Origin of the sequence: Streptomyces sp. NBC_01689 (assembly GCF_036250675.1) — a bacterium.
In the GTDB taxonomy this organism is placed as follows: domain Bacteria; phylum Actinomycetota; class Actinomycetes; order Streptomycetales; family Streptomycetaceae; genus Streptomyces.
Genome location: NZ_CP109592.1, coordinates 2,531,867 through 2,647,209, shown reverse-complemented (window position 1 = coordinate 2,647,209; position 115,343 = coordinate 2,531,867). Strand labels below are relative to the sequence as shown.

93 protein-coding genes, 1 tRNA gene, 2 pseudogenes and 1 riboswitch (2 of these 97 running past the window's edge) are annotated in these 115,343 nt (G+C 72.3%); of the genes and pseudogenes, 60 read left to right on the top strand and 36 right to left on the bottom strand.

Annotated features, from left to right (window positions below):
* Positions 1 to 779 carry the 3' portion of a class I SAM-dependent methyltransferase gene (locus tag OG776_RS11240; protein WP_148013289.1) on the top strand. The gene continues 157 nt to the left of window position 1, outside the view, so 779 of the gene's 936 nt are visible here — the last part of the coding sequence; its start codon lies off the left edge, out of view; its stop codon occupies positions 777 to 779.
* 150 nt (positions 780 to 929) lie between these two features.
* On the opposite strand, the gene OG776_RS11235 is transcribed toward OG776_RS11240, so the two are convergent.
* From OG776_RS11235 to OG776_RS11215, 5 genes are all read right to left on the bottom strand, one after another.
* On the bottom strand, positions 930 to 1,631 hold the full coding sequence (locus OG776_RS11235; RefSeq protein WP_148012986.1) for a glycoside hydrolase family 75 protein: 702 nt from the start codon (positions 1,629 to 1,631) through the stop codon (positions 930 to 932).
* Positions 1,632 to 1,843: 212 nt separating this feature from the next.
* A complete protein-coding gene (locus OG776_RS11230) occupies positions 1,844 to 2,635 on the bottom strand; it encodes an aldo/keto reductase (RefSeq protein WP_261994938.1) in 792 nt (263 codons plus the stop codon).
* Positions 2,636 to 2,924: 289 nt separating this feature from the next.
* Positions 2,925 to 4,751, bottom strand: coding sequence for an AMP-dependent synthetase/ligase (locus OG776_RS11225; RefSeq protein WP_148012984.1), 1,827 nt, complete (start codon positions 4,749 to 4,751; stop codon positions 2,925 to 2,927).
* A gap of 419 nt (positions 4,752 to 5,170) precedes the next feature.
* The gene (locus OG776_RS11220) at positions 5,171 to 5,704 is read right to left on the bottom strand and encodes a GNAT family N-acetyltransferase (protein ID WP_329320386.1); all 534 of its coding nucleotides are present in this window, start codon (positions 5,702 to 5,704) and stop codon (positions 5,171 to 5,173) included.
* A gap of 47 nt (positions 5,705 to 5,751) precedes the next feature.
* Positions 5,752 to 6,720, bottom strand: a complete 969-nt coding sequence (locus tag OG776_RS11215; RefSeq protein WP_148012982.1) for a LysR substrate-binding domain-containing protein — start codon at positions 6,718 to 6,720, stop codon at positions 5,752 to 5,754.
* A 135-nt stretch (positions 6,721 to 6,855) separates the two neighbouring features.
* Between OG776_RS11215 and OG776_RS11210 the strand changes: the two genes are divergently transcribed.
* Positions 6,856 to 7,956, top strand: coding sequence for a bile acid:sodium symporter family protein (locus OG776_RS11210; protein ID WP_148012981.1), 1,101 nt, complete (start codon positions 6,856 to 6,858; stop codon positions 7,954 to 7,956).
* A gap of 162 nt (positions 7,957 to 8,118) precedes the next feature.
* Here OG776_RS11210 and OG776_RS11205 read toward each other — a convergent pair whose 3' ends face one another.
* A complete protein-coding gene (locus OG776_RS11205) occupies positions 8,119 to 10,008 on the bottom strand; it encodes an exo-alpha-sialidase (protein ID WP_329320383.1) in 1,890 nt (629 codons plus the stop codon).
* A 271-nt stretch (positions 10,009 to 10,279) separates the two neighbouring features.
* Here OG776_RS11205 and OG776_RS11200 point away from each other — a divergent pair, with 271 nt between their 5' ends.
* Complete coding sequence (locus tag OG776_RS11200) at positions 10,280 to 10,822, top strand: isochorismatase family protein (protein WP_148012979.1); 543 nt, start codon at positions 10,280 to 10,282, stop codon at positions 10,820 to 10,822.
* A gap of 327 nt (positions 10,823 to 11,149) precedes the next feature.
* Here the strand turns inward: OG776_RS11200 and fdhD are convergent, their stop codons facing one another.
* From fdhD to OG776_RS11175, 5 genes are read right to left on the bottom strand one after another with little or no spacing between them, the layout of a single operon-like run.
* On the bottom strand, positions 11,150 to 12,007 hold the full coding sequence (gene fdhD / locus OG776_RS11195; protein WP_148012978.1) for a formate dehydrogenase accessory sulfurtransferase FdhD: 858 nt from the start codon (positions 12,005 to 12,007) through the stop codon (positions 11,150 to 11,152).
* Positions 12,008 to 12,014: 7 nt separating this feature from the next.
* Complete coding sequence (locus OG776_RS11190) at positions 12,015 to 12,875, bottom strand: 2Fe-2S iron-sulfur cluster-binding protein (RefSeq protein WP_148012977.1); 861 nt, start codon at positions 12,873 to 12,875, stop codon at positions 12,015 to 12,017.
* Complete coding sequence (locus OG776_RS11185) at positions 12,872 to 14,695, bottom strand: NAD(P)H-dependent oxidoreductase subunit E (protein WP_148012976.1); 1,824 nt, start codon at positions 14,693 to 14,695, stop codon at positions 12,872 to 12,874. Before OG776_RS11185 ends, OG776_RS11190 begins: the two co-directional genes overlap by 4 nt.
* Before the next feature lie 8 nt (positions 14,696 to 14,703).
* Positions 14,704 to 16,623 carry a molybdopterin oxidoreductase family protein gene (locus OG776_RS11180; RefSeq protein ID WP_148012975.1) on the bottom strand — a complete coding sequence of 640 codons (1,920 nt, stop codon included), beginning with the start codon at positions 16,621 to 16,623 and terminating at the stop codon, positions 14,704 to 14,706.
* Positions 16,620 to 17,591 (bottom strand): 2-dehydropantoate 2-reductase, encoded by a 972-nt coding sequence (locus OG776_RS11175; protein ID WP_148012974.1) that lies wholly within the window; start codon positions 17,589 to 17,591, stop codon positions 16,620 to 16,622. The genes OG776_RS11180 and OG776_RS11175 overlap by 4 nt, the downstream gene beginning before the upstream one ends.
* A gap of 505 nt (positions 17,592 to 18,096) precedes the next feature.
* Between OG776_RS11175 and OG776_RS11170 the strand changes: the two genes are divergently transcribed.
* The 21 genes from OG776_RS11170 (at position 18,097) to OG776_RS11070 (ending at position 43,592) form a co-directional block, all read left to right on the top strand.
* Positions 18,097 to 18,996 carry an aldo/keto reductase gene (locus OG776_RS11170; RefSeq protein WP_148009728.1) on the top strand — a complete coding sequence of 300 codons (900 nt, stop codon included), beginning with the start codon at positions 18,097 to 18,099 and terminating at the stop codon, positions 18,994 to 18,996.
* Positions 18,997 to 19,211: 215 nt separating this feature from the next.
* Positions 19,212 to 20,546, top strand: coding sequence for an OFA family MFS transporter (locus OG776_RS11165; protein WP_148012971.1), 1,335 nt, complete (start codon positions 19,212 to 19,214; stop codon positions 20,544 to 20,546).
* The gene (locus OG776_RS11160) at positions 20,512 to 20,649 is read left to right on the top strand and encodes an MFS transporter small subunit (RefSeq protein ID WP_187285946.1); all 138 of its coding nucleotides are present in this window, start codon (positions 20,512 to 20,514) and stop codon (positions 20,647 to 20,649) included. Before OG776_RS11165 ends, OG776_RS11160 begins: the two co-directional genes overlap by 35 nt.
* A 159-nt stretch (positions 20,650 to 20,808) precedes the next feature.
* A complete protein-coding gene (locus OG776_RS11155) occupies positions 20,809 to 21,756 on the top strand; it encodes a beta-ketoacyl-ACP synthase III (protein ID WP_329320377.1) in 948 nt (315 codons plus the stop codon).
* Positions 21,757 to 22,030: 274 nt separating this feature from the next.
* Complete coding sequence (locus OG776_RS11150) at positions 22,031 to 22,705, top strand: GntR family transcriptional regulator (protein WP_148012969.1); 675 nt, start codon at positions 22,031 to 22,033, stop codon at positions 22,703 to 22,705.
* A 402-nt stretch (positions 22,706 to 23,107) separates the two neighbouring features.
* Positions 23,108 to 24,289, top strand: coding sequence for an ROK family transcriptional regulator (locus OG776_RS11145; protein ID WP_148012968.1), 1,182 nt, complete (start codon positions 23,108 to 23,110; stop codon positions 24,287 to 24,289).
* A gap of 274 nt (positions 24,290 to 24,563) precedes the next feature.
* Positions 24,564 to 26,081, top strand: coding sequence for a sugar ABC transporter ATP-binding protein (locus OG776_RS11140; RefSeq protein ID WP_148012967.1), 1,518 nt, complete (start codon positions 24,564 to 24,566; stop codon positions 26,079 to 26,081).
* Positions 26,078 to 27,097, top strand: coding sequence for an ABC transporter permease (locus OG776_RS11135; protein WP_148012966.1), 1,020 nt, complete (start codon positions 26,078 to 26,080; stop codon positions 27,095 to 27,097). The genes OG776_RS11140 and OG776_RS11135 overlap by 4 nt, the downstream gene beginning before the upstream one ends.
* 20 nt (positions 27,098 to 27,117) lie before the next feature.
* Positions 27,118 to 28,167 carry a substrate-binding domain-containing protein gene (locus OG776_RS11130; protein ID WP_148012965.1) on the top strand — a complete coding sequence of 350 codons (1,050 nt, stop codon included), beginning with the start codon at positions 27,118 to 27,120 and terminating at the stop codon, positions 28,165 to 28,167.
* A gap of 52 nt (positions 28,168 to 28,219) precedes the next feature.
* A complete protein-coding gene (locus OG776_RS11125; RefSeq protein ID WP_148012964.1) occupies positions 28,220 to 29,629 on the top strand; it encodes a Gfo/Idh/MocA family protein in 1,410 nt (469 codons plus the stop codon).
* Positions 29,630 to 29,631: 2 nt separating this feature from the next.
* Positions 29,632 to 30,636, top strand: coding sequence for a sugar phosphate isomerase/epimerase family protein (locus OG776_RS11120; RefSeq protein WP_148012963.1), 1,005 nt, complete (start codon positions 29,632 to 29,634; stop codon positions 30,634 to 30,636).
* Positions 30,637 to 30,794: 158 nt separating this feature from the next.
* Complete coding sequence (locus OG776_RS11115) at positions 30,795 to 33,287, top strand: PQQ-dependent sugar dehydrogenase (RefSeq protein WP_329320371.1); 2,493 nt, start codon at positions 30,795 to 30,797, stop codon at positions 33,285 to 33,287.
* A gap of 17 nt (positions 33,288 to 33,304) precedes the next feature.
* Positions 33,305 to 34,672, top strand: coding sequence for a ThuA domain-containing protein (locus OG776_RS11110; RefSeq protein WP_329320369.1), 1,368 nt, complete (start codon positions 33,305 to 33,307; stop codon positions 34,670 to 34,672).
* Positions 34,673 to 34,929: 257 nt separating this feature from the next.
* The gene (locus OG776_RS11105) at positions 34,930 to 36,153 is read left to right on the top strand and encodes an inositol-3-phosphate synthase (RefSeq protein ID WP_148012960.1); all 1,224 of its coding nucleotides are present in this window, start codon (positions 34,930 to 34,932) and stop codon (positions 36,151 to 36,153) included.
* Positions 36,154 to 36,311: 158 nt separating this feature from the next.
* Entirely contained in the window at positions 36,312 to 37,217 is a 906-nt protein-coding gene (locus tag OG776_RS11100; protein ID WP_261994923.1) for an SCO3242 family prenyltransferase, read from the top strand.
* The gene (locus tag OG776_RS11095) at positions 37,214 to 38,116 is read left to right on the top strand and encodes a sugar phosphate isomerase/epimerase family protein (protein WP_148012959.1); all 903 of its coding nucleotides are present in this window, start codon (positions 37,214 to 37,216) and stop codon (positions 38,114 to 38,116) included. Before OG776_RS11100 ends, OG776_RS11095 begins: the two co-directional genes overlap by 4 nt.
* Positions 38,113 to 38,910, top strand: a complete 798-nt coding sequence (locus tag OG776_RS11090; protein ID WP_443077258.1) for an EboA domain-containing protein — start codon at positions 38,113 to 38,115, stop codon at positions 38,908 to 38,910. Before OG776_RS11095 ends, OG776_RS11090 begins: the two co-directional genes overlap by 4 nt.
* Entirely contained in the window at positions 38,910 to 39,758 is an 849-nt protein-coding gene (locus OG776_RS11085) for a TatD family hydrolase (RefSeq protein WP_148012957.1), read from the top strand. Before OG776_RS11090 ends, OG776_RS11085 begins: the two co-directional genes overlap by 1 nt.
* Before the next feature lie 3 nt (positions 39,759 to 39,761).
* Positions 39,762 to 40,931, top strand: a complete 1,170-nt coding sequence (gene eboE / locus OG776_RS11080) for a metabolite traffic protein EboE (protein WP_329320363.1) — start codon at positions 39,762 to 39,764, stop codon at positions 40,929 to 40,931.
* The gene (locus OG776_RS11075; protein WP_148012955.1) at positions 40,928 to 42,328 is read left to right on the top strand and encodes a nucleotide pyrophosphatase/phosphodiesterase family protein; all 1,401 of its coding nucleotides are present in this window, start codon (positions 40,928 to 40,930) and stop codon (positions 42,326 to 42,328) included. Before eboE ends, OG776_RS11075 begins: the two co-directional genes overlap by 4 nt.
* An 88-nt stretch (positions 42,329 to 42,416) precedes the next feature.
* On the top strand, positions 42,417 to 43,592 hold the full coding sequence (locus tag OG776_RS11070; RefSeq protein WP_329320361.1) for a sugar phosphate isomerase/epimerase family protein: 1,176 nt from the start codon (positions 42,417 to 42,419) through the stop codon (positions 43,590 to 43,592).
* Between the two features lie 100 nt (positions 43,593 to 43,692).
* Here the strand turns inward: OG776_RS11070 and OG776_RS11065 are convergent, their stop codons facing one another.
* The 5 genes from OG776_RS11065 to OG776_RS11045 all read right to left on the bottom strand — a co-directional run bounded on the left by OG776_RS11065 (position 43,693) and on the right by OG776_RS11045 (position 51,740).
* Positions 43,693 to 45,099, bottom strand: coding sequence for an OFA family MFS transporter (locus tag OG776_RS11065; protein WP_329320359.1), 1,407 nt, complete (start codon positions 45,097 to 45,099; stop codon positions 43,693 to 43,695).
* Between the two features lies 1 nt (position 45,100).
* Positions 45,101 to 46,489 (bottom strand): OFA family MFS transporter, encoded by a 1,389-nt coding sequence (locus tag OG776_RS11060; RefSeq protein WP_148012952.1) that lies wholly within the window; start codon positions 46,487 to 46,489, stop codon positions 45,101 to 45,103.
* 123 nt (positions 46,490 to 46,612) lie between these two features.
* Positions 46,613 to 48,757: an acetate--CoA ligase family protein gene (locus tag OG776_RS11055; RefSeq protein ID WP_329320356.1), complete on the bottom strand. Its 2,145-nt coding sequence runs from the start codon at positions 48,755 to 48,757 to the stop codon at positions 46,613 to 46,615.
* Positions 48,758 to 48,760: 3 nt separating this feature from the next.
* Positions 48,761 to 50,035 (bottom strand): formyl-CoA transferase, encoded by a 1,275-nt coding sequence (gene frc / locus OG776_RS11050; protein ID WP_329320354.1) that lies wholly within the window; start codon positions 50,033 to 50,035, stop codon positions 48,761 to 48,763.
* Positions 50,036 to 50,045: 10 nt separating this feature from the next.
* Positions 50,046 to 51,740: a thiamine pyrophosphate-binding protein gene (locus OG776_RS11045; RefSeq protein ID WP_148012950.1), complete on the bottom strand. Its 1,695-nt coding sequence runs from the start codon at positions 51,738 to 51,740 to the stop codon at positions 50,046 to 50,048.
* A gap of 145 nt (positions 51,741 to 51,885) precedes the next feature.
* Between OG776_RS11045 and sucC the strand changes: the two genes are divergently transcribed.
* The 4 genes from sucC (at position 51,886) to OG776_RS11025 (ending at position 56,309) form a co-directional block, all read left to right on the top strand.
* On the top strand, positions 51,886 to 53,016 hold the full coding sequence (gene sucC, locus OG776_RS11040; RefSeq protein ID WP_148012949.1) for an ADP-forming succinate--CoA ligase subunit beta: 1,131 nt from the start codon (positions 51,886 to 51,888) through the stop codon (positions 53,014 to 53,016).
* A gap of 11 nt (positions 53,017 to 53,027) precedes the next feature.
* The gene (gene sucD, locus OG776_RS11035) at positions 53,028 to 53,960 is read left to right on the top strand and encodes a succinate--CoA ligase subunit alpha (protein WP_148012948.1); all 933 of its coding nucleotides are present in this window, start codon (positions 53,028 to 53,030) and stop codon (positions 53,958 to 53,960) included.
* 336 nt (positions 53,961 to 54,296) lie between these two features.
* A complete protein-coding gene (locus OG776_RS11030; protein ID WP_148012947.1) occupies positions 54,297 to 55,850 on the top strand; it encodes an aldehyde dehydrogenase family protein in 1,554 nt (517 codons plus the stop codon).
* Between the two features lie 371 nt (positions 55,851 to 56,221).
* A tRNA-Leu gene (locus OG776_RS11025) sits at positions 56,222 to 56,309 on the top strand.
* Positions 56,310 to 56,467: 158 nt separating this feature from the next.
* Here the strand turns inward: OG776_RS11025 and OG776_RS11020 are convergent.
* The 4 genes from OG776_RS11020 to OG776_RS11005 all read right to left on the bottom strand — a co-directional run bounded on the left by OG776_RS11020 (position 56,468) and on the right by OG776_RS11005 (position 59,665).
* Positions 56,468 to 57,418, bottom strand: coding sequence for a CU044_5270 family protein (locus OG776_RS11020; protein WP_148012946.1), 951 nt, complete (start codon positions 57,416 to 57,418; stop codon positions 56,468 to 56,470).
* The gene (locus OG776_RS11015; protein WP_148012945.1) at positions 57,411 to 58,076 is read right to left on the bottom strand and encodes an RNA polymerase sigma factor; all 666 of its coding nucleotides are present in this window, start codon (positions 58,074 to 58,076) and stop codon (positions 57,411 to 57,413) included. Before OG776_RS11015 ends, OG776_RS11020 begins: the two co-directional genes overlap by 8 nt.
* A gap of 121 nt (positions 58,077 to 58,197) precedes the next feature.
* Complete coding sequence (locus tag OG776_RS11010; protein ID WP_148012944.1) at positions 58,198 to 58,977, bottom strand: single-stranded DNA-binding protein; 780 nt, start codon at positions 58,975 to 58,977, stop codon at positions 58,198 to 58,200.
* Positions 58,978 to 59,227: 250 nt separating this feature from the next.
* Positions 59,228 to 59,665 carry a winged helix-turn-helix transcriptional regulator gene (locus OG776_RS11005; RefSeq protein WP_148012943.1) on the bottom strand — a complete coding sequence of 146 codons (438 nt, stop codon included), beginning with the start codon at positions 59,663 to 59,665 and terminating at the stop codon, positions 59,228 to 59,230.
* 82 nt (positions 59,666 to 59,747) lie between these two features.
* Here OG776_RS11005 and OG776_RS11000 point away from each other — a divergent pair, with 82 nt between their 5' ends.
* On the top strand, positions 59,748 to 60,785 hold the full coding sequence (locus OG776_RS11000; RefSeq protein ID WP_187285945.1) for a GlxA family transcriptional regulator: 1,038 nt from the start codon (positions 59,748 to 59,750) through the stop codon (positions 60,783 to 60,785).
* A gap of 231 nt (positions 60,786 to 61,016) precedes the next feature.
* On the opposite strand, the pseudogene OG776_RS10995 reads toward OG776_RS11000, so the two are convergent.
* Positions 61,017 to 63,764 (bottom strand): annotated as a pseudogene (locus OG776_RS10995) (multifunctional oxoglutarate decarboxylase/oxoglutarate dehydrogenase thiamine pyrophosphate-binding subunit/dihydrolipoyllysine-residue succinyltransferase subunit); the annotation flags it as partial.
* Between the two features lie 526 nt (positions 63,765 to 64,290).
* On the opposite strand from OG776_RS10995, the gene OG776_RS10990 reads away from it, so the two are divergent.
* Positions 64,291 to 65,427 carry a TDT family transporter gene (locus tag OG776_RS10990; protein WP_261994921.1) on the top strand — a complete coding sequence of 379 codons (1,137 nt, stop codon included), beginning with the start codon at positions 64,291 to 64,293 and terminating at the stop codon, positions 65,425 to 65,427.
* Positions 65,428 to 65,523: 96 nt separating this feature from the next.
* On the opposite strand, the gene OG776_RS10985 is transcribed toward OG776_RS10990, so the two are convergent.
* Positions 65,524 to 65,820, bottom strand: a complete 297-nt coding sequence (locus tag OG776_RS10985) for an SHOCT domain-containing protein (protein WP_329320347.1) — start codon at positions 65,818 to 65,820, stop codon at positions 65,524 to 65,526.
* 343 nt (positions 65,821 to 66,163) lie between these two features.
* On the opposite strand from OG776_RS10985, the gene OG776_RS10980 reads away from it, so the two are divergent.
* The 3 genes from OG776_RS10980 (at position 66,164) to OG776_RS10970 (ending at position 68,394) form a co-directional block, all read left to right on the top strand.
* The gene (locus OG776_RS10980; protein WP_410093292.1) at positions 66,164 to 66,640 is read left to right on the top strand and encodes a DUF7144 family membrane protein; all 477 of its coding nucleotides are present in this window, start codon (positions 66,164 to 66,166) and stop codon (positions 66,638 to 66,640) included.
* 309 nt (positions 66,641 to 66,949) lie between these two features.
* Positions 66,950 to 67,768, top strand: a complete 819-nt coding sequence (locus tag OG776_RS10975) for an SDR family oxidoreductase (RefSeq protein ID WP_329323692.1) — start codon at positions 66,950 to 66,952, stop codon at positions 67,766 to 67,768.
* 20 nt (positions 67,769 to 67,788) lie between these two features.
* Positions 67,789 to 68,394, top strand: coding sequence for a gluconokinase (locus OG776_RS10970; RefSeq protein WP_148012940.1), 606 nt, complete (start codon positions 67,789 to 67,791; stop codon positions 68,392 to 68,394).
* Between the two features lie 116 nt (positions 68,395 to 68,510).
* On the opposite strand, the gene OG776_RS10965 is transcribed toward OG776_RS10970, so the two are convergent.
* Positions 68,511 to 68,945: a DUF6325 family protein gene (locus tag OG776_RS10965; protein WP_148013282.1), complete on the bottom strand. Its 435-nt coding sequence runs from the start codon at positions 68,943 to 68,945 to the stop codon at positions 68,511 to 68,513.
* Between the two features lie 200 nt (positions 68,946 to 69,145).
* Here OG776_RS10965 and OG776_RS10960 point away from each other — a divergent pair, with 200 nt between their 5' ends.
* The 10 genes from OG776_RS10960 to OG776_RS10915 all read left to right on the top strand — a co-directional run bounded on the left by OG776_RS10960 (position 69,146) and on the right by OG776_RS10915 (position 84,535).
* Positions 69,146 to 70,522, top strand: coding sequence for a hypothetical protein (locus tag OG776_RS10960; protein ID WP_261994920.1), 1,377 nt, complete (start codon positions 69,146 to 69,148; stop codon positions 70,520 to 70,522).
* 96 nt (positions 70,523 to 70,618) lie between these two features.
* Entirely contained in the window at positions 70,619 to 71,551 is a 933-nt protein-coding gene (locus tag OG776_RS10955; protein WP_148012939.1) for a cyclase family protein, read from the top strand.
* 437 nt (positions 71,552 to 71,988) lie between these two features.
* A complete protein-coding gene (locus OG776_RS10950) occupies positions 71,989 to 73,566 on the top strand; it encodes a GMC family oxidoreductase (protein ID WP_329320341.1) in 1,578 nt (525 codons plus the stop codon).
* The gene (locus OG776_RS10945) at positions 73,563 to 74,981 is read left to right on the top strand and encodes a DUF2252 domain-containing protein (RefSeq protein ID WP_329326402.1); all 1,419 of its coding nucleotides are present in this window, start codon (positions 73,563 to 73,565) and stop codon (positions 74,979 to 74,981) included. The genes OG776_RS10950 and OG776_RS10945 overlap by 4 nt, the downstream gene beginning before the upstream one ends.
* A 13-nt stretch (positions 74,982 to 74,994) precedes the next feature.
* Entirely contained in the window at positions 74,995 to 76,818 is a 1,824-nt protein-coding gene (locus tag OG776_RS10940; RefSeq protein ID WP_329320337.1) for a glycoside hydrolase family 15 protein, read from the top strand.
* A 123-nt stretch (positions 76,819 to 76,941) separates the two neighbouring features.
* The gene (locus OG776_RS10935; protein WP_148011197.1) at positions 76,942 to 77,445 is read left to right on the top strand and encodes a hypothetical protein; all 504 of its coding nucleotides are present in this window, start codon (positions 76,942 to 76,944) and stop codon (positions 77,443 to 77,445) included.
* Entirely contained in the window at positions 77,415 to 78,833 is a 1,419-nt protein-coding gene (locus OG776_RS10930) for a hypothetical protein (protein WP_148011198.1), read from the top strand. The genes OG776_RS10935 and OG776_RS10930 overlap by 31 nt, the downstream gene beginning before the upstream one ends.
* Positions 78,830 to 80,452: a vWA domain-containing protein gene (locus tag OG776_RS10925; protein ID WP_148011199.1), complete on the top strand. Its 1,623-nt coding sequence runs from the start codon at positions 78,830 to 78,832 to the stop codon at positions 80,450 to 80,452. The genes OG776_RS10930 and OG776_RS10925 overlap by 4 nt, the downstream gene beginning before the upstream one ends.
* Positions 80,453 to 80,597: 145 nt before the next feature.
* Positions 80,598 to 81,719, top strand: coding sequence for an ATP-binding protein (locus tag OG776_RS10920; protein WP_329320332.1), 1,122 nt, complete (start codon positions 80,598 to 80,600; stop codon positions 81,717 to 81,719).
* The gene (locus OG776_RS10915) at positions 81,716 to 84,535 is read left to right on the top strand and encodes a hypothetical protein (protein WP_329320330.1); all 2,820 of its coding nucleotides are present in this window, start codon (positions 81,716 to 81,718) and stop codon (positions 84,533 to 84,535) included. Before OG776_RS10920 ends, OG776_RS10915 begins: the two co-directional genes overlap by 4 nt.
* Before the next feature lie 124 nt (positions 84,536 to 84,659).
* Here OG776_RS10915 and OG776_RS10910 read toward each other — a convergent pair whose 3' ends face one another.
* The 4 genes from OG776_RS10910 to OG776_RS10895 all read right to left on the bottom strand — a co-directional run bounded on the left by OG776_RS10910 (position 84,660) and on the right by OG776_RS10895 (position 89,787).
* Positions 84,660 to 85,424: a YqjF family protein gene (locus tag OG776_RS10910; RefSeq protein WP_148014761.1), complete on the bottom strand. Its 765-nt coding sequence runs from the start codon at positions 85,422 to 85,424 to the stop codon at positions 84,660 to 84,662.
* A 113-nt stretch (positions 85,425 to 85,537) separates the two neighbouring features.
* Positions 85,538 to 87,277 carry an LCP family protein gene (locus OG776_RS10905; protein ID WP_329320327.1) on the bottom strand — a complete coding sequence of 580 codons (1,740 nt, stop codon included), beginning with the start codon at positions 87,275 to 87,277 and terminating at the stop codon, positions 85,538 to 85,540.
* Between the two features lie 513 nt (positions 87,278 to 87,790).
* Positions 87,791 to 89,002, bottom strand: coding sequence for a glycosyltransferase (locus OG776_RS10900; RefSeq protein ID WP_329323691.1), 1,212 nt, complete (start codon positions 89,000 to 89,002; stop codon positions 87,791 to 87,793).
* Positions 89,003 to 89,334: 332 nt separating this feature from the next.
* A complete protein-coding gene (locus OG776_RS10895; RefSeq protein WP_187285883.1) occupies positions 89,335 to 89,787 on the bottom strand; it encodes a MarR family winged helix-turn-helix transcriptional regulator in 453 nt (150 codons plus the stop codon).
* A gap of 221 nt (positions 89,788 to 90,008) precedes the next feature.
* Between OG776_RS10895 and OG776_RS10890 the strand changes: the two genes are divergently transcribed.
* The gene (locus OG776_RS10890; protein WP_148012466.1) at positions 90,009 to 90,983 is read left to right on the top strand and encodes an alpha/beta hydrolase; all 975 of its coding nucleotides are present in this window, start codon (positions 90,009 to 90,011) and stop codon (positions 90,981 to 90,983) included.
* Positions 90,984 to 91,054: 71 nt separating this feature from the next.
* On the opposite strand, the gene OG776_RS10885 is transcribed toward OG776_RS10890, so the two are convergent.
* Positions 91,055 to 91,546, bottom strand: coding sequence for a MarR family winged helix-turn-helix transcriptional regulator (locus OG776_RS10885; RefSeq protein WP_329320324.1), 492 nt, complete (start codon positions 91,544 to 91,546; stop codon positions 91,055 to 91,057).
* Positions 91,547 to 91,665: 119 nt separating this feature from the next.
* Between OG776_RS10885 and OG776_RS10880 the strand changes: the two genes are divergently transcribed.
* Both OG776_RS10880 and OG776_RS10875 read left to right on the top strand, forming a co-directional pair.
* Positions 91,666 to 93,297 carry an MFS transporter gene (locus OG776_RS10880; protein WP_329320322.1) on the top strand — a complete coding sequence of 544 codons (1,632 nt, stop codon included), beginning with the start codon at positions 91,666 to 91,668 and terminating at the stop codon, positions 93,295 to 93,297.
* A 210-nt stretch (positions 93,298 to 93,507) separates the two neighbouring features.
* Positions 93,508 to 94,209 carry an SDR family oxidoreductase gene (locus tag OG776_RS10875; RefSeq protein WP_148012464.1) on the top strand — a complete coding sequence of 234 codons (702 nt, stop codon included), beginning with the start codon at positions 93,508 to 93,510 and terminating at the stop codon, positions 94,207 to 94,209.
* 26 nt (positions 94,210 to 94,235) lie between these two features.
* Here the strand turns inward: OG776_RS10875 and OG776_RS10870 are convergent, their stop codons facing one another.
* Complete coding sequence (locus OG776_RS10870; RefSeq protein ID WP_329320318.1) at positions 94,236 to 95,615, bottom strand: VWA domain-containing protein; 1,380 nt, start codon at positions 95,613 to 95,615, stop codon at positions 94,236 to 94,238.
* Positions 95,612 to 96,469 (bottom strand): AAA family ATPase, encoded by an 858-nt coding sequence (locus OG776_RS10865; protein WP_329323690.1) that lies wholly within the window; start codon positions 96,467 to 96,469, stop codon positions 95,612 to 95,614. Before OG776_RS10865 ends, OG776_RS10870 begins: the two co-directional genes overlap by 4 nt.
* Before the next feature lie 166 nt (positions 96,470 to 96,635).
* Here OG776_RS10865 and OG776_RS10860 point away from each other — a divergent pair, with 166 nt between their 5' ends.
* A complete protein-coding gene (locus tag OG776_RS10860) occupies positions 96,636 to 97,208 on the top strand; it encodes a TetR/AcrR family transcriptional regulator (RefSeq protein WP_329320316.1) in 573 nt (190 codons plus the stop codon).
* Between the two features lie 56 nt (positions 97,209 to 97,264).
* Here OG776_RS10860 and OG776_RS10855 read toward each other — a convergent pair whose 3' ends face one another.
* Complete coding sequence (locus tag OG776_RS10855) at positions 97,265 to 98,449, bottom strand: CaiB/BaiF CoA transferase family protein (RefSeq protein WP_148012461.1); 1,185 nt, start codon at positions 98,447 to 98,449, stop codon at positions 97,265 to 97,267.
* Between the two features lie 265 nt (positions 98,450 to 98,714).
* On the opposite strand from OG776_RS10855, the gene OG776_RS10850 reads away from it, so the two are divergent.
* Positions 98,715 to 99,509: a maleylpyruvate isomerase family mycothiol-dependent enzyme gene (locus OG776_RS10850; RefSeq protein WP_148012460.1), complete on the top strand. Its 795-nt coding sequence runs from the start codon at positions 98,715 to 98,717 to the stop codon at positions 99,507 to 99,509.
* Positions 99,510 to 99,670: 161 nt separating this feature from the next.
* Here OG776_RS10850 and OG776_RS10845 read toward each other — a convergent pair whose 3' ends face one another.
* Positions 99,671 to 100,171 carry a MarR family winged helix-turn-helix transcriptional regulator gene (locus tag OG776_RS10845; protein WP_148012459.1) on the bottom strand — a complete coding sequence of 167 codons (501 nt, stop codon included), beginning with the start codon at positions 100,169 to 100,171 and terminating at the stop codon, positions 99,671 to 99,673.
* Between the two features lie 129 nt (positions 100,172 to 100,300).
* Here OG776_RS10845 and OG776_RS10840 point away from each other — a divergent pair, with 129 nt between their 5' ends.
* Complete coding sequence (locus tag OG776_RS10840; protein ID WP_148012458.1) at positions 100,301 to 100,816, top strand: YceI family protein; 516 nt, start codon at positions 100,301 to 100,303, stop codon at positions 100,814 to 100,816.
* A gap of 111 nt (positions 100,817 to 100,927) precedes the next feature.
* Here OG776_RS10840 and OG776_RS10835 read toward each other — a convergent pair whose 3' ends face one another.
* Together OG776_RS10835 and OG776_RS42435 are read right to left on the bottom strand one after the other, a co-directional pair.
* Positions 100,928 to 101,716, bottom strand: coding sequence for a glutathione S-transferase family protein (locus OG776_RS10835; RefSeq protein ID WP_148012457.1), 789 nt, complete (start codon positions 101,714 to 101,716; stop codon positions 100,928 to 100,930).
* A gap of 91 nt (positions 101,717 to 101,807) precedes the next feature.
* Positions 101,808 to 101,882, bottom strand: coding sequence for a putative leader peptide (locus OG776_RS42435; RefSeq protein WP_351626776.1), 75 nt, complete (start codon positions 101,880 to 101,882; stop codon positions 101,808 to 101,810).
* 36 nt (positions 101,883 to 101,918) lie between these two features.
* Positions 101,919 to 102,065, bottom strand: a riboswitch (SAM riboswitch).
* Between the two features lie 643 nt (positions 102,066 to 102,708).
* On the opposite strand from OG776_RS42435, the gene OG776_RS10830 reads away from it, so the two are divergent.
* The 6 genes from OG776_RS10830 (at position 102,709) to OG776_RS10810 (ending at position 108,923) form a co-directional block, all read left to right on the top strand.
* A complete protein-coding gene (locus OG776_RS10830; protein ID WP_329320310.1) occupies positions 102,709 to 103,698 on the top strand; it encodes an amino acid ABC transporter permease in 990 nt (329 codons plus the stop codon).
* A complete protein-coding gene (locus tag OG776_RS10825; RefSeq protein WP_329320308.1) occupies positions 103,695 to 104,489 on the top strand; it encodes an amino acid ABC transporter ATP-binding protein in 795 nt (264 codons plus the stop codon). The genes OG776_RS10830 and OG776_RS10825 overlap by 4 nt, the downstream gene beginning before the upstream one ends.
* A gap of 182 nt (positions 104,490 to 104,671) precedes the next feature.
* Positions 104,672 to 105,745, top strand: a complete 1,074-nt coding sequence (locus OG776_RS10820; RefSeq protein ID WP_329320306.1) for an ABC transporter substrate-binding protein — start codon at positions 104,672 to 104,674, stop codon at positions 105,743 to 105,745.
* A gap of 343 nt (positions 105,746 to 106,088) precedes the next feature.
* Positions 106,089 to 106,178, top strand: coding sequence for a putative leader peptide (locus OG776_RS42430; RefSeq protein ID WP_315986879.1), 90 nt, complete (start codon positions 106,089 to 106,091; stop codon positions 106,176 to 106,178).
* 76 nt (positions 106,179 to 106,254) lie between these two features.
* The gene (locus tag OG776_RS10815) at positions 106,255 to 107,538 is read left to right on the top strand and encodes an LLM class flavin-dependent oxidoreductase (protein ID WP_148007362.1); all 1,284 of its coding nucleotides are present in this window, start codon (positions 106,255 to 106,257) and stop codon (positions 107,536 to 107,538) included.
* Positions 107,535 to 108,923 carry an NtaA/DmoA family FMN-dependent monooxygenase gene (locus tag OG776_RS10810; protein WP_148007363.1) on the top strand — a complete coding sequence of 463 codons (1,389 nt, stop codon included), beginning with the start codon at positions 107,535 to 107,537 and terminating at the stop codon, positions 108,921 to 108,923. The genes OG776_RS10815 and OG776_RS10810 overlap by 4 nt, the downstream gene beginning before the upstream one ends.
* A 506-nt stretch (positions 108,924 to 109,429) precedes the next feature.
* On the opposite strand, the gene OG776_RS10805 is transcribed toward OG776_RS10810, so the two are convergent.
* Positions 109,430 to 110,194: a CDP-alcohol phosphatidyltransferase family protein gene (locus tag OG776_RS10805; RefSeq protein WP_148007364.1), complete on the bottom strand. Its 765-nt coding sequence runs from the start codon at positions 110,192 to 110,194 to the stop codon at positions 109,430 to 109,432.
* Between the two features lie 106 nt (positions 110,195 to 110,300).
* Between OG776_RS10805 and OG776_RS10800 the strand changes: the two genes are divergently transcribed.
* The 5 genes and pseudogenes from OG776_RS10800 to OG776_RS10780 all read left to right on the top strand — a co-directional run.
* Positions 110,301 to 111,281, top strand: a complete 981-nt coding sequence (locus tag OG776_RS10800; protein WP_329320304.1) for a zinc-dependent alcohol dehydrogenase — start codon at positions 110,301 to 110,303, stop codon at positions 111,279 to 111,281.
* A gap of 137 nt (positions 111,282 to 111,418) precedes the next feature.
* Positions 111,419 to 111,817, top strand: a complete 399-nt coding sequence (locus tag OG776_RS10795) for a 6-pyruvoyl trahydropterin synthase family protein (protein WP_148007366.1) — start codon at positions 111,419 to 111,421, stop codon at positions 111,815 to 111,817.
* A complete protein-coding gene (locus OG776_RS10790; protein WP_384963559.1) occupies positions 111,814 to 113,016 on the top strand; it encodes a glycosyltransferase family 4 protein in 1,203 nt (400 codons plus the stop codon). Before OG776_RS10795 ends, OG776_RS10790 begins: the two co-directional genes overlap by 4 nt.
* Positions 113,013 to 114,068 carry a class I SAM-dependent methyltransferase gene (locus tag OG776_RS10785; RefSeq protein ID WP_261994375.1) on the top strand — a complete coding sequence of 352 codons (1,056 nt, stop codon included), beginning with the start codon at positions 113,013 to 113,015 and terminating at the stop codon, positions 114,066 to 114,068. Before OG776_RS10790 ends, OG776_RS10785 begins: the two co-directional genes overlap by 4 nt.
* Positions 114,065 to 115,108: pseudogene (locus OG776_RS10780) on the top strand (lysylphosphatidylglycerol synthase transmembrane domain-containing protein); the annotation flags it as partial. The gene OG776_RS10785 and the pseudogene OG776_RS10780, both read left to right, overlap by 4 nt.
* A 137-nt stretch (positions 115,109 to 115,245) precedes the next feature.
* On the opposite strand, the gene OG776_RS10775 reads toward OG776_RS10780, so the two are convergent.
* Positions 115,246 to 115,343: the 3' end of a creatininase family protein gene (locus OG776_RS10775; RefSeq protein WP_148007368.1), read on the bottom strand. It continues 706 nt past the right edge of the window; the window shows 98 of its 804 coding nt (coding positions 707–804); the start codon falls outside the window, past its right edge; it ends in the stop codon at positions 115,246 to 115,248.

Below are 115,343 nucleotides of genomic sequence, written 5' to 3'. Positions count from 1 at the left end.
TGTACGCCGAGGCGGCGGCCTGGCTGCGGGAGCAGTGCCCCGAGCCGGGGCTGATAGTGGACGCGGGCAGTGGCCCCGGTGTCGTCTCCTGTCTCCTCGCGGACGCTTTCCCCGCGGCGCGCGTCGTCGCCGTGGACTCCGTGGATTCCCTGCTGGAGCGCGCGTACGCCCGCGCGGGCCGGCTCGGTGTGGCCGACCGCTTCGGCACGCTGCGGGCCGACCTCGCCGAAGGGCTGGGCGGCGTGGCGCACCCGGCCGATCTGCTCTGGGCCAGCAGGTCCCTGCACCACGTCGGGGACCAGGGCGCGGCACTCGCCGGGTTCGCCGGCGCCCTCGCGCCGGGCGGCGTCCTCGCCCTCCTGGAGGGCGGTCTGCCGCCGCGCTACCTGCCGCGCGACTTCGGTGTCGGCCGCCCCGGTCTGCAGTCACGGATCGACGTGGTCCACGACGAGAGGTTCGAGGGGATGCGGGCCGGGCTGCCCGGGGCGGTGGCGGAGACCGAGGATTGGCCCGCCCTGATGGCGGCGGCCGGTCTGCGTCACACGGCGAGCCGCACCTTCCTCGTCGATCTTCCCGCTCCGCTGTCGGACGAGGGGCGAGCCTTCGTCGTGACGGCTCTCACCCGCCTGCGCGACACCCTCGCGGACGGGCTCGACCCGGACGACCTCGTCACCCTCGGCCGGCTCCTCGACCCGCGGGACGAGGCGAGCGTGCACCACCGCCCGGACGTGTTCGTGCTGACGGCCCACACGGTGCACGTCGCGGTGAAGCCGGAGTGACACGGACGGGTCGTCACGGGTCACCGGACGGGGCGGTGACCCGTGGGGGAGGCCCGGTCGGGGGCCGGGCCGGTGATCCGTACGTGCTCGACGGGTGGGCGCCGCACCGGCCCACGACACCCGCGCCCACCCGCCGGACCTGAGCAGGCCTCAGTTGTTCTGGAGGAACTGCTTCGCCAGGGAGTCACCGAGCGACACGGCCGCGGTGTGACTCTCGATCGGCGAGACCTGCGAGTTCTTGAACAGGATGTACGTCACGCCGGAGTCCGCGCCGCCGGTCTCCGGGTCGGGGTCGATGCCGAGGGCCTTGGCCGTGGCGTACGAGGCCTCACCGATGATCTGCGTCGGACCGGTGTCGCCCACGACGGCGTACTCGACCTTGTTGTTGTAGACGACCGCGACGACCCCGCCGCCCTTGATCCCGTAACTGGTGTACTTCCAGATGCTGCTGGTGCTGGGCACCACGACGTACGGCAGGGACTCGGCGCGCAGCGGCTTGCCGTCGGACTGGTGGAAGGCGGTGTCGTCCTGGAACCAGGGGTCGGCGTCGCCGTTGCACTGCGCGGTGACCTGGCCGTCGCAGTCGATGTCCATGTCGGCCTTCCAGAACACGGCACCGTTCTTGCCGCACACGGGGACGGTGGCCGAGGTCTCGTCGTCGGTCTTGTACTTCCCGCTCGATATCTGGGAACAGGACGTCACCTTGGCGAGCAGGGCGGACGCGCTGACCGAGCCCTCCTGGGCGGAGGCCGGGGACACGGTGCGGGACGGGGCGGCGGTGGCCGGCAGCGCGGCGGTGGCGAGGAGCGCGGCACCGGCGACGGCCGCGAGAGTCAGTGTGCGAGAACGCATGTGGGGGACCCCTCTGTTAGGAAAGTTTCCTTACCGGGTTGCCGTACAAGGTGGCCCTGTTTGCATGACCTCGTCAAGGCCTTGGGCGCGGTCGGTCCGGTCCGGTGCGCGGATCTCGGCGCGTTCCGGGGGCTGACGCCGGTTCAGGGGGTCGGAACGCCGAAGGCCCGGACACGCGGGGCGTGTCCGGGCCTTCGGCGGATCGGGGCCGGTCAGCCCACGTCGAAGGTGGCCGGGTCGGGACCCAGGCGGCGGTCCTCGTTCAGTGCGCTGATCGCCGCGATGTCCTCGGCGTCCAGGGAGAAACCGAACACGTCGATGTTCTCGGCGATCCGGGCGGGGGTCACGGACTTGGGGATCACGACGTTGCCCAGCTGGATGTGCCAGCGGAGCACGATCTGCGCCGGGGTGCGGCCGTGCTTCTGCGCGATGGCGATGATCGCCGGAACCTCCAGGAGGCCCTTGCCCTGCCCGAGCGGGGACCAGGCCTCGGTGGCGATGCCCTGCTCGGCGTGGAACTCACGGGCCGCGCGCTGCTGGAGGTGCGGGTGCAGCTCGATCTGGTTGACGGCCGGGATGACGGACGTCTCCTCGATCAGCCTCTCCAGGTGTTCCGGAAGGAAGTTGGAGGTGCCGATGGCCTTGGCGCGGCCGTCTGCGTGGATCTTCTCGAAGGCGCGGTACGTGTCGACGTAACGGTCCCGGGAGGGCAGGGGCCAGTGGATCAGGTACAGGTCGACGTACTCCAGGCCGAGCTTCTCCAGGGAGGCGTCGAACGCGCGCAGCGTCGTGTCGTACCCCTGGTCGCCGTTCCAGAGCTTGGTGGTGACGAAGAGGTCTTCGCGGGCGATGCCGGAGGAGGCGATCGCCTTGCCGGTGCCCTCCTCGTTGCCGTAGATCGCCGCCGTGTCGATGCTGCGGTAACCGTTCCGCAGTGCCGTGGCGACCGCTCGCTCCGCCTCGTCGTCCGGGACCTGCCAGACGCCGAAGCCGAGCTGCGGCATCTCGGCACCGTTGTTCAGGATGATCGGGGGGACCTTGCTCACGAGCTCTCGATCCTTCGGTTGTCGGGTGGTACTGCCATGGTCAACGATCATCGGCCCTGATGCATTCCTGACCGGCTGATTCCCGGCGAATCGGCGGCGGTGTCCGGAGATTGGCCGGAAACGAGCGCAGGGTGTGACGGGGCGGACGGACGGACCCGGGTCCCGGTCCGGGGCCCGGGCGCATCCGGTCCGGGGCGGGCATCGGGTCGCACCCTGGTCCTCGGCCGGCATCGGCTCCGAGGAGTCCCTACGCCTGGTACAGCGCGTCCACCTCGGCCGAGTACGCGTTCTCGATCGCCTTCCGCTTCAGCTTCAGCGACGGCGTCAGCAGCCCGTGCTCCTCGCTGAACTGGTGGGCGAGTATCCGGAAGGTGCGGATCGACTCGGCCTGTGAGACGAGGGTGTTCGCCGCGACCACCGCCCGCCGCACCTCGGTCTCCAGGTCCGGGTCGTGGACCAGGTCGGCAGTGGACAGCGACGGCTTGCCCCGCATCTGGAGCCAGTGCTCGACGGCCTCCGCGTCGAGCGTGACGAGCGCCGCGATGTACGGCCGGTCGTTGCCGACGACGATGCACTGCGCGACCAGCGGATGATCGCGCACCCGCTCCTCCAGGACGCCCGGCGAGACGCTCTTGCCGCCGGAGGTCACCAGGATCTCCTTCTTGCGCCCGGTGATGGTGAGGTAGCCGTCGTCGTCGAGGGAGCCCAGGTCACCGGTGGCGAGCCAGCCGTCGTGCAGGGTCGCGTCGGTGGCTTTGGGGTCGTTGAGATACCCCTGGAAGACGTTCCCGCCGTTCAGCCAGACCTCGCCGTCGTCCGCGATGTGCACGGTGGTGCCGGGGATCGCCTGGCCGACGGTGCCGAAACGGGTGCGCTCGGGCGGGTTCGCGGTGGCGGCCGCGGTGGACTCGGTGAGCCCGTACCCCTCGTACACGACGACCCCGGCGCCCGCGAAGAACAGCCCGAGCCGCCGGTCCATGGCCGAGCCGCCGGACATCGCGTGTCTGACCCGGCCGCCCATCGCGGCGCGCACCTTGGAGTAGACGACCTTGTCGAAGAACTGGTGCTGCACCCGCAGGGCCGCCGAGGGGCCGGGTCCGATGCCCCAGGCCTTCTCCTCGATCGCGTCCGCGTAGCGCACGGCGACCTCGACCGCCTTCTCGAAGGGTCCCGACCTGCCCTCCTTCTCGGCCTTGCGGCGGGCGGCGTTGAAGACCTTCTCGAAGATGTACGGCACCGCGAGGAAGAAGGTCGGCCGGAACGCGGCCAGGTCCGGCAGCAGGGCCGACGCGTTGAGCTGCGGCTGGTGGCCGAATTTGACCTTGCCGCGGACCGCCGCGACCTGCACCATCCGCCCGAAGACGTGCGCGAGCGGCAGGAAGAGCAGCGTGGCGGCCTCGTCGCCGCGCCGCGAGTGGAAGACCGGCTCCCAGCGTTCGATGACGGTGTCCGCCTCGAACATGAAATTGGCGTGCGAGAGGACACAGCCCTTGGGGCGTCCGGTGGTGCCCGAGGTGTAGATGATCGTCGCGATGGACTCCGGTGTGACCGCGCGCCGGTGCCGGTGCACGACCTCGTCGTCCAGGTGCGCGCCCGCCTCGTACAGCTCCTGCACCGCGCCCGCGTCGAGCTGCCAGAGCTTGTGCAGCATCGGCAGCCGGTCGACGACGGTGGCGACCGTCATCGCGTGGTCCTCGTGCTCCACCATGATCGCCGAGACCTGCGCGTCGTGCAGCATCCAGAAGACCTGTTCGGCGGAGGAGGTCGGGTAGACGGGCACGACCTGCGCGCCGATCGTCCACAACGCGAAGTCGAAGAGGGTCCACTCGTAGCGCGTGGGGCACATGATCGCGATCCGGTCACCGAACCGGATGCCCTGCGCGAGCAGTCCCTTGGCCAGGGCGAGGACCTCGTCACGGAACTCGGCCGACGTCACGTCGCGCCACCGGCCCTGCTCGTCCTTGCGGCCGAGCGCGATGTGCAGCGGATCCTCCCGGGCATGGTCGAACACGACGTCGGCCAGGCCGCCCACCGGCGGCGCCGACGCCGACGGAGGGTTGGTGAACTCGCGCAATCCCGCTCCTAGTGGCGCTCCGCACAGCGCCGTGAAAGCTACCCCAACGGACCGCGGGGCGGGAGGGGCGTCGGAGCGGGGGCGCACGCGCCGTCCGCACAGGTCAGCCACGGAAATGCCCGCACATGGGGAAGGGACGGACAGAATCCCTTACGGCTCCGTAGGTTTCGATCCCGTAATCTCCACGGAATCTGTACGACCCGGCGGCCGCCCGGCGGCTGGTTCCGAGTGCCGGTTCTGTCGGCTTCGTGCGGGGTGCCGGGCCACGGCCAGCCGTGGGGCGGGCACCCGTGCGATTGGCACCCCGCCGGGCGGTCGACGGGGTGCCGGGACCGGACGACGGCTCCCCGCCGAACGGCCGGCGGGGGTGCTCCACGGGCCGCCCGCGGGGCCGCCCGCGGGCGGCCCCGCGAGGTGGTCTACCCCTGGAACTCCGTCAGGTCGATCCCGAACACCCGCAGGTCGTGCCCGTGGTCCGGGTCCTGCGCGGTGCCCTCCGGACGCATGTCCAGCTTGGCCAGCACGTTCGTGGACGCGGTGTCCCCGGTCCGGCACACGGCGACGATCCGGTCGAGGCCGCGGTCCTGCAGGGCGAACTCCAGCGCGCCGTGGGCCGCCTCCGACGCGTATCCCTGCCCCCAGAACGCCCGTCCGAGGCGCCAGCAGATCGCCACCTCGCCCGCGATCCCGGGCGGGGCGTCGGCCAGGTGGAGTCCGACGGCCCCGGCCAGCTCCCCGGAGCCCAGGAGTTCGACGGCGAAGATCCCGAACCCCTCCTCGTCCCACTCCTCCTCCCAGGCCTCGATGTCCTCGGCGGTCTGCTCCGCGGAACGCGTCGAGCCGTCGCCGATCCACCGCATCACCTCGGGGTCGGAGTGGATCTCGGACAGGGGGACAAGGTCGTCGTCCAGCCAGCGGCGGAGCAGCAGACGGGGGGTGTGGATCTCGGTCATGGCCCCATCCTGCCGACGCGCGGGCCGGAGGGCGAATGACGGCCGTGTCAGCCCGCCGCGGACGACGGGCGGCCCCGGGTCCCCACCCGGTCCCCCCGCGGCCGGTCCCGGGTCCCGGCCCGGTCTCCGTGCGCCCGGTCCCGGCTCCCCGCGTGGCTTCCGTGCAGCCGGTCCCCGCCGCCCAGGATGGCCGCCGCCAGCGCGTCCGCCGCCTCCTGGGCCGCGGCCTGGCGCTCTCCGTGCACCAGGACGAAGTCGACCTCGCCGAGCTCCGGCAGCCCCGCCCGTTCCGGGACCGTGACCAGGCCGGCCGGTACGAGCCCCCGGGAGTGGGCCATCACGCCGAGACCCGCCCGGGCCGCAGCGACCAGGGCGTTCAGGCTGCCGCTCGTGCAGGCGATGCGCCAGGGACGGCCCTGGCGGTCCAGCGCCTCCAGGGCCCGGGCGCGGGTGATGCCCGGGGGCGGGTAGACGATCAGCGGAACCGGGCGGTCGGGGTCGAGCCGCAGGCGTTCCGCGCCGATCCAGACCAGGCGGTCACGCCGGACCAGTTCGCCGCGCGGGTCCTCGGGCCGCCGCTTGGCCAGCACCAGATCCAGCCTGCCCGCGGCGAGCCGCTCGTGCAGGGTGCCGGACAGCTCGACCGTCAGCTCCAGATCCACTTCGGGATGGTCGTACCGGAACCCCTCCAGGACCTCCGGCAGCCGGGTCAGTACGAAGTCCTCGGAGACACCGAAACGCAGGCGGCCGCGCAGCCGGGTGCCCGCGAAGAACGAGGTCGCCTGTTCGTGCACCTCCAGGATGCGGCGCGCGAAGCCCAGCATCGCCTCGCCGTCCACCGTGAGCTCCACCGAGTGCGTGTCGCGCGAGAACAGCTGCCGTCCGGTGGCGTCCTCCAGCCGGCGCACGTGCTGGCTGACCGTCGACTGGCGCAGCCCCAGCCGCCGGGCCGCCTGGGTGAAGCTCAGCGTTTGGGCCACCGCGAGGAAGGTACGCAGCTGGGACGGGTCGTACATCCGTCCAGGCTATCGCGGATCATGATGACAGTCAGAACGGTATGACGGATTCCCGATCACGGAAGCGAGGAGGACGATGGAGAGGGCACGACCCGCCTCGGCGGACGATCAACGACAAGCGAGCAGTGGAGCACCGTGAAACGCCTGCAGTGGCCGAGTTGGATGCCGATCGACCCCTACATCCTGCTGTTGCTCGGGACGGTGGGCCTCGCGGCCCTCCTTCCGGCGCGGGGCGCGGGCGCCGAGGTCGCGTCGGGCGCGTCCACGGCGGCGATCGCCTTCCTCTTCTTCCTGTACGGCGCCCGCCTCTCCACCCGGGAGGCGCTGGACGGACTCAGGCACTGGCGACTCCACATCACCGTGCTGGCCTGCACCTTCGTCGTCTTCCCGCTGCTCGGGCTCGCCGCGCGCGGGCTGGAACCGGTGTTCCTGACCCACGACCTCTACACCGGTCTGCTGTTCCTGACCCTCGTCCCCTCGACGATCCAGTCGTCGATCGCCTTCACCTCCATCGCCCGCGGCAATGTGCCCGCCGCCATCTGCGCCGGATCGTTCTCCTCCCTCGCGGGCATCGTCGTCACCCCGCTGCTCGCGGCGGTCCTGCTCGGCGGCAGCGGCGGCGGGTTCTCCGCGGACTCGCTGGTCAAGATCGTGCTGCAGCTGCTGGTGCCGTTCCTCGCCGGGCAGCTGCTGCGGCGCTGGATCGGCGGGTTCATCGCACGGCACAAGAAGGTGCTCGGCCACGTCGACCGCGGCTCGATCCTGCTGGTCGTCTACACGGCGTTCAGCGAGGGCATGGTGCAGGGCATCTGGCACCAGGTCAGCGTGGTCCGGCTGGCCGGGCTGCTGCTGGTGGAGGCCCTGCTGCTCGCGGTCATGCTGGCGCTGACCTGGTACGGCGGGAAGGCGCTGCGCTTCGGCCGGGGGGACCGGATCGCGATCCAGTTCGCCGGGTCGAAGAAGTCCCTCGCGTCCGGGCTCCCCATGGCCAGTGTGCTGTTCGGCGCGCACGCCTCGCTCGCGGTGCTGCCGCTGATGCTCTTCCACCAGATGCAGCTCATGGTGTGCGCGGTGATCGCCAAACGCCGTGCCCGCGACCCCGAAGCCGTCGAAGCCGCCGAGACGACCGCGGCCGCCGACGGGACCGGGGACGCGCGGACCCGGGGGGCGGACGCCGACCGGGACCGGGGCACGGGCCCGCGCCCCGCGGTCGGTACGGCGCGACGCTCCGGCTGAGGGCGCCCCCGCCACCGCCGTGACCCGTACGCGCCGCCGCCCTCCCCGTCGGGCGCGGGCAGGGCGGCGGACCGCGCCCGGCGGACGGCCGCGGCCGAAGCCGTCGTCCCGCGTGAGCGGTGCCGTGCGGACGCGGCGTCGTGCACGGACGGGCAGGCGTGGTCAGCGGCCGCCGCGCACATCGTCCAGAGGCAGGTACAGGACGGCGTCCCGGCCCGCCTTCCGGTCCGGAGGTGCGGACAGCTCCGCGTCGCTCAACGCCCGGTCGTAGACCTGTACCTCGTCGATCGCCCCGGTGAAGTAGGCCCGGCTGTCCATCCGTTGTCCCACATGCACTCCGAACGGCGAGTTGCGGCTGACCGATCCGGGCACGTCCGCGGCGCTCACCGACGTACCGTCGACGAAGAGCGTGAGCAGCCCGGCGCTCCTGTCGCGGCGCAGCACGAGGTGGTGCCACCGGCCGTCGTCGCGGGCGCCCGGGAGGCGTACCGACGCGGTGGCCGGGGGCGTCGCGCCGTTGCGGGTGGTGATCAGCGCGGTGATCCGGTCGGACGCGGGCTCCGCGCGCATCCACACCTGCGGCTGCGTGGTGCCGATCCCGCCCATCCACAGCAGCGGCTGCTCCCCGGTGGTCGCCGTGTAGCGGAACCACAGGGACGCGGTGAAGTCCTCGGCGCCGAGGGGCAGACGGTCCTGGTACGGCAGCCGTACGGCGTCATCGGCGCCGTCGAACTCCAGGGCGCCGCCCAGGACGCCCGTCGTCGCGCGGGGGCCGCCGAGCACCGCGGCCCGTGCGGTGCGCGGGGCGAGGTCGGCCGTCGTGGGGTCCGGTCCCCGGCGTGGCGTGAGCCGGCTCTCGGTGAAGCGGGCGAAGCGGATCTCGTCGCGCGCGTCGACCGCGCCGCCCTCGTACAGCAGTCCCACGGTGTCGCCGTCGATCCGGGTCAGGTCCGAGTAGCCGGACCAGTCCGTGGTGACGACCGTGCCGCGGTCCACGCTGTCCCAGGTGCGGCCCCCGTCGTAGGAGGAACGGATCATCATGGTCCTGCGGCGGTCGGGATCGCCGGGGCAGGCCAGCAGCATCCGGTCGTCCAGGCGCAGGACGGAACCCTGTACCTGGGGCGCGTAGAGGTCCGGGAGGTCGCGGAAGGGGGCGGTGAAGGTGTCGCCGCCGTCCCGGCTGACGGCCTGGGTGCGGTGGCCGAGATCGGTGCCGTCCTGCTCGCGCCCGCTGACGAGCACGGCGCCGTCGGTCCGCTGGGTGAGCGTCAGTTCGGACGGCTTCTGGCGGAAGGTGCCGTCGTCGGCGATGGGCCACGAGTCGGTGGCGCCGATCCGCCAGTGGCTCCCGCCGTCGTCGCTGGTGATGAGGGCGGCGTTGTTGGCGGTCACCCGGCTGCCGTCCCACGTCTCGGTGTTGACGCCGAAGACCAGGCGTCCGGTGTGCCGGCCGCGGGTCAGCTGGATGCCGTGCACGGGACCGGTGGCGTACCAGGAGTTCCACTCCGGCGGGAGGATCTCGTCGCTCAGGTCCCTCGGCGCCGACCAGCTGAGACCGTCGTCGTCGCTGTACTGCAGATGCGGGGTGCGGTCACAGGGGACGTCACAACTGCGGCCGTCCGTACGGCCCGTGTTGTACGTCTCGGCCAGCACCACACGGCCGGTCCGCGCGTCCACGACGGGCGCGGGGTTGCCGTGCGTGTCACCCGCGCCCTCGTTCACGACCTGGAGCGGGCCCCAGGTCCGGCCGCCGTCCGTCGACCGCTTGACGACGATGTCGATGTCGCCCGCGTCACCGCAGTCGTGGACGCGTCCCTCGGCGAACGCCAGCAGGGTGCCCCGCGGCGTCCGGACGACGGCGGGGATGCGGAAACAGGCGTAGCCCGGGTCCTGGGCCGCCTTGAAGAGCACCTGCTGCTCGAACTCGGCCGGAGCGGTGGCCTGTTGGGCCCCGGCCGGGCCGGGCAGCGCGATCAGCGCGGCCGCGGTGAGGGCGGCCGTGAGGGCGGCTGCCGCGGTGGATCTCAGACGAGCGCGGAGGCTTGACGGCATGGTGCGACCTGCCCTTCCTGCGGCTGGGCGATCAGGGTGATCCGGAGGCTGACATCGGACGTCCGACATCCCACGTCCGATGTGCGGGCCACAGAGGCTACTTGGGCCCCTGAGCACCCCACAAGCCGCAGGCACCGGTCGTGTTCACGCCAGATTTTGGGGGTTCACCGGGCGCGAGGGGCCCTCGGTCCGAGGGCCGAACGGGATCAGTTCACGGGCTGGTTGATCCGGATTTCCGGTACGGACAGCCAGGGGCGGCTAACGTTCCGTCATGACCGCACCCGAAACCGCACCCCGCCTCGCCCTCGATCCCGCGCGCAGCGCCCTGGTGCTCGTGGATCTGATGGACCGTATCGTCGGGCTGCCCGTGGAGCCGCGCGACGGCACCGCAGTCCTCTCCGCCGCCGAGGAGCTGGCGACCGTCTTCCGCAAGGCGGGCGCGCTCGTCGTCCTGGTCCGGGTCGAACGGCCCGGGGTGGCCGAACAGCCGCCGGGCAGCGGTCTGGTCGCCGGCCTCGCCGCGCAGGGGGACCTGGAGATCGTCAAGCGGTCCATCGGCGGATTCCAGGGCACCGGCCTCGACGCGCGGCTGCGGGAACGCGGCGTCTCCACCCTGGTGTTCGGCGGGATCGCCACCAACCTGGGGGTCGAGTCCACCGCCCGCGCCGCCGGAGACCTCGGCTACGACCTGGTCTTCGCCGAGGACGCGATGGCCGCCCTCACCGCCGCCGAGCACGAGGCCTCCGTCCGCCTCGACTTCCCCCGGCTGGGCACGGTCGTCGCCGTCGAGCAGGTGAGCTTCAGCACCGGCTGAGCCCGCCGAGGCCGCCCTCGGACGCCGCGCACGGGCCGGTCGTGCGGAGGGAAGCGCGGCCGTGCGGGGGGAAGCGCCCGGCGACGTCGGGCGCCGCGCACCGGCTCGCCGCACCGAAGGCTCACGCAGCGGCCCGGGGAGTCGTGGCCGCGCGCGGCCGGACCCGCACCGCGCGCGCGGCGGGAAGGGCGGAGCCCGTGCGGCGTCCGGCCGCCCGGCGGGCCCCGCCGCGTCGGCCCGGCTCCGGACAGCTCACAGCGGGACCCCTTCGGCGCAGGGGGCGCTCCCCGCCGGTCGGGGCCCCGCCGCCGTGTCGCGGGGAGCCGGTCAGCCCTGGGCGGCCGCGGCCCGCAGGGCGATGCGGTGCTCGCCCGCGTACACGTTCATGGAGGCGCCGCGCAGGAATCCGACCAGCGTCAGGCCCGACTCGGCGGCGAGGTCCACGGCGAGGGACGAGGGGGCCGAGACCGCCGCCAGGACCGGGATGCCCGCCATGACGGCCTTCTGCGCCAGTTCGAACGAGGCCCGCCCCGACACCAGCAGAACGGTCCGGGAGAGCGGCAGCCTCCCGTCCTGAAGGGCGCGCCCGACCAGCTTGTCGACCGCGTTGTGCCGGCCCACGTCCTCGCGCACGTCGAGCAGCTCGCCGTCCTCCGTGAACAGCGCCGCGGCGTGCAGACCCCCGGTCCGGTCGAAAACCCGCTGCGCCGCACGCAGCCGGTCGGGGAGGACGGCGAGGAGTGCGGGCTCCAGCCGGACCGGGGGAGCGTCGTCACCGTCGTCGATGGTCCAGCGCGCGGTCGTACGGACCGCGTCCAGGCTCGCCTTGCCGCACAGACCGCAGGACGACGTCGTGTAGACGTTGCGTTCGAGGGTGATGTCGGGCATGACGACGCCGGGCGCCGTCCGTACGTCCACGACGTTGTACGTGTTCGAGCCGTCCGCCGTCGCGCCCGCGCAGTAGACGATGCTCTGCAGTTCCTCCGCCCTGCCGAGGACCCCCTCGCTGACCAGGAAGCCCGCCGCGAGCGCGAAGTCGTCGCCCGGGGTGCGCATGGTGATGGCGAGCGCCCTCCCGTTGAGGCGGATCTCCAGGGGTTCCTCGGCGACCAGTGTGTCGGGGCGGGTGCTCTCGGCCCCGTCCCGGATGCGGATCACCTTGCGTCGTTCCGTGACTCGTCCCATGTCCTGATCAGTCCCGGTTCTGTACGTGCTGGTAGCCGAAACGGCCCTTGATGCAGAGATTGCCGTGGGTCACCGGGTTGTCGTGCGGAGAGGTGACCTTGACGATCTCATTGTCCTGCACGTGCAGCGTGAGGTTGCAGCCCACACCGCAGTACGCGCACACCGTGGTCGTGGCCGTCTGCGCGGACTCGTCCCAGGTACCCGCCGCCCGCATGTCGAACTCCGACCTGAAGGAGAGCGCTCCCGTCGGACAGACCTCTATGCAGTTCCCGCAGTACACGCAGGCCGAGTCGGTCAGCGGGGCGTCGTGCTCCACCGCGATCCGGGCGTCGAAACCGCGTCCGGCGACCGCGATCGCGAAGGTGTTCTGCCACTGGTCGCCACAGGCGTCCACGCACTTGTAGCAGAGGATGCACTTGTCGTAGTCGCGCACGTACAGGGTGTTGTCGACCCGGGGCTCCTCGTCGACGCGGGCCGCGTCGGGGCCGAACCGGCCGGGCTCGGCCCCGTACTCCTCGATCCACCCCGCCACCCGGGGCGTGGTCGACAGATCCACCGAGGAGGCGAGCAGTTCGAGGACGATCCGGCGGCTGTGGCGCACGCGCTCCGTGTCCGTCCGTACCCGCATGCCCTGCTCGGCGCCGCGCGAGCAGGCCGGGACCAGGGTGCGGGCGCCCTCGACCTCGACGACACAGATCCGGCAGGCGTTCTTCGGGGTCAGCGTGTCACCTTGGCACAGGGCCGGGACGTCCTTGCCCGCGGACCGGCAGGCGTCGAGAAGCGGCGATCCCTCGGGGGCCCGCACCGGTTCGCCGTCGAGGGTGAACTCGACCAGCCGGCGGGGAGTCCCCAGCGGTGTCACGGTCATGCGTAGACCCCCAGACGGTCGATCGCGGATTCCACGGCGTTCCACGCGGTCTGCCCCAGACCGCAGATCGAGGCGTCCCGCATCGCGCGGCCGACCTCCCTGAGCAGGGCGACGTCGTGCGCCGCGGCCGCGCCGGTGCGCTCGGCGATCCGGTGCAGCGCCTCCTCCTGGCGTACGGTCCCGACCCGGCAGGGCACGCACTGCCCGCACGACTCGTCGCGGAAGAACGCGGCGATCCGCAACAGCAGACGTGGGAGGGGGACGGTGTCGTCGAAGGCCATGACCACACCCGAGCCGAGGGTCGTGCCCGCCTCCCGGGTGCCTTCGAAGGTGAGCGGCACGTCCAGCTCGTCGGGCCGTACGAAACCGCCGGCCGCGCCGCCGAGCAGCACCGCCCGCAGGCCCTCCCGCACGCCCGCCCGCTCCAGCAACTCGCGCAGCGTCGCCCCGAAGGGCAGTTCCCAGACGCCGGGACGCTCCACGCTCCCCGACACGCAGTACAGCTTCGGACCGGTGGAGCCCGCGGTGCCGATCGCCGCGTACGCCTCGGCGCCCATGGTCAGGACCGGCAGGACGTTCACCAGCGTCTCGACGTTGTTCTCGGCGGTGGGCCTGCCGAACAGGCCCTTCTCCACGGGGAAGGGCGGCTTGGTGCGCGGCTCGCCCCGGTGGCCCTCGATCGAGTTGAACAGGGCGGTCTCCTCGCCGCAGACGTACGCGCCCGCGCCGCGCCGGATCTCGATGTCGAAGGCGTACCCCTGGCCGAGCACGTCGTCGCCGAGCAGCCCCCGCGCACGGGCCCGGCCGATGGCGTGCTCCATGCGGCGCAGGGCGCGCGGGTACTCGCCCCGCAGGTACAGATAGCCCTGGTGTGCGCCGGTCGCGTAGCCGGCGACCGTCATCGCCTCGACGAGCGCGTACGGGTCACCCTCCATGAGCACCCGGTCCTTGAAGGTGCCCGGTTCGGACTCGTCGGCGTTGCACACCAGATAGTGCGGGGTCTCCGGCCGGGACGCCGTGGCCTGCCACTTGCGGCCGGTGGGGAAGGCCGCGCCGCCCCGCCCGACCAGGCCCGACTCGGTCACCTCGCGGACGACGCCGGCGGGCCCGAGCGCGAAGGCCCGGCGCAGCGCGGTGTACCCGCCGTGCGCCCGGTAGTCGTCCAGGTCCGCGGGATCGACCACGCCGACGCGGCGCAGCAGGATCAGGGAGGGGTCGCCGGCCTGGGGGAGGGCCCGCTCCGCGGGCGGTTCCCCGGCCGCCGACCCGGGCGCGCTCGCCGCCAGCACGGCCCGCTCGACGGTGGCGGGCGCCGCCACGGCGGTACGCACCGGATCACCCGCCCTGATGGCGAGCGCGGCCGGGGCCCGCTCGCACAGACCGAGGCACGGGCCGCGCTGCACGCTCACCCCGCTGCCGGGGCCGAGCCGGGACTCGACCCCCTCGCACAGCTCCGGTGCCCCCGCCGCCAGGCACGCGAGGTCCGTGCAGACGTGCAGCACGGTCGCCGGGCGCGGCTTCACCGAGAACATCGCGTAGAACGTCGCGACGCCGTACGCCTCCGCCGGGGGGACGGTCAGCCGGCGGCACAGATAGGCGAGCGCGCCCTCGCTGATCCAGCCGACCCGGTCGTTGACGGCGTGCAGCCCCGGCAGCAGCAGGTCCCGGCGCGCGCGTGCCTCGCGGCCACCGCGCGCCCACCTGAGGTCGGCGTCGGACCGGTCGGCGCCCTCCCACGAGGACTCCGGAGGGCCGAGCAGCGCGTCGACGGCGGCCCGTTCCTCGTCCGAGGGCTTGCTGTCACCGAAGTGCAGATCCATGTCCCGCCTCAGCTCCTCACGGCCGTGACCGGCAGCTTGTCGATCCGGATCGCCGACGCCTTGAACTCCGCCGTCCCCGCGATCGGGCAGTTCGCCTCGATCGTCAGCCGGTTGGTGTCCACGTCGTCGGGAAAGTGCATCGTCATGAACGCGAGCCCGGGGCGCAGGGCGGTGTCGATCCACACGGGCGCCCGCACGCTGCCGCGGCGCGAGGAGACCTGGACCTCCTCGCCCACCACGACCCCGTAGCGCTCCGCGTCCTCCGGGCACAGCTCGACGTACTCGCCGCGCCGCAGCGGTGAGGCGAAACCGCCGCTCTGCACACCGGTGTTGTACGAGTCGAGCCGCCGTCCGGTGGTGAGACGGATCGGGTACGTCTCGTCCGTCAGGTCCACCGGCGGGTCGTGCGCGACGAGGCCGAAGGGTGCGCGCCGGCCGCGTTCGGCGGGGTCGTCGGCCCACAACCGGCCGTGCAGGTGCGGTGGTTCGAGGCGGGTCGGGTCCGGGCAGGGCCACTGGATGCCCTGCTCCTCCTCCAGCCGCGCGTACGTCATCCCGTGGTGGTCGGGGGAGAGGGAGCGCAGTTCGTCCCAGACGGCCTCGGAGTCGTCGTACTTCCACTCGTGCCCGAGGCGCGCGGCGAGGTCGCGGAGGATGTCGATGTCCTCACGGGCCTCACCGGGCGGGGTCACCGCCGCGCGCACCCGCTGGACACGCCGCTCGCTGTTGGTGGTGGTGCCCTCCGTCTCGGCCCATCCGGCGGTCGCCGGCAGCACCACGTCGGCGAGTTCGGCCGTCCTGGTGAGGAAGATGTCCTGGACGACGAGGAAGTCGAGGGCGCCGAGCCGCCGGACGGCCTGCTCGCTGTCGGCCTCCGACTGCGCCGGGTTCTCCCCGATGCAGTAGACCGCCTTGAGCGTGCCCTCCTCCATCGCCTCGAACATCTCGGTCAGGTTCAGTCCGTGGTGCGGCTCGATGACGGTGTTCCACGCGGACTCGAACTTCGCGCGCGCGTCCGGGTCGAGGATGTCCTGGAAGCCGGGGAGCCGGTTGGGGATGGCTCCCATGTCGCCGCCGCCCTGCACGTTGTTCTGGCCGCGCAGGGGTTGCAGCCCGGAGCCGGGGCGGCCCACGTGACCCGTCAGCAGGGACAGGTTGATCAGGGCGCGGACGTTGTCGGTGCCGTTGTGGTGCTCGGTGATGCCGAGGGTCCAGCACAGCTGGGCGCGCTCGGCGCGTGCGTAGGCGTGCGCCAACTCCCTTATCGCGGCGGCCGGTACGCCGGTCACCTTCTCCGCGAGGGAGAGCGTCCAGGGTTCCACGAGCCGCGCGTACTCCTCGAAGCCGCTGGTCGCGCGCCGGACGAACGCGTGGTTGACGAGACCCGCGTGGATGATCTCGCGGCCGATCGCGTGCGCCATCGGGATGTCGGTGCCGACGTTCAGACCGAGCCAGCCCTCCGCCCACTCGGCCGTCGAGGTGCGGCGGGGGTCGACCGCGTACATCCGGGCGCCGTTCCTGATCCCCCTCAGCACGTGCTGGAAGAAGATGGGGTGCGCGAAGCGGGCGTTGGAGCCCCACATCACCACGAGGTCGGTCTCCTCCACCTCCGCGTAGGAGGAGGTCCCGCCGCCCGAGCCGAAGGCCGCGGAGAGACCGGCGACGCTCGGGGCGTGACAGGTGCGGTTGCAGGAGTCGACGTTGTTGGTGCCCATGACGACGCGCGCGAACTTCTGGGCCACGAAGTTCATCTCGTTGGTGGCGCGGGCGCAGGAGAACATGCCGAACGCACCGCGCGCGGCGTGCAGTCCGGCGGCCGCGCGGCTCAGGGCCTCGTCCCAGGTGGCCCGCCGGAAGGGCTCGTCCCGGCTGTCCCGCACCAGCGGGTGCGTGAGCCGTGTGTAGATCCTCGGTTCGCGTTTCCTCATGCGGCGGTCCTCGATGCGAGCAGATCCGACAGTGCGTGCACGGTACGGAGGGTGGGGACCGGGACCCCGGTGATCTCCGCCAGTTCCACGACGGCCGCGAGCAGCACGTCGAGTTCGAGCGGCTTGCCGCGTTCCAGGTCCTGCAGGGTGGAGGTGCGGTGGTCGCCGACGCGTTCGGCGCCGGCCAGCCGGCGTTCGATGGAGACGCCGACCTCGCAGCCGAGGGCCCGGGCGACGGCGAGTGTCTCGGCCATCATGATCTCGATGACCTTGCGGGTCCCGCCGTGCAGGCACATCTGCCGCATGGTCGCCCGGGACAGCGCGCTGATGGGGTTGAAGGAGATGTTGCCCAGCAGCTTCAGCCAGATGTCGTTGCGCAGGTCGGACTCGACGGGGCACTTGAGGCCGCCCGCCCGCATGGCCTCGCTGAGGGTCCGGCAGCGGGGGGAGAGCGAGCGGTCGGGTTCGCCGATCGAGAACCGGGTGCCCTCCAGGTGGCGGACGACCCCGGGCCCTTCCAGCTCGGTCGCGGCGTACACCACGCATCCCACGGCCCGTTCGGGCGCGAGTACCGCGCTGACCGCGCCGTCGGGGTCCACGCTCTCCACCCGGTGGCCGTCGTGCGGGCCGCCGTGCCGGTGGAAGTACCACCAGGGGATGCCGTTCTGGGCGGCGACCACCGCCGTGTCCCGGTGCAGCAGCGGCTCGATCAGCGGCCCGCACGCCGCGTACGAGTTGGCCTTCAGACCCAGGAAGACGTAGTCGACGGGCCCGACTTCGGCCGGGTCGTCGGTGGCGTGGGCGCGCGCGGTGAAGTCGCCGCGCGGACTGTGGACCTGGACTCCGTGCCGCCTCATGGCCGCGAGATGCGGTCCACGGGCGATGAGATGCACATCGGCGCCTGCGCGGTGCAGCGCGGCCCCGACATAGGCGCCGATCGCACCGGCGCCGAGAACGGCGACTTTCACTGTGGCTCGCTCCGTTCGGTCGAGGGTACCGAGGAACTGCCGAACTCTGTCGACGAAATATTGTCTACAGTATGGAAGTTGGGGCGGCAAGGCTTCGCGCAGCACCCGGCGCGGACCCCCTCCCACGGGCGGGTGCTCCGGTCGGACACCCCGCTGGTGGAGGCGCCGGGCACTCCGCTAGGATGCTGCTGACCACATAGGCCTTCTCGGTGCGGACCGCTGTCCGCCGGAAGGCTTTTTTCATGCCCGGACCAGGGCCCGCCGGGGCCGAGCGCGACCCGGGCCGTCCCGAGGTGTGTTCCGGTCCCGAGGTGTGCTCCGGTCCTTCCCGTGTCCTGCCCCGCGACGGGTCCCGGCGCCGGGCGGACCCGACTCGGCGGTGCTCACCCCGCCCGCCACCCCGGCCACCCCGGCCGCCCGGGCCCCCTCGGGCGTCCCGGCCGCCCCGAGCCGCCCCTCGGCCCGGGCGTTCCCCACCCCGTACCGGCAAGAGGAGACCCCTGTCATGAGCGCACGTACGACCACCGCGGGAACCGCGGGCACCTGGCGACTCGGCGACCTGACCGTCAACCGCATCGGGTTCGGCGCGATGCGCCTGACCGGCACCGCGCCCTTCGGCGGGGGAGTGCCCCGCGACCGTGAGCGGTCGATCGCCGTGCTCCGGCGGGCGGTCGAGCTGGGCGTGAACCACATCGACACCGCCGCGTTCTACTTCTCGGCCACCCGCTCCGCCAACGAACTGATCAACCGGGCGCTCGCGCCGTACCCGCGGGACCTGGTGATCGCCACCAAGGTCTGGCCGGGACGGGACGCCTCGGGCGCCTGGTGGTGGGCCGACCCGGCGCAGCTGCGCGGCCAGGTCGAGGAGAACCTGCGCCAACTCGGCCGCGATCACCTGGACGTGGTGAACCTGCGGGTGCCGCCGAGCCGGCGCACCGGCTCGATCGCCGAGCACTTCGGCGCGCTGGCCGAGCTGCGCGACGCCGGACTGATCCGCCACCTCGGCGTCTCCCATGTCACCGCCGGGCAACTGGCCGAGGCCCGGGCCATCGCCCCGGTCGTGTGCGTGCAGAACCCGTACGGGATCGGGGCGTCCGCCGAGGACGCGTCCCTGCTGCGGATCTGCGGTGAACTCGGCCTCGCCTTCGTGCCGTTCTTCGCGATCGCCGGCGCCGGACGCGAGGCGGGTCCGGGCGCCCGGGACGGCGAGACGGTGCGCGCCGTCGCCCGCGCCCACCAGGCGTCCGTCGCGCAGGTCCGGCTGGCCTGGACCTTGCGGCAGGGACCGCATGTGCTGGCGATCCCCGGCACCGGCGACCCGGACCACCTCGCGCAGAACATGGCGGCGGCCGCCCTCCGGCTCACGGCGGACGAATCGGCACGACTCGCCGCACCGGAACGGTGAGGTGCCGTGCGGCGGAGGGGGTCGCGACCCGGCGGCGGGGGCGGGAGCCGGGGCGGCCGGTCCGGGACCAAGGGCCGCACGACGGTCCGTTTCCGGCCGCCGCACGCGCCCGGCCGACCGTTCGTCGCACGACGGACACCGTTCACCGCATACGGTCGACGAGTTGATGTCGTACGGGTTCCCAACCGGACAACCGCTTCCTATCGTCCGGGATCATGAGTCCCCCTGTCGCGCCACCCGGCTGGAGCCGCTGGCTCGTCCCGCCCGCCGCCCTGTCGGTCCACCTCTCCATCGGCCAGGCCTACGCCTGGAGCGTCTTCAAGCCACCGCTCGAATCCGCGCTCGGTCTCAGCGGAACCCAGAGCGCGCTGCCCTTCCAGCTCGGCATCGTCATGCTCGGACTGTCCGCCGCGTTCGGCGGGACCCTGGTGGAGCGCAACGGTCCGCGCTGGGCGATGACCGTCGCCCTGGTCTGCTTCTCCAGCGGTTTCCTGATCGCCTCGCTCGGCGCCGCCACCGAGCAGTACTGGCTGATCGTCTTCGGCTACGGCTTCGTCGGCGGTATCGGGCTGGGCATCGGCTACATCTCGCCGGTCTCGACCCTGATCAAGTGGTTCCCGGACCGGCCGGGCATGGCCACCGGCATCGCGATCATGGGATTCGGCGGCGGTGCGCTGATCGCCTCCCCGTGGTCCGCGCAGATGCTGAAGTCCTTCGGTTCCGACTCCTCCGGCATCGCCCTCGCCTTCCTGGTGCACGGGCTGTCGTACGCCGTGTTCATGACGCTCGGCGTGCTGCTGGTACGGGTGCCGCGCTCCGAGAAGCCCGTCGAGGCCCGCCCCGGGCCCCTCGACGGGGTGCAGGTCTCGGCCAGGAACGCGGTGCGCACCCCGCAGTTCTGGTGCCTGTGGCTCGTGCTGTGCATGAACGTGACCGCGGGCATCGGCATCCTGGAGAAGGCCGCGCCGATGATCACGGACTTCTTCGCGGACTCGTCCACCCCGGTGTCGGTCTCGGCGGCCGCGGGCTTCGTGGCGCTGCTCTCGGCGGCGAACATGGCGGGCCGGATCGGCTGGTCCTCGACCTCGGACCTGATCGGGCGCAAGAACATCTACCGGGTCTACCTCGGCGTGGGCGCGCTGATGTACCTGTTGATCTCACAGTTCGGGGACTCCTCCAAGCCCCTTTTCATCATCTGCGCGCTGGTGATCCTCTCCTTCTACGGGGGTGGCTTCGCGACCGTCCCCGCCTACCTCAAGGATCTCTTCGGGACCTACCAGGTCGGCGCGATCCACGGCCGGCTGCTCACCGCCTGGTCCACGGCCGGTGTCCTCGGCCCGCTGATCGTCAACTGGATCGCGGACCGGCAGAAGGACGCGGGCAAGCACGGCGCCGAGCTCTACGACATCTCGTTCCTGATCATGATCGGACTGCTGGCCGTCGGCTTCGTCGCCAACGAGCTGATCCGTCCCGTCCACGCACGCCACCACGTCCCCGCGCCGAGGGAGGCCGCCGATGACGACTCCGTCCAGCCCCAGCAGTCCGCCTGACCGGCGGCCCCTGATCGCCTTCTCGTGGCTCTGGGTGGGGGCACCGCTCTGCTACGGCCTGTACGAGCTCGTGCTCAAGGTCAAGCAGCTGTTCACGGGATGAGGTCCGGGCGTCTGTGCGGACCGCGCTCGGGTGTCCGAGGGTCTGACAGAAGCCGACAACCCTCGCGCCGCTTTCCTGTGGCATCACCTGACGTCGTACCCATGGGTCACTGATCAGACTGGAGGATCTCGCCACCCAAGGCAACGAGGGAGACCCCCCATGAACGGCTCACGCATCGCGGCCGTCGGCCACTACCAGCCCGCCAGGGTCCTCACCAACGAGGACCTGGCGGCCCTGGTCGACACCAGTGACGAGTGGATCACGAGCCGGGTGGGCATCCGCACGCGCCACATCGCCGGACCCGACGAACCCGTCGACGAACTCGCCGGGCACGCCGCCGCCAAGGCGCTCGCGACGGCCGGACTGGCCCCGGACGACATCGACCTCGTACTGGTCGCCACCTCGACGGCCGTCGACCGCTCCCCGAACATGGCCGCCCGGGTCGCGCACCGCCTCGGCATCCCGTCCCCCGCGGCGATGGACGTCAACGTGGTCTGCGCCGGCTTCACCCACGCGCTCGCCACGGCCGACCACGCCGTGCGCGCGGGGGCGGCGACCCGGGTCCTGGTCATCGGCGCGGACAAGATGTCGGACGTGACGGACTGGACCGACCGCACCACCTGCGTGCTGGTCGGGGACGGCGCGGGGGCCGCCGTCGTCGAGGCCGCGGCACCGGGCGAGGCGCCGGGCATCGGACCGGTGCTGTGGGGCTCGGTGCCCGAGATGGGGCACGCCGTACGCATCGAGGGCACCCCCGCCCGGTTCGCGCAGGAGGGCCAGAGCGTCTACCGCTGGGCGACGACCCGGCTCCCGGCGATCGCCCGACAGGCCTGTGAACGCGCCGGGCTCACACCCGAGGAGCTTGCCGGGGTCGTCCTGCACCAGGCGAACCTGCGCATCATCGAGCCGCTCGCGCAGAAGATCGGTGCCGTGAACGCGGTGGTCGCGCGCGACGTCGTGGACTCCGGGAACACCTCCGCCGCCAGCATCCCGCTCGCCCTCTCCAAGCTGGTCGAGCGGGGTGAGATCGGCACGGGCGACCCGGTGCTCCTCTTCGGCTTCGGCGGCAACCTGTCCTACGCGGGCCAGGTCGTCCGCTGCCCCTGAACCCGGTGACCTGCGGCCGAGCACCGATGTGACGTGCCCGACCGTGCCGCCCCCTGGCATATGTGCGCCGTAGACTGTAGACGAAAGACAATTGATACTGGCTTTCCGAGGAAACCGGCGCACCGGTGACCGCTGTGCCCGGCGACGGAGACGATCCGGCGCCGGCGACGCGTCCGTGAGGCGTGTCCATGACGGAACGTGCCGGCGGCGGACGCGGGTCCGTGGCGGGGACGCCCCGGCCGCTGTGCCACCGCCGCCCAGGAGGGGGACCGCGATGTTGTCGACAGGACTGCCGCAGGGGGCGGTGCCCCGGCTCGAGCGGCCCGGTCCGCTGCGCGACCGTGTCTACGAGGCGCTGCTCGAACTCATCACGACCCGCGCCCTCCAGCCGGGCCAGCACCTGGTCGAGAGTGAGCTCGCCGGCCACCTCGGTGTCTCGCGGCAACCCGTGCGCGAGGCCCTGCAGCGGCTGAACACCGAGGGGTGGGTCGATCTGCGGCCCGCCCAGGGCGCGTTCGTGCACGAGCCGACGGAGGAGGAGGCCGACCAGCTCCTCACGGTCCGTACGCTCCTGGAGGCCGAGGCCGCCCGGCTCGCCGCGGCCAACGCGGGCTCCGCCGGCATCTCCGCCCTGGAGGAGCTGTGCGCCGAGGGCGAGGGCGCGGTCGCCGCCGACGACGTGGACGCCGCGGTCGCGATCAACGCCCGCTTCCACGCGAAGGTCATGGAGCTGGCCGGGAACACCGTCCTCGCCGAACTCGCCGCCCAGGTCGACCGTCGGGTGCGCTGGTACTACACCCCGGTCGCCCGGCAGCGCGGCGGGCAGTCCTGGATCGAGCACCGCGACCTCATCGCGGCCATCGCCGACCGCGACGAGGCCCGGGCCACCCAGGTCATGCGCGACCACACCGAGCACACGCGCAAGACGTACCACGAGCGGGAGAAGTAGCCGCCGCCGGCAGTGCCCCGGACGGTGGACCGCGCGGTCGCCGATGGACACCGGCCCGCCGCACGGACACCCCGCCGCACGGAACACCGGCCCGCCGTACGGGCAGCGCGCCACCGGTGCCGGGCCGGCTCCGCGCCACCGGCCCGGCTTCCCGACGCCCCGGCCCGGCCCGTCGCCGCGCGCCCGCGGAACGTGAGGACCGCCGAGCGCCTGCGGAACCCGCCGGGCCCCGCACGCCCCGCGCTTTGTCCTGTGAGTGGAGAAAGTTGACGGCAATCTCTGCGCAACTTCTTCCCACTCCCGGCAGCCGCTGCTACGTTCCCCTCGAAAGCAGGCCACGGCGATGTGGCCACGTCCCGTTGGACACAGGCCGATCGAGGCGGGGAGGGGCTCGTGAGACGTATGACGGCTCGACCCGCGAACGCACACCAGGCGCGTCTGTTGCGCCTGTTGCGCGACGGTGGCCCCAACTCCCGCGCCCAGCTCGGTGATCAGATCGACCTCTCGCGGTCGAAACTGGCCGTCGAGGTGGAACGGCTCCTGGAGACCGGGCTCGTCGTCGCCGACGGACTCGCCGCCTCCCGCGGCGGGCGCCGATCCCACAACATCCGGCTCGCACCGGCGCTGCGCTTCCTCGGCGTCGACATCGGGGCGACCTCGATCGACGTGGCGGTCACCAACGCCGAGCTGGAGGTGCTCGGGCATCTCAACCAGCCCATGGACGTCCGTGAGGGCCCGGTCGCCGTGTTCGAGCAGGTCCTCGCCATGGCCGCCAAGCTCAGGTCCTCCGGGCTCGCGGAGGGATTCGACGGCGCCGGGATCGGAGTCCCGGGGCCGGTCCGCTTCCCCGAGGGCGTCCCGGTCGCACCGCCGATCATGCCGGGCTGGGACGGCTTCCCGGTCCGTGAGGCACTCAGTCAGGACCTCGGGTGTCCCGTCATGGTCGACAACGACGTGAACCTGATGGCGATGGGGGAACAGCACGCGGGCGTCGCGCGCTCCGTGGGCGACTTCCTCTGCGTCAAGATCGGTACCGGTATCGGCTGCGGCATCGTCGTCGGCGGAGAGGTCCACCGCGGGACGACGGGCAGCGCGGGCGACATCGGGCACATCCAGGCGGTGCCCGACGGCCGCCCGTGCGCCTGCGGGAACCGCGGCTGCCTGGAGGCCCACTTCAGCGGAGCCGCACTCGCCCGGGACGCCACGGACGCGGCGCAGCAGGGACTCTCGGTGGAACTCGCCGCGCGGCTGGAGGCGGCGGGCGTGCTGACCGCCGTCGACGTCGCCGCCGCGGCCGCGGCCGGGGACGCCACCTCCCTCGACCTGATCCGCGAGGGCGGCAACCGCACCGGCCAGGTCATCGCCGCTCTCGTCAGCTTCTTCAACCCCGGGCTGGTGGTGATCGGCGGTGGGGTGACGGGTCTCGGCCACACCCTGCTCGCCACGATCCGCACCCAGGTCTACCGTCAGTCGCTTCCGCTCGCGACGGGCAACCTGCCCATCGTCCTGGGGGAGTTGGGGCCCGCCGCCGGCGTCATCGGAGCGGCGCGGCTCATCAGCGACCACCTCTTCTCGCCCGCGTAACCGCACCCGCCGCCGTACCCGCACCCGCCTCCACCCGTACCCGAAGGCGCAGCCGTACCCGCGCCCGCCCGTACCCGAAGGCACAGCCGCACCCGCACCCGCACCACGCGTCCGCCACGGCCGCTTCGTCCGGTCGGGCTCCGAGCGCTCCCCGCTCGGCTCGGCCCCGTCCCGCTCAGCTCCCGGCCCGGCCCCGCTCTCCGCACCACCCCGCACCGCGCCGCCGTCCGCCCCGCCCTGCAACCGGCCCGCACGCCCGCCAAGGGGAACCGTCATGGCACCAGAACCACCGCTGCTCACCATGTCCGGCATCACCAAGTCGTTCCCCGGCGTCCGCGCCCTCGACGGTGTCGACCTGGACGTACAGGCCGGCGAGGTCCACTGTCTGCTCGGCCAGAACGGGGCCGGGAAGTCCACTCTCATCAAGGTCCTGTCCGGCGCCCACCAGCCCGACGAGGGCATGATCGGCTGGCGCGGCGCGCCCGTCACGCTACGCTCCCCGATCGCGGCCATGCGCCTCGGCATCGCCACCATCTACCAGGAACTCGACCTGGTGGAAGGGCTGTCGGTGGCCGAGAACGTCCACCTGGGACACGAACCCACCTCGGCCGGATTCGTCGTACGGGGAAGGGCAGCGCGCGCCTCGACGGCCGCGCTCCTCGCACGGCTCGGCCACCCCGAGATCGATCCGGCCCGGCTCGTCGGTGAACTCTCGTCCGCGCAGCGGCAGATCGTCTCCATGGCGCGGGCACTGTCCCACGAGGTGCGCCTCATCGTGATGGACGAACCGTCGGCCGCCCTCGACCCCGACGAGGTGGACAACCTCTTCCGGATCGTCGCCGGGCTCACCGCGGACGGTGTCGCCGTCGTCTACATCTCGCACCGGCTGGAGGAGATCCGCCGCATCGGCGACCGCGTGACCGTACTCAAGGACGGGCGGGCGGTGGCGGGCGGGCTCCCCGCGAAGTCCACCCCGACCCGCGACATCGTCGCGCTGATGACCGGGCGCACCGTGGAGTACGTCTTCCCGGACCGGCCCGCACGGAAGCCCACGGCCGAACCCGTGCTGCGGGTCAGGGGACTGGCCCGCGCGGGCGAGTTCGACCCGCTCGACCTCGATCTCCGTCCCGGCGAGATCGTCGGGCTGGCCGGGCTCGTCGGCTCCGGGCGCTCCGAGATCCTGGAGACGGTCTACGGCGCGCGCCGGCCGACCGCCGGTCAGGTCCTGGTGGACGGACGGCCGTTGCGTCCCGGCAGTGTCCGCGCCGCGGTCCGCGCCGGGCTCGGACTCGCGCCCGAGGAACGCAAGGCCCAGGCGCTGCTGATGCTGGAGTCCGTCACCCGCAATGTCTCGGTGTCCTCCCTGTCCCGCTTCTCGCGCGGGGGCTGGATCGACCGGAGCGCGGAGCGGGGAGCGGCCCGGGCGGCGACCCGTGAACTGTCGCTGCGCCCGGACAGTCCGGCGGTCCCGGTCCGGACGCTGTCCGGAGGCAATCAGCAGAAAGCGGTCCTGGCGCGCTGGCTGCTGCGCGGCTGCCGGGTCCTGCTGCTCGACGAGCCGACCCGCGGGGTCGACGTCGGCGCCCGCGCCGAGCTGTACGCGGTCGTCCGCCGCCTCGCCGACGAGGGCCTGGCCGTCCTGATGGTGTCGAGCGAGGTGCCCGAGGTGCTGGGGCTCGCCGACCGTGTGCTGGTCCTGCGCGAGGGCCGGGTCGTCCACACCGCCCCCGCCGGGGAGCTCGACGAACACCGTGTCCTCGACCTCGTCATGGAAGGAAGTCCGGCATCATGACGCAGCCCGTGTCCCCGCCCCGGGGCAGCACCGGCAAGGTGCCGCCGATGGGTGAACTCCCCGCCTGGCGCGCCCTCGGAGCCCGTGCCGACGTGCGCACCCTCTCGCTCCTCGGCGTGCTCGTCGCCCTCGTCGTCATCGGCGGCGTCACCAAACCCGACGAGTTCCTCGACACCCGCAACCTCCAACTGGTGCTCACCCAGGCCTCGGTGATCGGCGTGGTCACCGTCGGCATGACCTTCGTGATCACCTCAGGAGGCATCGACCTGTCGGTCGGCGCGATCGTCGCGCTCTCCTCGGTGTGGGCGACCACGGTGGCCACGCAGGAGTACGGCTTCGCGGGCATCCTCTTCACCGCCGTGCTGGTCGGGGTGGGCTGCGGCCTGGTCAACGGCCTGCTCATCGCCTACGGCGGGATGGTGCCGTTCATCGCGACGCTCGCGATGCTCGCCTCGGCCCGCGGTCTCGCGCTGCAGATCACCGACGGCCGGACCCAGATCGTCGGCGTGGACGGCATCCTGAAACTCGGTGAACGCGACTCGTACGTGCTGGGGATCCCCCCACTGGTGCTGGTCTTCGCCGTGGTCACGATCATCGGCTGGCTGATCCTCAACCGGACCACCTTCGGCCGCCGCACGGTCGCCGTCGGCGGCAACGCGGAGGCGGCCCGGCTCGCCGGCATCGACGTACGACGTCAGCGGCTGTACCTCTACCTGCTCTCCGGACTGTGCTGCGGCATCGCCGCCTTCCTGCTGATCATCCTGTCCGGGTCGGGCCAGAACACCAACGGCAACCTCTACGAACTCGACGCCATCGCGGCCGCGATCATCGGCGGCACGCTGCTCAGCGGAGGCCGCGGCACCATCACCGGCTCCGTCCTCGGCGTACTGATCTTCACCACGATCACCAACATCTTCGCGCTGAACAACCTGCAGAGCGACGTCCAGCAGATCGCGAAGGGAGCGATCATCGTCGCCGCGGTCCTGGTCCAGCGGCGCACCGCAAGCACGACCTGACACGGGAAGGGTTCACCGCCATGCCAGCACCCACGCACGTCACCAGCCGCCGAGGACTGCTCCTCGGGACCGCCGCCGTCACGGCCGGCGCCCTCCTGACCGGCTGTACCAGCAACGACACCAAGGACGAGAAGCCGGCCTCGAACGACCGGCCGGCCGCCGACGACAAGCCCGGCAAGCACGTCACCATCGGTTTCGCCGGCCCGCAGGCCGACCACGGCTGGCTCAACGCGATCAACGACAACGCGAAGAGCCGGGCGAAGAAGTACGCGGACGTGACACTGGAGATCACCGAGGGCTCCAACGACACCGCCGCGCAGATCGGCCAGATCGAGACCCTGATCAACAAGAAGGTCGACGTCCTGGTGGTGCTGCCCGCCGACGGCAAGGCGCTCACCCAGGTCGGACTGAAGGCGATGCGCGCCGGAATCCCCGTCGTCAACCTCGACCGGATCTTCAACTCCCCGCAGGCGTACCGCTGCTGGATCGGCGGCGACAACTACGGCATGGGCCTCAGCGCCGGTCACTACATCGGCGAGCAGCTCAAGGACAAACAGGACGCACGGGTCATCGAACTGGCCGGACTCGACAACCTGGAGCTGACCAAGCAGCGCACCCAGGGCTTCGACGCGGCCCTGAAGAACTACCCGAACATCAAGAAGGTGGCCCGCCAGGCGGCCGAGTTCACCGTCGAGTCGGGCCAGGCCAAGATGTCCCAGCTCCTCCAGGCGCAGCCGAAGTTCGACGCCCTGTGGAACCACGACGACGACCAGGGCGTGGGCGCGCTGCGCGCGATCGACCAGGCGGGCCGGGACGACTTCCTGATGGTGGGCGGCGCGGGCGCCCTCTCCGCCTTCCAGGCCATCGAGGCGGGCGACAGCGTCCTGAAGGCCACCGTCCTGTACCCGCCGACCATGGCGGCGTCCGCGATCGACCTGGCCCGCGCCCTCGGACAGGGCAAGGGCATCGGCGGCCTCGCCGAGTTCGAGATCCCGGCCTCGCTCACGCTCTACTCCGCCGTCGTCGACAAGGACAACGTCGGCCAGTACATGGCCACCGGCTTCAAGTGATCCGCCGCGCTCACAGCCCCCACAGCGTCACGACGACCAGGAGGACATCCGTATGGGAGAGCCGCACCAGGGCGCGCAGGCCGGGGCGGAGGCGGCCCGAGTGGACGGGAGCGGGCCGGCGGCACCCGTGGGGGACGCCGCCGTGGGAGGGAGCGCGGCCGTGACGGGGGCCGTGCCGGGGGAGCCCCCGGCGCGGGAGACGTCCGCCGCGAGCACCCCGGTACGGGGGTCCGGGGTGCGCGGCGGGGACGGACAGGTGCTCGGAGTGGGCATGGTCGGGTACGCGTTCATGGGCGCCGCCCACTCCCAGGGGTGGCGCACCGTGGGCCGCGTCTTCGACCTGCCCCGCCGCCCGGTCCTCGCCGCGGTCTGCGGCCGGGACGCGGAGGCCGTCCGCGCCATGGCCGACCGGCACGGCTGGGCGGCGGCCGAGACCGACTGGCGTGCGCTGATCGCCCGGGACGACGTCGACCTCGTCGACATCTGCACGCCCGGCGACAGCCACGCCGAGATCGCGCTCGCCGCCCTCGCCGCCGGCAAGCACGTGCTGTGCGAGAAGCCGCTCGCCAACTCGGTCGAGGAGGCCGAGGCGATGACGGCGGCCGCCGAAGCGGCCGCCGCCCGCGGCCAGGTGGCCATGGTCGGCTTCAACTACCGCCGGCTGCCCGCGACCTCACTGGCCCGGGCCATGGTCGCGGAGGGCAGGCTCGGCACCCTGCGGCACGTCCGGGTGACGTACCTCCAGGACTGGCTCGTGGATCCGGAGTTCCCGCTCACCTGGCGGCTGCGCAGGGAACGCGCGGGCTCGGGCGCGCTCGGCGACCTCGGGGCGCACATCATCGACCTCGCCCAGTACCTCGCGGGCGAGCCGGTCGTCGGGGTCTCCGCGCTGACCGAGACCTTCGTCCGGCGGCGGCCGCTGCCCGCCGCGTCGAGCGGTCTGTCCGCGGTGTCGGACCGGGCCGGCCTCGGTGCCGTGACCGTCGACGACGCCGCGCTCTTCACCGGCCGCCTCGCCTCCGGCGCGCTCGCCTCCTTCGAGGCGTCCCGGTTCGCCACCGGACGCAAGAACGCCCTGCGCATCGAACTCAACGGTGAGCGCGGCTCGTTGGCCTTCGACCTGGAGCGGCTCAACGAACTCTCGTACCACGACCACACCGAGCCCGGCACCCACGCGGGCTTCCGCCGCATCCTCGTCACCGAACCCGACCACCCCTACCTGGACGCCTGGTGGCCGCCGGGCCACGGCCTCGGCTACGAGCACAGCTTCACCCACCAGGCCCACGATCTGGTGCAGGCGGTGGCCGCGGGCCGGCCGCCCGTGCCGTCCTTCGCCGACGGCCTGCAGGTACAGCGCGTGCTCGCGGCGGTCGAGGAGAGCGCCGAGAAGAACTCCGTCTACACGCCCGTGGCCGCCACACCCGTGACAGCCACCTCCCCAGCGGTTCGAGGAGACCTCTAGCCATGCCGCGCACCTTCACCCTCTTCACCGGACAGTGGGCCGACCTGCCGCTCGAGGAGGTCTGCGGGCTCGCCCGCGACTTCGGCTACGACGGCCTCGAACTCGCCTGCTGGGGCGATCACTTCGAGGTCGACAAGGCACTCGCCGACCCCGGCTACATCGCCTCCCGGCACGCGCTCCTCGACAAGTACGGACTCAAGTGCTGGGCGATCTCCAACCACCTGGTCGGGCAGGCCGTCTGCGACGCCATCATCGACGAACGTCACCGGGCCATCCTGCCCGCCCGCATCTGGGGCGACGGCGAACCCGAGGGCGTGCGGCAGCGGGCCGCCGCCGAGATGGCCGACACCGCCCGCGCGGCCGCGGCCCTCGGCGTCGACACCGTCATCGGCTTCACCGGCTCGGCCATCTGGCACCTGGTGGCCATGTTCCCGCCCGCCCCCGAGTCGATGATCGCCCGCGGGTACGAGGACTTCGCGACGCGCTGGAACCCAATCCTGGACGTCTTCGACGCGCAGGGCGTGCGGTTCGCGCACGAGGTCCACCCCAGCGAGATCGCCTACGACTACTGGACCACCCACGAAGCCCTGAAGGCGGTCGACCACCGGCCCGCGTTCGGACTGAACTTCGACCCCTCGCACTTCGTCTGGCAGGACCTCGACCCGGTCGGCTTCCTCTACGACTTCCGCGACCGCATCTACCACGTCGACTGCAAGGAGGCCCGCAGGCGCCTCGACGGACGCAACGGGCGCCTGGGATCGCACCTGCCCTGGGGCGACCCACGGCGCGGCTGGGACTTCGTCTCCGCCGGCCACGGCGACGTGCCCTGGGAGGACGTCTTCCGCATGCTGCGCTCCATCGGCTACACGGGTCCCGTCTCGGTCGAGTGGGAGGACGCCGGCATGGACCGGCTCCAGGGCGCACCCGAGGCCCTGACCCGCCTCAAGGCGTACGACTTCGAGCCGCCGTCGGCCTCCTTCGACGCGGCGTTCGGCGGCAACGACTAGGCCGTGTCCGCGAAGTCCCGTCCGCCCGGCCGGGCGGACGACGCGACTTCGCGGACACGACCTGGGCCGCAGCGCACGGTTCACACGCTTCCGGGGTGACGGCGCACCCCGGCGTACCGCACCCGCCCGTACGACCAGCCCCTTCATGGAGGCATTTCGTGCACCCGAACGTCCGGAACAAAAGCCGTGAAAACCGTCCGAGACACCCAAGGGTCCGTGGGGCACTGGCCCTGCTGAGCGGCGCGTTACTGGCAGCCGCGTCCCTCACCCTCACCGCCCCGGCGGCCGGCGCAGCCGTCGCCGGCCCGGGCAGTGCGGTGGCCGCCGAGGACTTCCAGCAGGTCACCCTCGCCAAGGGCGAACCGGAGGTGGGCGAGCCCATGTCGCTCGCCGTGCTCCCGGACCGCTCCGTCCTGCACACCTCGCGGGACGGCGAACTCCGCCTCACCGACGCCGCGGGCAACACCAGGCTCGCGGGCAAGCTGGACGTCTACACCCACGACGAGGAGGGCCTCCAAGGCGTCGGTGTCGACCCGGGCTTCGCGTCCAACCGGTTCATCTACCTCTACTACGCACCGCCGTTGAACACCCCCGCGGGTGACGCTCCCGAGACCGGGACGGCCGCCGACTTCGCGCCGTTCGACGGGGTCAACCGGCTCTCCCGCTTCGTCCTGAAGGCCGACGGCACCCTCGACAACACCAGCGAGAAGCAGATCCTCGACGTCAAGACCTCCCGTGGCATCTGCTGCCACGTCGGCGGTGACATCGACTTCGACGCGGCCGGGAACCTCTACCTCTCCACCGGCGACGACTCCAATCCCTTCCAGTCGGACGGCTTCACGCCCATCGACGAGCGCACCGACCGCAACCCGGCCTTCGACGCCCAGCGTTCGGCCGGCAACACCGACGACCTGCGCGGCAAGATCCTGCGCATCAAGGTGAACGCCGACGGCTCGTACTCCGTCCCCGAAGGGAACCTGTTCGCGCCCGGTACCGCCAGGACGCGGCCGGAGATCTACGCGATGGGTTTCCGCAACCCGTTCCGCTTCAGCGTCGACAAGAAGACGGGCATCGTCTACGTCGGTGACTACGGGCCGGACGCCGGCGCGGCCGACCCGGCGCGCGGGCCCGGCGGACAGGTCGAGTTCGCCCGCGTCACCGAGGCGGGCAACTTCGGCTGGCCGTACTGCACCGGCAAGAACGACGCCTACGTGGACTACGACTTCGCGACCCGGACCTCCGGCGACGCCTTCGACTGCTCCGCTCCGAAGAACACCTCCCCGCACAACACCGGCCTCACCGACCTGCCCCCGGCCCGGCCCGCCTGGATCCCCTACGACGGCGCCTCCGTACCGGAGTTCGGCGACGGCTCCGAGTCCCCGATGGGCGGCCCGGTCTACCACTACGACGCCACGCTCGACTCTCCCGTGAAGTTCCCCGAGGCCTACGACGGGAACTTCTTCGCCGGGGAGTTCGGCCGCCGCTGGATCAAGCGGATCGCCTCCGACGCCGAGGGCACCGTCCAGTCCATCGACTCTGTCCCGTGGACCGGCACCCAGATCATGGACATGGCCTTCGGCCCGGACGGCGCGCTCTACGTCCTCGACTACGGCACCGCCTGGTTCGGCGGCGACGAGAACTCCGGTCTCTACCGCATCGAGAACGCCACCGACGGCCACTCGCCCGTCGCGCAGGCCACGGCGGACCGCACCTCGGGACAGGCGCCCCTCAAGGTCCGCTTCTCCTCCGCCGGTTCGTCCGACGCGGACGGCGGAGACCTCACCTACAGCTGGGACTTCGGTGACGGCGCCACCTCCACGGCCGCCGACCCGTCGCACACGTACAAGAGGAACGGGACCTACACGGCGACGGTGACCGCCAAGGACAGCACCGGGCGCACCGGTGGCGCGAGCGTGCAGATCGTGGTCGGCAACACCGCGCCCAAGGTGACCGTCGAACTACCCGGAGACGGACAGCTGTTCAGCTTCGGCGACCCCGTGCCGTTCAAGGTGAGGGTCACCGACCCGGAGGACGGCCGCGCGATCGACTGCGCCAAGGTGAAGGTCACCTTCGTCCTCGGGCACGACAGCCACGGCCACCCCCTCACCTCGGCGAACGGCTGCTCCGGCACCCTGCAGACCAGCGCCGACGGCGGCCACGACGAGGACGCCAACATCTTCGGGGTCCTCGACGCCGAGTACACCGACGGCGGAGGCGGCGGCCAGGCCGCACTGACCACCCACGACCGCAACGTGCTCCAGCCCCGGCACCGCCAGGCCGAACACCACGGCGACGCCTCGGGCACCACCCTGCAGTCCAAGGCCACCGCACACGGCGGGAAGACCGTCGGGGACATCCACAACGGCGACTGGATCTCCTTCACGCCCTACGTCCTGGCCGACGCCAAGAAGATCACGGCGCGTGTCTCCTCGGGCGGCGCGGGCGGCACCCTCGAAGTCCGGGCGGGCTCCCCGACCGGTCGGGTGCTGGGCAGGGCGACCGTGCCGGTGACCGGCGGCTGGGACACCTTCCAGGACGTCAGCGCGGACCTCGCACGCACCCCGCGCGGCACCACCACCCTCTACCTCGTCTTCAAGGGCGGTGCCGGCGCGCTGTACGACGTGGACGACTTCACCTTCACCACCGGCTGAGAGGAGGAGCGACGGTCATGCGCACATCGGCACGGACACTGACCACGGGTGCCGCCGCCGCCCTGTTCCTCGGCTGTGTGTCGGGACCCGCCGCGTCGAAGGACGCGGCCGGTCCCGGCGGGGACCGGGTGCTGGTCTTCTCACGGACCGCGGGCTTCCGTCACGACGCGATCCCCGAAGGGATGGCGGCCTTGGGGGAGTTGGGAGCCGAAGGCGGCTTCACGGTGGACGCCACCGAGGACGCGGGCGCCTTCACGGCACGCAACCTCGCACGCTACGACGCCGTGGTGTTCCTCTCGACCACCGGTGACGTCCTCGACGACACGCAACAGGGCGCGTTCGAGCGGTACATCGAGCGGGGCGGCGGCTACGCGGGCGTCCACGCCGCCGCCGACACCGAGTACGACTGGGCCTTCTACGGTGGCCTCGTGGGCGCCTGGTTCCAGTCGCACCCCGCGATCCAGCCCGCGACGGTCGACATCGAGGACGGCGGACACCCGGCGACCTCGGGACTGCCGCGCGTCTGGGAACGCACGGACGAGTGGTACAACTACCGGTCCGACCCTCGGGAACAGGTCCACGTCCTGGCCTCCCTCGACGAGTCCAGCTACTCCGGCGGCACGATGAACGGCGACCATCCGATCGCCTGGTGCCAGGAGTACCGGGGCGGCCGTGCCTTCTACACCGGGGGCGGCCACACCAAGGAGTCGTACGCGGACCCCGCCTTCCGGCGGCATCTGCTGGGCGGCCTCCGCTACGCCACGGGCGCCGTCCGGGCCGACTGCCGGCCGGAGAACGGCTACCGGCCGCTCTTCGACGGCACCGCGGCCTCGCTGACCGAGTGGCGGCAGGCCGGACCGGGCGGGTTCGCACTGTCACCGGACGGCACCCTCACGTCGTCCGGCGGCCTCGGGATGCTCTGGTACGCCGGGTCCGCGTTCGGCTCCTACTCGCTGAAGCTGGACTGGAAGGTCGAGGGGGACGACAACTCGGGTGTGTTCGTGGGCTTCCCGGCCTCCGACGATCCCTGGTCCGCCGTCGACCACGGTCTGGAGGTCCAGATCGACGCGACCGACACCCCCGACCGCACCACGGGGGCCGTCTACGGATTCCGGTCCGCCGACCTCAGGAAGAGGGACCGCGCGCTGAACCCGCCGGGGGAGTGGAACACGTACGAGATCCGGGTGGAGGGCGAACGCCTGCGCGTCCGGCTCAACGGCGTGGCGATCAACGACTACACCAACACCGATCCGGCCCGCAGCCTGCGGGACGGGCACCTCGGCATCCAGAACCACGGGGCCGGCGACCAGGTGTCCTTCCGCAACGTCCGGATCAAGGAACTGCCCGCGAGGCCCGTGGCCCACACGGCGCCTCCGGGCGACTGAGCGGCGGCGGGCGGGGGACGCCGGACCCCCGCCCGCCGTCTCGTCCACACCTCACCGGCCCCGGCCCCCTTCGGCCCCCCTGGCCCAGCCCCCGGCTGCCCCGGCTCCCTCCAACTTCCGCTCCTTCCAGCACTTCTCAACCTTCTGACCCTTGTGACCCTTCTGTCTCCTTCGTTGTCTCTCCCTGCCGTCCCCCCCGACCTCTTCCCGCTCCTCCGTCTCTTCTCTGCGGCGGACGTACGACCAGGAGGCTGCCCATGTCCGCGTCCCCTTCCGAACCACAGATCGGTGTGTGGCTGATCGGAGCGCGCGGCTCCGTCGCCACCACCGTCGTCGCGGGCTGCGCGGCCGTCACCGCGGGCCTGCACCCTCCGACCGGCATGGTCACCGAGACGCCCCTCTTCGCCGGGTGCGGGCTGCCCGCGCTGTCCTCCCTCGTCTTCGGCGGCCACGACACCGTGGACTGCCCGCTGCCCAAACGCGCCGAGGCCCTCGCCTCGGGAGGCGTCCTCCCGCCCGGCCTGCCGGCGGCCGTCGCGGCCGAACTGGAAGCCGCCGACCGGGAGATCCGCCCCGGCGGCCCGGTCCCCGGCGACACCAGGGACACCACCGAGCTGGTGGCCGGCTTCGCCGCCGACCTCAAGGACTTCGTTCGGCGACGGGGCCTGAGCCGGGCGGTCGTGGTGAACGTGGCCTCCACCGAACCCGCCCCCACCGGCGCCACGCTGCCCCCGAGCTCGCTGTACGCGGCGGCAGCGCTCCGGGCCGGCTGTCCGTACGTGAACTTCACCCCGTCGACCGGCCTGCACCACCCCGCGCTGGCCCCGACGGCCCGGGCCGCCGGTCTGCCGTACGCCGGCCGGGACGGCAAGACGGGCCAGACCCTGCTGCGGTCGGTGCTCGGCCCCATGTTCGCGCAGCGCGCGCTGGAGGTCCGCGCCTGGTCGGGCACCAACCTGCTCGGCGGCGGTGACGGGGCCTCCCTCGCCGACCCCGCCGCCGCGGCCGCGAAGAACTCCGGCAAGGAACGGGTGCTCGCGGACACCCTGGGCGGGGCTCCGCAGGGCGAGGTCCACATCGACGACGTCCCCGCGCTCGGCGACTGGAAGACCGCCTGGGACCACATCGCCTTCGACGGCTTCCTCGGCACCCGGATGGTCCTCCAGACCACCTGGCAGGGCTGCGACTCCGCACTGGCGGCGCCTCTCGTCCTCGACCTCGCGCGCCTGGTCTCCCGCGCCCACGAAGCCGGCCTGTCGGGGCCGCTGGACGACCTGGGCTTCTACTTCAAGGACCCGTTGGGCGAAGGCCCCGCGGCGCTCGGCGAACAGTACGCCGCGCTCGGGCGCTTCGCGGTCCTGCTGCGCACACCGCGTCCGGAGGACCGGGAGGCGCACCCCGCACTCCGGACGCGGCAGCCGGACCGCGGCGACCCGGGGCCCGAACGCGGTCCGGCGCACGGGCCCCGGGAGGGACGGTGACGACTCCCGGCCCGGACGCGGGCACGCCCGGCTCCTTACCGCGAGGCTCCGCACCGCACGCCTCGGTACCACGTGCGCCCGCTTCGAGCGTCTCGGCTTCGAATGTCCCGCCTCCGATTGTCCCGGCCTCGGTCGTCCCGGCCTCGAACGTCTCCGCCGTGGGCGTCCCCGTGCCGCGCGGCGCCGGTCCACGGCTGCTGGCCTGGGCCGAACTGCTGCGCCTGCCCGCCCTGTTCACCGTGCCCGGCGACGCCCTCGCGGGAGCCGCGGCCGCCGGTGGCCGCACCGGACCACGCACCCTGCTCGCCGTCGGGTGCTCGCTGTGCCTGTACGAGGCGGGCATGGCCCTGAACGACTGGGCCGACCGGGCCGAGGACGCCGAGGAGCGACCGCACCGCCCACTGCCGTCCGGCCGTGTCCGGCCCACCGCGGCCCTCGTGGCGGCGGGAGCCCTCACCACGGCGGGCCTGGCCCTCGCCGCCCGCGCCGGCCGTCGCGCCCTCACCGTCGCCGTACCCCTCGCGGCCACCGTGTGGGCGTACGACCTCGTGCTCAAGCGGACCCGCGTGGGCCCGGCGGCGATGGCCGCCGCCAGGGGCCTGGACCTGCTGCTCGGCGCGGCGGCATCGGGCGGTCGCCTCCGGTCCGCCCTGCCCTCCGCCGCCGCCCTGGGCGCCCACACCCTCGCGGTGACCGCGGTCTCCCGCGGCGAGACCCGGGGCGGATCACCGGTCGCACCACTGGCCGCGCTCGCCGTGACGGGCTCACTGACCTGGGCGCTGACCCGCGGACCGGCCCCCGCCCCCGGCACGCGCGGCGCCGCGGACGTCGTACGCGGGGCCCTCACGGCCGCCTACGCGGGGACCGCCGCCCGCCCGCTCCTGCACGCCGCGCTCAATCCCTCGCCGCCGCTCACCCAGCGAGCCGTCGTCGGCGGAATCCGCGCCATGATCCCCCTCCAGGCCGCCCTCGCGGCCCGCTCGGGCGCCCTCGCCTCCGCCCTCCTCACCGCCGCGCTGGCCCCGGCGGCCCGCAGATCCGCGAAGAAGGTGAGCGTCACATGACCCCGGTCTCCCGCCTCGGCACTCCGAGCCCCCTGCGCTTCGGGTACGGAACCAACGGGCTGGCCGACCTCCGACTCGACGACGCCCTCGGCCTCCTCGCGGATCTCGGCTACGACGGAGTCGGCCTGACGCTCGACCACATGCACCTCGACCCGATGGCCCGGGGCCTCGCCGCCCGGACCCGGAGGCTGGCCCGCAGACTGGACACCCTCGGTCTCGGCGTCACCGTGGAGACCGGCGCCCGCTACGTCCTCGACCCGCGCCGCAAGCACGGACCCTCGCTCCTCGACCCCGACCCCGCGGACCGGGCGCGCCGCACCGACCTGCTGCACCGCGCCGTGCGGACCGCGGCCGACCTCGGCGCGCACGCCGTGCACTGCTTCAGCGGCGTGCCCCCGGCCGGCACCGACGAGGACACCGCCTGGAAACGGCTCGCCGAGGCACTGACCCCGGTGCTCGACGCGGCCGGCCGCGCCGGCGTCCCGCTCGCCGTCGAACCCGAACCGGGCCATCTGCTCGCCACCCTCGACGACTTCCACCGGCTGCGACGGATCCTCGGCGACCCGCCCGCCCTCGGCCTCACCCTCGACATCGGCCACTGCCAGTGCCTCGAACCCCTGCCGCCCGCCGACTGCGTCCGGGCCGCCGCCCCCTGGCTGCGGCACGTCCAGATCGAGGACATGCGCCGCGGCGTTCACGAGCATCTCCCCTTCGGCGACGGGGAGATCGACTTCCCGCCGGTGCTCGACGCCCTGGCCGCCACCGGATACCAGGCCCTCGTCGTCGTCGAACTGCCCCGTCACTCCCACGCGGGCCCCCACTTCGCCGAGACGTCCCTCCCGTTCCTCCACCGCGCGGCCCGGGCGACCCCCGGGAGCGCCGAAGGGAGCACCCCGTGAACCAGGACCCGCGCGCACACCACGACGGCACCCCACTTCCGGCCACCCCACCTCCCGCCGTACCACCTCCGGCCGCATCACCGACCGCCGCTCCGCCCACCGCCGCACCACCCCCGGTCGTCCCGCCCACCGGGGCCCCGGCGGCCCTCACCCCGCCCGACCTGGCGACCCTGCGGGACCGGCTCGACGCCCGGCTCGACGCGCCCGGCCGGGACTGGCTCGACCGGGCACTCGCCGAGGCCGCCGCCCACCCCGGCGGCCACGGGCCCATCTCCGCCTGGGAACTGAGGATCGCGGAGGCCGGCCGGCGCTGTGGCCAGGAGAACGCCGACGCCGCCCGCGTCCTCCTCCTGCACGCCGCCCGCGCCGACCCCCGGGCGCTCACCCGGGTCTACCGCCAAGGCACCGCCGCCGAACGCCGGGCCGTCCTGCACGCCCTGCCCCACCTGACACCCGGCCCCGAGGCCCTGCCCCTCGTCGAGGACGCGCTGCGCACCAACGACACCCGGCTGGTCGCCGCCGCCCTCGGCCCCTACGCGGCCCGGCACCTGGACGCGCACCACTGGCGGCACGCCGTCCTCAAGTGCCTTTTCACCGGCATCCCCGTCGACGTCGTGTCAGGGCTGGCCGAGCGCGCCCGCGCGGACGCCGAACTCGCCCGGATGCTCGGCGACCACGCCGAGGAACGCACCGCCGCGGGCCGTCCCGTCCCCGAGGACCTCCTGCGCGTCCTGGCCCTGACCGAGCCCGCCACCCCCACCGGCACCCACGGCCGACCCGGCAAGGAGTCCTGATGCGCATCTTCGACCCCCACATCCACATGACGTCACGGACCACCGACGACTACGAGGCCATGCACACAGCGGGCGTCCGCGCCGTCGTGGAGCCCGCCTTCTGGCTCGGCCAGCCGCGCACCTCCGTCGCCTCCTTCCTCGACTACTTCGACTCGCTGCTCGGCTGGGAACCCTTCCGCGCCGCCCAGTACGGCATCACCCACCACTGCACGCTCGCCCTCAACCCCAAGGAGGCCAACGACCCCCGCTGCGTCCCCGTCCTGGACGAACTGCCCCGGTATCTCGTCAAGGACCAGGTGGTGGCCGTGGGCGAGATCGGCTACGACTCCATGACCCCCGCCGAGGACACCGCCCTCACCGCGCAGCTCCAGCTCGCCGCCGACCACGGGCTGCCCGCGCTCGTGCACACCCCCCACCGTGACAAGCTCACCGGGCTGCGCCGCACCCTCGACGCCGTCCGGGAGTCCGCACTGCCCCCGGACCGTGTCCTGATCGACCACCTGAACGAGACGACCGTCAAGGAGGCCAAGGACAGCGGCTGCTGGCTCGGCTTCTCCGTCTATCCCGAGACCAAGATGGACGAGGAGCGCATGGTCGCGATCCTGCGCGCCCACGGCCCGGAGAAGGTGCTCGTCAACTCGGCCGCGGACTGGGGCAGAAGCGACCCCCTCAAGACCCGCCGGGTCGGCGACGCCCTGCTCGCCGCCGGCTTCACCGACGACGACGTCGACCGGATCCTGTGGCGCAACCCCGTCGCCTTCTACGGACTCAGCGGACGTCTGAACCTCGACCCGCCCGGCACCGGGGCGACCCACGAGGGCAACTCCCTGCTGCGCGGCGGGGAGTGAGCGATGCGCTTCCGCCACCCCGACGGCACCACCGTCCACCTCGCCTACTGCACCAACGTCCACCCCGCCGAAACCCTCGACGGCGTCCTCGCCCAGCTCCGCGACCACTGCGAACCCGTGCGCAGGCGCCTCGGCCGCGACCGCCTCGGCATCGGCCTGTGGCTCGCCCGGGACGCCGCCCACACCCTCGCCACCGACCCCTCCGCCCTGCGCGCCCTGCGCACCACGCTCGACGGCCGGGGACTCGAGGTCGTCACCCTCAACGGCTTCCCCTACGAGGGCTTCGGCGCCGAAGAGGTCAAGTACCGCGTCTACCGGCCCGACTGGGCGGACCCCGAACGCCTCGACCACACCACCGCCCTCGCCCGCGTCCTCGCCCAGCTCCTCCCCGACGACGTCACCGAAGGCAGCGTCTCCACCCTCCCGCTGGCCTGGCGCACCGCCCACGACGCGGACCGCGCGGCCACCGCCCGGAGCGCGCTGACCACCCTCGCCGAACGCCTCGACGCCCTCCACGAACTCACCGGCCGCTCGGTGCGCGTCGGCCTGGAACCCGAACCCGGCTGCACCGTCGAGACCACCGCCGACGCGCTCGGCCCGCTCACCGCCCTCGGTCACGACCGGATCGGCGTCTGCGTCGACACATGCCACCTCGCCACCTCCTTCGAAGACCCGCACACCGCCCTGGACGCCCTCGTCGAAGCCCGCGTCCCGATCGTCAAGTCCCAGCTCTCCGCCGCCCTGCACGCCGAACACCCCCACCTCCCCGAAGTCCGCGCGGCCCTCGCCGCCTTCGACGAACCCCGCTTCCTGCACCAGACCCGCACCACCACCGCCGCCGGCCTGCGCGGCACCGACGACCTCGGCGAGGCCCTGACCGGCGTCGCCCTGCCCGACACCGCCCCGTGGCGCGCCCATTTCCACGTCCCGCTGCACGCGGCCCCCGCCGCGCCCCTCACCTCGACCCTCCCCGTCCTCAAGGCCGCGCTGACCCGCCTCGTCGGCGGCCCGCGACCGCTCACCAGGCACCTGGAGGTCGAGACCTACACCTGGCAGGCACTCCCGCCCGCACTGCGCCCCCGCGGCCGCGCCCAGCTCGCCGACGGCATCGCCGCCGAACTGGCCCTCGCCCGCGACCTGCTGACCGACCTGGGTCTCAAGGAGCTGCCATGACCGACTCCGCACGGGAGCACTCCGCGCCCACCCCCCTGCTCGTCCTCGACGTCGTCGGCCTCACCCCCCGGCTGCTCGACCACATGCCCCGCCTCAGGGCACTCGGCCGGTCCGGCTTCAGCGCGCCACTCGGCACCGTCCTGCCCGCCGTCACCTGCGCCGCCCAGTCCACCTTCCTCACCGGCACCCACCCCGGCGAGCACGGCATCGTCGGCAACGGCTGGTACTTCCGCGAGCTCGGCGACGTACTCCTGTGGCGGCAGCACAACGGCCTGGTCGCCGGCGACAAGCTGTGGGACGCCGCGCGCCGCGCGCACCCCGGCTACACCGTCGCCAACATCTGCTGGTGGTACGCCATGGGCGCCGACACCGACATCACCGTCACCCCCCGTCCCGTCTACTACGCCGACGGACGCAAGGAACCCGACTGCTACACCCGGCCCCCGGCCCTGCACGACGAACTGACCGACGCCTTCGGCACCTTTCCCCTCTTCCATTTCTGGGGACCCGGCGCCGACCTGGTCTCCAGCCGCTGGATCATCGACGCCACCCGGCACATCAACCGCACCCGCCGGCCCGACCTGACCCTCTGCTACCTCCCTCACCTCGACTACGACCTGCAGCGCTTCGGTCCGGACGACCCGCGCTCCTACCGGGCCGCCGCCGGCCTCGACGCGGCCATGGCACCCCTTCTCGACGAGGCCGAGGCGGAGGGCCGCACCGTCGTCGCGCTCTCCGAGTACGGCATCACCCGCGTGGACCGTCCCGTCGACATCAACCGCGCCCTGCGCCGCGCCGGACTGCTCGACGTGCACACGCAGGACGGGATGGAGTACCTCGACCCGATGGCCTCCCGCGCCTTCGCGGTCGCCGACCACCAGATCGCCCACGTCTATGTGCGACGCCCCGAGGACCTGGAGGCCACGAAAGCGGCGCTCGCCGGACTGCCCGGCATCGAGCGGCTCCTCGACGACGAGGGGAAGAAGGCCCACCACCTCGACCACCCGCGCTCGGGCGAACTCGTCGCCGTCGCCGAACCGGACGCCTGGTTCACGTACTACTACTGGCTCGACGACGCCCGCGCCCCCGACTTCGCGCGGCTCGTCGAGATCCACCGCAAACCCGGCTACGACCCGGCCGAACTGTTCATGGACCCCCTCGACCCCTACGTCAAGGTGAAGGCCGCAACCGCGCTGGCCCGCAAGAAGCTCGGGATGCGCTACCGCATGACGGTCGTGCCCCTCGACCCCTCGGGTCTTCGCGGCAGCCACGGCCGCCTGCCCGCGAGCGACGACGAAGGTCCGCTCCTCATCTGCTCCACCCCCCGCACCGGCACCGGCCGCATCGCGGCCACCGAAGTGAAATCCCTGCTGCTCGGCCTGGCCGGTCTCCTGTGACCAGCCCGGACGAGCGACTACGGAAAGTGAAACACGCGCCACTGACAACGCCCCGCCACCGCTGGACCCGACCCGAAAGAGAGAGACCGTGACCGCGTTCCACGAAGAACCCTCGACCGGCGAAGCCCTGCGTCGCACCCTCGGAGTCGACCGCCGCCGCTTCCTCAGCACCTGCACCGCCGCCGCGGCCGCGGCGATCGCCGCCCCCGTCCTCGGCGCTTCCCCCGCCCTGGCGCAGGACCGGGGCAGAGGCTACGACCACGGCCACGACGGTGACGTCCTCGTCCCCGCGAACCGGCGGGGCATCATCCTCTACACCGTCCGGGACGCGACGGGCCGCGACCCGCTCTCCTCGGATCTGCCCTCCGGGTTCCGCGAGGTCTTCGAGCAGCTCTCCCGCTTCGGCTACCGGCAGGTCGAGTTCGCCGGGTACGGCCAGCACGCCAACGCCCCCGGCGGGGCGAACCTGGAGTCGGTCGAGGGGGCCAGGCTGCTGCGCTCCTGGCTCGACGACTACGGGCTGCGGGCGCAGGGCAACCACGGCTTCATCCCGTCCTCCTGGCCGCTCACCACACCCGACCTGGACACCTTCAAGAAGCATCTGGAGATCGCCAACATCCTCGGCATGGCGCACGTGGGCACCGGTGGCGACCCCACCGGCAGCGCCTACCGCGCCGACTGGGACGTCGCCGCCGACAAGTGGAACGCGCTCGGCGCGATCGCCCACCGCGCCGGCCTCAAGCTCTACACCCACAATCACGACGCGGCGTACGGCTTCCTGCTGGACGGCGGCCCCCTGGACGACCAGGGCCGGCCGACCCGCAGTTCGGGCATCCGGAAACTGGAGTACTTCCTGAAGGTCACCGACCCCAAGGTGGTCTGGCTGGAGATGGACATCTTCTGGGCGCACGTGGCCCAGTACAAGTTCCCGACGTACACCGCCCACGACGGCTCCACCCGGCGGAAGGTCTTCGACCCCGCGGGGCTCGTCGTCCGCAACAACAAGCGGTATCCGCTCTTCCACGCCAAGGACGGAGTCGTCAACACCACGAACGGCATGGGGTACGACATGGTGCCGTTCGGCACCGGCGTCATCGACTACACGACGTTCTTCTCCCGGGTCGGCGACCGGAATTACCACAACCCGATGGTCGAGCAGGACAACGCGCCGAGCGGCACGGACCCCGGCCAGTCGCTGCAGCACGCGAGGATCGGTCACGACAACCTGGCCGTCCTCCGCGAGAAGTGCCGGCGGCGCCACTAGCTCCGTGTGACCGGCGCCGGAACCGCGGTGACACGTCAGGCGGCCCTCCCCACACAGGTCACGTGGGGAGGGCCGCCTGATGTCGGTACGATCCGCCGCGTCAGCCGGCCGGCTGCGGCCGCGGAGCCGTGCTCACCTCACCGTCGCGTCCCGGCTGTTTCAGCAGCAGCGCGATCGCCGCCGCCGCCATCGAGATGCCGCCGGCCAGCGCGTAGGCGCCGTTGTACCCCCAGGCGGCGACCACCATCGAGCCCAGACCACCGCCGAACAGACCGCTGATCAGCTTGCCGCTGTACACCAGGCCGTAGTTGGTGGCGTTGTAGTTCTCGCCGAAGTAGTCCGGGGTCAGCGCCGCGAACATCGGGTAGAACGCGCCGCCGCCGAACCCGGAGAGGAAGGCGAAGAACAGGAAGAGCCACTCGCTCTTGATGTTCCCGGCCCAGATCACGCCGAACTGCGCGAGTCCCAGGACGACGATGACGAACACCAGGGTCAGCTTGCGTCCCCAGGTGTCGGAGAGCCAGCCCACCACGGCACGGCCGATGCCGTTGATGACGGCCATGATGCCCATCGAGGACGCCGCCACCAGCGGGCCGAACCCGACCTCCTTGGCGAAGTCGACCTGGAAGGAGATCCCGAAGATGGACACGCCCGCCGTCATCACGAGAGTGATCCACATCAGGGGGAGCACCCCCGTCCTGACCGCCTCCTTCGGGGTGTACTGCTTCACCGCGGGCGGGTTCCTGAGCAGACTGGCCGCGGTCTTGGAGTCCCCGCCGTGGGTCAGCGGGTCGATGTCGGCCGGCCACCAGTTCTTCGGCGGGTCCTTGAAGAAGAACGCGCACGACAGCACGACGATCACCACGTAGCAGCCGATGAGGTCCAGGACGCGGTGGTAGTTCCCGGTGTCGAAGGCGTAGTTGAAGATGAAGATGAACGGCAGCGAGCCGTAGGCGAATCCGCCGTTGACGAAGCCGGTCCTGGCGCCGCGCCGTTCGGGGAACCACTTGCCGACCATGTTGATGCAGGTCGCGTACACCAGGCCCGAGCCGACGCCGCCGATGACGCCGAAGCCCAGGATCGCCAGCAGCACGTTGCTCAGATGCGAGAGGGCGAGGAAGCCCAGCACGCACATGAACGCGCCGGTGTACATGGCCTTGCGGGCGGTGAGGATGCCCTTCTCCCGCATCCAGCCGGCCGGGAAGGCGATGCCGGCCTGGAAGAAGACCCAGACGCTCAGGATCCAGAAGGTGTTGCTCTGCGTCCAGCCGTGCGCGTGGGACAGGGTGTCTTCGGCCGAGCCGTACGCGTACTCGAAGACGCTGATGGCCATCATGGCGGCCCACGGCAGGTACACCATGAACGAGCGTGAGTGGCCGAGGATGTCCCGGTCGGTCTCGCCGATCCGGTAGACACGGCCACGGGCGTCGGTGACTTCGCGGTACGAGCGGTTCGGGGCGCCGGTTCCGGCCGACGCGCCCTCGGTGGCGATGGGGTCCGCCGTCATGTCACGCCATCTCCTCGCCGAGCGGTTGCGGGTTGGGGACGATGCTCCGGGCGCCCGGGGTGCCCGGTGATTTCAGGAACAGCGCCAGCACGGCGGAGGCCAGGCCGATGGAGCCCGCGAGCACGAAGGCCCCGTGGTAGTCCCACGCGCCGACGACGACCGCGCCCATGCCCGAGCCCACGAGGCCCGAGATCAGCTTCGAGCTGTAGACCATCCCGTAGTTGGAGGCGTTGTTGTTCTCGCCGAAGTAGTCCGCCGTCATGGCCGCGAAGAGCGGGAAGATCGCGCCGCCGCCGAAGCCGGAGACCATGGAGCAGAACAGGAAGAACGGCATGCTGCCCATCTGGCCCGACACCAGCACGCCGAACTGCGCGGAGCCCAGCACCAGACAGACGATGATCAGGGTGTTGCGGCGTCCGAAACGGTCGGAGATCCAGCCGATCACCCCGCGCCCGGTGCCGTTGACGATCGCCTTCAGGGACATCGCGGTGGCCACGATCCCGCCCGCGAACCCCATGTCCTTGCCGAACGGCACCTGGAAGGCGATGCCGAAGATGTTGATCCCCGCGGTGCAGAGCAGACAGAACCACATCATCCACAGCACGGGTGTGCGGGCGGCCTCCCTCGGGGTGTACTGCTTCACCGCCGGCGGGTTCTTCTCCAGCGCCCGCCGGATCCTGGGGTCGGACGACACCTTCAGAGGGTCGACGTGCGGCGGCCACCAGCCCTTGGGCGGGTCCTTGAAGAACCAGCCCGCGAACGCGACCACCAGACAGCAGACCAGGCCCACCGTCACCAGGACGGTGCGGTAGTTGCCCAGGTCCATGTACGAGGTGAACAGGAAGACGAAGGGCACCGAGCCGTAGGCGAAACCGCCGTTGACCAGCCCGGTCTTGCCGCCCTTGCGCTCCGGGTACCACTTGCCGACCATGTTCACGCAGGTCGCGTAGACGAGGCCGGCGCCGATGCCGCTGAACATCCCGAAGCCGAGGTAGGCGACGCTGACGTGCGGCGCGAACGCCAGCGAGAGATACCCCAGCACCGTGCCGAGCGCGCCGAGCATCATGGCGTACCGCGCGGGCAGCCGCCCGCTCTCCCGAAGTTGGCCCGCGGGGAAGGCCACGGCCGCCTGGAAGAAGATCCAGACGCCCATCAGCCAGAAGATGTGCCCGCTGCTCCACAGATGGGCGTCGTGCAGGGTGTCCTCGGCGGAGGTGAACGCGTACTCCGAGGAACTGATGCCCAGCATCCCCATCCAGGGGAAGAGCACCATGGTCCAGCGCGGCCGGCCCATGATGTCCCGGTCGGTCTCACCGATCCGGTACAGGCGGCCGTTGCGATCCGTCACCTCCCTGTAGGGGACGGATGTCGATAGGTCGGTGGTCGTCATGTCGGTTCAGCACCCCTTGCGTCGAAAGATCTGGCCAGCGCCCCCTGTCCAAATGCCTTTCGTGTGCGCACGGGTCCTGGGGCGGCCGACGCGCACCGTCGGCCGCTCCCGCCCTGGTTCACCTCATGAACCGCCCCCCAACAGGCCCGCCGCGCGCGCCCAGCGGTACTTGGCGCCCAGGACCGCCACCGGCGTCTCGGTCGTGTACGGGTACGCCACGACCCCCCGCTCGTACAGGTACTGACAGGCCTCCTCGACCTCGACGTCTCCCGCGAGGGAGGCCACCACCGGCTTCTCGACGCCCCGTTCGCGGAACTCGGCGACCACGCGCGCGGTGAGCTCGGCGAAGACCATGGGAGGGGTGACGATGGTGTGCCAGTAGCCGAGGACGAGGGCGTGCACGCGCGGATCCTCCAGGCCCAGCCGGATCGTCGCCTCGTACGTCGACGGCGGCTCGCCGCCCGTGATGTCGACCGGGTTGCCCGCGGCCCCGAAGGGCGGGATGAACGCCCTGAAGGACGCGTCCAGGTCCGGCGGAATCTCCATCAGGGTCAGGCCGTTGTCCGTCACCGCGTCGGAGAGCAGGACGCCGCTGCCGCCCGCGCCCGTGATGATCACCACGTTGTCGCCCTGGGGGGTGGGCAGCACCGGCAGTCCGCGCGCGTACTCCAGCATGTCGCGCAGCCCGGGAGCCCTGATGACGCCGGCCTGTTTCAGGATGTCCTCGTACACGGCGTCGTCGCCCGCGAGCGCGCCCGTGTGCGAACCGGCGGCCCTCGCGCCGGCGGCGGTACGGCCCGCCTTCAGGACCACGACCGGCTTCTTGGGGACCGTCGCGCGAGCGGCCTCCACGAAGGCGCGGCCGTCCTTGAGGTCCTCCAGGTGCATCGCGATGCACTCGGTGTGCGGGTCCTCGCCGAACCAGGTCAGCAGGTCGTCCTCGTCCAGGTCCGACTTGTTGCCGAGCCCGACGATCGCGGAGACACCCGTCCGCGTGGTGCGCGCGAAGCCGAGGATCGCCATGCCGATACCGCCGGACTGCGAGGTCAGCGCGACACCGCCCTTCACGTCGTACGGCGTGCAGAACGTGGCGCAGAGGTCCTGCCAGGTCGAGTAGTAGCCGTAGATGTTCGGTCCGAGCAGCCGGATGCCGTGCCGTTCGGCGATCGCCACGATCTCGTCCTGGAGCGCCTGTTCACCGGTCTCCGCGAATCCGGAGGGGATCAGCACCGCGTTGGGGACGCCCTTGCGTCCCACCTCCTCCAGGGCCGCGGCCACGAACTTCGCGGGGATCGCGAAGACCGCCACATCCACCTCACCGGGAACGTCCGTGACACTCTTGTACGCCTTGCGGCCCAGGATGTCATCGGCCTTGGGGTTCACCGGGTGGATCTCGCCGGAGAATCCGCCGTCGACGAGGTTGCGCATCACCGAATTCCCGATCTTGCCGGGCTCGTTGGAGGCGCCGATCACCGCCACGGAGGACGGCCGCATCAGCCGGCGCATCGAGGTGAGGATCTCCTCGCGGTCGTACGTGCGCCGCTCCTTGGGGAGCGACTCGGCGAGGATGACCCGGATGTCCGCGGCGACGGCACCCTCCGGTGTGGCGATCACCGGATTGAGGTCGACTTCGGCGATCTCCGGGAAGTCCGCGACGAGTTCGGAGACCCGGCGGATCTGTTCGGCGACGGCCCACCGGTCCACCGGCGGCGCGCCGCGCACCCCGCGCAGGATCTCGGCCGCCCGGATCGAGTCCAGCATCGACAGGGCCTCGTCGGCGTCGACGGGGGCGAGCCGGAAGGTGACGTCCTTCAGCACCTCGACCAGCACGCCGCCGAGCCCGAAGGCCACCACCTTCCCGAAGGTGGGGTCGGTCACCGCACCGACGATGACCTCCTGCCCCCGCGGGAGCAGTTCCTGCACCTGGACGCCGTCGACGCGGGCCCCCGGGTCGAAGGCCTTCGCGTTCTCGACGATCCGGTGGAAGGCGGCGCGCACGTCCGCCGCGCCCTCCACGCCGACGACGACACCGCCGGCATCCGTCTTGTGCAGGATGTCCGGGGAGACGATCTTCATCACGACGGGTCCGCCGAAGCGCGCCGCGTACGCCACCGCCTCGTCGACGTCCCTCGCCAGCTCCTCGCCCGGTACGGCGATCCCGTACGCGTCGGCGATCACCTTGCCCTCCGGCGCGGTGAGCGCGGTGCGGCCCTCGGCGCGCACGGAGTCGAGGAGCGTGCGCACCCGCAGCACCCGGTCTTCGGCCATCACTCAGATCACTCCGTTCGACTTGAGCAGACGCAGTTCCTCGTCGCCGAGGCCGAGCTCGCCGATGTAGACCTCTTCGTTGTGCTCGCCGAGCAGCGGCGAACTGGTCACGTCCACCGGGGAGTCGGAGAGCTTGAGCGGACTGCCGACCGTCACGAACTCGCCGCGCTCGGGGTGCGCCACCGTCACGACCATCTCGTTGGCGACCAGGGAGGCGTCCTCGACGATCTCCTTGGTGGACAGGATCGGGCCGCAGGGGATGTTGTGGGAGTTGAGCCTCTCCAGCACTTCCCACTTGGGGAGGGTGGCCGACCACTCCTCGATGAGCTGGAACATCTTGGTGAGCTGGGGCAGCCGGGCCTCCGGGGTCGCCCAGTCGGGGTCGTCCGCCAGCTCCGGCCGCCCGATCAGCTCGGTGATCGGCTTCCAACCGACCGGCTGCACGATGACGTACACGTAGTCGTTGGGGCCGCCCGGCGCGCACTTGACCGCCCAGCCGGGCTGGCCGCCGCCGGACGCGTTGCCCGACCGGGGCACCTCGTCACCGAAGTCCTCGTTGGGATACTCGGCCAACGGCCCGTGCGCCAGGCGCTGCTGGTCCCGGAGCTTGACCCGGCACAGGTTCAGCACCGCGTGCTGCATGGCCACGTTCACCCGCTGTCCGCGTCCCGTGCTCTCCCGCTGGAACAGCGCGGCGAGAATGCCCGCGACCGCGTGGACGCCCGTCCCCGAGTCGCCGATCTGCGCGCCCGTCGCCAGCGGCGGCCCGTCCTCGAAGCCGGTGGTCGCCATCGATCCGCCCATGGCCTGCGCGACGACCTCGTACGCCTTGAAGCCGGTGTACGGGCCGTCCCCGAACCCCTTGATGGAGGCGTAGACGATCCGGGGGTTGATCTCCTGGATGCGGTCCCAGGTGAAGCCCATGCGGTCGACGGCGCCCGGTCCGAAGTTCTCGACCATGACGTCGGAGCGCCGGATCAGCTCGGTCAGGATCTCCTTGCCGCGCTCCGTCTTGGTGTTGAGGGTGATGCTGCGCTTGTTGCAGTTGAGCATCGTGAAGTAGAGGGAGTCGACGTCCGGGAGGTCCCGCAGCTGCTTGCGGGTGATGTCGCCGGTCGGCGCCTCCAGCTTGACGACGTCCGCGCCGAGCCAGGCGAGCAGCTGGGTGGCGGACGGCCCGGACTGGACGTGCGTCATGTCGAGGACGCGGATGCCTTCGAGAGCCCTCGACGTGCCGTGGGCCGGGGTCATCGCGGTCGTGGGGGTCGTCGGTGTCATCGGGGGCACCTCACTTGTACATCGTCTGGTTCATGGTTCCGGGGGCGTACGCGTCCGGGTCGACCCAGACGTTGATGAGCGACGGCTTGCCCGACTCACGGGCCCGCCGCAGCGCCGGGGCGATGTCGGCGGGGTCGCGCACCTCTTCGCCGTAACCCCCGAGCATCTGGGCGAACTTGTCGTAGTGGACGTCGCCGAGGGTGTTGCCGACCCGCTCGCGCTCCACGCCGTACTTCTGGGCCTGGCCGTAACGGATCTGGTTCATCGAGGAGTTGTTGCCGACGATGCCGACGAAGGGCAGGTCGTAGCGGACGAGCGTCTCGAAGTCCCAGCCGGTGAGCGAGAAGGCGCCGTCGCCGAAGAGGGCGACGACCTCCTTGTCGGGACGGGCCTTCTTCGCCGCGAGGACGAAGGGGATGCCGACGCCGAGGGTGCCGAGCGGGCCCGGATCCATCCAGTGGCCCGGCGACTTGGGCTGCACGACCTGCCCGGAGAAGGTGACGATGTCGCCGCCGTCCCCGATGTAGACGGAGTCCTCGGTGAGGAAGTCGTTGATCTCGCTCACCAGGCGGTACGGGTGGATCGGCGAGGCGTCGGACCGCAGGCTGGGCAGCCTCTTGTCGAGCGCCGTCTGCTCGGCGGCCCGCAGTTCGTCCAGCCACTCCTTGCGGCGGGAGGCGCCCCCGTTCACGCGCCCGGACGCCGCTTCGGTCACCGACTTGAGGACCAGGCCCGCGTCCCCGACGATCCCCAGGTCGATGTCCCGGTTCTTGCCGACGGTCCGGTAGTCGAGGTCGATCTGCACGACGGTCGCGTCGGGGGAGAGCCGCTTGCCGTAGCCCATCCGGAAGTCGAAGGGCGTGCCGACGATCACGATGACGTCCGCGTGGGAGAACGCGTAGCGGCGGGAGAGCTGGAAGTGGTGCGGGTCCCCGGGCGGCAGGGTGCCGCGTCCCGCGCCGTTCATGTACGCCGGGATGTTGAGGGTGCGGACGAGGTCGACGGCCGCCTCGGTGCCCCGGGTCGTCCACACCTGGCTGCCGAGCAGGATCGCGGGCTTCTCTGCGTGCACGAGCAGATCGGCGAGCCGCTCGATCGCCTCGGGGTCGCCGGCCGAGCGGGTCGAGGCGCGGTACCGGCCGGCGGCCGGGATCCGGGCCTTGTCGACCGGCACCTTGGCGTCCAGGACGTCGCGCGGGATCTCCAGGAAGGAGGGGCCGGGGGCGCCGTGGTAGCACTCGCGGAACGCCATCGACACCATGTCGGCGGCGCGCGCCGTGTCCGGGACGGTCGCGGCGAACTTGGTGATCGGCGTCATCATGTCGACGTGCGGCAGGTCCTGGAGGGACCCCATCTTGTGCTGCGTGTGGGCCCCCTGACCACCGATCAGCAGCATCGGGGACTCGGCCCGGAAGGCGTTCGCGACGCCGGTCACGGCGTCGGTGGTGCCGGGTCCGGCCGTGACGACCGCGCAGCCGGGCTTGCCGGTGATCCGCGCGTAGCCGTCGGCGGCGTGCGCGGCGACCTGCTCGTGACGGACGTCGACGACCTCGATGCCTTCGTCGACGCAGCCGTCGTAGATGTCGATGATGTGGCCGCCGCACAAGGTGTAGACGACCTCCACGCCTTCCGCTCTGAGTGCCTTGGCGACCAGATGCCCACCTGAGATGAGGGTCGAGTTGGTGTCGCTGCTGCCGTCGGGCATGGCGAAGTCCTGTCCCTTCGTAGGGGGTTGGAACGCTCTCGCGGTACATTGCATACAGTCGACGAATACTGTATGAAGCTTGTTATCCCGCATCCGGTGGGTGGTGTCCAGGGGGCGTGCGGCACTTTCAGGCAGGAGCCGAGGTATGGACCTGTACGAGCACCAGGCAAGGGAACTCTTCGAGGAACACGGCATCCCGGTACCGGTGGCCGAGGTCACCGACTCGCCCAAGGAGGCCCGCGGGATCGCCCGCAGGCTGGGCGGCCGGGTGGTCGTCAAGGCACAGGTGAAGACGGGCGGCCGCGGCAAGGCCGGCGGTGTGAAGCTCGCCGCGGACCCGGCCGCGGCCGAACTGACGGCACGACAGATCCTCGGCATGGACATCAAGGGCCACACCGTGCGCGAGGTGATGCTGGCCGAACCCGTCGACATCGAGAGCGAGTTCTATGTCGGCTACGTCCTCGACCGGGCCGCGGGGCGGTTCCTCGCCATCGCCTCGGCGGAGGGCGGCATGGACATCGAGGAGGTGGCCGCGAGCCGGCCGGACGCCGTCGCGCGCATCCCGGTCGACCCCGCCGAAGGAGTCACCTCCGCCAAGGCGGCCGAGATCGCGGAGGCCGGCGGCCTCCCCCCGCGGACCGTCGACGTCCTGGTCCGGCTGTGGCAGGTGCTGACCCGTGAGGACGCCCTGCTCGTCGAGGTGAACCCCCTCGTGCTGACCACCGAGGGCCGCGTCCTCGCCCTGGACGGCAAGGTCACCCTCGACGACAACGCCCGCTTCCGGCAGGAACGTTGGGGAGAGAAGGACGCGCCGCACGACGACCCCCTGGAGGCGGCCGCCGCGGCCAGGGGCCTGAACTACGTGAAGCTGGACGGCGAGGTCGGCATCATCGGCAACGGCGCGGGCCTCGTCATGTCGACCCTCGACGTGGTCGCGGGCTGCGGCGCCCGCCCCGCCAACTTCCTCGACATCGGCGGGGGCGCCTCCGCCCGGATCATGGCCGACGGCCTGACCGTGGTCCTCTCCGACCCGGCGGTGAAATCCGTCTTCGTGAACGTCTTCGGGGGCATCACCGCCTGCGACGCCGTCGCCGAGGGCATCGTGCAGGCCCTGGAGAGCGTCCGGCTGACCAAGCCGCTCGTGGTCCGCCTCGACGGCAATAACGCCGCACGCGGCCGGGCCGTCCTCGACGACCGCGCGCACCCCTTGGTCCACCAGGCCACCACCATGGACGGCGCCGCCCGCCGCGCCGCACAACTCGCCACCGCCGACTGAAGGAGTGGGACATGGCCGTCTTCCTCAGCAAGGAGAGCAAGGTCCTCGTCCAGGGCATGACCGGCGGCGAGGGCATGAAGCACACCCGGCGCATGCTCGCCGCCGGCACTGATGTGGTCGGCGGGGTCAACCCGCGCAAGGCGGGCCGCAGCGTCGACTTCGACGTCCCCCGGGGCGTCGACGGCCGCGGCGGCACTCCCGTCACCGTGCCGGTCTTCGGGTCGGTGCGCGAGGGCATGGCGGCGACCGGCGCCGACGTCACCGTCGTCTTCGTGCCGCCCGCGTTCGCCAAGGCGGCCGTCGTCGAGGCCGCAGACGCCCGGATCGCGCTCGCCGTCGTCATCACCGAGGGCATCCCCGTCCACGACGCCGTCGCCTTCCACGCGTACGCTGCCGCCCGGGGCACCCGCGTCATCGGCCCCAACTGCCCCGGCCTGATCAGCCCCGGCCAGTCGAACGCGGGCATCATCCCCGCCGACATCACCAAACCCGGACGGATCGGCCTGGTCTCCAAATCGGGCACGCTGACCTACCAGCTCATGTACGAGCTGCGCGACATCGGTTTCTCGACCTGTGTGGGCATCGGCGGTGACCCCGTCGTCGGCACCACGCACATCGACTGCCTGGCCGCCTTCCAGGACGACCCCGACACCGACCTCGTCGTCCTCATCGGGGAGATCGGCGGAGACGCGGAGGAACGGGCCGCCGCCTACATCCGCGACCACGTCACCAAGCCGGTCGTCGGCTACATCGCCGGGTTCACCGCGCCCGAGGGCAGGACGATGGGGCACGCCGGCGCGATCGTCTCCGGCTCGTCCGGCACCGCGCGGGCGAAGAAGGCGGCCCTGGAGGCGGTCGGGGTCCCGGTGGGCGGCACCCCGACCGAGACGGCCCGGCTGGTCCTGGCCCGGCTGGAGGAGGAGCGGGTCGCGGCGGGCGGATGAGATGAGACGTCACTCATAGTCGCTGCGCGGTGACTGTCGCGGGCGGACCCGCCTCAGTACCGTCCTCGTACGGACCCTTCCCCGGTCGGACGCGGCCACCCTCCCGCGTCCGCACCCCGTTCACCCTCCTCCGTACGGACGCGACCACCGTCGCCTCCGTACGGACGCGACCACCGTCGCCTCCGTACGGACGTGACCACCGTCGTCCTCCGTGGGCGACCTCGTGTCCTCTGTGAGGACCCGACCACTCCTCGTGCGGGCCGGTGGACCCTGCAGGTCCGGCACGAGCCAGGCACCTCCCGCCCCCGACTGTGCACCGAGAGCGGAGACATCCGAATGGCATCCACAACCGACACCCCCCTGGTCCTGAAGTCCGGGACGTCGTGGGCCGACGCCTGGCGGCGCTGCCTCGCCGTCGCGCCCGAGGCGTTCCAGGAGGACCGGGTCCTCAACCTCTGGGGCACCTCCTGGCGGGCCGACGGCCGGGCCCTGCCCGCCACCAGCCCCGTCGACGGGAGTCCCGTCGCGGGCCCGCCCCGCCTCGACGGCGCCACCGCCCAACAGGCCGTGCGCGCCGCACTCGACCAGCACCGGGCCTGGCGTCACGTCTCCCTGCCCGAGCGCCGCGCCCGCGTCGCCGCCACCCTCGACGCGCTCACCGAGCACCGGGAACTGCTCGCCCTCCTCCTGGTCTGGGAGATCGGCAAGCCCTGGCGGCTCGCCCAGGCCGACGTGGACCGGGCGATCGACGGCGTGCGCTGGTACGTCGACGGCATCGCGCCCATGGTCGAGGGCCGGACCCCGCTGGACGGCCCGGTGTCCAACATCGCGAGCTGGAACTACCCCATGAGCGTCCTCGTCCACGCCATGCTGGTCCAGGCGCTGGCGGGCAACGCGGTCATCGCCAAGGCCCCCACCGACGGAGGCGTCGCCTGCCTGACCCTGGCCTGCGCGCTCGCCGCACGCGAGGGGATCCCCGTCACCCTCGTCAGCGGCAGCGGCGGCGAACTGTCGGAGGCGCTCGTGCGCGCACCCGAGATCGGCTGCGTCTCCTTCGTCGGCGGCCGCGACACCGGCGCCGCCGTGGCCACGGCCGTCGCCGACCTCGGCAAACGCCACATCCTCGAACAGGAGGGCCTCAACACCTGGGGAATCTGGGAGTACACGGACTGGGACGCGCTGACGGCCGTCGTCCCGAAACTCTTCGACTACGGCAAGCAGCGCTGCACCGCCTACCCGCGCTTCGTCGTCCAGCGCGCCCTGTTCGACGAGTTCCTCGCCGCCTACCTCCCCGCCGTCCGCACCCTGCGGATCGGCCACCCGCTGGCGGTCGAGCATCCCGAAGACCCCTTCCCCGCGCTGGACTTCGGCCCCGTCATCAACGCGGCCAAGGCGAAGGAACTGGACGACCAGGTGGCCGAGGCCATCAGTCGCGGCGCCGTCCCCCTGCACCGCGGCAAGCTGTCCGACACGCGGTTCCTGCCCGGCCAGGACACCTCGGCGTACGTCCAGCCCGTCACCCTGCTCAACCCGCCGCCGTCGTCCCCGCTGCACCACGCGGAGCCCTTCGGCCCCGTCGACACCATCGTCCTGGTCGACACCGAGGCCGAGCTGCTCGCCGCGATGAACGCGTCGAACGGAGCCCTGGTGGCCACCCTGTCCACGGACGACGAGGCGACGTACACCCGGCTGGCGCCGCAGATCCGCGCGTTCAAACTCGGCCGCGGCACGCCGCGCTCGCGCGGCGACCGCGACGAGCTGTTCGGCGGCCTCGGCGCGTCCTGGCGCGGGGCTTTCGTGGGCGGCGAACTGCTCGTCCGCGCCGTCACCCGGGGACCGGCGGACGAACGGCTGCCGGGCAACTTCCCCGAGTACCAGCTCGTCCCGTGACGGAAGGGCGGCGCCCTCCTCCGGCACACCGGAGCGGGCGGCCGTCCCGGTGACGGGGGAGCGACGGCCGTCCTGGTGACGGGACGGCCGGGGCTCTCCGCGTGACGGTGGAACGGGCGGAACCCGGCCGGCCGGCACGGTCCCGCCCACTCCATGACCCCGCATCTTCCCCCTGGCGGGTGAGGATGCGGGCGTCCGATGGACCGACGGCCACCGACCCGTCACCGAGGGTGACAGGCGCGCTTCCCGTGCGTGTGGTCCGGCGCGAGCGTCCCCAGGGCCTGGATATGCAGGTGAAAGGCACCCTGAAACCTTGGTATTGTTGTCCATGTCGCCGCGGGGAGCACCCCCGGCCAGGCGGCAGACACCTGGTCCGGGTGGCGGAATGGCAGACGCGCTAGCTTGAGGTGCTAGTGCCCTTTATCGGGCGTGGGGGTTCAAGTCCCCCCTCGGACACCAGCTCAGACCCCACTCCATGTGGGGTCTTCTGCGTTCCGGGGCCGTGACGGGCGTGACCCCGCCGCGCGGCACCGGCCTCGGGGGCCCGGAGTGGGGCCGGGCGGGCCGAGCCGGGGATGCCGGACCGGCCGGCACCCCCTTCCGGGCGGGAGCGTTCCCTAGGACCGCGGGCGCTGGCCGATACGGTCGACCACGGCCATCCGCTCCAGGCTCCTCATCTCGTAGTACCAGTTGGACTGCTGCCAGTGCCCATGGACGCGCTTCGGGCTGCTGCCCTTCGTACGCAGGCCGAGGTAGGCGTAGGTCTCGCGGTCGAAGACGAACGTGAAGGCGGCCTCGGGGTAGGAGACGGCGATCCCGGGCCGGCCGACGCCGTCCACCTGGTCGCGGTCCAGCTTGATGCCGGGGATCTTCGCGAGTGCCTCGAACGCGGCGGCCTGCAGCCCGGGGGGCATCACCCGCGGTCCCTGGATCAGCATGCAGATCTCGAAGAACGTCCTCGTTCTGTCCATCGGCGTGCCCATACGGCCGAACGAGAGCGCATCGAGGAGCTTGTCCGGATCCGTCGGCATCTTCCGCAGCTTCGCGTACGTGGTGGGCGGCCACGCCACCTCGTGCTTCCCGAGCGGGGGATCGTGGTGGATCTTCCCGTGCTCCTGCCGCCGTGAGGGCCTGGAACCGTCGACGGACAGCCAGCTCTCGTCGGTCCAGGTCCGGGTCGTGCCGCCCTCGACGGGCTTCCGCGTGATGAACGTCCTGGTGTAGAAGTACTGGTCGTCGCGCGGCACCGGCATCGCGGCACCGTCGGTGCGCGACCGGTCCGCCGCCCTGAGCAGCACCTGCGCCGCACTGAGCGACGTCCGCGGCGCGTCGTGCCCGCCGCCCCGCCCACCGCCGGCCGAGGTGACGACGACGGTCGCGCCCACCGCCGCCACCGACGCGGCGGCCGCCACCCGGAACACCAGCCGCCGGGGCAGCACGGCGGACCTGTCCGCACGGTGCTCACGGGACATCGCGCCCCGCAGCCGGGCGCGGGCGGCGGAACGGGCCTCGTCGGTGAGCGGCGGCACGTCTGCCCCCCACTCCCGTACACGTGTGAAGTCATCCACGGTGGGCCTCCTCGTCCTCTCGCTCGTCCTCTCGGCTCGTGGTGGGATCCGATCCGCCCAGCGCTTCCCGCACCCCGCGGCGGGCCCGGTGCAACCGTGAGCGCACGGTGCCCACCGGTATGCCCAGCGCCTCCGCCGCCTCCGTGTAGTCGAGATCGCCCCAGGCGATCAGGAGCAGGACGTCCCGGTTGCGGGCGGACAGCCCGGCGAGGGCCGCCGCCAGGCTGCCCCGGGTGCTCTCCGCGCCGACCCGCGCCACCACCCGGTCCTCCATCGCCTCGCCCTCACCGCGCTCCTCGGCATGGGCGGTGGAGGCGGCCCGCGACAACGCCCGCAGACGCCGGGCCTCGGCACGCCGGTGCCGGCCGATGAGGTTGGTGGCGATCCCGTACAGCCAGGGCAGGGCCTGCGACCGCGAGAGGTCGTAGCGCCGGCGCCGCTGGAAGGCGATCACGAACGTCTCGGCCATCAGGTCGTCGGCCGCCTCGGTTCCCAACCGCCGGGCCACATAACGGTGGATGCCGTCGGCGTAGCGGTCGAACAGCACGGCGAAGGAGTCGGGGTCGTCCCAGGAGCGTTCGACGACCGAGGCGTCGGAGCCGGCCGAGCTGTCGATCACGACGGCACGGCCCACTCCGACGTCCGGTGAGGCGCTCATCGGTCACCTCTGAGATTCATGGGGTCCCTTCGACGAAGCCGGCGTGATCACCCCTTGTTCGCCGAAGTCCGCCCGCGGGTTCCATCGGAGCCGCCGCTCCGCGCGTCGGCGCCCCGGCCGGCTAGCGGACGTCCACGAAGTCGCCGGTCGCGTTGACCGCCGGAGTCGTCGCGGTTCCCGCGAAGCTGTAGCGGAAGTAGCCGTCGGTGGCGGCGGTGACGGTGCTCTTGAGGTTGCCCGTCGAGTCCGACTTGACCGTCTTCACCGTGGTGTAGGTGTCGCTGCCCTTTTTGCGGAACTGCAGCTTCACGGACTGGTTCGTGTAGCCGTGGTAGGCGTTGTCCTCCCAGTTGGCCCGGGAGAGCTTGCCGGTCACGGTGACGGCCTTGCCCTTCTTCACCGGCTCGGGGGAGGCGTTGACCGTCAGCTTCGAGTAGCGCTGCACCTTGAACGTGGTGGCCGCGTCCCGGTGGATGTAGTCGTAGTCGTTGGCGGAGACGAGCGTGCCGAGCTTCCAGGTGGCCGCCGCGTTGTTGTCGACGAAACCGGTCGCCGCCCGGGGGTCGAACGTCAGGGTGCCGGTACAGGTCGAGGTGGTCGCCTTCACCTTGACGCATGTGATCTCGTCGTCCCAGATCTGCGCGAAGTTCGGCTTCGGACCGAAGGCGCTGATGTACGTGGTCCTGGCGATGCCCGAGTTGTCCGACGCGGTCACGGAGACCTTGGCGGACACCACGTCGGTGGTCCCCACCACGACCGGCTTGCCGCCGTTGACGACGACCTTGTCGATGGTGATGTCGCCACTGCCGCCGTCCTCCGCGTGGGCGGTGGCGGCACCCATGACCGGGGCGACCAGTGCGACGCTCGTGCCGAACAGGGCGAGGCGCGTGGTTGTGCGCATGAATTCCCCCAGGGAGTCTGTGATCGATCAGACGGAGCGTACGGTGTTGGTCAAAGGTTCACCACAACGTTGTTCCGAGACCTCCACCTGGGCATGTACCGAGGTGACGGCTCGGTGGACGGCGGAACCGTCCGCGGCCGCCCGGCTTCGTCAACTCCCCGCGGCCCCCGCCGGATCGCCGCCCGGCCGGCTCACGGCCGGGCTCGGCACCGGGGTCCGCGCCCACGGACCTCCCGGGGCCCGCGGGCCTCTACGCCTCTTCCTCCGGCACGGTCACCAGACCGCCCCCCTCAAGGGGCTCGCCGCACCCGGCGCAGACGATCCGGGTCTCCACCTCGGCGCCGCACGTGTGCAGGAAGCGCGGGGCGGGCGGCGGGTCCTGGAGATGCCGGAGGCCCCATTCGCGAAGCCCGATCAGCACCGGTTCCAGCGCCTGCCCCGAGGCCGTCAGAAGGTACTCGGAGCGGGGAGGGCGGTCCTGGTACCGGCGGCGCTCCAGGATTCCCGCGGCCTCCAAGGACCGCAGCCGCTTGGTGAGAACGTCCCGCGGCGCCCCGGTGTTGGCGCGGATGTCGGCATAACGCCGGACCCCCAGGAACACCTCGCGCAGCACCAGGAGCGACCAGCGCTCTCCTACGAGATCGAGGGTTCCCGCTATGGGGCAGGCGCGTGGCCGGACGTCGGACATGCCGCGATCCTAGTTGGTTTGTTCTGCGAACTCACTGCGCATAGCATCGACCGTAACCAGATGTCAGGTCCGGAGGCATTCGATGAACCACAAGCGCGCCGGAACCGACCCGCTCCTCGTGACGATCTTCGTTTTCCCCGGGGTCCGGCTGCTGGACGTCACCGGTCCGATCGAGGTGTTCACCTCGGCGAACGACTTCGGTGCCCACTACCGGCTGACCATGGTCTCGGCCGACGGGAACGAGGTGACGACCGCGTCGGGGACCCGCCTCGGCGTCGACATGGCGGTGGCGGACGTACGGGAGACCACCGACGTCCTGGTGATTCCCGGCGGCCCGGACTGGGACCGGATGACCAGGGACGACGCGCTGCTGGACCTCGTACGGAAGCTCGACGCGAACGCGCGCTGCACGGCGTCCGTGTGCACCGGCGCGTTCCTGCTGGCCGCCGCGGGTCTCCTGGACGGCCGCAGTGCCGCCACCCACTGGCGCCACTCCCGGCAGTTGGCCCTGCGCTTCCCCGCCGTGAAGGTCGAACCGGACGCGATCTTCGTGCGCGACGGCAAGGTGATGACCTCGGCGGGAGTCACCGCGGGCATCGACCTCTCACTGGCCCTGGTGGAGGAGCACTACGGTGCCGAAGTGGCCCGCGCGGTCGCCAAGGACCTGGTGGTCTTCATGCAACGGCCAGGCGGCCAGTCCCAGTTCAGTGTGCGCGCCCGCGCCGCGCACACCCGCCAGGACATGCTCCGCAGGGTGCTGGACGCGGTGGCGGAGGACCCCGCCGCCAATCACACGTTGTCCGCGATGGCGCGCCGCGCCGGCGTCAGCTCCCGCCATGTGACCCGGCTCTTCTGCGAGGAGTTGCACATGACACCGGCCCGGTACGTGGAACAGGTCCGGCTGGAGGCCGCGCAGGCCATGCTGGAGTCCGGTGACGATCCGATGGCCGTGATCGCACGCCGTACGGGGTTCGGTTCACCCGAGTCGCTGCGCAGGGCGTTCGTGCGGAACCTCAAGGTGACTCCGGGGGTGTTCCGGGCACGGTTCCACACCACCGGGGTCACGGATGCCGGGATCACGGAGGCCGCAGCGCCCGCGGGGCCCGGCGCCGACGACTGAACGCGCGCCGACGACCGGACGCGCGCCGAGGGCTGCACGCGCGTTGAGGGCTGCGCGCGCCGACGACCGCACGGGCGCGCGGAGAGAACGGGGCGCAGGCGGAACGGGCCTGCGGGGAGAGGGACTTGGCGGTGCACGTGTACCGCCGGCGCCGTCGCCCGGCGTGACGCCCCGCGCCGGGCGGCGCCGTCCCGGCCGGTCCGCGCTCTCCCGGCCGGGCACCCACGGGCGTCAGGCGAACGCCCGCCCGACCAGATCCCGCTGTTCGGCCGCGTGACGGCGGTGGGACCCCACCGCGGGAGCCGAGGCCGCCGGGCGGCTCACACAGCCCGCCGGTGCGGTGACCAGGGAGGCGAGGCGCGGCGCGACGAAGGTCCACGCGCCCTGGTTGGCCGGTTCCTCCTGCACCCAGCGCACGTCCACGTCCGACGGGTAGCGGGACAGTTCGGCCCGCAACTCGTCGGCGGGGAAGGGGTACAGCCGCTCCACCCGCACGAGGGCGGTGCGGTCCTCGCCCGACGCGCGGCGGTGCGCGTCCAGGTCGTAGAAGACCTTTCCCGAACACAGCAGCACCCGCTCGGTCCGCGCCGGGTCCCGCGTGGTGTCCGGGACGACGGGACGGAACGACCCCTCGGTGAACTCCTCCAGGGCGGAGGTCGCGGCCTTCGACCGCAGCATGGACTTCGGGGTGAAGACCACCAGCGGCCTGCGCCCCGCGTCCAGGCCCTGCTCCCTGAGCAGATGGAAGTAGTTGGCCGGCAGCGAGGGGTTGGCGACGGTCAGGTTGTCGTCGGCGCACAACTGCAGGAACCGTTCCATCCGGGCGGAGGAGTGGTCCGGTCCCTGTCCCTCCAGACCGTGCGGCAGCAGCAGGGTGACGCCCGACCGCTGCCCCCACTTCTGCTCCGAGGAGGAGATGTACTCGTCGACGACCGTCTGGGCGCCGTTGGCGAAGTCGCCGAATTGCGCCTCCCACAGCACCAGGGCGTCCGGACGGGCAAGCGAGTAGCCGTATTCGAAGGCGAGCACGGCGAGTTCGGACAGGAGGGAGTCGTACGGCGTGAAGCGCGCCGCCTCCGCGCCGAGCGAGTTCAGGGGAGTGTGCTGCCGCCCGGTGAGCCGGTCGACGAGGACCGCGTGCCGCTGGCCGAAGGTGCCCCGGCGGGAGTCCTGCCCGGACAGCCGGACCGGGACCCCGTCCAGGAGCAGCGACCCGATCGCGAGCGCCTCCGCGGTGGCCCAGTCGACGTTCCCGTCGTCGAACATGGCCGCCCGCCGCTGCAGTTGGGGCAGCACCCGCGAGTGGGCGGTGAAGTCCCGCGGCAGGTCGATCTGCGAGCCCAGGATGTGACGCAGCGTCATCTCTGAGGCGGCCGTCACGGCCCGGCGGACCGGGGGAGCCGCGACGACGCCGGCCGGAACCGGACCGCCGTCGGACGCGGACGCCCCGGCCGTCTCGGCGAAGGCCCGCTGGAGCTGCTCGCGGTAGCCCTGCTGGGCGCTCTCGGCCTCCTGCTCACTGATCACGCCGCTGCTCTGCAGCGACCGCGCGTACAGCTTGCGCACGGACGGCCTCTCGGCGATGCGGTCGTACATGGCTGGCTGCGTGATGGAGGGGTCGTCGACCTCGCTGTGTCCGTGACGCCGGTAGCAGACCAGGTCGACGACCACGTCCTTGTGGAACGTCTGACGGTAGTCGAAGGCCAACTGCGCGACCCGGGCGACCGCTTCGGGGTCGTCGCCGTTGACATGGAACACAGGGGCCTCGACGGTCCGCGCGACATCGGTCGCGTACGTGCTCGACCGGCCGACCGAGGGAGCTGTGGTGAATCCCAGCTGGTTGTTGATGACCAGGTGGACGGTGCCGCCGGTGGTGTAGCCCGGCAGCCGCGACATGTTCATGGTCTCCGCCACCACTCCCTGGCCCGCGAGGGCGGCGTCACCGTGGATCACCACGGGGAGCACGGAGTGGGGGCCCTGACCGTCCTGGGCGAGATCCTGGTGTCCCCGGACGAGACCCTGCGCCACCGGCCCCACGACCTCCAGGTGGGAGGGGTTCGCCACCACGGAGACCGCGATCGAGTGACCGTCTGGGGTGTGGAAGGTGCCGCTCGCGCCGAGGTGGTACTTCACGTCGCCGGAGCCCTGGGCGGACCGGACGTCGACCGCGTCCTCGAACTCGTCGAAGATCTGGGCGTAGGGCTTGCCCACGATGTTGGCGAGGACGTTCAGCCTGCCGCGGTGCGCCATTCCGACGACCGCCTCGTGCATGCCCAGCCGTGCGGCCCGCTCCAGGACCGTGTCCAGCAGGACGATCGCCGCCTCCCCGCCCTCCAGCGAATACCGCTTCTGCCCCACGTACTTGGTGTGCAGGAACGTCTCGAACGCCTCGGCGGATCCCAGCCGGTACAGAATCCGCAGCTGCTCGGCGCGGCCCGGCCGGGGCGGCGGGACCTCGACGCGGCGCTGGATCCAGAGCCGCTCCCGCTGGTCCTGGATGTGCATGTACTCGATGCCGGTGGGTCCGCAGTAGGATGCGCGCAGCGTGGTCAGTACGTCGCCGAGCGTCATGCAGCGGTTCCCCGCGAAACCGTCGACCGGGAATTCCCGGGCGGTGTCCGCGGCGTCGAGGCCGTGGCCCGAGAGCTCCAGGTCCGGATGGCCCGCGGACGGCCCGGCGGACAGCGGGTCGGTGGCCGCCGCGAGGTGCCCGCGGACGCGGTACGAGTGGATCAGCGCGGCGACCCGGACCGCCTTGACCACGAGGTCGGGGTCCGGTGCCTGCGCCGTCGGCGTGTGCACGGTCGCTCCGGCGGGGGCGGGCAGGACCTCGGCCGCTGTCACGGACGCCCGGAAGTAGTCCCGCCAGACCCGCTCGACCGAGTCGGGATCACGGAGATACCGCTCCCGGAACTCGTCGACGAGCCATTCGTTGATACCGAATTCCACCTGGTGCGGGATCGAGAGAGCACTGCCTGAATGTGATGCCACGGCGTAGAACGCCTTCTTTCCACGTACGAAGACTGTCGCGGGCGGAGCGGCCGGCCGGCCACGCCGCCGTTGGGGCCGAGGTGGTCCGCGGCGTTGAGGACCGTCGACCTCGTGCGCTGTCCACGAGGCTACGAGTGCTCGGCGCCGCGACCGGAGAGGCGAGCGTGCCAGGAGTGCGGCAGATCAGGACGTGCCCGCGCGTACCGGTACGTCATGTCCGGATGTGAGGGCCCGGTGTCCTCCCGCACGGCCATGACCGTCTTCCCGGGTCACGTTCCCGCGCGAGCGGGCCGTGCGGACTCGTCCGCGGTCCCGGACGGCGCTCCGGGCCAGGTCCTGATGTGAGGGCGTTGTGGCGCTCGGTGCCGTGCGGCCGGCGACGGCGGCGCACTTAGCCTCGTGGGGCCGACGGGCCGACGGACTTCGCCGCGACCCGCGTTCTGTCGGGCTGAGGCTCTCCGGGCGCCCGTTCACGACGGTGAATCCCGAGACGAGGAAAGAGGCGTTCCACGCCGTGACACCCCAACCCAGCAGTGCCCGAGCCGTCCCGATCGAGGGCGGCGCGGCCCCGGGAGCCGTTCTCCCGGACCGTCCGCCGCTGCCCACCGCGCAGATGACGGGCCGTCCGCCGTTCGGCCCCAGTTGGTTCGCGGCCGTCATGGGCACCGGCATCGTCGCGAACGCGGTGGTCACACTGCCCCGGAGCCTCCCCGGACTGCGGACGGCCGCCACGGTGGTCTGGGCGGGGGCGTGTCTGCTGCTCGTCGCGCTGGCGGTCGGGTACCTGCGGCAGCGGGCGCTGCGGCTGCACGCGGCCGACCCGACGCAGGCCCAGTTCTTCGGCGCGCCCGCCGTGGCCCTGCTGACGGTGGGCGCCGGCGCACTGCAGCTCGGCCCGTCGGTGATCGGTGAACGGGCCGCCCTGGACGTCGACCTGGTGCTGTGGTCGACCGGTACGGTGCTGGGTCTCACCACGGCCGTCACGGTGCCGTACCTGATGGTCACCCGGCACCGGTTCGCACCCGACGCGGCGTTCGGCGGCTGGCTGATGCCGGTGGTACCGCCGCTGGTCTCGGCCACCACGGGCGCGCTGCTCGTTCCGCACATGCCGGCCGGGCAGCTGCGGCTGGACCTGGTGCTGGGCTGCTACGCGATGTTCGGGCTCGGACTGGTCGCGGCCCTGCTGGTGCTGGCCATGGTCTACAGCCGTCTGGTGCACCACGACGCGCCCACCGGCGCGATGGTGCCGACGGTGTGGATCGGACTCGGGGCGCTGGGACAGATCGTCACGGGACTGGGCGCGCTGGCCGCGGCGGCGCCGGGCGCGCTGCCCGCGCCGTACGTGCACGGCACGGCGGTCCTCGCGCTGCTGGGCGGGGTCGGGGTGTGGGGCTTCGCCATGCTGTGGCTGGTGCTCGCCACGGCGCTGACCGTAAGGGAGTTGAGGTCGGGGCTGCCGTTCGCGCCCACCTGGTGGTCCTTCATCTTCCCGCTCGGCGCCTGTGTCACCGGCACCGCGGCCCTCGCGTCGCGTACCGGTTCGCAGGTGTTCGTCTGGACCGCGGTCGCCCTCTACGTCCTGCTCGTCGCCGCCTGGGTCGTGGTGGCCCACCGCTCGCTGCGGCACGCCGTCGCGCACACGGGCGGCTGACAGCGCGTCCTCGTCGGACGCCCCCTGCTTCGACGACCCCGGCCTCGACGCTCCCTGAGTCGGACGGATCTCCGTCGGTGACTGAAGAGTCGTCGCTCAAGAGTCGTCGCTCAGGATCCTGCGCTTCTGGTCGGTGAACTCGGACTCGGTGAGCACGCCCTGGGCCTTGAGCTCGCCGAGTCGCTTGAGCTGGTCGATCTTGTCGTTCATGTCGTCGGTCAGCGGGGCCGACGGGGGGAGCGGGGGAGACGCGACGAAGGAGGCGGCCGGGACGGGCCCGGGGCCCTGCCGGGCCCAGCGGCCCTGCTGACGGCGCGAGACACGGTTCGACACGGCCGTCGCCGTGCCCGCCACCACGGCGGTACGGGCGACTCCGCGGAGGAGACCTGGCATGTCGGGTTCCTTTCTCACCGGAGCCCCGGAGCCCCGGAGCCCCGGACCTTCGGACCTTCGGACCTTCGGAGCAACGGGGTGAGCGGGCGGTACGTCCGGCTCGCTCCGTCCGGGGGCGCGCGGCTGTGCGCGGGACGGTCCGTGAGGGGTGTTCACAGGACCCGTTCATTGGACCACCGACGGAATTCCCGCGCACTTCCGTACCGCGGTTCCCCGCCTTTTCCGCCCCGCGCCCGGGGCGGAAAAGGCGACGTTCTGCCGGTCGGTGATTCTCGTGGCAAGCTGAATTCGGGCCACCGGCGGTCACAGGCCGGTGGCGAGGCCTATGCGGGAGGAGCTCGAAATGGCCACGACCGGAATGCACCAGCACGACACCGGAAGCCGCGACGAAAGCCACGGCGGAGGAATCTGGGTGTCCAGCTGGACCGCCTTCGCCGCAGTCATGATGATCTTCGGTGGAGCGATGGCGATATTCCAGGGGATCGCCGCCATCGTCAAGACCGACGTCTTCGTCGTCACCCGCAACTACGCCTACACCTTCGACCTGACGGGCTGGGGCTGGATCCACCTCGTCCTCGGAGTCCTGGTCGTCCTGGCCGGTATCGCCCTGTTCCGCGGGGCGATGTGGGCGCGCATCACCGGAATCGCGCTGGCCGGCCTGTCGATGATCGCCAACTTCCTCTGGCTGCCGTACTACCCGGTCTGGGCCATCGTGCTGATCGCGGTGGACGCCTTCGTCATCTGGGCGCTGTGCATCGGAGCCAGGGACGCCCGCGAGTCCCGCGAGTCCCGCGAGACCCAGGGCGCCCGCATGCCGTAGCCGACCGGCCCATCGCGCCGGCCGTACCGATCCCGACGGCCTGACGGCCGGACGGCCCGACCACCCCTCGCGGGGGCGTCGGGCCGTCCGGCTCGTACCGGCGGCGGTTCCGGCGGCGGTTCCGGCGGCGGTTCCGGCGGGGCGACGGGCGACGCGCCCGCGGCCCGCCGACGACGCGGTGCGGACGCCCGTGGGACGTCCGCACCGGCACGGGATGCGGCCGCGGGCGTCCGCATCGGTACAGAAGCGTCCGCCGGACGTCCGTACCGGCATCAGAAGGAGGCACGCGTGGAGAACAGCCGCGGAGACATGAGCCCGCCTTCCGCCCCTCAGCTCCTCAGGGGGCAGAAGGCCCTGGTCACAGGCGCCAATTCCGGGATCGGGAAGGCCACGGCGATCGCGCTGGGGCGGGCGGGCGCCGATGTGGTGGTGAACTACGTGGCCGGGCGGGAGGCCGCGGAGGACGTGGTGCGCGAGATCGAGTCCTCGGGCGTCCGCGCCTACGCGTACGAGGCGGACGTGTCCCAGGAGGACCAGGTCGGCGACATGGTGTCCCACATGGTCCGGGAGTTCGGGACCGTCGACGTCCTGGTCGCGAACGCCGGACTCCAGCGGGACGCCGCCCTCACCGACATGACCGTCGAGCAGTGGCGGAAGGTGCTGGACGTCAATCTGACCGGCCAGTTCCTCTGCGCTCGGGAGGCGGCCAAGGAGTTCATGCGCCGGGGTGTCGTCCCGGAGGTGTCCCGCTCCGCCGGGAAGGTGATCTGCATGAGCTCGGTCCACCAGGTCATCCCCTGGTCGGGCCATGTGAACTACGCGTCCTCCAAGGGCGGCGTGCAGATGCTCATGGCGACCCTCGCGCAGGAGCTCGCCCCGTACCGGATCCGGGTGAACGCCGTCGCCCCGGGAGCGATCCGCACCCCCATCAACCGCAGCGCCTGGGACACCCCCGAGGCCGAGTCCGACCTGCTCCGGCTCATCCCCTACCGTCGTGTCGGCGACCCGGAGGACATCGCGAACGTCGTGGTGGCGCTGGCCTCGGACCTCTTCGACTACGTGGTCGGTTCCACGATCTACGTGGACGGCGGAATGACCCTGTTCCCCGGATTCGCCACGGGCGGCTGACCGGTGAGCGGACGGGGACCGTGAACCGCGCCGCCCCGGGGAAGCCGCCGATCGTCGTGGTGCTCGGGGTGTCGGGCTCCGGGAAGTCCACCGTCGGCAGGGCGCTCGCGGCGGAACTGCGCGTGCCGTTCGTGGAGGGCGACGACGCCCATCCTGCCGCGAACATCGCCCGGATGGCCGCCGGTCACCCGCTGGACGACGCCGACCGTGAGCCCTGGCTGCGGACCCTCGCGCGCCGGGTGCGACGGGCGGTGGAGGCCGGGGAAGGGCTGGTCCTCGCCTGCTCGGCGCTCAGACGCGCCTACCGGGACGAACTCCGGGCCGCGGCGGGCCCCGGGCTCTGGTGTCTCTTCCTCGCCCTGGACCGGGACACCGCGCGGGACCGTGTGGCGCGGCGCACCGGTCACTTCATGCCCGCACGGTTGATCGACTCCCAGTTCGAGACGCTGGAGCCGCTGGAAGCGGACGAACCGGGTCTCACCGTCGACGCCGCCGCGCCCCTTCCGGTGACCCTCGCCCTGGTGTGTGCCGCGGTCGAGTCCCGCACGGGGCCGAGAGGCGCGCTGGAGGGCGGTGCTGCGAGGGGAGGGACGGTCCGCCGGGCGATGCCTGACGAGCCGGGGTGAGGGGTCGCGGCCGGGGGGCCTCGGGGCGCGGGCCGACCACGTCCACCGCGCCGCCATCGGGGCCGGTTCATGGGGCAAGGCGCGTGAGATCGGCCCGGTGATCGCCGCCCCCGGCGCTACGCACTCGCGGACCGGGCGCTCTCCGTCGCGTTCAGCGCGGCCAGGACGTCCGGCATCGGGATCCGGCCGGAGGCCACCAGCTGGGCGCCGCCGCGGCGCAGGGCGGCCGCGAAGGGCGCGGCCCACAGGTTCTCGTAGACCAGGATCCCGGCGGAGCTGCCCGGCGCGAGGGCGTGGCCCGCCTCCTCGATGTCCTCCTCGTCCAGCAGGCCGGAGGACACCCCCTCGAAGACGGTGAGGTCCAGGGCTCCGTCGCCGGTGAGATCGGCGATCTCCAGGCCGGTCACCGATCCGTCGTCCTCTTTTCTGACGAACATCAGATCGAGGATGCGGATGAGGCCGCGGTCCACCAGATCGACCAGCAGGGGAAACCCCTCGCCGGTCGTACGGCTGCCGGGAAACTCGACGACCACGTAGTCGATCGGCCCCATTTCGATGAATTCACCCTGCATGGATTCGCTGACGGATTCGGTCACAGTCTCACCCCTGGATGGTCATGGCGTCCCGGGAATTCCCGCTGTTCCCGCATGCCATTGCAACATCGCACGGAACCGGTCGCACCTCGGTGCGGCGTTCACCCGCCGGACCCGTCCGGGTCGCCGGATCGGGGCCGTGGGGCTCTCGTGTACCCATGACCAGCAGCGCGCCTCCACCCGATCCGGACCGGCCTCCCGCGGCCCCGCCCGGTACCGGGCCGCGTCTCCCGGCGGGGGAACGCGCCGAGCTGGACGAGCTGCGCCACCGGGTCAGCGCTCTCGAGGGCGCCGGGCCGGCGGGTGCCGCGCGGCACCACTGGGCGCGGTCGACGGGGTCGGTCCTGCTGATCCTCCTCGCGTCCCTGCTGGCGCTGCTGTCGGTCGTCGCGGTGTGGGCGGACAGCATCGTGCGGGACACGGACCGCTACGTCGCCACGGTCGGGCCGCTGGCCGGTGATCCGGCCGTGCAGAGGGCGGTCACGGACCGGGTCACGGAGGTGGTCCTGGACCGGATCGACGTGGAGAAGCTGGTCAAGGACCTGGAGCGGGCCGCTTCGGAGAAGGGTGCGCCGACGGGTGCGGCCAAGCTGCTCGGCGGTCTGACCGGCCCGATCACCAGCGGTCTGAAGAGCCTGGTCGGCGACACCGTGGAGCGGGTGGTCGCGAGCAAGGCGTTCGACACCGTCTGGGTGGACGCGAACCGCAGGGCCCACGCGGCCCTGGACAAGGCGCTGACGGGGGAGTCGGGAGGCGCGGTCTCCGTCGAGAACGGTCAGGTCGCCATCGACGTTGCCCCGCTGGTGAAGGAGGTGAAGGACCGGCTGGTCGCCGCCGGTCTGCAGCCGGCGGCCCTGATCCCGGCCGTGCACACGGACTTCGTGGTGTTCGCCTCCAAGGACATCGCTAGGGTCAGGACGTATCTGCGGGTGCTGGAGATCGTCGGTGGCTGGCTGCCGGTCGTCGCCGTGCTGATCGCCGCCCTGGGGGTGTATCTGGCCGTCAACCGCCGCCGGGCCCTGATCGGGGCCGCCGTCGGGGTGTTCCTCGCCATGGTGGTGCTCGGCTTCGCACTCACGGTCCTGCGGGCGATCTACCTCGACCGCCTTCCCGTGGGCGCGTCGGAGGCCGCCGCGGCCGCCGTGTTCGACGCGCTGGTGAGATTCCTGCGGGCCGGTGTACGGGCGGTCGGCGCGCTCGCCCTGGCGACGGCCATCGGTGCCTTCCTCGCCGGTCCGTCCCCCGTCGCCGCCCGCGTCCGCACGGGCTGCGGCCGGGGGATCGGGGCCGTCCGCGAGGTCGCGGTGTCGGCGGGCCTCCCGCTCGGCGCGGTCGGCCGGTTCGTGCACCGTTTCAAGCGGTGGATCGGCGCCGCGATCCTGCTGATCGCCGCGGTCGTGCTGTTCACCTGGAACTACCCGACCACGGCGGTCGTGGTGTGGACCGTGGTGATCGTGCTGGCCGCCTTCGCCGTCCGCGAGTTCCTCGACACCGGTCCTCCGGGTCCCGCGCCGTCCGCGATCCCGCCGGCCTGACACCGGGCCTCGGACGCCCGGCCCCGCGTTCCGGGTGACCGGGAGGGCCCGGCGACTCGGCGTGCCGGACTCCGGGAGCTGTCGGATGGTGGGGACATGCGGACGTCCGACGAGCTCAGCGAGGCCGAATTCCGGTCGCTCCACCGACACCTGCGCGCCGTCGCCCCCGGCGCCTCCACACCCCGGGGCGCCCTGGACACGATCACCGAGGAGCAGGTGCTCGCGGCGGTCGCCGAGGTGCGGACGGGCCGTACGGTCTCGCTCGCCGCCCTGGTGGAGACCCGTACCGAACCCGACGACACCGATCCCGCCGAGCACCGGCTCACCGCTCCGCCTTACGGCAAACCGGCGCCGAGCGGCCTGGACTTCGCACGCGACCGCTTCGCCATGAACGTCCACGGCGACGCGGACAGTCACCTCGACGCGCTGTGCCACGTCATCTACGACGGCACCCTGCACGGCGGCCTGGCCGCGACGGACGCGCTGTCGCCGGACGGGGCGAGCGCCCTCTCCGTCGAGCTGGCGCGCGACGGAATCGTCGGACGCGGCGTGCTCCTGGACATCCCCCGGCTGTACGGACTCTCCTGGCTCGAACCGGGAACCGACGTGACCTGCGACGATCTGATCGCCGCCGAGGCGCGGCAGGGGATACGGGTGCGCAGGGGCGACATCGTCCTCGTCCGGGTCGGGCACCGCAGGCGCCGCGAGGAGCTGGGCCCCTGGGACGTGTCCCGCGCCCGCGCCGGACTGCACCCGACGGCCCTGGAGTTCCTGGCCTCGCGACAGGTGGCCGTCCTCGGCAGCGACGGCAACAACGACACGGCCCCGAGCGCCGTGCGGGGGGTCGCGTTCCCGGTGCACGTGCTCGCCGTCCACGCGATGGGGATGCAGCTCCTCGACTATCTGCGGTTCGAGGATCTCGCGCCGATCTGCGCGCGGGAGGGCCGCTGGACGTTCCTCTGCGTGATCGCCCCCCTCCGGCTGCCCGAGGCCACGGGCTCACCCGTCAATCCGCTCGCGATCCTGTGACGGGGTGAAGCCCGGCCCGCCGTGCCGGGCCGTCGCGGACGCCCGCACCCGCACCTCCCCGCCCGGCGTGTCCGGGCCGCATCCCCGCGCCCCCTCGTCCCGCGTGTCCGGGCCGCACCCCCGCGCGCGCCCTCGCCCTCACCGGGCTCGCGTCACCCGTACGGCGCAACGGTGCGGGCGCCGCCGGCGTCGCGGGCCCACCGGACACCGTGCGCGGGGGACCGCCGTGCGCGAGCACCGGGCTCACCCGACCGGCCCAACTCGCCGGGGCCACCGCCCGGGGATACCTTGGTCGTCGAGGAAGCCGTGAGCCGTCGAGGAGGTCGCCGCCGGCGGGACGGGATGTCCGTCGGCCGGACCGCGCGGCACGCGTCGGGTACTTCCCCCTCCCGAACCGCCCGGCAGGACCGGACCAAGTTCCGAGGACGGTGGCCGGCATGACCGATACGCACTACGACGTCATCATCGTCGGAACCGGCGCGGGCGGAGGCACCCTCGCCCACCGGCTGGCGCCCACCGGGAAACGCATCCTTCTTCTCGAGAAGGGCGGCTATCTTCCCCGGGAACGCGACAACTGGGATTCCACCGCGGTCTTCGTGAAAGGGAAATACCGGGCGCCGGAATTCTGGTTCGACAAACACGGCGAACCGTTCCCGCCCGAGATCAACTATTACGTCGGCGGCAACACCAAGTTCTTCGGCGCCGCCCTTTTCCGGCTGCGTCCCGAGGACTTCGGTGAACTCCGCCACCACGACGGCGTCTCGCCCGCCTGGCCGCTCGGCTACGACGAACTGGAGCCGTACTACACCCAGGCCGAGCACCTCTACCGGGTGCACGGACGGCACGGCGAGGACCCCACCGAGGGCCCGGCCGGCGCCCCGTACGCCCACCCGCCCGTCCGGCACGAGCCGCGCATCCAGCAGCTCAGCGACGACCTGGAGAAACAGGGGCTGCACCCCTTCCACCTGCCCATCGGGGTCGACCTCACCCAGGACGACCGGGGCGGCGCCGCGCACGGCAGCGCCTGCATCCGCTGCGACCGGGTGGACGGCTTCCCCTGCCCGCTCGGCGCCAAGTCCGACGCGCAGGTCGTCTGCGTCGACCCCGCCCTCGCCCACCCCGACGTCGAGTTGGTCACCCACGCGGACGTGCGACGCCTCGAGACCGACCCGGGCGGACGGACCGTCACCAGGGTCGTCGCGACGGTCGGTGACGGATCCACCCGGGAATTCAGCGCCGACATCGTGGTCGTCGCCTGCGGGGCCGTCAACTCGGCCGCCCTGCTGCTGCGTTCGGCCGGAGACCGGCACCCGCGGGGGCTGGCCAACAGCTCCGACGTGGTCGGCCGGTACTACATGCGGCACAACAACCTGGCCCTGATGGCGCTCTCCAGAGAACCGAACGACACCGTCTTCCAGAAGACCCTGGCCCTGAACGACTGGTACCTGGGATCCGACGACTGGGACCACCCCCTCGGCGGCATCCAGATGCTCGGCAAGTCCGACGCCGCGCAGATCGACGCCGAAGCACCCCGCTGGGCCGGAAACGTCACCCCCGACCTGCCGTTCGAGGTGATGGCCCGCCACGCCGTCGACTTCTGGCTGTGCGGAGAGGACCTCCCCGCCGCCGACAACCGGGTCACCCTGGACCGGGACGGCCGCATCCACCTGGCCCTCGACGAGAACAACAACACCGCCGGACTCGAGCGGCTGCGCCACAGGCTCCAGGGCATGCTCGGCCACCTGGGCATGCACGAGCATCACCTGCTGCCCCACAGCATCTATCTGCACAAGGGCATGCCCATCGGCGCCACCGCGCACCAGGCGGGCACGGTCCGCTTCGGCACCGACCCGCGCACCTCGGCCCTCGACCTGCACTGCAAGGCACACGACCTCGACAACCTCTACGTCGTCGACACGAGCTTCTTCCCGAGCATCGGAGCGGTCAACCCCTCCCTGACCGCCATCGCCAACGCCCTGCGCGTCGGCGACCACCTTGCGGAGCGACTGCGGTGAACTCCCGCCCCGCGGCCGGCAGCGGCACCCGGCACCGTACGCCGCGGGAACGAGCGGCCCTCGGCAAGGGCGCCCGCTCCCACGCACCCCGCTCCAGCCACGCCGAGTTCGAACCCAGGGCCGGGCGGCCCGACCCCGTGGACGTCATCGAGGCCCAGTCGGCGACGAGGGTGCCCGACCTCGTACCCATCCGCTACGGCAGGATGACCGAGTCGCCGTTCCGCTTCTACCGCGGCGCCGCCGCGCTCATGGCCGGGGACCTCGCCGACACCCCGCGCACCGGCATCAGGACACAACTGTGCGGCGACGCCCACCTGTTGAACTTCCGGCTGCTCGCCTCGCCGGAACGCCGCCTGATGTTCGACATCAACGACTTCGACGAGACACTGCCCGGCCCCTGGGAGTGGGACGTCAAACGGCTCGCCGCCAGCTTCGTCGTCGTGGGCCGGGCCAACGGCTTCAGCGCCAAGGAGCGCGCAGGTGTCATCCGGTCGACGGTGGGGGCCTACCGCGTATGGATGCGGCACTTCGCCGAGATGGGCAACCTCCCGGTCTGGTATGCCCAGTTCGACGAGAACTGGGTGTGGACGCACTTCATCCAGGACGTGAGCGCGCGGGCCCGCGACCGCTGGGCACAGTCGGTGCGCAAGGCCCGCACCCGCGACAGCCTCCAGGCCTTCGGGAAACTCACCCACCTCGTCGACGGGAAGACCCGCATCGCCGCCGGACCACCGCTCATCACCCCGTTCGCCGACCTGTTCGCGGACGTGGAACGCGGCACGCTGGAGAAGCAGATCCGCCGGATGATCGAACGGTACGGCCGGAGCCTCCAGTCGGACCGGCGGTTCCTGATGGAGCAGTACCGCGTCGTCGACATGGCCCGCAAGGTGGTCGGGGTCGGCAGCGTGGGAACCCGCTGCTGGGTGGTGCTCCTGCTCGGCCGCGACGACAGCGATCCGCTGCTCCTGCAGGCCAAGGAGGCGGACGAGTCCGTCCTCGCACCGTTCGTCGGCGCCGGCGGCCACCGGACGCAGGGCGAGCGCGTGATCTCCGGCCAGCGGCTGATGCAGGCCACCAGCGACATCTTCCTCGGCTGGGAACGGACGGAGGGCATCGACGGCAGCCGACGGGACTTCTACATAAGGCAGTTGCGCGACTGGAAGGGTATCGCCGAGCCCGACTCCATGGTCCCGGCCGGGATGCGCGCCTTCGGCGAGCTGTGCGGCGCCACCCTGGCCCGCGCGCACGCGAGGTCGGGCGACCGGATCGCCATCGCCGCGTACCTGGGCGCGGGCGACGTCTTCGACCGGGCCCTGGTGACGTTCGGCGAACGCTACGCCGACCAGAACGAGAGGGACCACCGGGCACTCCTGGAGGCCGTCCGCACGGGGCGGGTGACGGCCGAAGCGGCCTGAGGAGGAGACCAGCATGGACCGTTACCCGCCCATCGCCGACCACGGACTGATCGGGGACCTCCAGACCGCCGCGCTGGTCTCCTCCCACGGCGTGATCGACTGGTTCGCGGCCCCGCGCTTCGACTCGCCCAGCATCTTCGCGGCCCTGCTGGACCACGACGGCGGAGGTCACTTCCTGCTCGCCCCGGAGAACCCCGAGGGAACCTGGAAGCAGCTCTACTACCCGGACAGCGCCGTCGTGGTGACCCGCTTCATGTCACCCGACGGCGTGGGCGAGATCATCGACCACATGCCTGTCCTGCCCGGCCCCGCGCCGACCGACCGGCACAGCATCGTCCGCGTCGTCCGGACCGTGCGCGGCACCGTGCGCTTCACCCTGGCGTGCCGGCCGCGCTTCGACTACGGGCGGCTGCGCCACGAACTCGACCTGACCGCCGACGGAGCGACGTTCCGCGCCCCCGGAGTCACCGCCCACCTGCGGGCCACCATGGAACTCGAACGAGACGGACACGACGTCCGCGGCGCCGTCACCCTCGGCGACGGGGAGAGCGCGGCCGTGGTGTTCAGCACCTGCGCGCCGGGCGGTGAGGCGCCACCGCCCCCCACCGACGAGGGGATCTCCGAAGCGCTGTGGCGGAGCATCGACTTCTGGCAGCGCTGGGTGCGCACCTCGCGCTACCGCGGCCGCTGGACCGAGGCGGTGCACCGATCCGCGATCACCCTCAAACTCCTCACCTACGCCCCCACGGGCGCGCCGGTCGCCGCCGCCACCATGGGACTGCCCGAACAGGTCGGCGGAGAGCGCAACTGGGACTACCGGTACACCTGGGTGCGGGACGGCTCCCTGTCGGTGCGGGCGCTGCTCGACCTCGGCTTCGTGGAGGAGGCCACCCGCTTCACCCGCTGGCTCGGCGACCGGCTGGAAGCCGGGGAGGGCCCGGACGGCGAACCCCTCCAGATCATGTACCGGGTCGACGGCGACCCCCGGCTGGCCGAGGAGATCCTCGCGCACTTCGAGGGCTACCGCGGCTCCTGGCCGGTCCGGGCCGGAAACGCCGCCTCGGACCAACTGCAGCTCGACATCTACGGCGAGGCCATGTACGCGCTGTCCGAGAGCCGCTCGGTCGGCGAACAGGCCGGCTACCACGGGTGGAAGGGCCTGGCCCGGACCCTGGACTGGCTGGCCGACTCCTGGGACCGGCCCGACGAGGGCATCTGGGAGACCCGCGGCGGCCGCAAGGACTTCACCTACAGCCGGGTGATGTGCTGGGCCGCCTTCGACCGCGGTCTGAAGCTGGCGGCCGAGTTCAGCAGGCCGGCCGACACCGCGCGCTGGACCCGGGCCCGGGACGAGATCCTCGAACAGGTCATGGAGCGCGGCTGGAACGAACGGGAACAGGCCCTGGTCCAGCACTACGGCGGCGACGTCCTGGACGCCTCCCTGCTGCTCGCCCCCCGCGTCGGGTTCCTGGCACCCCGCAGCCCCGCCTGGCTCAACACCCTGGACGCGATGGACCGCGTCCTCGTCTCCGACAGCCTCGTCTACCGCTACGACCCCGAAGCCTCCCCCGACGGACTGCGCGGCAGCGAGGGGACGTTCAGCCTGTGCACGTTCCTGTACGTCGACGCCCTCGCCCGCGCGGGACGGCTCTCCCAGGCCCGCTACGCCTTCGAGAAGATGCAGACGTACGCCAACCACGTCGGCCTGTTCGCCGAGGAGATCGGCCCCAGCGGAGAGCAACTCGGCAACTTCCCGCAGGCCTTCACGCACCTCTCGCTCATCATGGCCGCGACCACCCTGGACGAGGCGCTCGACGAGCTCCACCTCCGCCGCTGAGGGCCGGACGTCCGGCCCCCGGCGAGGCCGTCGGGACCGGCGTTGTCAGTGGTCGCCACTAGGTTCGTCCGTGTCCCCGCCAGTGCGGCGCGGACACCTTTTCTGCGCGAAGGAGATGGTGAGTTGTCGGACTGGGAGTGGTCGAGCACGGCCCGGGTGACAGCACCCGCGCGGCCGCGCAAGCTCGCCAAGGTTCCGTTCGTCGAGCTGGCCGACGGACGCCTGCAGGGTGTGGTGTCCAGCGGCTCCGACATCGAGCGGGTCTACGTCTCGTCGGTCGCGGCGGGCACGTACACGTTCGCCTGCAGCACCAACAACAACCGGCCCTGCGGCGGGGCCCGCGGCGGGTTCTGCAACCACATCAAGGCCTTGATCAACGAGGCGGTCGTGCAGTACGGCGCCGACCGCGTGGCGCGCTACCTGAGAGCCGGGAGCGAGGACGGGGAACCGAGCGCGCAGTCCCTCACCGACGGCATGAGCGCCGCCGGCCCCGCGCAGGGCGACAGCAAGGCGGCCGCGCCCGTCTTCAGCCGCTTCCTGCGCCACCTGGCGTACCTGGAACTCGCCCCGACCACCGTGCCGTTGCCGGAGATGCAGTGGTTCCCGCCGACCAGGGCGGTGGCGTGATGCGTGCCGATCTGCTCGCCGGGACCGTCACCGGACTCGACGAGGCCTTGACGGCCGTCGACGCCTTCGACCGGGCGCTCGCCGGAGGACTGCTGCGCCCCGGCCCCGCCGAGGCCGCGGGTCTCACCGGGCTCGCGGACGCCGTCGCGGGAACACCGCTGGCCGCCAGGGTCGCCGAGGCGGCCGGGAAGGCGGCGGCCGGCGTCGCGAGCGAGGACGACTTCCTCGCCCTGGCCGCGGCCCGCGCCGCCCTGCTCGGCTCCGTCCACGACGCCCTCGTCGCTCGTGCCGACGAGGTGACGGGCCGCGACCGCGGCCGGGACACGGCCCCGCCGGACACCGGCCGGCCCCCCGCGAACCTGCTCGCCGCCGCCCGCTCCTGGCTGTCCGACCTGGCGCGCTGCGGATGGCGGGGCATCGACCACGAGACGGTGTCCGGGGCGGCGCACGTCGTCTCCGCGATGCTTCCGGACCCGGGGCTGCGCCGTCAGGCGACGCTGCTCGACGGCTTCGCCGCCGAACTCGCCGCGTCCTGCCCCGGCGCGTCCCTGGACCGGGTTCCGTCGCGCCGCTGGGGCGACCTGTGGTCACGCGCGATGCTGCTGACGCTGCCCGGCGCCACCGGGACGGCCCCGGCCGGCACCGTCACCGGAAGACTGCTTCCGCTCGGCGTCGACGTCCAGGAGCACGCGACCGCCGTACAGGCCCAGGTGCACGCGGTGTTCGAGCCCGCCGACGGCACCGCGCCCCGGCTGGTGCGCGCCGCCGTCTCGGTGCCGAAGCCGGACACGGTCGTCGGAGCGGGCCTGTGGCAGCTGCTCCGGCCGCACATGACCTTGCTCGCGGCCGTCGGCGAGGGCCGCGCGATGGACCTCAGCGGCATGCCGGTGACCGCCGAGGGAGACCTGCTCTGGAGCGACGCGCACGCGCGCCCGGCGGAACCGGCGGACGCCTTCGCCACCGCCCGCGTCGTCCTGCCCACCGCCACCGAAGCGGCGACCGCGCCCCTGGACCGGCATCCGGCGCGGATCGCCGTCCCCGTGTTCCTGGAGGGCTACACGGCGCGGGAGACCGACGGCGTGCTGACGTTCACCGTCGCGGGACACCCCCTCGCCGTCGACACGGACCGCATACCCGCGGCCGGTCCCCTCACCCCCGAGGCCGTCGCGGCGTCCGGGGCCTGCATCGGACTGCTGCGCTGGGACGCCGGGACGTTCGGCGTCCAGCCGCTGGCCGTCGAGACGACCGTCCGGAAGAAGGCCGTCGTGCTCCACGCCGGGGGATGGGCCGGCGGCACCACGGACAAGGCCGGTCTCCGGGCCGAGAAGGCCGCCACCGACGCCGTGGCCGTACTGCGCGAACGGGCCGGAAGGCTGCTGCGGAAATGACCGAGCGGACGAGCGGACACCCCGCCGATCACCTGGCCGGCGTCACGGCCGATCACCCGACCGCCCCGAAGGCCGAGCCGGAGGGCACGCCCGGCACCGCACTCGGCACCCCGCCCGGAGCGGACCCGCACGACAACCGGCGGCAGGCGCTGTACTGGCGGCTCCTCGCCCGGCTCTTCGACCACGAGGAACAGGCCGCGCTCGAAGCGGCGAGCCTCGCCGTCGTCGAGGACATCGGACTGCCCTCCGCCCTGCTGGACCCACGGGCCTCCGTCGACTCGATCGTGCAGCGCCACCCCGGACTGGCCGCCGAGTTCGACGGTCTGATGGCGTCCGGCGCCGGACCCGCGCCCGACGCCGGTTCCGCCACGGGCCCGGACGGCGAGGCCGACGCCGGGGGAGCGGGCGACCCGGAGCGCGGGTTCGACGGGAGCGCCGGGCACGAGGACGGCCGTGACCGGGCCGCCGAGGTACGCCGGGCCGCCCTGGTCTCGAAGGTGCTGCTGAACGTCTTCGCCACCGGCTCCGGCGCCGTCAGCGCGGGACAGCTGGCCCGCTGGCAGTCGGACGCGGGCTGGCTGGAGCGCGCTCTCGGCTGCAGGCCGGGTGACCTGCGCGGCGGCCGCGCGGCGGGCGGTGCGCCCGCGGGCCCTGCCGGCTCCGGTCCCGGAGCGGGCCCGGACGGGACCGGCGGCCACCGCCCGACGCCCGACCTCAGCCGGCTGATCCCGGCGATCGGCCCGGAACTGGGCGACATCGAGGCCGACCTGGTCCGGCGGATGCGTCTGCGCGAAGTACTCGCGGACCCCCGCCTCGCGGCACGACTGACCCCCAGCATGTCGCTCATCGAGCAACTGCTGCGCGACAAGGACAACCTCTCGGGCCTGGCCCTGGCCAACGCCAAGTCCCTGATCCGCCGCTTCGTCGACGAGGTCGCCCAAGTACTGCGCACCCAGGTGGAGAAGAGCCAGGTCGGCGCCCTGGACCGCTCCGTCCCGCCCAAGCGGGTGTTCCGCAACCTCGACCTCGACCGCACGATCTGGCAGAACCTCACCAACTGGAGCCCGGCGGAGGAGCGGTTGTACGTCGACCGCCTCTACTACCGGCACACCGCCCGCAGGACGACACCCCAACGGCTGATCGTCGTCGTGGACCAGTCGGGATCGATGGTCGACTCGATGGTGAACTGCACCATCCTGGCGTCCGTCTTCGCCGGGCTGCCGAAGGTCGACGTCCACCTCATCGCGTACGACACCCAGGCGCTCGACCTCACACCATGGGTGCACGACCCCTTCGAGACCCTGCTGCGCACCAAGCTCGGCGGCGGCACCGACGGCACGGTCGCCATGGCACTGGCCCAGCCGAAGATCGCCGAACCGCGCAACACCGTCGTCGTGTGGATCTCCGACTTCTACGAATGGCGGAACGAGGAGCTGTTCCGGAGCATGACCGCCGTGCACCGCTCGGGGGCCAGGTTCATCCCCGTCGGATCCGTGACCAGCTCCGGGCGCGGCAGCGTCAACCCGTGGTTCCGCGAGCGCTTCAAGGACCTCGGCACTCCGGTGCTCTCCGGCCACATCCGCAAGCTGGTCCACGAACTCAAGACGTTCCTCGCTTAGCGCCCAGCGCCCAGCGCCCAGCACACAGCGCCGAGCGCCCGTCGGCCGCCGGGCACCGCGCGCCGGTGCCCGCCGATCCCCTGGGCACGGACCCGTGCCCCCTCCTCGTACCCCTGACCCCGCAGACCTTGAGAAAGGCCTCCACATGTCCGACCTGTTGCGCGCCCCCGCCGAGATCAAGTACGCCGAGGAACTGGACTGGCTGGAGTCCGTGGACGACAACCCCAAGCCCTTCTCCTGGCGGCTGTCCCCGAAGATGGTCCGCCTGTTCGTCCTGGGTTCCGAGCGCTCCGACGGCCTGGACCGGGAGATCTCCCCGAAGTGGTTCGGTGACCGCAGCTTCGTCGAACGCTCGATCGTCACGCTCGCCTCCGACCGGGGACTGCTGCTCATCGGCGACCCCGGCACCGGGAAGAGCTGGCTCGCCGAACTGCTGTCCGCCGCGATCTGCCGGAGCTCCACCCTGGTCGTCCAGGGAACGGCCGGCACCACCGAGGACCACATCAAGTACTCCTGGAACGTCTCCATGGTCATCGCCAAGGGCCAGTCCCGGGAGTCGATGATCCCCTCGCCGATCATGACCGCCATGGAGACCGGGGCGATCGGCCGTTTCGAGGAACTCACCCGCTCCACCAGCGACGTCCAGGACGCGCTGATCTCCATCCTGTCCGAGAAGTACATCTCGGTTCCCGAACTCGACAGCGACAGCAGCGACAGCATCGTCTTCGCCAAGCCCGGCTTCTCGATCATCGCCACCGCCAACAGCCGCGACCGGGGCGTCAACGACCTGTCCTCGGCGCTCAAACGCCGCTTCAACTTCGTCCGCATCCCGGTGGTCACCAACAAGAAGAGCGAGGCGGAGATCGTCCGCTTCCGCACCGAGGAACTGCTGCGCCGCCACCACATCGAACTGGACGTACCGCCCACCCTGCTCGACGTGCTGCTGCAGAGCTTCGCCGACCTGCGCGCCGCGGCCGCCGCGGCCGGCAGCGACGACGAGAAACTGGAGTCGGCGCTCTCCACGGCCGAACAGATCGGCGTGCTCGAGGACGCCGTGCTGCACGGCGACTTCTTCGGCCGGCGCGCCCTGACCGCCCGCACCCTGGCCTCCTCGCTCGTCGGGTCACTGGCCCGGCGCGAACCCGAGGACCTCGCCATCCTCAACAAGTACCTGCACGGCGTCGTCGAGCCGCGCAGCAGGGAAGAGGGCGGACACTGGCCGGAGTTCCTGGAGGGCGGCCGCGACGCGATCGCCACCCTGTCATGACCGACGCCACCGAAGGCACCTTCACCGCCCTGCGCGGCCAACTCCAGGAAGCCGCCGCCACGTTCGCGGACGGTCCCGACGCCCTGGAGGGCATCCTCCTCGGCCTCGTCGACGACGTCGACCGCGCGGTGCGCGAACCGCTGGAGATCTTCCCCGTCTGCCACCACTCACCGGCCTCGGCGATCGCGATGGCGCGGCGCCTGCGGGAGAAACAGCCGAAGGTCGTGTACCTGGAGCTGTGCGAGGACATGGCGCCGCTGCTCACCGAACTGCGCAACTGCCGGCTCCCCGTGGCGGTCCAGGCGTTCGCGACCGAGGTCGACGGCTTCCCGGCCGAATGGTCCCCGCTCTCGGTGGTCGCCCCGGTCACCGAGGCCTCCGCCGAGTACCAGGCGATCGCCTACGCCCTGGACACCCCCGGCGTCGAACTGGTCCTCGTCGACCGTTCCTCGGACCACGTCTTCCAGTGGGACGAGCGCGGGACACGCGACACGGACCCCGCCGACCCCGACGCACCACCCGCCGAGGAGGAGGCCGCGCTGCACGGCGACGCGGTCGGCGTGGAGCTGGGAGACCTCCGCCCGCGCTTCGCCGAACTGGAGGAGCACCTGCTGCGCCACGGCCGGGTGCGGCACTGGTCCGAATGGTGGCACCAGTACGTCGAACTGCCCCTCGGCGACAGCGACCACGACACCTACCGCCAGGTCATGCTGCTGATCGGCAGCCTCTTCCGGCGGCTCGCCCCCGGCGACTCCCACCGGGTCCGGGTGGACGAGGACCGTGAGCGTCACATGTGGACGAGGATGCGTGAACACCTCGCGGCGACCGGCACCGACCCCGGGGACTGCCTCTACGTCTGCGGCGCCTTCCACGCGGCCAGCCGGGTACCGGAGTTCGGCGTCCACGGCACCGACACCTTCGTGATCGGTCCGCGTACCGCCACCCGGTGGCAGCACGGTCTGATCCCGTCCAGCCACGCGGCGATCGAGGCGCAGTTCGGCCTCGCCGCCGGGTCGGTGTCGATCGCGGCGACACTCTGGGCGAAGAACGTCGGACGCACCCGCGTCCGGCCCTACCGGCTGGCCGGACAGTCCGGCGCCGGCACACCGCGGGCCAGGAGGACCGCCGCGGCCACTCCCGCGTCGGCGCTCCCGTCCGCGGACCGGCTGAGCGGCTTCCTGCGCCGGCCGCCCGTCCTGGACCCGCTGGACGAGGCCGAGCTGCTCGGCTGGTCGGTGGAGGTCGTCCGCGCCGCCCGCCGCAACGGCTACCTCGCCTCCACCGCCGACGCCATCGCCGTCTTCGAGACGTCGATCCTGCTGGCCGGGATGCGCGACCGGGCCAGGCCGACGCCGTACGACTTCCAGGACGCGGCGGTCACCTGCATCGAGAAGGACACCGTGCCCGGCCGCCGGGACGTACGCCACATCGTGGCGATCATGATGGGCGGCGACCGGATCGGCCAGGTCGGCTACGACGCGCTGCCGCCCCTGGCCCGCGACGTGCACGACCGGCTGGCACCCCTCAACCTCAGACTCCAACAGCGCGGTGTGCAGCGGGCGTTGCTGGACCTGGCGGGCCACCCCGAACTGGAACGCTGTTCGGACGTGCTGTGGATGCTGCGCCGCCTGCTGCCGCAGGGCGCCGCACGGCCGATCATGGGCGAACGGAAGCTGGGGGAGCGGTCCATCCAGGAGTCGTGGGACCTGGCACTGGGCACCCACCAGCGGGCGCTCATCGAACTCGGCTACGAGGGCGTCAGCATCGAGCAGGTCCTCGAACAACGGCTGCGCCGCACGGCGTACGCCCCGGCCGCCACCACGGCGACCGTCCTGGAGGCCGTCGAGGACGCGACGCTCCATCTGCGCGGCCGCCGCCTCCCCGACGAGCTGGGCACCCACGCCCTGCGGGTGCTCTCGGCCGAACGCGGTGTGGACGGCGCGCCGGAGGTGCTGCGCCGGGTACGGCGGCTGCTGGCGTACTACCGCACCGGCGAGCCCGTGCTGCCGCCGTGGATCGAGTCGTTCGTCAAGGCCGGGTACGCGCACTACTGCACGCTGCTGCCGACGGCGTTCACCGACGAGGACGCCACCGTGCGTCAGGTCGCGGCGATGCTGGGCTTCCTGTTCAGCATGGAGAGCCTCGCGCTGTCGCTGGGCTGCGACCGGACCCAGCTGGAACTGGCGGTCGCCCAGTCGCACCCGCGCGACCCGGCGAGGACGGCCCTGCTGTGGGCGGCCCAGACGCAGCTCGGCCGCCTCACCCGGGCGGACCTGCGGGCGAGGTGCGACGAACTGCTCGGCAACCCCTTGGCGGTGCCCGCCTATCCGCGTTACCTCAGCGGCTTCCTGCACGCCCTGGAGCCCGTCCCGGCCCTCACCGACTTCGTCGTGGAGGCGGTGTCGAACGCCTTCGGACGGCTGCCGGACCCGGTGCTGCTGCCGTGGCTGCCGACCCTGGTCACCAGCCTCCGCTCGGGCGGCGCCGAACTGGCTCCGCTGCTGATCCGCGAGGCCGGGCGGATCTTCCCCGGGCGCCTCGCCGCCCTGGACGCGTGGGTGCCGCCGTGGCGGGCGCGGCCGGAGCCGGCGGCCGCGGCCGCGGTAGCGGCAGGGCACGGGAGCGTCGGTGGCGCGGACGGCGGCGGGGGACAGGCCCTGCTCGCCGCCCACCCGGTGACCTGCGACGCGGTCGCGGCCCTGCTGGGCTGCGAGGGGACCTGGCGAGCGGCGGACCCCGGCCCCGCCGGCGCCGCACTGACCGCACTCCATCCCGACACGGCGGTGGCCCTGGAGGAGCTGCTGAAGAGGGCCTGACGCGCCGGAGGTGCGCGGGGCAGGTAGAGCGGGGGGAGGGGGAGCAGGGGGGGGAGGTAGAGGGGGGGGAGGGAGAGAGGGAGCAGGGGAGAGGGAGAGGGGAGCGGGAAGGGGGCTGGGGTGGTCAGGGCGTCGGCAGGCCCGCCGGCCGGAGCGGGCTGCCGAGCCGGACCCGCACGCCGGGCGAGTACAGCACGCTCACGGGCTCTCCCAGCGGCGTGGGTACGCCCGCAGCGGCGAGGAGGTTCTCCTCGCACGCGAGCAGCCGGGCGCGGTGGAGGGGCCAGCCGGGGTGGTCGTTGGGAAGGTATCCGACCCTGCCGGCGAAGGCGTTGTGCATGCCCCAGCGGGCGGTCAGGAAGTGCTCCAGCTCGCTGGGCTCCCGGATCGGGTCACCCTTGCGCAGGACGATCCGGCTGTACGCGCCACGCGGTCCCGGCCAGCGCCGCGAGCTGGTGTAGGTGATGACGTCGTCCTGCGCGCGGACGCTCATACGGGACCACACGTACGGCAGCCGGAAACCGGCGCGGGCCATCAGTACGGGGACCAGCCGCGCCGCGTCCAACGACCGGAAGACCACACCCCGCCGCCCGTGCGCGTCCACCGAGTAGAGGCGCACGTTCGTCTCCGGGAACGTCCCCAGGTACGGCACCCCGGGGGTGCGGAGCCATCCGACGCGGTGCATCCGGAACGCGACCAGGCCGACGTAGGTGACGTCGTCGAGCACGTCGGGGACGGTCCCGGCGGGCAGCAGGCCGGCGACGGTCTCGGGGGCCACCGCCCAGTGGACGAAGGCGAGGTCGAGCCATCGCTGGGTGAGCAGCGGTCTGGGCAGGGCCCTCGGCGGGTCGGGGGTGACGGGCTCCGGTGGCTGCGGTGTGATCGGCACCCGGTCAGCTTCGCAGAGGGGTGCGCCGGGTAGGGGGTCCGCTCCGCGGACGGCGCCTCCGGGACGGCGCCTCCGGGGCGGGGTCCGTCCGCCTCGCGGGTGGGTGTGCCGGGTCAGGGTGCCGAGTCCTTCTTCCCGGTGGCTGCCGCGTACGCCTGGGACGGGGTCATGGCGACGCCGTCGAGGCTGACCGTCCTGTACGTGCTCACCTTGGCGCAGGACTTCGACGCGTCGGCGGTCTCGGAGTGGGCGTCGGCCGTGGCGGCCTTGGTGTCGGCCGGGGCCCCGGAGGCCGTGGACCCGCCGGGGAAGGTGCCGCCGCCGGTCCAGTCCTTGCCGATCACCAGCGTCAGGCCGTCGGCGGTGCCCTGTTCGAGGTGCGAGGAGGAGAGGCCGAGCGCGTGAGCGACCGTCTGGGCCTCCGCCTTCTTCCCCGTGCCGTACGTGAGCGTGGTCGTGGCCGCGAGGCCGGGGGCGTTGCCGGTGGTCGTACCGGAGCTGAAGCCCCGATCGGTCAGGGCGCCGGCGACGGCCGACGCGCGGCCGCTGATGCCCGTGCCGTTCTCCACCGTCACCGCGATCCGCGCGGCGGGCACCGCGGAGGCCGTGGCGGTCGCCGTGGCCGCGGCGGAGGTCTTCCCGGAGGCCGCCGTCAGCGACTGGTCGTGCGCGATGGTGGCGAACAGGCTCCGGGCGGCCGGGGCGGGCACCACCCGGTCGCTGTCGTTCGGGTCCGGTGCCGTCTGCATGGTGGCGAACGTGATGCGCTTGGCCGGGACCTTGTCGAGATCGGTGGCGAGCCCGACCAGCTTCTTGACGCTGCCGAGACCGGTGTCCACGGTGAGGGCCTTGGTGGCGGCGTCGGCCAGCCTGTAGACGGCCGCGGGATTGGTGAGCGTGCCGGCGCTCTTGAACTTGCGGATCATGGAGCTGAGGAAGATGTGCTGGGCGTAGGTGCGTCCCAGGTCGCTGCCGTCACCGAAGCCGTGCCGTGAGCGGACGAACTCCAGCGCGGCCACGCCTTTGAGGGTGTGCGTGCCCTTGGCGAGCTTCAGGTGGGAGTACGTGTCGTAGACATCGGCGTCGACGCACGCGGAGACCCCGCCCACCGCGTCCGACATCTTCACCACGCCGGAGAAGTCGAGCTGGACGAAGTGGTCGATGGGGATGCCGGTGAGCTGGTGCACGGTGGCCACCTGGCACGCGGGACCGTACTGCAGAGCGCTGTTGACCATGCCGGTGTAGCCGCCGGTCGCCGTGCCCGACGCGGTGTTCTTGCAGGCGGGCACGGTGGTCACGGTGTCACGCGGGATGCTCATCACGGTCGCGTTGGACCGGTCCGCGGCTATGTGCAGCACCATCTCCACGTCCGCGTTGCCGCTGCCCGACTGGACGCCCGTCCGCGAGCAGCCGCCGCCGAGTTTGCAGTCGCTCGCGCTGGTGCGGCCGTCGCTGCCCATCACCAGGATGTTGATCGGGGTCCGGCCGAAGGAGTCGGCCTTCTCCTTGCCCGCGCTGTCGCTCGCCGTGCCGTCGGTCAGTGGGACGCTGTGGAGGTTGCCGTTGAGGTGCTCGTAGAACCACCATCCGGCGCCCGCGGTGACCAGCATGAGGAGCGACAGGGATATCACTGCCGTCCGCAGGATCCGTCTGCCGCGTCGGGGACGGCGACGCCGTGACCTGCCGCGACGTGTCCGGTCGGGCATCGCGGGCCCGGAGCCTGTCGCGGAGCGGGAGGCGGCCCGGCCACCCGTCCCGGGCGTGGCGGAGTCCTCCTCCGCACGCTGCCGGGGCACCGCGGGCGCGCGTCGGCGTGTGGCCCGGCCGACGGGGCCGTCCCCTGGGTCAGTCATCTCGCACTCCCACGAAACGGTCGGGCCGTTCAGGCCGTCGATGCTGGGGCGAAGGGGATTCCGTGGGATTCCCACTTGCTTGCGTGGTTGCGCAATATAGCAATCGCATATGACAGGCTTCGGGGCGGCCGGTGTCCGGGTCGCGACGGCCGTGCTCCGGGCCCCCGGCGGCCGATCCAAACACTGGTTCCTGTGGGTGGGCTGGGTGGTGGGTGCCGCGTGCGGGTGCCGGGTGCCGGGTGGTGGGTGGTGGGGCGGGGGCGGGCCGGTACGTCGAGCCCGTCGCCGCTGGATCAGGCGTGGGTCAGGTGGGGAGCCGCTGCTCGATCCGGGCGTAAGCGACGGGCTCGACGCACCGACCCACCCCCTCGCGTGCATCGTCGGGGGGCGGCTCCGGCTCCGGGGGCTCGTGTGTCGCCGGGTGGCGGCTCTCGCTCCGGGGGCTGGTGTGCTTCGTCGGGGGGCGGGTGTGAGGTGCGTAAGGGGATGGTGTGAAAGGGGAGGCGGACTGCCCTAGAAGGGTTCAGGGAGGGGTTCGGGGAGGGGCTCGGGGGTCGGGTGTGTCGGCTGGGGGGACCCGCCGCGGACCCGTTCGATGAGGGCGGCGTACGCGGCGATCATGCGGGTGCGGCTGAACCGTTCGCGGCTGAGGGCCAGGGCCGGGGTGAACTCGTCGCGGCGCTCCACCGCCTCGCTCCAGGCCCGCGCGACCGCCTCGGCGTCGAGCGGGGTGAGGAGGCCGTGTCCGGCGACGATCGAGGCGCAGTCGCCGACATCGGTGGCGACCGGTACGGCGCCGCACATCATGCCCTCGATCAGGGACAGCGGCGCCGCCTCGCCGCTGGACGAAGTCAGGGACACCACGTCGGCGGCTGCGTAGACGATCTCCATGTCGTCGCGTACGCCGAGCAGCGCGATGCGGTCGGTGAGCGCGGCCTCGTCGCCGAAGGCGGCGGCCATGTCCTCGCGGAGGTCGGCGTTGGCCCGCGTCATCCCGGCGCCGCACATCAGGACGCGTCCCTCGGGATGCCGGCGCAGCCAGGCGCGGGCGGCCCGCAGGAACAGGGGCACGTTCTTCATCCCGGCGTAGCGGGCCGCGAAGACGATCACGGGCGCCTCGGCGGGCACGCCCAGCGAGGTCCGCAGCAGAGCGCGCCTGAAGTGGTCCGGCCGGAAACGCAGCAGGTCCACGCCGTTGGGGATGACGTGCAGCAGCTCCGCCGGGATGCCGGCGGCGGCGTACGCCGCCCGCGTCGACTCGGCGCAGCAGACCGCGGCGGCGATCCGGCCGTCGGCGACCGCCGTCCGCAGTTCGTCCAGGGCCGGTCCCTGGTTCTCCGGATCGGAGCGGTGCAGGCAGACCACGACGGGCCGTCGGGGCAGTCCGGCCTGGTTGAGCAGCCCGAGCGGCTGCTCCTTGAGGGACAGGATGACGTCCGCGCCGGCCATGGCCCGTGCGGTGGCGGCCAGTTCCGGGCCGGTGAAGCCGTCCACGGCGTCGGGCGCGCCGTGGCCACGGCCCAGGGAGGTGACCGGGACGCCGGCTCCGGTCAGCGACCGGAAACAGACGTCGTCCTCCATCCGCTGCCTGGTCGCCTCCCGGTACATCTCGCCGTACAGGCTCAGCACCGAGTGCAGTTGACCGCTCTCCTGGAGCCCCATCACGACATCGCTGTGCACGATCCGGGCCCCGCCCGAAAAGAATCCTTCGTAGATCGACAGCACACGCAGTTCGTCCATCACGCGCACCTCACGGCCCGTCTCGCAGAAAGGGAGGAAACCTTTTCAACCCCTGTGATCTGCGGGTTAGCCGCTATGGACACAAGAGAAACTTGCGCGCCCGTGAACTCGTCGTTTCGAACGCGGACACGTTCGGTTACGTCGCACCGTGACGCCGGACGAGGGAGAAAAGGGACGGGGAAAGGGGAAAGGAGAGGGGCGCGGAAAGGGGAGTGGAAAGGGGGGGTGTAGGGCGGGACGTGCGAGGGGCGGGGTGCTTCTGCAACCCGTTCCGGGGTGAAGAACCGGCCATATCTTGGGCGGCCCGCGAGGTCCCGTCAGTGTTCCGTGACGTTGGCCGTCAGGAGGCGCAGGAGGTGTTTGGCCGTCGCGTCCTGTTCCGGGGTCAGGCCCATGGCGTCGCCGATGGCGAGGGGGACCGAGTCGGCCTGCTCCTGCAGCCGGGCCCCCGCGTCGGTGAGGCGGATGGCCACGGAGCGTTCGTCCTCCGCGCGGCGTTCACGGCGGAGCAGACCGGCCGCCTCCAGGCGCTTGAGCAGCGGGGAGAGCGTGCTCGACTCCAGTTGCAGCGCGTTGCCGAGGTCGCGCACGGTGATCGAGTCCTGCTCCCACAGAACGAGCATGACCAGGTACTGGGGATAGGTCAGGTCCAGTTCGTCCAGAAGCGGACGGTAGCGCGCCGTCACCGCCCGGGACGCGGCGTACAGGGCGAAGCAGAGCTGGTCGTCCAGCAGCAGGGAACCCCCCTGCGGTGGTCCGGCTGTGCTCATGGTGCGGCTCCGGTCCTCGTGCCTGCGGGTCGGGCGGGTGATCCCGGTCTCCCGGGAGTGTCGGCGGCTCAGTCTATCTTTCAGGTCCCCCCGATCGTATCGCGTACTAATGAGTTGTGCGCGACTAAGTCGAGCGCTACTGTCTCGGGTGTGCCGCTGCTCCACGGCGAAACCCGCCGCCGGAGTCTGCCCGCGGCACCACCAGATCCGAGGAGACCGTCATGACCGGCGCCACCGGCAACCGTCCCGTTCTCGAACCTGCCGCCGCGGCCTTCGCGGAGGCGACCGCGAACCCGCCGTACCTGTTCGATCTCGCGCCGGCGGAGGGACGCAAGGCCGTCGACGAAGTTCAGTCCGGCGGGATCGTGGGGCCCGAGGTCGACGAGGAGTGGACCACCGTGTCGGGTGGTCCGACCGGAGAGGTCCGGGTCCGTGTCGTCCGCCCCGCGGGTGTCACCGGCGTGCTGCCGGTGATCGTGTACATCCACGGCGCGGGCTGGGTGTTCGGCAACGCCCACACCCACGACCGGCTGGTCCGTGAACTCGCCGTCGGCGCGCGGGCCGCGGTCGTCTTCCCCGAGTACGACCTCTCGCCCGAGGCCCGCTACCCCGTCGCCATCGAGCAGAACTACGCCGTCGCCCGCTGGGTCGTCACCGACGGCGCCGAGCACGGCTTCGACGTCTCCCGTATCGCGGTGGCGGGTGACTCGGTGGGCGGCAACATGACCGCGGCGCTCACCCTGATGGCCAAGGAGCGCGGTGACGTCCCGCTCGTCCAGCAGGTGCTGTTCTATCCGGTCACCGACGCCCGCTTCGACACCGAGTCCTACCGCCAGTTCGCCACCGGGTACTTCCTGCGCCGCGATGGCATGCAGTGGTTCTGGGACCAGTACACGACCGACGAGTCCGAGCGCGCCCAGATCACCGCTTCCCCGCTGCGCGCCACCACCGAGCAGCTCACCGGGCTGCCCCCGGCCCTCGTCATCACCGGCGAGGCCGACGTCCTGCGCGACGAGGGCGAGGCCTACGCCGGCAAGCTCCGCGCGGCCGGTGTCCCCGTCACCGCCGTCCGCTACCAGGGCATCATCCACGACTTCGTGATGCTCAACGCCCTGCGCGGCACGCAGGCGGCCGAGGCCGCCATCGCCCAGGCGATCGCCACGCTGCGCACGGCCCTCGGCACGGACACCGACTGATCGGACCGTCGTCGGTGACGTACCCCGGATCCCGCCACGCGGGGTCCGGGGTCAGTCGTGTCCCCGGAGGCTCAGACCTGTTTCGGGGAGTGGTCCCCGTCGGCCGGGAACAGTCGCGAGAGAAGGTCGTCGAGGGTGGCCCGCTCGTCGTCGCTCAGGGCGCCGAGTGCCCGGTGCGTGGCGTGCATCCCGTCGCGGACGACGGCCACCACGGCCGCGCCCTCCTCGGAGAGGATGACGTTCTTCACGCGGCGGTCGGTGGGGCTGGCCTCGCGGTGGACGAGTCCGCGGGCCTCCAGGCGGTCGATGATCCCGGTGATGTTCGACGCGTCGCAGCGGAGCGTGTCCGCGAGGGACCGCATGGGTGCCGGGCCCTGACGCAGCACGTTGAGCGCCTTGGCCTGGCTGTAGGTGAGGCCGTGTGCGGCGGCCGCGGTGGTGAGGTCCGCGTAGAGGCTGACCATGGACGCCCAGAGGGTGTCGAGCAGTACGGCGTGGGAGACGCCGGGGTGCCCGCCGTCCGGAGTCTCGGTGGAGCGGCTCGTTCCAGGTGTCGCGGACATGGGCCCAGCGTAACCCGAAACTTGACTACCTCAACCTTCGATGCTTACCTCTGTCGAGTTACTTGAGGACATCAACCTTATAGAACATGCAGTTTTCTGGGCTCCTAAGGAAGAACACCGTGACACCCTCCGATCGCGGGGCGGCAAGACGCCCCGCAGGCGACCTCTCGCTCGTCCTGGTCCTCGGCCTCGCGGCCATGATCGTCTCGATGATGCAGACCCTCGTCGTGCCGATCCTGAGCATCATCCAGAGCGATCTCGGCACCAGTACCGCGAACGTCAGCTGGGTCACCACCGCGACCCTGCTGTCCGCCGCGGTCTTCACCCCGCTGCTCGGCCGCTTCGGCGACATGCACGGCAAGAAGCCCACGCTGGTCGGCGTCCTGCTGCTGATGATCGCCGGGTCCGTACTGGCCGCGACCACCACCTCGTTGCTGTGGCTGATCGTCGGGCGGGTTCTGCAGGGCGCCGCCACCGCGATCTTCCCGCTCGCCCTCTCGGTGCTGCGGGAGGAGATGCCGCCGGCGAAGCTGCACGGCGCGATGGCGATGGTCAGCGGAACGCTCGCCGTCGGCAGCGGGCTCGCCCTGGTGGCGGCCGGACTGCTCACCCGGGGCGCGGACCCCGACTACCACCGGGTGTTCTGGCTCGCGGTGGGGCTCGCCGCCGTCGCCCTGGTCGGCGTCCTCGTACGTGTTCCCGCCTCCCGGTCGACGACGGGCGGCCGGACCGACTGGCTCGGCGCGGTGACGCTCGCCGGGCTGCTCGTCCTCCTCCTGCTGCCGATCTCGCAGGGGCACGAGTGGGGCTGGTCCTCGGGCCGCACCCTCGGCCTGTTCGTCGCGGCCGTGGCCATGGCGGCCGTGTGGGTGTTCGTGGAGCGGACCGTCCGCGGGCCGATGGTGGACATGCGGATGTTCGCCCACCGGCCGGTGCTCTTCACGAACCTCGCCGGTCTGTTCCTCGGGTTCGCGATGTTCTCGCAGTTCATCGGCGTGGCCTATCTGGTGCAGATGCCGAAGGAGCTGACCGGGTACGGATTCGGCGCCTCGGTCCTGCGCGCGTCCGTCGAGTATCTGCTGCCCACCACGGTCGTCTCGCTGCTCGCCGCGCAGTTCGGCGGGATCCTGGTCGGGCGGATCGGCGCGCGGTTCACCCTGGCGGTCGGCGCCCTGTTCGGTGTCGCCGGATTCGCCTGGCTGACCGCCGCCCACTCGACGTCCGCCTCGGTCATCCTCGCGGGCCTGCTGATCGGTGTGGCCGTCAGCTTCGGGTACGCGGCCATGCCCGCCCTCATCGTGGCGAGCGTCCCGCACCACCAGACCGGTATCGCCAACGGCCTCAACTCCATCTCCAGGTCCGTCGGCAGCGCCATCGCGAGCGCGGTGATCACCTCGCTGCTGGCGTCCAGGTCGGTCGCGCACCTGCCGGCCGGAGTGCCCGCGCTGCCCGCCGAGAGCCAGTTCACCCTGAGCTTCGCGATCGCCGGGGTCGCGTTCGTGCTGATCGTGGCGGTCGCGCTGGTCGGGCTGACGCGCGGGGCGACGCCCGCGTACGTGGTCGACGGGAAGGCCTCTCCGGTGGCGGCCGCGGGGGACGCGGCGACCGGTCCTGACGCCGGAGGCGCGCGGGGTCCGGTCGTCGGACACCTCGTCGGGAAGGGCGACGGTGCCGGGGACGGCGGCGGACCCGCCGCACCCGAGGGGCTCGTCACGCCCGCCGGGGAGCAGGCGGAGGCCGTGACGACCTGACGGCCCCGCGCCTCCTGGATCGCCCTCACCCCGGTACGGACCGGGACGCGGCCGGGAACGCCCCGTACCGCCCCTCGGCGGGAGCGGGGCGTTCCCGGCCGTCGTTGTGCGGGGACCCGCTCGGGCACCTTGGACTTGCCCTCGGAAACCGATCGGTTTACGCTGACCGGGACAGGTAAACCGATCGGTTTCACATTTTCTGGAGTTCTCATGACATCCATCGAAGGTTCGGTCGCCCTGGTCACCGGCGGCAGCAGGGGCATCGGCCGTGCGCTGGTCCAGGGCCTCTACGAGCGCGGCGCCAAGAAGGTGTACGCCACCGCGCGCGACCCGCGGACCGTCACGCACCCCGACGCGGTCCCGCTGGCCCTCGAGGTGACCGATCCCGCGTCCGTCGCCGCCGCCGCCGAGCAGGCCCAGGACGTCACTCTCCTGATCAACAACGCCGGCGCCTCGGTGAACGCGAACTTCCTGGAGTCCCCGGTCGAGGAGGTCCGCCGGGAGTTCGAGACGAACTTCTACGGCCCGCTCCTCGTCACCCGCGCGTTCGTGCCGCTCATCGAGCGCAACGGCGGCGGCCACCTCCTCAACGTCCACTCCGTGCTGTCCTGGATCGGTCTGCTGGGCTCCTACAGCGCGTCCAAGGCGGCCTTCTGGTCGCAGACCAACTCCCTGCGCCTGGACCTGAAGCCGCGCGGCATCGAGGTCACCGGACTTCATGTCGGCTACGTCGACACGGACATGGCCGCGCACGTCGACGCACCGAAGTCGTCGCCCGAGGGCGTCGCGGCACAGGCCCTCGACGGCATCGAGTCCGGCGCCCTCGAAGTCCTCGCCGACGACCTCACCCGGCAGGTCAAGGCCCAGCTCTCCCGGGACATCACCGTGATGTACCCGCAGCTGTCGGCCTGATCCGGGCATCCGCGCCCGGCCGCCGCTCAGACCGGCAGCAGGTGGCCGATCAGGTCGCCGAGCTGCCGGACGTTGCGGCACTCGTGCATCTCGACGAGGCCGGCGTACTCGGGCGCGGCGGAGTCGCCGGTGCCCCACTGGGACCGCGGCTCTGGGTTCAACCAGTAGACGCGCCGGGCCTGTTCGCGCAGGCACCGGACGGCCGGAAGGTTCGGGTCGGCCATGTTCGTACGGGCGTCGCCCAGGACGAAGACGGTCGAACGCGAGCCCACCGCGCCGGCGTACCGCTCGGTGAACTCGCCGAACGCGACGCCGTAGTCGCTGCTCCCGTGCCAGCCCGTCAGCGTGGCCTCGGCCCGGATCCGGGCACCCAGCCCCTCCGGGTCGGCCGCCCCGTGCTCCAGCAGACCGGTCACCTCGTCGATCCGGTTGACGAAGGCGAACACCCGTACCTTGCCGAACTGGTCGTGCAGCGCCTGCACCAGCAGCATCGTGAAGTCCGAGAAGCCCGACACCGACCCCGACACGTCGCACAGCAGCACCAGTTCGGGCCGGACGGGCCGGCGCCGGCGCAGCACGGGCCGCATCGGCACACCGCCCGTCGACAGCGACGCGCGCAGCGTCCGCCGCAGATCGACGGTGCCCCGGGCGGCCCGGCGGCGGCGGGCGGCGAGCCGGGTGGCCAGCTTGCGCGCGAGCGGCTGGACCACCCCGCGCAGCTCGGCGAGCCGGTCGCGGCCCGCGAAGAGGAAGTCCACCCGGTCGGCCGTCGGGGCCACCGCCCGCCGGGCGGTCTCGTCCCGGCCGCGCCGCTCCGCGACCCGCCGTCGCGCCTCCGCCGCGACCAGCGCGCGGAAGTCCTCGATGCGCCGCCGGATCTCGTCCTCCAGGAGCCGGTCGGTGAACCCGGCGGCGCCGGACCGCGCCCGGACCTCGTCACGGGCGCGTGCCAGCAGCGTCTGCGGACGCAGCCGGTCGAGCGTCTGGTACGAGGACCAGCCGTCCGATCCCGGTGAGGAGCCGTACCCCCCGAAGCCGTCCACCGCCTCCACGGCCAGCCGGGCCAGCAGCGCCGCGTCGTCGGCGGCCAGCGCGGACGCGAGGCGGTCCCGCAGCTCCTCCCGGTCGGCGGCGGGCGCGTCGGTGCCCGCCGCGCCGCTCCCCGGTACGCCCACGAGCCGCGGGAAGTACAGGTCGAAGGCGGGATCGAAGACCCGGCGCTGCGCCGTGCCGTGCAGCAGCGTGGCGGCGAGGCCCTCGCGCAGGCGTTCCCGGTCCGTCAGGCCGAGTGCCTCCATCGCCCGGGCGGCGTCCACCGTCTCGCCGGTGCCGATCCGTACGCCGTGCGCGCGGAGCGCGCCGACGAGTTCCGTCAGCCGCCGGGTCACCCCGGCCGGCGCGCTCACACGGCGTCCAGGTCGAGTTTCGCGCCGGCCTTGAGGATGTCGTCCTGGTGCTTGAGGAGTACGCCGAGACTGTCGCGTACGACGGACTCGTCGAGGGTGTCGGCGCCGAGCGCCAGCAGCGTGCGTGCCCAGTCGATGGTCTCGGCGACCGAGGGGACCTTCCGCAGATCCATCTCGCGCAGCGCGCCGACCACCCGCACCACCGACCGCGTGAGCGCCTCGTCCAGGCCCGGCACCTTCAGTCCTACGATGCGGCGCTCCAACTCCTCCTCCGGGAAGCCGATGTGGAGGAAGAGGCAGCGTCGGCGCAGCGCCTCGGACAGCTCGCGACTGGCGTTCGAGGTGAGCACCACGAAGGGCCGGCTGGTGGCGGTGATCGTGCCCAACTCGGGGACGGTGACCTGGAAGTCGCTGAGCACCTCCAGCAGCAGGCCTTCCACCTCGACGTCCGCCTTGTCGGTCTCGTCGATCAGCAGCACCTTGGGGCCGTCGCCCCGGATGGCGGTCAACAGCGGCCGGGGCAGCAGGAATTCCTCGCTGAAGATGTCCGTGCGGGCCTCGTCCCACGTCTCGTCGCGGCCGGCGCTGATGCGCAGCAACTGCTTGGCGTGGTTCCACTCGTAGAGGGCCCGGGACTCGTCGACCCCCTCGTAGCACTGCAGCCGGATCAGCCGGGCCCCGGCGACCTGTGCGACGGCCTTGGCGAGCTCCGTCTTGCCGACCCCGGCGGGGCCCTCCACCAGCAGGGGCTTGCCGAGGCGGTCGGCCAGGAAGACGGTGGTGGCGACCGCGGGGGAGGCCAGATAGCCGGTCTCGGCGAGGCGGGCGGAGACATCGTCGACGGACGTGAACAGCAACGGGGCCTCCAGTGCGGGCGAGGGTGGGCGCACTCTCGAATGTCACTATCCAAGCGCTTGTTCAGTGGCCTGTCACGCGCGGACCGTCGCATGTGACGACGCCCACTCACCCCGGTAGACCGATCGGTTTCCGCGTCGGGTTCCCGCGCGGTAGCCTTCCCGTATGGCCACAACAGACAAGGCGTCCACGAGGGACCGGCTGCTGGACGCCGCGGCCGACCTCTTCTACCGCGAGGGCGTCTCCGTCGGCATCGAGGCACTGTGCAGGACGGCCGGTGTCTCGAAGCGGTCGATGTACCAGCTCTTCACGAGCAAGGACGAGGTCCTCGCGGCGAGTCTCGAACGCCGGATCCCGCTCTACGAGGAGCAGCTCGCGCCCGCTTCGGCGGCCGACGGCACGCCCCGTGAGCGCATCCTGCACGTCTTCGAGCGGGCGGAGTACGTCTCCACGCGCCCCGAGTACCGCGGCTGTCCCTTCCTGGCCGCGCTGGTCGAGCTGAAGGACCCCGAGCACCCGGCGAGCGTGGTGGCGGGCAGGGCCAAGGACCGCCTGGAGGAGAGGTTCCGCGCCGAGGCCGAGCTGGGGGGCGCGCGGGACGCGGCGTTCCTCGCCCGGCAGCTGATGCTGGTCTTCGACGGAGCGAGCGCCCGCGCCGGGTCCCGGATCGAGACCCTGGAGGACGGTCTGGCCACCAGGACCGTGACCGCCCTGCTGGACGCTGCGGGCGTCGGCTGACCTCTGGCGGCGAGGCACGGAGGCCCTCGGGTGTGCCCCGCAGGGCCCCCGGTCGTTCAGACGACGCCGTCGGCGCGCAGCGCGGCGATGTCGGCGGGGCCGTGTCCCAGCGCGGTGAGGATCTCGTCGGTGTGCTCGCCGAGGGCGGGCACGGGGTCCATGCGCGGATCGACTCCGGCGAGGTCGACGGGCGGCAGCAGGGCGGGCACCACGGCGCCGGGCACCCGTACGTCGCGCCAGCGGCCCCGTTCGCGCAGGACCGGATGGGCGAGGAACTCCTCGACGGTGTTCACCCCGGCGTTGGCGATGCCCGCGGCGTCCAGCAGTTCGCCCGCCTCGTGACTGCCGAGCGTGCCGAACCGGTCGGCCACGATCGCGTCGAGCGCGTCACGGTGGGCGACCCGGTCGGGACCGGTGGCGAAACGCGGATCGTCCACGAGGTCCGGGCGCTCAAGGAACCGCTCGCACAGCGCGACCCACTCCCGTTCGTTCTGGATGGAGAGGAGCACGTCCCTGCCGTCGGCCGCGGGGTACGTGCCGTAGGGAGCGATGGTGGCGTGCCGGGTGCCGATCCGCGGCGGCTGGGTGCCGCCGTGGCGCGTGTAGAGGGCGGGCTGGCCCATCCACTCGGCCAGCGCCTCGAAGAGGGAGACCTCCACGGCGCGGGCGACGCCCTGGGTGGCGCGGGTGAACAGGGCGGTGAGGACGCCCGAGTAGGCGTACATGCCCGCCGCGATGTCGGCGACCGACACCCCGGCGCGGGCGGCGCCGTGTTCGTTGCCGGTCAGTGAGACCAGGCCCGTCTGGCACTGCACGAGCAGGTCGTACGCCTTGCGGTCCGCCCACGGTCCCTCGGAGCCGTAGCCGGTGACGGCGCACGGGATCAGTGACCGGTGCCGTTCCCGCAGCGACGCGGCGTCGAGGCCGAGCCGGGCCGCCGCCCCGGGGGCCAGGTTCTGCACGAACACGTCTGCTCCGGCGAGCAGTTGCTCCAGGATGTCGCGACCGCGGGCCGACTTGAGGTCCAGGGTCAGTGACTCCTTGGACCGGTTGAGCCAGACGAAGTAGCTGGACTCGCCGTGCACGGTGGTGTCGTAACGGCGGGCGAAGTCGCCCCCTCCCGGGCGTTCCACCTTGATCACCCGGGCGCCGAGGTCGGCCAGTTGACGGGTCGCGAAGGGCGCCGCCACGGCCTGCTCGACACTGACGACGGTGATACCGGCGAGTGGGAGTTCGGTCATCGGGCGGACCTCCGGGGAGCAGGCCGGGAGAACGGGGCGACGCGGGTCATGCTGCCATCATGGCCGCGCCCGCGGTGATCGCGCAGACACCGGGACGCGACGGCGGCGCGGGCACCGCGGAGTGGGGCCGGGGCGGGACGCCGACGGGCACCGTCCTCGTTTTCCGCCGTCCTAGGACCCGCGGTCTTTGATGCCGCGACGGTCCTCGGTACCGTTCCCGCACCGTCCCATCCCGCCCCACCGCACCCCTCCCCGGAGCCGAGACATGACCGACCGTGCCGACCGGACCATCGCCGCCCTGCGCAGCGGACACGACCACCTGACCTCCGTGGTCCACGGACTCGCCGCCGCCGACCTCACCCGGCCCTCGGGCGCTTCGGAGTGGGACGTGTCCCAGGTGCTCAGCCACCTGGGCAGCGGCGCGGAGATCGGCCTCGCCTCGCTGGAGGGGGCGCTGAACGGGACCGGACCGCGGGGCGGCGACTTCAACACCTCGGTGTGGGCGCGCTGGGACGCGATGTCCCCGGCCGAGCGTGCCGAGGGGTTCGTGACCGCCGACGAGCGACTCGTCAGCACCTACGAGGCGTTGGACGCGCGGGCCCGGCAGGAGCTCCGGGTGGATCTGGGTTTCCTGCCGGCTCCCGTGGACGTCGCGACCGTGGCGGGACTGCGGCTCAGCGAGTTCACCCACCACACCTGGGACGTCGAGGTGGCGTTCGACCCGGCGGCGGCCCTGCTGCCCGTGGCGGTCGGGCCGCTCCTCGACCAGGCCGGTCTGCTCATGGGGTTTCTCGGCAGGGCGGACGCGCTGGGCGGCCGCCACGTCCGGGTCGCGGTGCGGACGGTCTCTCCCGAGCGGGCGTTCGGGCTCGACGTGGGTGACTCGGTCGCGCTGGTCGACGAGCCCGCCGACCCCGACGCCGTGCTGAGCGCTCCGGCCGAGTGGTGGCTGCGGCTCGTCACCGGCCGGCACGCCCCGGCCCGCACCCCGGCCGAGGTGAACCTGAAGGGGGACGCCCTCACCCTCGACGACCTGCGACGCGTGTTCCCGGGGTTCTGATCCGCGCGGCCGTCGTGACGGCCGTCGTCCGGCGCGCGAGGCCGTCCGCGGGGGCGGCTCCGCGCGCCTTCGGGCCGCGGCGTCGGCGGGTGTGCCGCGTCGTGGCCCGCCGGCCCGTCCCCGGAGCCCTTCCGGGCACGGCGTTCCCGGGGCCCCGCGCTCTACGGCCGGTCGCCGGGCGCCTCGGAGGGCGGCAGCAGATCGTGCAGCTGCTCGAACCGCTGCGCGCACGCCGTGCGGGCGATGGCCTGCGAGACCGCGTCGGCCAGCGGGCGCGAGGACTCCCTCAGCAGGGTGCGTGCCTTGTCCGTGAGGACGACCTCGATACCGCGTTTGTCCCCGCAGGCCGAGCGCCGGGTGATCAGGCCCGCGCGCTGCAGACAGGCCACCTGATAGGTCAGCCGTGTCTTGGGCCGGCCCAGCAGCTCGGCGATCTGTGTCATGCGCAGGCTGGAGCCGGGCTGGTCGGCCAGCAGGCACAGCACCAGGAACTCGTCGTGCGAGACCCCCAGGGCGTCCTTCACCCGAGCGCGCAGCTGCTGCTCGATCGCGCCGGCCGCCGCCAACAGCCGCATCCAGGACCGCAGTTCGCCCGGAAGCAGGCCGTCGTCGCCCGCCGGCTCGTGTTCGGGCAGGTCAGCGGGGGCGAGAAAGTCGGCCATGGTGTCACAGTCTACTGGTTGTCCAAATTTGGAAAACGGGCTAGCCTGTGATCGTCCAAATTTGGATGACTCTCGTTCGTCCCACGGCCCGTGCCCCATCGCCCACCGTCAACCGTATGGAGAACACTCATGACCGTCGCCGTCGAAACCGGCCTGTGGCAGCTCGACCCCGCCCGTACCAAGGTCGCCATCCGGCACAAGACGATGTGGGGTCTGGTCACGGTGAAGGGCGTCTTCGCCACCGTCGCCGGGGAGGGCGAGGTGCGGCCCGACGGGACCGCCCGGGGCACCGTGACCCTGGACGCGGCGTCCCTCGACACCAAGAACGGCAAGCGGGACAAGCACCTGCGCTCGGCCGACCTCTTCGACGTCGAACGTCACCCCACCATCACCTTCGCGGTGGACGACGCCGCGGTGGCTCAGGACGACACCGTCACGGTCGCCGGAGAGCTGACCGTGCACGGCGTCACCAAGCCGCAGCCCGCCGTCGCCCGTGTCACCGCGGCGAGCGTCGACGAGGTCACCCTGGACACGGAGTTCAGCGTGGACCGCGACCAGTTCGGCATGGGGTGGAACCAGCTGGGCATGCTCCGCGGCCTGACCACTGTCGTCGGCACACTCGTCTTCACCCGGGTCAAGGGCTGACCGACGACGGGGCCCCGGCCCACCCGCCGTCGCCGCGGCCTTCGGGCGGCCGCGGCGCCGGGCGTCCGGCGGGTGAACACCCCGCCGCCCGGGGGTCGTTCGGGTGACCGCTCAGCCCCGGAGCCCCGCGTCACGGAACGCCGGACGGGCGCCCAGCCCGGCGACGTACTCCCGCAGCCGGCCGTACGGGGAGAGGGCGTCGCCGGCACCGAGGCGGACGAGAGCGACCCACAGGTCGACGTCGGCCGCCGTCAACTCGTCGCCCAGCACGTACGCGTGCGCGGCGAGCCGACGGTCCAGCGAGGCGAGCGCGGCCGACCGCGCCGCCGGCGCCGCCGCCGGGGTGAGATTCCGGTGCAGGAGGACGCGCAGGGCGTCGATGTCCGCGGCGAGGGCCGGCGGGTGCAGCCGGGGGTGCCCGCCGTCGCCGCGACAGCCCGGAAGCTCTCCGAGGTCGCGCAGGATGTCGGGCGTGTGGTTGCTGACGATGCGCCCGCTCCAGCGGTCGCAGAGCGCCGGCGCGGTGAGCGGACCGTCGTAGTGGTGCCAGGTGGCCTCGTACGCGGCCCGCAGCGCGGCGCGGGCGTCCGGCGTTCCGGACGGCGCCGTCAGCAGGGTGGAGGTGACCGAGTCCCGCAGACCCAGCAGGCCGAGGGTGATCGAGATGCGCAGCGAGCGCGGACAGTCCTCGGAGAGGTACAGCTGATAGCGGTGCGGCGCCGGGTAGAAACCGCCGGCCGGACCGACCCCGATGCGGCTGCGGATCCGGTGCCCGCGCAGGGGTGCCGTGCCCCGGGGAGGCCCGGCGACGACGGTCCCCGGCACGGGTGAGGGTGAGGGCGCGGTCGAGGAGCAGGGGGAGGCGGCGGCGGACGGACCGAGCGAGGCTGTCTCGGGCATGACTCTCCATGGGAACGGCGAAGCCCTGCCTCCCCGGGGGGCGGCAGCGGCGGAACGGAGTGACTGCGCTGACGTACTGTCCGGCGGCGGACTAGTAGGCGCTGGAGACCCGCTGCAGATCGATGTGCAGGCGTCTGGTCAGACCGCTCGTGCCCGTTCCGGTCATTCCCGTCGCTCCCGTGTCCGGGGCTCGCGAGAGGCGAGACCACGCTTGCCCCGCCGCTCCGGCGGGACCCGGTCGTCACCCGGGGCACCCCGTCGCGGTGGAAGGGTTGCCTGTCAGCGGGCCGGGGCCGATCAACCGCCTCGCACGGACGGAACCGGGCGAAGGGCGCTGACAATCGTGACCGTCCCCGTCAGTCTCGGTCCGCTCCACGGGCCCGTCAAGAAGGCACCCGCGCGGTCTCACCACGTGGTCGTCCGGGCTGCCGGACGTTGACATCCGTCGGGGGCCGTGCCTAACTTACGCCGCATCGGACCGGAGCAACTCCGGTGGACACGAGGCCCGACGGGCCGGAACGGTGACGGTGACCGCGATGCACGCAGCTCAGGGGAAGACCGCCTCGCGGTCCCACGGCTGCCACCGCGCGCTCATGAACCGTCGCCCCGAGCGGCACCTCACCGACGGCGGCAGCGCCCGCACGGCCCGGTGTTGTCCCGCTCCCGGCGCCCGCTGTCGCTGTCAGGGCTGACGCGCTCCCTCGCCGGTCCCCGCTCGCCGCATCCCGGTTCATGAAAGCCCGGCCGGCCGACCCCGGTTGCTGCGGACCGGGCCGGTGAACCCCGGCCGGCGGACTCCCGGCCCCTGATCTCCGCCGTCCGGCACAGGACCCGTGATCGCCGAATTGCCCCGTACCGGCGTCGAACGGGCGGTCCGCCGGTGACCTCCTTCCCCTTCCCGCCCCCCGCATCGGGTTCGTTCCCCGTGCGCGTACCCCGTCGTCTCCTCGTACGGGCCGCGCCCGGGGAGTCCGAGCCGCCTGGAGCCCTCCATGAGTGAATCCCTGGGCTCCGCCGTGCCGTTGGGCACGGCGGAGCCGCCCCCCGCTCCCGTGGCCGAACCGAGGCCGTACGCGGCGCAACGGGTACGGCCGCTGCGCCGGCCGGGCCGCTGGATCGTCTCGGCGGCCGTGCTGGTCCTGGTCGCGCAGATCGTCCACGGCCTGGCGACCAACCCGTTCTTCCAATGGGACAGGTTCCAGTACTGGTTCCTGCGGCCCACGATCGTCGACGGCTTGCTGATCACCCTCGAAGTGACCCTCTACAGCGCCCTTTCGGGCCAGCTGGGCGGTGTCCTGCTCGCGCTTGCACGGCTCTCCCGGAGTCCGGTGCTGCGCGCCGTGAGCTGGGTCTACATCTGGCTCTTCCGCTCGGTCCCGCTCATCGTCGTCCTGCTCTTCCTGTACAACTTCTCAGCCCTGTACCGGACGTTGAGCCTCGGCGTGCCGTTCGGTCCCGCCTTCCTCACCTTCGACGAGTCCCGGCTCGCCACCGACATGGCCGTCGCGGTCGTCGGGCTGAGCCTCAACGAGGCGGCGTACGCGGCCGAGGTGGTACGGGGCGGCATCCTCTCCGTCGACCAGGGCCAGCACGAGGCGGCGGCCGCGCTCGGTCTGCCGAAGGGCTACCAGTTCACGAGGATCGTGCTCCCCCAGGCCCTGCGCTCCATCGTTCCCAACTACGTGAACCAGTTGATCGGCCTGATCAAGGGCACCTCCCTGGTGTTCTACGTCTCCCTGCTCGATCTCTTCGGCTCGGTGCAGAGCATGGGCAGCACCTACCCCGGCGACATCGTGCCGCTGCTGCTGGTCGCCACCGTCTGGTACCTGATCCTCACCAGCGTCGTGTCGGTCGTCCAGTTCCACGTCGAGCGGTACTACTCGCGGGGTGCGCTGCGCACGCTCCCGCCCACCCCACTGCGGAGACTCCGCACCGGTCTGCGCGACCTGCGGGCCCGGATCCGGAAGGAGGCGGCACGGTGAGCGCCGAGACCGCGGAGCACCTGGACGGCCGGCCCGCGGCGGTCGAGGTGCACGACGTGCACAAGTGGTACGGGAACCAACGGGTGCTGAACGGGGTGCGGTTGACCGTCCGGCCCGGCGAGGTCACCGTGGTCCTCGGGCCCTCCGGCTCCGGCAAGTCCACGCTCCTCAGGGTGATCAACCATCTGGAGAAGCCCGAGATCGGACACGTCCGTGTGAACGGCGAACCGATCGGTGTACGGGAGCACGGCGGCCGGCTGAGGGAACTGAGCGAGCGGTCCATCCTCGCCCAGCGCGGCCGGATCGGGTTCGTCTTCCAGAACTTCAACCTGTTCCCGCACCTGACGGTGCTGGACAACGTGGCCGCCGCGCCCGTCGCCACCGGCCGGCTGGGCAGGCCCGAAGCCCGGAAGCTGGCGCGCACCCTCTTGGGCCGGGTCGGGCTCGCCGACAAGACCGCCGCCTTTCCCCTGCAGTTGTCCGGCGGGCAGCAGCAGAGGGTGGCCATCGCGCGTGCCCTCGCGCTGCGTCCCGGAGTCATCCTCTTCGACGAACCCACCTCCGCGCTCGACCCCGAACTCGTCGGCGAGGTCCTCGCCGTCATCAAGGACCTGGCGACCAGCGGCACCACCCTCGTCATCGTCACCCACGAGATCGGCTTCGCCCGTGAGGTCGCCGACCGGGTGGTCTTCATGGACGCCGGCCGGATCGTCGAACAGGGGCCGCCCGCCCAGGTCCTCGACCGTCCGGCACACGAGCGGACCAGGGACTTCCTGAGCAAGGTCCTCTGAATCCCGGACCCCCGAACGACCCACCCACCCGCCACCACAGACGCCCCACCCATCCACCGCCGAGGACGCCCCACCCACCCGCCACCGCAGACGGCGCACCCGCGTTCCTCACCGCACCTCACCTCCCACGCGGACGCGCACCCCGCCACGCCCTCACGCCCACACACCTGACAAGGACGACCATGCGCACCCCGACCCGCACCCCTGACCGCAGCAGCCGCAGCCTCCTCCCCGACCGCCCCCGCGGGCTCCGTACCGGACTCCTCCGCGGCCTGACCGTGTCCACCGTGGCCGCCGCCCTCGCCACCGGGCTCACCGCGTGCGGCGGCGAGAGCGACGCCGCCACCACGGGAGGCGCGGCCCCCGGCACCGTCACCGTGGGCGCGCTCTCCAACGGCGCCGCCCGCCGGACCGACCTCGAGGTGACCGAGGTCAAGGCCATCAGCGCCGAGCTGCCCAAGGAGGTGGCGAGGAAGGGCAGGCTGGTCATCGGGGTGGGCGCGCTGCCCGCCGGGTTCCCGCCACTGGCCTACGTGGGCCAGGACCAGAAGACCCTCACCGGTGCCGAACCCGACCTCGGCCGGCTGGTCGCCGCGGTCCTCGGCCTGAAGCCGGAGGTGAAGAACTCGACCTGGGAGAACCTCTTCGTCGGCATCGACAGCGGCAAGGTCGACGTCGCCTTCTCGAACGTCACCGACACCGAGGAGCGCAAGAAGAAGTACGAGTTCGCCTCCTACCGGCAGGACAACCTCGCCTTCGAGGTGCGGAAGAAGAGCACCTGGAACTTCGGCGACGACTACCGGAAACTGGCCGGCCTGACCGTCGCGGTGAGCGCCGGTACCAATCAGGAGAAGATCCTGCTGGAGTGGAAGGCGAAGCTGGCGGCGGAGGGCAAGAAGCTCACCGTCAAGTACTACCAGGACAACAACGCCACGGCCCTCGCCCTGACCAGCGGGAGGATCGACGCCTCCTTCGGGCCCAACCCCGGTATCGCGTACCACATCACCCAGACCGCGAGGACGCCCGAACCGACGCGCAACGCTGGCACGTTCTCCGGCGCGGGCGCGACGCTCCAGGGCCTGATCGCGGCCACCGCGAAGAAGGGCAGCGGGCTCGCCAAGCCGGTCGCCGACGCCATCGACCACCTGATCAAGAGCGGTCGGTACGCGCAGTGGCTCGCCGCGTGGCACCTCTCCAACGAGGCGGTCGACACCGCCCGGGTCGACCCGCCGGGGCTGCCCCTCGACAACTCCTGACCCACCGCTCCCGTGCCGCCCCGGAGACACGCCACCCTCATGACACCCTCCACGCGGGGACACCCCCCTTCCCGCACACCGCCACCGCCACCGCCACCGGCAGCGGCAGCGGCACCGGCAGCGGCACCCGCACCGGAGCGGTCCGGCTCCACGAGCCGACCGGCTTCGGCCGGCGCCGGCGCACGGATCACCTCCTGGTCCGAACTCCGGTCGCGGAGCAGGAACAGACGGCACGGACGGCCCGTTGTGCTGAAGAGGACACCACGAAGGCGGCGCGCCCCCGGCCGCCGCGCACGGAAGAGCGGAGGTGACGGGCGTGCCGGCCGTATCCGGACTCCGCGTCATGGTGCTCACCCCGCGCCGTCGTGTTCGTCTCCACTCCCGGCCGCACATCGATCTGCAGCGCGTGGCCGGCGCGCTCTGTCGTCCCTGACCTGTCACCCCGCTGCCGCCGCCCTCGCACGGAGGGTGTGAGCCCTCGTACGGTCGATCAGGAAGGCACTCCTTTCGTGTCCTCGTCATCCCCCTCCCCACAGACCCCTTCTTCCTCCCCTGTCTCCGCTTCCTCCGGCCTGCTGCACCTCGCGGTCGCGCTCGACGGCGCCGGCTGGCATCCGGCCGCGTGGCGCGAACCGGTGGCCCGCCCCCACGATCTGCTCACCGCCGCCTACTGGACGGACCTGATCACCGAGGCGGAGCGCGGCCTGCTCGACCTCGTGACCATCGAGGACGCCTTCGGCCTCCAGTCCTCGCGGGCCGACGGCCCCGACGACCGCACCGACCAGGTACGCGGCCGTCTGGACGCCGTCCTGATCGCGGCCCGCGTCGCACCGCTCACCAGCCACATAGGACTGGTGCCGACCGTAGTGGCCACCCACACAGAGCCGTTCCATGTGTCCAAGGCGATCGCCACCCTCGACTATGTGAGCACCGGGCGGGCCGGTGTACGGGTGCAGGTCTCGCCGCGCCAGAACGAGGCCGCGCACTTCGGCCGCCGTACGTTCCCCCCGTTCCGTCCGGAGGACCTGGACACCCCCGCCGTGCGGGAACTGACCGCCGAGCTCTTCGACGAGGCGGCCGACCACGTCGAGGCGGTCCGCAGGCTCTGGGACAGCTGGGAGGACGACGCGGAGATCCGGGACGTCGCCACCGGCCGCTTCGTCGACCGCGACAGACTGCACTACGTGGACTTCGAGGGCAGGCACTTCAGCGTCAAGGGCCCCTCGATCACCCCACGCCCGCCGCAGGGCCAGCCCCCGGTCAGCGCCCTCGCCCACGCGTCGGCGGCCGGCGCGCCCTTCCGTCTGCTCGGCCGCTCCACCGACATCGGCTACGTCACCCCTCACGACACCGGGCAGGCCCGCGCGATCGTCACCGCGGTCCGGGCCGAACAGGACGCCGCGGGACGCTCCGGCGAACCCCTGCACCTCTTCGGCGACCTGGTGGTGTTCCTGGACGACGATCCCGCCGCGGCGGCGGCCCGCCGCGAACGCCTCGACACCCTCGCCGGCCGGCCGTACACCAGCGACGCCCGGATCTTCACCGGAACCCCGGCCCAACTCGCGGATCTGCTGCAGGAGTTGCAGACAGCCGGACTGTCCGGCTTCCGGCTGCGCCCGGCGGTCGCCGGCCACGACCTGCCGGCGATCACCCGGGGCCTGGTCCCGGAACTCCAACGCCGCGGCGCCTTCCGGCGGTCGTACGAGGCCGGCACCCTGCGCGGGCTGCTCGGGCTCTCCCGCCCCGCCAACCGCTACGCCGCCACCGCCCGTTCCGGAGGGACCCACTCATGAGCACGTCACAGGACAAGCCCCGCAAGCGGATCCACCTCGCGGCACACTTCCCCGGCGTCAACAACACCACCGTCTGGAGCGACCCGGAGGCCGGCAGCCACATCGAGTTCAGCTCGTTCGCGCACTTCGCGCGGACCGCCGAACGCGCGAAATTCGACTTCCTCTTCCTCGCCGAGGGACTGCGGCTGCGCGAACAGGGCGGCCTCATCTACGACTTGGACGTCGTGGGACGCCCCGACACCTTCACCGTACTCACCGCGCTCGCCGCCGTCACCGAACACCTCGGCCTGACCGGCACCATCAACTCCACCTTCAACGAGCCCTACGAGGTGGCCCGTCAGTTCGCCAGCCTCGACCACCTCTCCGGCGGACGCGCCGCCTGGAACGTCGTCACCTCCTGGGACGCCTTCACCGGGGAGAACTTCCGCCGCGGAGGGTTCCTGGCGCAGGAGGACCGCTACTCCCGGGCGAAGGAGTTCCTGTCCACCGCGAACGAGCTCTTCGACGCCTGGCACGGGGACGAGATCGTCGCCGACCAGGAGAGCGGAGTCTTCCTGCGCGACGCGAAGGCCGGAGCCTTCGCGCACCAGGGCCGGCACTTCGACATCCAGGGGCGGTTCAACGTGCCGCGCAGTCCGCAGGGCCGCCCCGTCGTCTTCCAGGCCGGGGACTCCGAGGAGGGCCGCGAGTTCGCCGCCGCGGACGCCGACGCGATCTTCAGCCGGTACGCCACCCTCGAGGAGGGCCAGGCGTTCTACACGGACGTCAAGCGCCGGCTCGCCCGCTACGGGCGGACCCCCGACCAGCTGCTGATCCTGCCCGCCGCCACCTTCGTGCTCGGGGACACCGACGCCGAGGCGGAGGAGCTCTCCCGCGAGGTGCGCCGCCAACAGGTCAGCGGCGCCACGGCGATCAGGCACCTGGAGTTCGTCTGGAACCGTGACCTGTCCGGGTACGACCCGGACGGCCCCCTCCCCGACATCGACCCCGACCTCGGCGAGCACACCATCGCCCGGGGCCGCGCCCAGGTGCGGATGTACCGGGACCCGCTGGCCACCGCCCGGGAGTGGCGCGAGCGGGCCGCCGCCAACAAGTGGTCCATCCGGGACCTGGTCATCGAGACCGGCAACCGGCAGGCGTTCGTCGGCTCACCGGCCACCGTGGCCGAGACGATCGACCGCTTCGTGCAGGCCGACGCCTCCGACGGCTTCATCCTCGTCCCGCACCTCACCCCCGGCGGCCTCGACACCTTCGCCGACACCGTGGTCCCGCTGCTCCAGGAGCGCGGCGTCTTCCGTACGGAGTACGAGGGCACCACCCTCCGCGACCACCTGGGCCTCGCCCACCCCGACGCCGGTTCGGCGGCCGACCGGGTGGCGTCCTGAGGGTCCCCGCCGGGACCCGGAGACGGCGGCGGTCACCGGGCACCGCTCCAGGAGGCCACCGGCGCCGACGAGTTGCCGGGCACTGCCGTCGCGGACGGCCGCGCGGACCGGGTGCGGCCGTGCGCCCGGCGGACCGAGCGGCGGCTGTGGCGCCGAACGGGACGTGACGGGTCCGGCGAGGTGAGAAGACGGCCCGTGGCGCCTCGGTCCGCTCCGCGGGGTGTCGGCCGGGGCGGACGGGACGTACACGGGAGACACGGGGAACGCGTGGCGTGAGCGTAGTGCGATGCGACGGGATGGCGGCGACGGCCTCCGGCGTCCCGCCGGTCCTGTCCGTCCGCGCCGTGGCCCGGGAGCGGGGGCCGGCCGGTGTGGCTCGTCGGGGCCGCGGGTCCACGAGCGGGTGCGGCCTGTGGTGCGTCCGCCCTCGCGGGCGGTCCGCCGGACGCGCCGGGCCGGGTCACCGTCGTACCGGTGGCGCGGGGAGGGACCCCGGTCCGCTCGCGTCAGCCCACCTCGGCGAGCTCGCGCACGGTCTGCCGCTGCTCCCGCGGGTGCTGGTGGCGGTGGCGGCACAGCCACACGATGTCGCGGCCGAACGACCAGACCAGCAGCGCGAGCGCCAGCAGCACCGTGGCGGCGTCCGCCTCCCGCGGCATGATCCCGGCGCCGGCGACGAGCAGCACGATCCCCTGGAGGGCCGCCACGGTCTTGCGGGCCATGCTGTGCGGCAGCGCCGCGTTCAGCCACGGGAGGACCCGGGCCGCGGCCACGAACACGTACCTCATGGTGCCGATCAGCAGCACCCAGGGACCGAGCGACATCGACACGTACACGCTGAGCACGAGGATCAGGAACGCGTCGACCTCCATGTCGAAACGCGCGCCGAGGGCGGTCGAGGTGCCGGTGCGGCGCGCGACCTTCCCGTCGACCCCGTCGAGGATCAGGGCGACCGCCGTGAGACCGACGAGCAGGGTGACCGGGGGCGAGCTCTGGAAGGAGTCCGCGACCAGCGCGGTGACCCCGCCGACCAGGATCGCGCGGCCGAGGGTCACCCGATTGGCCGGTCCGAAGGAGCGGGGCCGGGAGCGGCGCAGGGCGCGGGTCAGGACCGCCCAGGTGGCGATCGCGAAGGCCAGGCCGGTCAGCCAGCCCGCGGGCCCCATCCCGATCGCCGTGCCCAGCAGAGCCAGGACCAGGAGCTGCACACCCGCTCCCACCGTGGTCTCCTGAGCCAGGAGCCTCGCGTCGTACGTGTTGTTCAGGGCCACCGCACATCCTCCGGCCATATGACAGAGTCGATCAACGCCGCGTACCGTGCGCGGCTTGTCACCGCTCCGTACGTGAAGATCTGCTCGATCGTTCAGGGGGACGCTCATGGAACTCACAGCTCGCGCGTTCTGGCTGGGCTCGCCCGGCCGCGGCGAGATACGCGAGGTGGCCCTGTCGGCCCCCGAGGAGGGCGAGGTGCTCGTGCGCACGCTCTACTCCGGAGTCAGCCGGGGCACCGAGTCCCTCGTCTTCCGTGGCGGCGTGCCGGAAAGTCAGCATGCTTCGATGCGTGCACCGTTCCAGGACGGGGATTTCCCCGGACCGGTGAAATACGGCTATCTGAGCGTCGGCCAGGTGGAGGAAGGCCCGGCGGGGCTGATGGGCAGGACGGTGTTCTGCCTGTATCCGCACCAGACGCGGTACGTCGTCCCGGTGAGCGCCGTGACGGTCGTGCCGGACTCGGTGCCCGCCGCCCGCGCCGTCCTCGCCGGGACGGTGGAGACCGCGGTGAACGCCCTGTGGGACGCCGCCCCGCTGGTCGGCGACCGGATCGCGGTGATCGGCGGCGGCATGGTCGGCTGCTCCGTCGCCGCTCTTCTGGCCCGCTTCCCGGGCGTCCGGGTCCAGCTCGTCGACGCCGATCCCACCCGGGCCGGCATCGCCCGCGCCCTCGGCGTCGACTTCGCGCTGCCCGGCGAGGCCGCCGGCGAATGCGACCTCGTCGTGCACGCCAGCGCCACGGAGGCCGGACTCACCCGGGCGCTGGAACTCCTCGCCCGCGAGGGGACGGTCCTGGAGATGAGCTGGTACGGGGACCGGCGGGTCAGCCTGCCGCTGGGGGAGGCGTTCCACTCCCGCCGCCTGGTCGTGCGCAGCAGCCAGGTGGGTTCCGTTTCACCGGCGGCCCGGCCCGGCCGGACCTACGCCGACCGGCTCGCGCTCGCCCTCGAACTGCTCGCCGAGCCCGCCTTCGACGCACTCGTCACCGGAGAGTGCGACTTCGCGGAACTGCCCGGCGTGATGGCGAAACTCGCCTCCGGATCGATACCGGGGCTGTGCCACCGAGTCGTCTACGACCGGGTTTGAGCGCCGGGCAACCGGCCTGACCTCCGAAGACTGCGAAGAAAGGGGAACAGGCAGCTGAACAAGGAGAACGGGGCAGCCGTACTACACGGCGTGGTCCCGGCAGGGGATCAGACGTACCGCACCTGGAGGGTCGTCCGTTGTTCAGCATCACCGTCCGCGATCACCTGATGATCGCCCACAGCTTCCGTGGCGAGGTCTTCGGCCCCGCGCAGCGCCTGCACGGAGCGACGTTCCTGGTGGACGCCACGTTTCGCCGTGCCGAACTGGACGACGACAACATCGTCGTCGACATCGGTCTGGCCACCCAGGAACTCGGCGCCGTCGTGAGCGCGTTGAACTACCGCAACCTCGACAACGAGCCGGACTTCAAGAACACGAACACCTCGACGGAGTTCCTGGCCAAGGTCGTCGCCGACCGCCTCGCCGAGCGCGTGCACGCGGGAGCGCTGGGCGAGGGCGCGCACGGACTCTCGGGCATCACGGTCACCCTGCACGAGTCGCACATCGCGTGGGCGAGTTACGAGCGTGACCTGTGACCGACACCACCCTCGGCAGGCCGGCCGCGGACAGCGACCGGTCGTCCCTGAACTACATGCCGGTGCAGCACACCGCTCTCAAGAATGCGGCGATCATCCCCATGTCCCTGCGCTCCGTACACTTCGTGATGCCGGGCGGCGTCGACGACGCGTCCGCGCCCAGTGGCGGCAACGCCTACGACCGGCGGGTCTGTCTGGACCTCCCAGGCTTCGGCTGGCAGGTCCACCGGCACGCGGTCCCGGGCGACTGGCCGCGGCCCGCGGCTGCCGCCCGCACCGAACTCGCCCGCACCCTGGCCGAGCTGGCGGACGACACGGTCGTCCTCCTCGACGGCATCGTCGCCTGCGGCGTCCCCGAGATCATCGTCCCCGAGGCCGAACGGCTGCGCCTCGTCGTGCTGGTGCACCTGCCGCTCGGCGACGAGACCGGCCTCGCGCCGGCCGTCGCCGCCGAGCTGGACGCGAAGGAACGCACCACCCTGCGGGCCGTGTCGGCCGTCGTCGCCACCAGCGAGTGGGCGGTCCGCCGGCTCGTAGCCCACCACGGACTCGCCCCCGAGCGGGTGCATGTCGCCGCTCCCGGCGCCGACATCGCCCCGCTCGCCTCCGGCACCGACGGCGTCTCGCGGCTCCTGTGCGTCGCGACGGTCAGCCCGCGCAAGGGCCAGCACCGGCTGATCGAGGCCCTCGCCACCGTCACCGACCTGCCCTGGAGCTGCGTCTGCGTCGGCGGACTCACCCAGGACCCGGCGTACGTGGCCCAACTGCGCGGCCTCATCGAGAAGTACGGCCTCGGCGACCGGCTGCACCTGGCCGGCCCGCAGGCGGGCGCGGAGCTCGACGCCAGCTACGCCGCGGCCGACCTCATGGTCCTCACCTCGTACGCCGAGACGTACGGCATGGCCGTCACCGAGGCGCTCGCCCGGGGCATTCCGGTGCTCGCGACGGATGTCGGCGGACTGCCCGAAGCGGTCGGGCGCGCGCCCGACGGCGGGGTGCCCGGCATCCTCGTCCCCCCGGAGAACCCGGCCGCGCTGGCCGTGGAACTGCGCGGCTGGTTCGGCGAGGCCGACGTCCGCCGCCGGCTCAAGGCGGCCGCCCGCGGCAGGCGCGCCTCGCTGGACGGCTGGGCCGCCACGGCCCGCAGCCTGGCGGGCGTACTGGCACGGCTTCCGCAGGAACCCCGGAGGGCGGCATGAGGACGCAGGCGACCGGCGCGGACTCCCCCCGGCAGGGCGCGCCCCGCACACCCGGTAGCGGTGGCGCGGACCAGAGCGCGCCGCAGGCCGGCGCCGCCGGCCGGCACACGAAGCAGACCGGCGCCGCGCGTCAGGACGTGAAGCGGGTGGTTCCCGGGGCGGGACCGACCACGAACCCTCCGGGTGCTCCCGGGCGGCGCGCGGACACCCCCGACGACGACGCGCCCCGCTACGCCCCGCAGTGGCTCCAGCTGCGGGAACCGGCCGACGCCGCGGCCCGGGCGGCCGACCTGCTCGACCCGCTGCGCATCCGGCTGGCCAACCTGCCCCGGCGCGGCGGCGATCTGGTCATCCACGACCTGGGCTGCGGCACCGGCTCGATGGGGCGCTGGCTCGCCCCGCGCCTGGACGGCGCCCAGCACTGGGTCCTGCACGACCGGGACCCGTACCTGCTGCACTTCGCGACGGTGGGCTCGCCCGCGGCGGCCGCCGACGGCAGCCGGGTCACGGTCACCACCCAGCGCGGCGACATCAGCCGGCTGACCGCGGACGCGCTGACCGGCGCCTCGCTGGTGACCGCGTCCGCCCTGCTGGACGTCCTCACCCGTGAGGAGATCGACCGGCTCGCGGTGGCCTGCGCGGAGGCCGGGGTCCCGGCCCTGCTGACGCTCTCCGTCGCGGGCCGCGTCGAGTTCGCGCCGGGCGACCCGCTGGACGCCGAGTTCGCCGAGGCGTTCAACGCCCACCAGCGGCGCGGGGAACTGCTCGGTCCGGACGCGATCACGGCGGCCTGCGAGGCGTTCGACCGGCACGACGCGACCGTCCGGGTGCATCCGAGTCCCTGGCGGCTCGGACCCCAGGAGGCCGCGCTCACCGAGGAGTGGCTGCGTGGCTGGGTCGGAGCGGCCGTCGAGCAGCGGCCCGAGCTGGCGGAGCGTGCGGAATCGTACCTGCGCTCCCGTCTGGAGGCCTGCGCGGCGGGCGAGTTGCGTGTGGTCGTGCACCACAGCGACGTCCTGGCGCTGCCGCGGCCGAAGGGCGGTGCGAAGTGAGCACGGGCGTGCAGGCCGTCGGTCCGGACACCGGCACGGCCCCCGCCCTCGGCCGGCGCGTCGTCCTGCGGATCCGTGGCGGTGCCGCCCGCGTCGTCGCGCTCCCGTCCGCGACGGCCGGCCGGACGGCGCCGGGCCCCCGTGCCGGCCGCGCGGCCGGGCCGAGTACCCCGGCCCCGGCGGCCGAGGCCCGGCCCCGGGGCGGAGCGCTGCGGGCGCTGTTCGACTCCCGCCGTCTGCGCACCCACTTCGGCACCGTCGCCGGCGCGGCCATCCTCGGCGTCCTGCTCTGGCGGCTCGGCACCGGGGTCTTCCTGGACGGGCTGCGCAGGATCGACGTCCCGACCCTGCTGGCCGGGGTCGGCCTCGGGCTGCTCACCACGGTGTTCAGCGCGTGGCGCTGGTGCCTGGTCGCCCGCGGGCTGCGCATCCGGCTGCCGCTGGCGGGCGCCGTCGCCGACTACTACCGGGCGCTGTTCCTGAACGCGGCGCTCCCCGGCGGTGTCCTCGGCGACGTGCACCGCGCGGTGCGGCACGGCCAGAGCGCGGGGGACATCGGGCGCGGAGTGCGCGCGGTGGTCCTCGAACGGACCGCCGGACAGGCCGTTCTGGTCGCCGTCGGGGCCGTCGTCCTGCTCACCCAGCCGTCGCCGGTCCTCGACGACGCCCGGCGGCTGGCTCTCGTCCTGGCGATCGTCGCGGCGGGCGCGGCGGTCACGGTGGGCGTGGTCCGCAGGGCCCGGCCGACCGCCTCCTCCGGCCGGTTCGGCGCCGTCCGCGCCCTGCTCACCGAGGCCCGCGGCGTGCTGCTGGCCCGCGGCAGCTGGCCGGGTGTGCTTCTCTCGTCGGTCGTCGTGCTCGCCGGGCACCTGGCCATGTTCCTGATCGCCGCCCGGGTCGCCGGATCGGCCGCGTCCGTGGCCGAGCTGCTGCCGCTGGCGCTGCTGGCCCTGCTCGCCATGGGCCTGCCGCTCAACGTCGGTGGCTGGGGTCCCCGGGAAGGCGTCATGGCCTGGGCGTTCGGGGCCGCGGGGCTGGGTGCCGGCATGGGCCTGAGCGTCGCCGTGATCTACGGGGTGCTCAGCTTCGCCGCCGCCCTGCCCGGCCTCGCGGTCCTGTTCGTCCGCTGGTTCGCGGCGCTGCGGCGTCCGCGGCAGGAGAACGCAGGAGGGCAGGATCAGTGCCGGGATTCAGCGACCGCCGAAGTGCCCGTCCCCGCCGACGGAAGTGTCTTCTCCGTCAGCAGCGAGAAGTACGCCCCGAAGGCGTCGGTGA

What these genes read in the sequence shown, in the direction of transcription:
- OG776_RS11235 (WP_148012986.1), bottom strand. Translation starts at nt 1,631, where the DNA reads ATGCGTTCTCGCACACTGACTCTCGCGGCCGTCGCCGGTGCCGCGCTC.
- OG776_RS11230 (WP_261994938.1), bottom strand. Translation starts at nt 2,635, where the DNA reads ATGCCGCAGCTCGGCTTCGGCGTCTGGCAGGTCCCGGACGACGAGGCG.
- OG776_RS11220 (WP_329320386.1), bottom strand. Translation starts at nt 5,704, where the DNA reads ATGACCGAGATCCACACCCCCCGTCTGCTGCTCCGCCGCTGGCTGGAC.
- OG776_RS11215 (WP_148012982.1), bottom strand. Translation starts at nt 6,720, where the DNA reads ATGTACGACCCGTCCCAGCTGCGTACCTTCCTCGCGGTGGCCCAAACG.
- OG776_RS11205 (WP_329320383.1), bottom strand. Translation starts at nt 10,008, where the DNA reads ATGCCGTCAAGCCTCCGCGCTCGTCTGAGATCCACCGCGGCAGCCGCC.
- OG776_RS11200 (WP_148012979.1), top strand. Translation starts at nt 10,280, where the DNA reads ATGACCGCACCCGAAACCGCACCCCGCCTCGCCCTCGATCCCGCGCGC.
- fdhD (WP_148012978.1), bottom strand. Translation starts at nt 12,007, where the DNA reads ATGGGACGAGTCACGGAACGACGCAAGGTGATCCGCATCCGGGACGGG.
- OG776_RS11190 (WP_148012977.1), bottom strand. Translation starts at nt 12,875, where the DNA reads ATGACCGTGACACCGCTGGGGACTCCCCGCCGGCTGGTCGAGTTCACC.
- OG776_RS11185 (WP_148012976.1), bottom strand. Translation starts at nt 14,695, where the DNA reads ATGGATCTGCACTTCGGTGACAGCAAGCCCTCGGACGAGGAACGGGCC.
- OG776_RS11180 (WP_148012975.1), bottom strand. Translation starts at nt 16,623, where the DNA reads ATGAGGAAACGCGAACCGAGGATCTACACACGGCTCACGCACCCGCTG.
- OG776_RS11170 (WP_148009728.1), top strand. Translation starts at nt 18,097, where the DNA reads ATGAGCGCACGTACGACCACCGCGGGAACCGCGGGCACCTGGCGACTC.
- OG776_RS11165 (WP_148012971.1), top strand. Translation starts at nt 19,212, where the DNA reads ATGAGTCCCCCTGTCGCGCCACCCGGCTGGAGCCGCTGGCTCGTCCCG.
- OG776_RS11160 (WP_187285946.1), top strand. Translation starts at nt 20,512, where the DNA reads ATGACGACTCCGTCCAGCCCCAGCAGTCCGCCTGACCGGCGGCCCCTG.
- OG776_RS11155 (WP_329320377.1), top strand. Translation starts at nt 20,809, where the DNA reads ATGAACGGCTCACGCATCGCGGCCGTCGGCCACTACCAGCCCGCCAGG.
- OG776_RS11150 (WP_148012969.1), top strand. Translation starts at nt 22,031, where the DNA reads ATGTTGTCGACAGGACTGCCGCAGGGGGCGGTGCCCCGGCTCGAGCGG.
- OG776_RS11145 (WP_148012968.1), top strand. Translation starts at nt 23,108, where the DNA reads ATGACGGCTCGACCCGCGAACGCACACCAGGCGCGTCTGTTGCGCCTG.
- OG776_RS11140 (WP_148012967.1), top strand. Translation starts at nt 24,564, where the DNA reads ATGGCACCAGAACCACCGCTGCTCACCATGTCCGGCATCACCAAGTCG.
- OG776_RS11135 (WP_148012966.1), top strand. Translation starts at nt 26,078, where the DNA reads ATGACGCAGCCCGTGTCCCCGCCCCGGGGCAGCACCGGCAAGGTGCCG.
- OG776_RS11130 (WP_148012965.1), top strand. Translation starts at nt 27,118, where the DNA reads ATGCCAGCACCCACGCACGTCACCAGCCGCCGAGGACTGCTCCTCGGG.
- OG776_RS11125 (WP_148012964.1), top strand. Translation starts at nt 28,220, where the DNA reads ATGGGAGAGCCGCACCAGGGCGCGCAGGCCGGGGCGGAGGCGGCCCGA.
- OG776_RS11120 (WP_148012963.1), top strand. Translation starts at nt 29,632, where the DNA reads ATGCCGCGCACCTTCACCCTCTTCACCGGACAGTGGGCCGACCTGCCG.
- OG776_RS11110 (WP_329320369.1), top strand. Translation starts at nt 33,305, where the DNA reads ATGCGCACATCGGCACGGACACTGACCACGGGTGCCGCCGCCGCCCTG.
- OG776_RS11105 (WP_148012960.1), top strand. Translation starts at nt 34,930, where the DNA reads ATGTCCGCGTCCCCTTCCGAACCACAGATCGGTGTGTGGCTGATCGGA.
- OG776_RS11095 (WP_148012959.1), top strand. Translation starts at nt 37,214, where the DNA reads ATGACCCCGGTCTCCCGCCTCGGCACTCCGAGCCCCCTGCGCTTCGGG.
- OG776_RS11085 (WP_148012957.1), top strand. Translation starts at nt 38,910, where the DNA reads ATGCGCATCTTCGACCCCCACATCCACATGACGTCACGGACCACCGAC.
- eboE (WP_329320363.1), top strand. Translation starts at nt 39,762, where the DNA reads ATGCGCTTCCGCCACCCCGACGGCACCACCGTCCACCTCGCCTACTGC.
- OG776_RS11075 (WP_148012955.1), top strand. Translation starts at nt 40,928, where the DNA reads ATGACCGACTCCGCACGGGAGCACTCCGCGCCCACCCCCCTGCTCGTC.
- OG776_RS11065 (WP_329320359.1), bottom strand. Translation starts at nt 45,099, where the DNA reads ATGACGGCGGACCCCATCGCCACCGAGGGCGCGTCGGCCGGAACCGGC.
- OG776_RS11060 (WP_148012952.1), bottom strand. Translation starts at nt 46,489, where the DNA reads ATGACGACCACCGACCTATCGACATCCGTCCCCTACAGGGAGGTGACG.
- OG776_RS11055 (WP_329320356.1), bottom strand. Translation starts at nt 48,757, where the DNA reads ATGGCCGAAGACCGGGTGCTGCGGGTGCGCACGCTCCTCGACTCCGTG.
- frc (WP_329320354.1), bottom strand. Translation starts at nt 50,035, where the DNA reads ATGACACCGACGACCCCCACGACCGCGATGACCCCGGCCCACGGCACG.
- OG776_RS11045 (WP_148012950.1), bottom strand. Translation starts at nt 51,740, where the DNA reads ATGCCCGACGGCAGCAGCGACACCAACTCGACCCTCATCTCAGGTGGG.
- sucC (WP_148012949.1), top strand. Translation starts at nt 51,886, where the DNA reads ATGGACCTGTACGAGCACCAGGCAAGGGAACTCTTCGAGGAACACGGC.
- sucD (WP_148012948.1), top strand. Translation starts at nt 53,028, where the DNA reads ATGGCCGTCTTCCTCAGCAAGGAGAGCAAGGTCCTCGTCCAGGGCATG.
- OG776_RS11030 (WP_148012947.1), top strand. Translation starts at nt 54,297, where the DNA reads ATGGCATCCACAACCGACACCCCCCTGGTCCTGAAGTCCGGGACGTCG.
- OG776_RS11015 (WP_148012945.1), bottom strand. Translation starts at nt 58,076, where the DNA reads ATGAGCGCCTCACCGGACGTCGGAGTGGGCCGTGCCGTCGTGATCGAC.
- OG776_RS11010 (WP_148012944.1), bottom strand. Translation starts at nt 58,977, where the DNA reads ATGCGCACAACCACGCGCCTCGCCCTGTTCGGCACGAGCGTCGCACTG.
- OG776_RS11005 (WP_148012943.1), bottom strand. Translation starts at nt 59,665, where the DNA reads ATGTCCGACGTCCGGCCACGCGCCTGCCCCATAGCGGGAACCCTCGAT.
- OG776_RS11000 (WP_187285945.1), top strand. Translation starts at nt 59,748, where the DNA reads ATGAACCACAAGCGCGCCGGAACCGACCCGCTCCTCGTGACGATCTTC.
- OG776_RS10985 (WP_329320347.1), bottom strand. Translation starts at nt 65,820, where the DNA reads ATGCCAGGTCTCCTCCGCGGAGTCGCCCGTACCGCCGTGGTGGCGGGC.
- OG776_RS10980 (WP_410093292.1), top strand. Translation starts at nt 66,164, where the DNA reads ATGGCCACGACCGGAATGCACCAGCACGACACCGGAAGCCGCGACGAA.
- OG776_RS10975 (WP_329323692.1), top strand. Translation starts at nt 66,950, where the DNA reads ATGAGCCCGCCTTCCGCCCCTCAGCTCCTCAGGGGGCAGAAGGCCCTG.
- OG776_RS10965 (WP_148013282.1), bottom strand. Translation starts at nt 68,945, where the DNA reads ATGGGGCCGATCGACTACGTGGTCGTCGAGTTTCCCGGCAGCCGTACG.
- OG776_RS10960 (WP_261994920.1), top strand. Translation starts at nt 69,146, where the DNA reads ATGACCAGCAGCGCGCCTCCACCCGATCCGGACCGGCCTCCCGCGGCC.
- OG776_RS10955 (WP_148012939.1), top strand. Translation starts at nt 70,619, where the DNA reads ATGCGGACGTCCGACGAGCTCAGCGAGGCCGAATTCCGGTCGCTCCAC.
- OG776_RS10950 (WP_329320341.1), top strand. Translation starts at nt 71,989, where the DNA reads ATGACCGATACGCACTACGACGTCATCATCGTCGGAACCGGCGCGGGC.
- OG776_RS10940 (WP_329320337.1), top strand. Translation starts at nt 74,995, where the DNA reads ATGGACCGTTACCCGCCCATCGCCGACCACGGACTGATCGGGGACCTC.
- OG776_RS10925 (WP_148011199.1), top strand. Translation starts at nt 78,830, where the DNA reads ATGACCGAGCGGACGAGCGGACACCCCGCCGATCACCTGGCCGGCGTC.
- OG776_RS10920 (WP_329320332.1), top strand. Translation starts at nt 80,598, where the DNA reads ATGTCCGACCTGTTGCGCGCCCCCGCCGAGATCAAGTACGCCGAGGAA.
- OG776_RS10915 (WP_329320330.1), top strand. Translation starts at nt 81,716, where the DNA reads ATGACCGACGCCACCGAAGGCACCTTCACCGCCCTGCGCGGCCAACTC.
- OG776_RS10905 (WP_329320327.1), bottom strand. Translation starts at nt 87,277, where the DNA reads ATGACTGACCCAGGGGACGGCCCCGTCGGCCGGGCCACACGCCGACGC.
- OG776_RS10895 (WP_187285883.1), bottom strand. Translation starts at nt 89,787, where the DNA reads ATGAGCACAGCCGGACCACCGCAGGGGGGTTCCCTGCTGCTGGACGAC.
- OG776_RS10890 (WP_148012466.1), top strand. Translation starts at nt 90,009, where the DNA reads ATGACCGGCGCCACCGGCAACCGTCCCGTTCTCGAACCTGCCGCCGCG.
- OG776_RS10885 (WP_329320324.1), bottom strand. Translation starts at nt 91,546, where the DNA reads ATGTCCGCGACACCTGGAACGAGCCGCTCCACCGAGACTCCGGACGGC.
- OG776_RS10875 (WP_148012464.1), top strand. Translation starts at nt 93,508, where the DNA reads ATGACATCCATCGAAGGTTCGGTCGCCCTGGTCACCGGCGGCAGCAGG.
- OG776_RS10860 (WP_329320316.1), top strand. Translation starts at nt 96,636, where the DNA reads ATGGCCACAACAGACAAGGCGTCCACGAGGGACCGGCTGCTGGACGCC.
- OG776_RS10855 (WP_148012461.1), bottom strand. Translation starts at nt 98,449, where the DNA reads ATGACCGAACTCCCACTCGCCGGTATCACCGTCGTCAGTGTCGAGCAG.
- OG776_RS10850 (WP_148012460.1), top strand. Translation starts at nt 98,715, where the DNA reads ATGACCGACCGTGCCGACCGGACCATCGCCGCCCTGCGCAGCGGACAC.
- OG776_RS10845 (WP_148012459.1), bottom strand. Translation starts at nt 100,171, where the DNA reads ATGGCCGACTTTCTCGCCCCCGCTGACCTGCCCGAACACGAGCCGGCG.
- OG776_RS10840 (WP_148012458.1), top strand. Translation starts at nt 100,301, where the DNA reads ATGACCGTCGCCGTCGAAACCGGCCTGTGGCAGCTCGACCCCGCCCGT.
- OG776_RS10835 (WP_148012457.1), bottom strand. Translation starts at nt 101,716, where the DNA reads ATGCCCGAGACAGCCTCGCTCGGTCCGTCCGCCGCCGCCTCCCCCTGC.
- OG776_RS10830 (WP_329320310.1), top strand. Translation starts at nt 102,709, where the DNA reads ATGAGTGAATCCCTGGGCTCCGCCGTGCCGTTGGGCACGGCGGAGCCG.
- OG776_RS10820 (WP_329320306.1), top strand. Translation starts at nt 104,672, where the DNA reads ATGCGCACCCCGACCCGCACCCCTGACCGCAGCAGCCGCAGCCTCCTC.
- OG776_RS42430 (WP_315986879.1), top strand. Translation starts at nt 106,089, where the DNA reads ATGGTGCTCACCCCGCGCCGTCGTGTTCGTCTCCACTCCCGGCCGCAC.
- OG776_RS10810 (WP_148007363.1), top strand. Translation starts at nt 107,535, where the DNA reads ATGAGCACGTCACAGGACAAGCCCCGCAAGCGGATCCACCTCGCGGCA.
- OG776_RS10800 (WP_329320304.1), top strand. Translation starts at nt 110,301, where the DNA reads ATGGAACTCACAGCTCGCGCGTTCTGGCTGGGCTCGCCCGGCCGCGGC.
- OG776_RS10785 (WP_261994375.1), top strand. Translation starts at nt 113,013, where the DNA reads ATGAGGACGCAGGCGACCGGCGCGGACTCCCCCCGGCAGGGCGCGCCC.